A 115,343-nucleotide genomic window follows, 5' to 3' on the forward strand; every position below is an offset into this window, starting at 1 on the left:
GCAGTCAAACTCAACGAACGCTTCGGCCTCTACGAGCCACCTGCAATCCGCATCCAAGCAGGCGGAACCTACACGCCTAAAACGGGTATACTGGGTAAACTCGGTTTCACCTCTGCAGAGGCAGCCATAATTCGTAAAGACATTCGTTCATTTACTCGCAGAAGAGAACTAATCGGCTTATTCATCGTACCCGTAGTCTTCGTCATAATCCCTCTGATGCAGTCCATCGGTATCACTAATCAAGGGGCGCCTCAAGAAGTCAGCTTAATGTTTTTGGCAATGGTCTTCTTGTTATCCTCTAGCATCATGGCGATGTCCCTTGGGAACATGTTGATAGGTGAAGAAGGAGAAGCCGTGTGGAGAATCTACGCTTCACCCATCTCGCCTAAAAATTTGGTTAAGAGCAAATTTGCTTTCCTTCTCTTCTTCGCGATAATCACGCTACTAATAACAGGAACAATCGGTACGTTATTCTACAACCCACCAGTAAACATAATCGCAGTCGGCTTCCTACAAGGGCTCTTCTTGATTTTTCCAGTGGGCTCAATCGCCTTGTCTATCGGCTTTAAGGGCGCAGACTTCTCCGTTACACCACGTCCCCGAATGATTCGGCCCTCTTGGTCCTACCTGAGTTTAGGCGCCTGTGCATTAGCGGCCTTGGGCATACTTTCTCCGTTTATACCTTCATTGCTTGGTATGATGCTGTCATCTAACCTCACGTTCGAATCTCTCGCCGCCATCGACTTCACGATCCCCGTAATAATCAGCGCCGTCATCTCCGCAGTCATAACCGTTGTGTTCTACCGAATAAACCTCAACAGCGCAGAAGAACTCATACGCAAAGCTGAAATCTAACCCCCTCCCTTTCATTTTTGCTTCACTTCCAAACTGTGCAAAAAACTTAAACTCTACCATACCTGCTAGGTGTTCCAGTGTGATGTTCTTATGGATAGGTCAGCAGTTATTTTAGCAGGCGGAATTAGCGCTCAAGCTGTTGCCGAGTTAGAAGGCAAACCCTTACTCAACTACGTAGTCGACGCAGTAGGCGACCTTATCGACGAGATCGTGGTTGTTGTTGATTCGCAGGAATGCGCAGACGCCTACGCCAAATTCGTCGCACCCGACATCAAGTTTACAGTAAACAAAACCAAAGACGAAAGTACACTATCACAGGCAATCGCGGGTTTTGAAGTAGCCAAAGGCGACTACACACTGGTTTTACCCGCGGGCAGCCCCTTTGTTTCGCATGAACTCATCTCGTTGCTGTTTGAGTTGTGCGTTGGCAAGGCTGCAGTGGTTCCTCGATGGACAAACCAAGAATGCGAACCCTTACATGCTGTTTACTGCACAAAAATGGCGCTCGACGTAGCAAAAAAGGTGTTGGCAGACGGCGAAGTTGACATGGAAGCTATGGTTGAGAAGCTAAGGGGCGTACGTTACCTCTCAACGATGGTTATTGAGCAGATTGACCCTGACTTCAAATCCTTTTTCACCGCAACCACCCCCGAGGATTTGAGGAAAGCTTCTGCGATGAGTAAGCCCAAGGCTGCGCCTAAAAAGAAGCAGAAAAAAGCCCGGTTTGGTTGAAAACAGTCATCACTGAGACACCCGCTATCGGTTTCAATAGAGTTGCTAATAGGCGGTAAATTTGAAGGGCGTTTAGGGGATTGTTTGGTTCCAGTAATAGACGCTTGTGTAGTTTGCCAGTAGGGGGGCTATTGGTGGTTCGTCGTAGAATATGTTTAGGCGTGCACCATACTTGGCGGTTAATGTTTCGGTGTCGTAAAAGATTTTAGCCGAGTACTCGTCGGGCGGGAACAGGCCCCAGATGGTGTCGTCGGGTCTTCGGAAACCAAAACCATAATCCTCGGGTACTATGTAGGCGGCTTCGGGGTTGTTTGTGCCAAAGCTTGCGGGGTTACTGTGCAATGTATTCCAGAACCGCTTCAAAGCGTCGAAATGCTGCTCTTCCAAGATTCCAAATTCCGTGAGGTCAGGGTAGCTAAACACCAGGGCGTATTTGGCGCCTGCACTGTACGCTAAAGCTAAGTCGCTGTAGAGTTCCTCGCCGCTCTCAAGGTACGGCGGCTGATCATATTTCCAGGTCACTACTACGCCCCAGTCTTTCTCGAAGGCTTCTGCTGCGCCTCTACATAGGGCGATGTGGCGTGCTCTGCTTTGGTTGCCCACGAATTCTGCGAAAATGGTGGTGTAGTCTGCTTTGTAGTCAAACCAGTAAAGTGCGTAGTCTGAGGTGAACATTTTGGGTGTATAATCAAGATAATAACATGGGAAAACTGAGAGGTTACCCACGTAGCTGCGAGCCATATCTGAGTAAGTCATGCCTGGCTTGTAGATTGTGCTGTTTAAGAGTTGCGCGGGACCGTTGTCAACTTGGTTTCCGCCGGGTTCATCGAAACGGTAGATGCCTAAGAACTGGTCACCATATTTTTGGTGTGCAGTCCATATCCAGTCAGTGATGGTGTAGTTGTATATTTGGAGACCGCGGAATTGAACAATAAAGTTTAGTTTCGCAGAGTAGATATAGTCGCAGGCTTCGTTGAGGGCTGATTCGTCAGATAACAGGTCCACTGAACCTAAGATGAAGAGGTTGGTGTAATCCTTTACTTTGTCAACCAACGCTTTCACCTGTGATGGGTCATCGCCGTATGCAAACATGACGCCTAAGTAGAATTCTCGGGGTTGAGCTTGGCTGTAGCTAAGTAAATGCTGCGCCAAAAAAAGCGACAGAACAACAACCAAAATCAAAGCTACTGAGAAGGCTAAGGTTAGTTTGCGGTTCAAATCTCCTCAAATACTAATCAGCAAAATACTATTTAACATTAAACTAAAAACCGCCACATTAATACTGCTGGACGTTATCGGCTAAACAACCCTACCAGCTTACCTTCTGCGAGGATATGCCCCTTCATGGCCTTTTCAACATCACGTTTGGCAGCTTTTACGCCTAAAGTCAACGTCGCATCCAACGCGTAAAATTTGAAAGCGTAGCGGTGATTTTTCCCGGGTGGTGGACAAGGTGGTGCATAGACGGGTTCTTGGTCGCTGTTCAATGCTGCAATGCCAGCAGAAGAGTTTTCGCCGATTTGACTTTGAGTGGGCGGGATATTGTAGAGTATCCAGTGGTCAAAGGTTCCACCCACCGCGTCGGGGTCATCAAAAATTAATGCAAGGCTTTTTGTGCCCTCGGGAACGCCCTCAATGGAGAGCGGCGGGTTTATGCCTTCGCCTACACAAGTGTATTTTTCTGGGATGCGCTGGTTGTTTTTAAACGCGGAACTGGTTACGGTCAGTTCTTTCATCAGGATTCCTCATTTTTGTTGTTTTGTTTGTCTGATAAATAGTTGGCGAACAACACACGCGCCCTCATAATGAAGTTTCGACTTTGATGAAGTGCATATGACCCTTATGCGTTGCGAGCCTGTGTTGTCTTAGTTCTTCGGGGTTTTGAAATTCTGTTTTGCAGATGGGGCACTTGTAAGTTTCATACATGTTAGGGCACCTCTTTAGCCAAGCCAAAGCTACTATGTTTTAAAAGAATATGTGACTGTACGAGCACGACAAAAAAGCGTTAAATTCGGCGATTATTCTTCGCGCCATTTTTCCACGATTAATTTGCCCTCTGCGGGGTTGAATTTCACTTTTACAGGCATGGAACCGTCGCATTTAAACGGAAACATTGTGTCGTCCACCACTCGAACGGGCAAATAAAGCAGATAACGATCATCCTTTCTTCTAAATAATGTCCCCTTCCCCTCATTCCCCATAGAGATCACAAACGAGTTAACGATGATTCGCCATTTGCTTTTAAAGCTGACTGTCAAAATCGCTCTTATTTGGAATCCATGCAGGCAGACTTCTAATTTCCAGGTTAGGCAGAGATTGGTTCACAGAAGCTTTTCTTTGGTTTATTAGTGTTTGCTGCTTGTTGAAGCGTCAGTTTGTTTGATATTTCGTTGGCTAGATCCAGTCGGAGAAGGCAATGCTTGCATTTGTTGTCTCTACAGCCACAGAGAAGCAAGTTGGGGTTATGATGGTTTGTAACTAAAATTTCGGTGTTGGATTTGCAGTTTTCGCATCGCAACGCCCGAACTTGCTCGTTTATCAAGTAGCCCTCAACGAGAAAAACGCTCCACGATTTCAGTTTAAAATTACTTAACATAGAACTGCCCAGAAAGTATCCATTAAAAAAATGGCGTTTTATTCAATAAGTGAATGTCTTGGCGGGTTAAATCATTATGTGGTTGTTGCAGATAAACAACAAACAAAAAATTGACTATTTCAGTTGCACAGTTAAATGACGACGTAGATGCCGAGGAAGAAAAGTGTGCGGATAAACTGCAACATACATCATGTTATCTATGACTTGATTCATTATAGAGGTGATAAAGCCGCTAAAGTAGAGAAGTAAGGCTAAGTATCAACGAATCCGAGGGAAGGTAAAGTTTTTTCGTACGTATTTTTGATTCAGAGGACGCTTTCATAAGTCAGTTATATGGCTTCCGACAATTGGTGTTTCCATTGTAATTGGAGGATGAGTGTGTACATGAAACAAATTGCGGATAAAAACAGAAAACAATTAGAGGCTAAATTAGCCAACGTTTTTGATGAACAGATCACCGGATTGTCTACCGAATTGCGTGAAATATTGCTAGATGACATGGTGACAGCCTTCGAAAATAGATTAAATGTGTTAAACCAAACCATAGAGAAAGCAGCCTGCTGAGGGCAATCTATGGAGTTTAATACTGATTAGTAATACATAAGTGATTTATATTAAAACGAAGAATCTTAACAAAACACGAGGAGTATAAAGTGCGTCGATCAAAACTCGAAATGTATGTCGATATCCTTACAGTGCTTGCACACCGTGGCCCCCTCAAACTAACCCACGTCATGTACAAGGCAAACGTTAACTGCAGCGTCCTCAAAGAATACCTAGACTTCCTGATGAAACAGGGTCTGGTGGAAGAGCGCACGATTGGCAAACGGCGGGTAGTTTTCGCTGTCACCCAACGTGGCATTACAGTTCTAAAATACTTCAAGGAACTAAAACAAGTTCTGCCCATCGTTGAGGAAGCCAGAAACCAAGCACCAGTCCCCTACTAAACCTCCCTTTCTAAACCCCGTATTTTATTCTTTTTTCCTTTTGTTTCGTTTTGTTTTTCAATTTATTTTGGTGCTTTTTTCGCGTTAAATAGTTTTCAAAAATACTTAGTTTAGTATCGCAAGACTTAATAAACACTTATTGTGTTTATTTATCCAACAACTGTACACATGAAAAACAACTCGGGGATTAAAGTGATTAGAAACGACCTGACCAGCAAAAAGCCCTTGAACATTCTCGAAAAAATAGAGGAAAGCCTCGAGAAACTCAACGAGAAAATGGAAGTCATGATAGAAATCCAAAAAAACACAGCTGGAAACACTACCACCCCCCAGTCTGTTCCCGCCATACCTGACGCTTCTTTAGACGTTATGACCCTCCTCTCTATGCCGGACCACCTACGAAAGACCGCCATGACGATTTGCAGATGCTCAAAAGCAACCGCTGAAGAAGTTGCAGAACAAACACAACGCGCTAGAGCCGTTGAGAGCGCTTATCTAAACCAGTTAGTCATCATGGGCTACATCAAAAAAGAACGTAAAGGCCGCAAAGCATACTTCTATATAGATAGGGAATCACAGAGTTGAGATTATGAGCAAAATACTCGCTGTACACTCATACAAAGGTGGAACTGGCAAAACCTCCATGTCCGTTAACATAGCTGCAACACTTGCTAAGAACGGCAAAAAAGTCTGCCTCTTCGACTTAGACTTCAGAGCCCCAAGCTTATTTGCCATACTAAAAGCCCAAAACGTAGAAACCTGGTTCAATGACTACCTTAACAGCACCTGCGAAATCGACAAAGCATTAGTTGACATGAGCCACAGAATTCCAGGCGGCGGAAAATTCTACGCTTGTCTTGCTAATCCATCCACAGAAGCCATCCGCGACATGTCCTCCAAAGACCGCAAATGGGAAATGCGTGCGCTAGGCAGAATCTTAGCCCTAAGAGAAAGTCTGCTTAGAGACCAAAAATTCGACTACCTCGTCTTTGACACAAGCCCCGGACTCCAATACTCCTCAATCAACGCCATCGTAGCTGCAGACTTCGTCGTCGTTGCCACCACTGGTGACCGCTCCGACGTAGACGGAACAAAACGCATGCTAGCAGAACTCTACAATCTCTTCGAGAAAAAAACTGGGTTAGTGCTAAACAAGGTGTTGGATCCTTCGCTATCCTCTCGAAAGACGGAGATGCAAGCTAAAATCAAAGCGGACTACAAGGTGCCCCTGCTTGGCATGGTACCGTGTTTCTGTGAGGTCTTACGTGCCGAAGGTAACTTTATTTTCGCCCAGGACAAACCTGACCATCCATTCACAAAGATTGTAGCTGAGATGGTTAAGAAAATAGAAACCAACGACGTAAATTAACTTCCTTCTCTTTTTGTCTATTCTCTCTTTAGGAAAAATCTTTCATCAAATCATTCAGTTGCGCAAACAACACCAAAAAACGGTAACCTTTCTCAGTGGTTGTGTACCTGTTTACTTTTTTTGCAAGCAAACCCTGCGCGGTTAGGGTGTTCACGTGGTTTTTTAATTGTGAATAGTTCAGGTTTGTATTGTACATTATGCTGGTTTTGGTTTTTTGCTGTTCACAAAAGAGCAAAATCTCAGCGTATATGTCCATTTTCCCTCTTCGCCCCCCTTTCACGCCCTTTCTGCTTCGTCCATGCCTTAAGAGGGCAAACTGAAGGGCGTGAGAATCAAGTTTCTCTGCTTCTGCGGAGTTGTTTGTCACCTTCTCTATCCCCAGTTTGATTCTCAATAGGTTTTTTTGGAACTTAAAAGAATGTGACTGTACAATAACAGCCACAATTAACGCTTGTGGCCGTTAACGGTTTAAATATGTAATACATTGATAGAGCATGTTTAGAAGGTGCATATTTGAGTCAGAATCTGCGGGTTTTCTCTGACGGCGGCGCAAGAGGCAACCCTGGACCTGCAGCAATAGCGTTCATCGCAACTACAGAGTCAGGTGTAACCGTTAAGGCCGATTCACGCTACATCGGCATACACACCAACAATCAAGCAGAGTACCAAGCACTACTTTTGGCGTTAAAATATGCTTCAGAACAAAAAGCCTCCCAAGTTACCTGTCACCTCGATAGCGAATTGGTAACTAAACAACTGAACGGCGAGTATGCCATAAAAAACTATGAACTCCAACAGTTGTTTGCACAGGTTCAGGGCTTTAAGAACTGCTTTAAAAAAATCGCTTTCGTTCACGTCCCACGGAGTCACCCCATGATTCAGAGAGCAGACGCATTAGTTAACAAAACCCTCGACGAAGAAGCTAAAAGGCGACTTTCTAAATTCCCCTAAAACCGTATAAAAATTCGAAAAAAGCGGCTCTTTTAAAATCGAGAAGCAACAAAGAATCGACTGAATACAAAAATTGAAAAAAGAAAAAGGTTAGTTGAGGTTTACTGTGGCTATTTCTGCGAGGTTGCTTAAACTGTTGAGCTTTACTTGGCTGTTGGAGACGGTGTAGAGTGTGTTGTCGATGTAGAGAGCTCTGGTTATCCACTGGTTTTGTGTATTCCAGTATTCGCTGTAGTTTCTGATTTGACCTTGGCTGTTGAGCAGTGAAGAGTCTATGTGGGTTACGGTGCCCTTGAGTGTAAAGCCGTTTAAGGTGACAGTGAACACGTAGGCGCCTTGCCAAACAGTTTGACCATACGCTGAGTCACCATAAGCTTGTCTGTCTGATTCGCTGACTACTGCTAAGCTCACTGGGATTACCAGCAAACCGCTGTTTTGGTCGAAGAGGAACGCTTTAGGTTCGTAGAGGGCTTCGGAGTCTGTGCCGCGGTCGCCGATGCCATAGTACGACAGTTGTACGGGGTTGTTTACGTTTCCGACATCAAAGAGCGCCAATTTTAAGCCTTGATAATACGCAAAGTTGCCTTCATTTGCTGCTACCGCTTCTTTGCCAACGCCGATTAAATGTGTCTCATCGAAGGGATGTAGATAGTCGGAGTAGCCGGGGATTTTGAGTTCACCTAAAACCGTTGGGTTAGTGGGTTGACTGAGGTCAATGACGAATAAGGGGTCGATTTGCTGGAAAGTGACGAGGTAACATTTGTCGCCCATAAAACGCACCGCGTGTAAGTTTTCGTTGGGTGCTAAGCCTTCCAGTTTACCCGTAACGGCTAGATCGGTGTTGAGGACGTAGATGTTGTTCATTTGGCTATCTTGCCCATACCAGTTGGTTGCTACACGGAAGTATCCGTTGTATTCGTCCATAGAGTACTGGTTTAGCAGGTTTCCAGGAACACTGCCCTGTGCCTGAAGTGAGAGGTTTAAGCCGTTTATGCTTACACGGTAGATTGCAGTGTAGGAACCTGCGGAGTTATCCCAGTTGGGGTAGGTTATGTAGATGTTGCGGGGTGAAACGTACATTGTGCTTGCGCCCCCCATCAGGACAGTCATGTTAGTTGGAGTTGCAGCGTCGTTTGCGATGTCTATGCCGTAGAAGCTTGTGAAGGTGTAGCTTGTGTCGTTCATGTCGGCGTAGTAAATCGTTGTTGGTGAGGCTTTGTAGCTAACTTGGTCGTCGTAAACTGCTGGAAGGGTTACTAAGTCGTTGTAAACTACTGCGGGTTGGCTGATGACTGCATAGACGTTGTCGCCGATCATTCGGGAGTTAAAGTAACTGCCACTCATAGTTAGGTTCCGAGTTAAAGCGGGAGCAGCTTTGTTTGAAACGTCATAAACGTATATGAATGTGTAGACATCGCTGTTGTAGTAGGGCATAATGCGTGGCGCCGAATCTTCTGCTATGCCCAATACACCGTAGTATGTTTGGTATTTGCTGGCTATTACAACCAGTTTGTTGCCGTCAGTGCTGAGGAATAAGCCTGCGGCTTGGGTGTTGTTGTCCATGCTTATTTTGGATACCACTTTGGCGTTCTGTGGGTTAGCATCTAAAATGTAGACGGTGTTGCTGTATCCAGAGTTGTAAGTGTCGTAGTAGTAATAGTTGTTCTGTTTAGAGGATATGGTGTAGATGTAGCTGCCGTCCGTTTTCACGGTATCGGCCTCATCAACACCGCTGACTTGAATGTTTGTGGTCGAGTACCCTTTGCTGCCCGCTCCAGAAGAGGATTCTTGAACTGTAGATGTATCACCGAAAGTTCCTTGGGTCACAGGACTTGGCGCTGAAATAGTAGCCCTATCCCCAAAAAACTTGTTATCTAAAGGCCCGCCAACATAATTTGAACCCTGCGAGTTGCTGTTTAGATAGTTAACGATGTCAGCCATCGACTCGAAGGTTCTCATGCCAGACGCTGAGGGGGCTTGGTCGGGGAAAATGATGGGCGTAGCTCCGAAAACGTAAACTACAGAGATAAGCATTATAGCTGAAAGTACTGCTGCTGATGCGTAGATGCGTGTTTTTTTTGTGACTTCTTTTTGAACCATATACCTGTTTCTCCTGTGATACCATATGTATGATTTTATTTTATGCTAAGCATGCGAACATACTGTTCTAACATTTAGAATGGTCTCATACCCCAAACTCGATAAGCTTCATACCAGAAAATACCACAAACAATGGCGCCAAATAAGATGATGAAGAGGTTGTCGCGGGTGAAACTGTGAACCATAAGCGCCAAATACAAGCCATAAAACAGGGTTGAAAACAGCGCATAGAAGAAGTATCTTGGAAACAGCATTTTTCCAAGCTTAACATAATGCCTCAAAACCCCAATTTTAACTTCGCCCACAAGTACGTAGTGTCCGCCGACTTCTTGCTTTTCAACCAAACCCAACTCCCGTAGTTGTTCGAGATGGTGGAATGCGATGCTTGGGCTACTGAAGTGCAGTGCCCTCTGAACTTCGCGGACGCCGACTGGGTTGCCGTTCTTTAGGAGGAACCAGTATACTTTCCATGCTTTGCCACGTAAGGCGTACTCTAACTCTGTTTCGTTGCTCCCGTTCAAGCAGTGTGCCCCTGCACACATATCGAAGCATGAGACATATAAGTCCAAGCATTAGAACAGCATGCTTTGCGAGCGTTTCTGTAAAAATCATGTACCATTTTTAGTTGTTCAGTTTATGGCGGTTTTTGCAGCATCAGTTACATTGCAGGAAAATTTTTTATACTTTAAGTCTGGCAATTCTCTGTAAGGTAAAGAAAATGCTAAGCGCTCCAGCAAAATTAGCCATAATCGCTACAGTAGCCATAGCTGTAATTGCCTCCGCTTATGTGGCAAATCTATCTTTGAATTCTTCCGTAGACCCTAATCTTGCCACTCCAACGCCAAGCGCGGCCGTTTCGGCGAATCCTTCTGCAAGCAAAACGCCTTCACCCTCTCAACACAACGAATCAGCGATTATTACGTTCACTGTAACGCCGACCATAACCAGTTATGAATCCTACTGGAATGACTCCAAAAAGCTACTACAGACCACGTTCTGCGTGAATGCACAAATAACTTGGGACAAAAACCAAGCCCCCTACGTAAGGTACTATGAAATAACGCCTCATTTTAACGGCAACACTCAGCCAACCCAGAATGTGTGGGGCGGCACTGCAGAATTTCGAGAATGGGGCATTAAACCTTGGGCAACGCTATCAAAATCCAACTGGGTAGAGAACGAAGTTTACTATTTAGGTCCTGGCTCCATAGATTACCCAGACCCAAGTCACTTTGTGGGAATATACGATAATAACATTGAGTGGAAAAACCAAGGATTACATGGTGTGGTTATTGGGAGTATGACTACTACTTACGATTGGGTTTTTGATGATGCCGGCGCTACTACGGGGGATTTGGCAAAAACAGAGCAAGCAATGCTTGAATTTGCTCAGAGTTACTTCAAAGGCTGGACATTCACAGTGAAGCCAGTGAGCTAACTCTTTTGCCTTCTCTTTTAGAAAGCGCTAATGTCCTGAGTGTGTGAAGAGGATACGCATGCCGCATTTGGGGCATTGATGGAAAATGAGTCTTCCGTTTTTGTCACAAACAGGCTTCATTTCAACGTAGCAGTCAGGGCATAAACGCGGGGTATTCATAGCTTCTCCTTAGAGATAGCGGTGTTTTGCAGATATAACCGTTACCCAAAGCTGGCTTACCCAAGTAGTAGCCAAACAGTAGCCGCTCGTTGCGCAGTCATGATTAGGCTTGGTTGCCATAATATCTATTAATGCTACGCTATTATTTTCCTTAGGTAACTGCTTTTTTGCGAGGTCTCCTTTTGCTTGGTTTTTTGCCTTTTTGGAATTCTTTGAAAAAAGCGTTCCTTGTACTAAGCATCACAATCTTGATCCTGTCATGTTTACCGCTGTTTACTCTTCCAAAATTCGCCGCAGCAGACACCACGCCAATTTTCTCAGACGACTTTGAAACTGGCAACCTTAACGCATGGACGGGCACGAGCTCGTATAGGTCCGGTGTAACTTCAACGATCCAAAGCAGCCTTGTCAACGGCGGTTCTTATGCAATGAAAATTGCTGTCGCTGACGACACAGGCGAAGCGGGGGTTTGCGTTTACAAAAATTTGGGAGGCACTTACACAGCAATCAACGCCAGAATTTACATGCAGTTAAGCGCCAAACCAGCAAACGGCGCGACTCTGGAAGTCTTTGGTTTTTCCAGTGACGGTTGGTTGCCTAACGCAGTTGGAACACGGATAGACATAGTTAACAACGATGGAATGCTGCAGTGGCGGCTCAACTATTACAATGGCGGGTGGCAGAGTGCGTATGCTGGGCAAGTCAGTTTGAACACTTGGTATTGCGTAGAAACTAAACTGGTAATAAACGCCGGTTCGGGTGAAAGTCGCCTCTACGTTGACGGCATCGAGTTAATCAGTAAAACGTCTTTATCGAATACGGCTCCTGGTGCGTCTGTAAGGTATTTTTCTTTGGGCATAGACGATGAAAAGGGGAGCAACACATTCAACGCATTCTTTGACTCTGTGGTAGTATCAAGTGTCTATATTGGACCTGAACCGACGCCAACGCCATCTCCAACCGCGACGCCTACACCGACTCCCAGCCCATCGCCCACACCAACACCAACTCCAACTACAACACCAACGCCGACCCCAAGCCCTTCCCCATCGCTTTCACCTACGCCAAGTCCGACTCCAACCCCCACGCTGACTCCTACGCCCTCCCCCACTCCACCACCAACGGCAACTCCAACTCCCTCTCCAACGCCTACACAAACCGCAACTCCGACCCCAACGCCATCACCAACTCCAACACCATCACCCACGCCTAGCCCAACCCCTACTTCCACGCCAACACCAAGCCCAACGCCAACCTTAACACCCTCTCCGACGCCCCTGACATACCTTTTCAGCGACGGATTTGAAAGCGGAAACACAAACGCATGGTCAGGAACAGCGACGGTTGCAACAGGTGTTACCTCGAGTGTACAGTCCACCACGGCGTACAACGGCACATATGCCCTAAAAATTGCAGTCGATGACGGCGCCAGAGAAAGCGGCAGATGGCTATACCGAGACCTAGGCGGAACCTACAGTACTGTTGATGCCAGAGTGTATGTGCGCCTCAGCGCTAAGCCAAATATTGGGTCTACTTTTGAGGTTTTTGGATTCTGCAGTGGTGGCTGGATGCCAAACGCAGTCGGAACAAGAGTTGACATCCAAAACATCAATGGGACAGTTCAGTGGAGATTGAACTACCTAAACGGCGGCTGGCAAGAAGCGGTTGTGGGAGCTGTTAACTTAGAAACATGGTACTGCGTCGAAGTTAGGTTGGTGATGGGTAGCGGCAATGGGGAAACCCGCCTCTACGTCAACGGCAATGAATTGGTCGCCAAAACGGGCTTAACAAACACTGCAGCAGGAAGCACCGTGCGCTACTTCGCACTGGGTGTTGACGACGAAGTAGGCAGTAACAGTCTAAACGTTTTCCTCGACGACGCTGCAGTAGCTCAAGGCTACATCGGACAGATAACGCCTTCACCCACGCCAACACCAACGCCGACCCCGACCGCAACGCCTACTCCAACGGCAACGCCAACCCTTACTCCAAGCCCTACACCTTTACCTTCAGCCACTCCAACCCCAACACCTAAACCCACCACAACACCAACCCCCACACCGACGCCGCAACCTACCACCACACCAACCACCCCGCCGACAGACAAAGAAACCACCGTATCGAAGCAGATTCAGGCAAGCTGGATAAGCAGCAGCGGCACCGTCTATGCAGGCGTAAGTAGCACACTTTACAAAAGTTACGATCGTGGGGTTACTTGGCAGCCACTCATCACCTTCAACAGCTCCACCAATCCCGTCCGAATAAGTTTGGTGTATGTTAACCAGTTGGGTTACGTTTTTGCGGTGCCCAACACGGATGCTATTGGAAGCTCGTTGGGTGTTTGGCGGAGTGTTGATGGCGGCGTGTCATGGAAAAGGGTGTTGACGATGGGAACGGGGTGTACGTCGATTTCTATGACGGAGAACGCAGCGGGCGTCTTGTACTTGGGAATTTACACGACAGGGTTAACAGGCAACGCAAGCATCTGTAAAAGCGTTGACGGAGGCGCCCACTGGGAAACAGTTTACTACGACTCTGAGGCGCGCCACGTGCACTGTGTTACGGCGGATTTGGCGAACGGCTACGTTTATGCCACTGTTGGTGACCAACGGGTTTGGCCATGGTACAATTCATACGTCATTCGCTCGACTGATGGCGGGGCAAGTTGGAAGCAGATTTTGAGTTTGCCGCAAATGTTAGCCGTGATGGCAGTGGATAGCGTAGCAGCGGATGGATCTTTGGTGCCTTCAGCGCGGTTGTTTGCAACAGACTACGATAACGGATTGATTTACCGCACAGTGGACGACGCCAACTTCAACGTGGTCTTGAACACTGGAACGCAATGTTACGGTTTCTGGATACGCCAGAACAGCTTAAACGGCAACATCTATGCCAGTTTCGTCGCAGGTGAACACCCTGAAACGTGGATGGCGGCGATTTATGTGAGCAGCAACGGCGGATTAGCGTGGACGCCGTTTCACACTAACAGCGTTCACACGGCGTATTTCGGGTCGGATTCAGCAAGCAACTTCCAAAACGGGTACTTATACTATGATTTGCAACTCGACAGCGGTTGGCAACTCGGCAGACAAATCTACCCCAGCTGGAATGAAGCAACAGCAGGATTAAATTCATTGGCGGTTTTAGGTTGGACAGCGTTGGCTTGGGGCGGTTTGCTATCGTGGGCGACGTCGTTTTTGCTTGTACGTAAAATTGTAGTGCCAAAAAAAGGGATGCATTTACAGATAAAGAAAAAGAAAAGATGGAGAAATAAGGCTAAGTTTGGGTTTTGCTTGCCGTGCCAGGCATTCCCGGTGGTAGGTCGGGGAAGTTTGCGCTGACGCGTTGTTCTGCTACGGTTGCTGCTTCGGCAAGGATTTTTGAGGCGTCCTCGTTGACGTTTTCAAAGTTCAGTGACATGCCGCTTGAAGTGCCTGCTTCAAACATTAGTCCGCTTAGCATGTTGCCTATGTCGCATAATTCACCTTCAGCTTCAGGCAGTACACCACCTATTCCTGAGCTTACACTGCGTAGAACACCGATGCATGGTCCAAGCATTGCACATACGTCGCCCAATTCGGAGACGGTTTTGATTCTGAGTGAAACTTGGTCAAGTGCCAGGCGTGCGTTCATGATGAGTCGGCTCATTTTGCGTATTTCAGCCAGTTCAGTTGCGTAGATGTTAGCGTGGGCCTGGTCGTGGTTGGTGTAGGCTGCGACGAGTTTGGCGAAGAGTGCTTTGTCTTTTTGTGTGAACCGTTCGTTGGCTTGGTCTAGCTTGTTTATTTGCATGTCAAGTTTTCGAACAGCGAAGTCTAAGCGTGGTTTTAGCGGGGGTTCAGGTTGTACGGTTTGTTTTATTGTGTTTATGAAAGTGTCGTCCTCTTTTTTTGCTTCCCATTTTTTTGCAAATCGTTCAGACATGTAAACATCCTCTTGATAGGCGATACATCGGTTTGGGCTTTTATTTGTTGCTAACATGGAGGTATATACGTTAGAGTTTTTTGACCAAAGTTGTGCCCCAAAAAGTGGCTAAACACATCAACTACCTGCAGAATCGTGTTTTGGTTCTGTTTTGTTGAGGGTTTATGTACGGATTGCTTCCTGGTTGGGGATTGCGCCATAAGTATTGTGTGGTTTATCTGATGACCCCAAATATGTAAGCCAACAAACCGAACAGAAACAGTAGTAGAACCATTTTCTTAATTTTACGTGCCTTCTCCCGTGAAGGTTCACGTAACAAAATCACTGAACACACAATCAACCCTACATCGGTGACTAAAACAAACGGTATAAACCAGAAACCAACCAACCCCAAAAACCACGTCAGAGGTGTTAGGGCAACCGCTGTCAAGTAGAAAGCCACCGCAGCCACGGCAGCCTTCCTCTCTCCGAATCGTACCGCCAAAGTTTTTACCCCTTCTGCGCGGTCACCTTTCGTGTCAACTATGCCCTTGGTGATTTCTCGTCCAGTGTTCGACAGGAAAGCCATAAGCGCAAACAGCAAAACATTGAGTTGCAGCGAACCTGTGACTGCTATGCTTCCGTAGATGAAGGGGATGGCGACGCATGTGCTGACTAAAAAGTTGCCCGGTAACCCACTTCTTTTTCCAACAGTTACATAGGTTACGGTTATAATCCAAGAGGCGACCGCGACAAACAGACACAGCAAACTGGTAAAATAGGCGAAAACTAAGCCAACAGCAGTCAACAATAAAACAAACATCAACGCAGCTTTTGGGCTGATTAAACCGCTTGGTATGGGTCGGGTTGGCTCGTTTACGGCGTCAATAGCTCGGTCGTAGTAGTCGTTGATGACCATGGCGGCGGCGCAGAGCAGAAACCCTGTGAAAAAACCGTAAACAATGTAGAGCCAGTTCGGCATGGGCAGAGACGCCGCGAGTAATGCGCCTACGAAGACTGCGAAGCCCATCATTGCGCAGTTTACTGGACGCATTAAGCGTATGTAGCCGCGGAGTTTGTTCATGCACATAACCGTTTGGTATCCTATGTTGGGGGAGGTTGGTTATAAAAATTCATTTTTTCCGCAACGATTTTATTATTCATAATTAATTTAGCATTGAGTTAACATGAGTAACGATGTCCCTCCATCAAAAATTAAGAAGCAACGAGTAGTCAGGGCACTGTTACTTGCTGCAGGCACCATCTGTGTTGTGCTGGGTGCAATCGGCATCTTTTTGCCAATTCTGCCTACAACGCCGTTTCTTTTGCTCGCAGCCGCATGCTACCTCCGCAGTTCCGAGCGGATGCATAAATGGTTGCTGGGTAACCGATGGTTTGGCGAATACATCAAAAACTATCAAGCAGGCAGAGGTATACCGATGAAAACCAAGATTGTCGCCATAAGTGTGTTGTGGCTGGCTATTCTGTTTTCGATGTTTTTTATGGTTAGCGAGATTTTAATCGCGCAAATTGTACTGTTCGGTATCGCAGTGGGGGTTACTGTGCATTTAGTTAGGTTGCCCACGTTTAAGAAGCAACTTTAAAAGGCTTTGGGCGTAGAGGCAACTAATGAGAAACGTTAAAAGCATTAACTGACCCTATCAACATAGCATCTTATTTGGTGAAGCCCGTGAGTGACAACTACGCCCCATTAGTAGGTGATAATTATTCCCCTGACAAAATCCGCGTCATCATCCCCGTCGGCGGAAAAGCCACAAGACTTTTGCCCTTAACCGCTGAGACCAGCAAAGCCTGCCTGCGCCTGCTAAATCGCCCACTGGTTGAATTTTCGCTTTTGTCTTTGGCAAGTCAGGGAATTAGGAACTTTATCTTCGGCGTAAAAGGCTACACCAACTACCGTGACCTCACAGACTACTTTGAATCGGGTTACGGCGTCTCCGCGAAATACTGCATAAAACCCCGCATACACATCAAATATCAACCCAACGTTCCAGACCTTGGAAGCGCTGATTCTGCCCGCATAAATATGGATTACTATGAACTCAACAACCCCATCTTTGCGGTACAGGGCGACAACATATTTGACATAAAAGTCAAACAACTCCTTGACTTCCATAAAGAAAAAGAAGCTTGCTTAACCATCGTGCTTCGTGAAGTAGAGAATGTGGAAGGTTTAGGAATAGCAGACATCGGCAAAGACGGATGCATAAACAAATTCGTCGAAAAACCAGCCCCAAAAGACGCACCAAGCAACCTCGCCAACACAGGGTTGTATGTTTTGTCGCCTGAGGTTCGAAAAATTTTCCAAGAAGACGGAGTAAAAAAGATAATCAAAGAAAAGAACCGCCTTGACTTCGGGTACGATTTTATCCCTTACGTTATCTCGACTGGTCGGCGAGTCTATGGTTACACGCTTAAAGGCAGCTGGTTTGATGTCGGCACCCCCAAAAACTACTTAGAAGCCATGAAAAACCTTTTGCACGGCGGCTTCTCAACGTTAAACGATTTCGGCGGCAGACTAAGTCAAAACGAACAGATATGGGTTCAGGGCGACAGTACAGACTCGGAGAAGCGACGCCAAGAAACCATCTGCAAAATTAAACAGAAAAAGATCGAGGTGGAAGGCGCGGTTCTGATTGGTCGACACTGCCAAATCGAAGATGGCGCTCGAATCGCCAACAGTTGCATCGACAACTTTACACGTATAGGCAAAAACGTTGTGATCAAGAACTCAGCTATAATGGATAGAGTAATCATCGGCGACAACGCGGAAATCTATGACAGCATCATAGGCAGACACGTGGTTGTGAATTCAAGCTGCAATAAACCCACTAAAATCAGCGGTGTAAGCGTAATAGCAGACGACGTTACCCTTGAAGAAGGCTGCTCACTTGTTACCACAAAAGTTTACCCACACCAGCAGATAAGAGGCGAATTCCAAAACCAAACAATAATCGCCAACTAACAGCGCTTAGAAGGGTGCATCTCCGATTACTGTTTGGGTGCCGTGCTCAAAGTAAAGTGACTCTTTCTCAGCAGGCATTTTTCCCTTGTACTTATTGAACAGCGCCATCGCTATGACAGCGTATGGGCAAGTCACGTCTTTGGTGTTTGCCAACTTGTGCACTTTTCCCGCGAAAACGCATCCTTCAACCCGAAGAACATATTGGTTTTCGTCCTGCTCTTGAAGGCTGAGGGAATGCACAATTTTGCCGTTCTTTAAAAATTCCTCAAGTTTAGCTATGGCTTCCTCAAAGCTTTGGCTGTTAGCGAGCTGTAGTTTTCCTTGAGCTTCTATACGAAGCAGAAATTCTAGCGTTGACTGCAAAACGTAGTTGCTGCCGCGTGATCCATGGTAGAGTCTTTGTGCTCGCTGATAGGAAAAAAGCAGGTCATGGTAGAGTGTACCTATGTCTAGGATGCTGTTGATTTCAGCCAAGTCAATCCCACATAACTAGTGAGGCGGAGTTTTGTTAAAAGAATTGTGAATCTCAACTACAGCTTAAGCTTTAAACCACTTAAACATCAAATACTTAATTTGCTTCGAAGCCAAATCGGGCACGGCGATTATGAAACGTTTACGAACCGTCGTGGCTAACCGCCCATTCTTAACTATTTCAGTGGCGGAGATTTCTGAACCCGCCTTCTTGACCGTCACCATATAAGGCGCATGCTCCACTCCGGGACCATACTTGTAGACGGCAAAGTCGCAACCAAACTTTATGCCCGGTGTAACGATTAAACCGCTATCACGGAGGTCACGGTAAACGGCGTATTTCTCTTCAAATTCGTCGTAGAGTTGTTTGGCTTTGGTTCGCAGTTTTTTGAGACCAACTTTAGTTTGATTGGCGCTTTCGTAGATGTCGATTTTTTCTGTTTCCGCTAAGTAGAGCCCTTCCATGAGATCCAAAACCAGAGGCACATCGAATTCGGGGATTTTTGGTTTAGGGATGCCGACGGGTTTGCCGTAGTAAGCGGTTTTGTAGAGTTGAGAGCCCTCGGCTGGGTTCCAGACTACCAGAAAGTTTTCGAGGAGTTCAACTTGGATTTTAGACATACCTTAGCCTGCTACATTATCATTGAGACCATGCGGGCTGCGTCTGCTGCGTCCTCAGCTTTGTCCGCCGAGTTTTCCAGCAACTGCAACACGTCGCGGAGTAGCAGCAAAACGGGTGTGTCAAGTTTACTGGATAAGACTTTGATTGTAAGGGCACGGTATTGATCGTCGACTATGCGTTCAGCGATTTCTACATCTTTGGCGCGTTCCAGAGTTTTCTGGGAGCCATAGTTGAGCACCATAAGGGTTTCACGTAGCTTAAGCGTGGCGTCCAAGGTTGCTAAGCTGAGTTTTAGGAGGTCTTTTTTTATGTCTGAGGGGATTGTCCAGTTGTGCTCCATGATTTCAAGCAGGTAGTAGGCGATGCCTTCGCTGAAGTCGGCGATTTCGCTTGAGAGGTTGGTGAATCTGAGAAAGTCTTCGCGGGCGTAGAGTATGGCGCCGATTTCTGCTAGTTCTTGGCTGACCATGCGGCGGGCTTTGATGACTTCTTCTTCGCCTGCTTTGATTTCTGTGAATAGTTTGCGGACTGAGGCTTTGTCTCCGCTGGCGAAGAACTCAACCAGTTGCGGGATTTTCCTTGAGACATCGACTACTTTACGTAGGTTATCTTGACAAGCGTTGAGCGCACGCCGCTTCACGCGCTCTTCTGTTTCTGAAGGTAGTACCATACTGTTTATCCCCTGTTATAATCTGCCCTGTTTTTCAATCAAATTAACACTGTGTTTATTAAAAAAGGTAGCTACTTAACCTTTATTGATTCACCTAAGCTTTCGAAGTTGATTTTGCCCTCAAAGTACTGATGAAGCAGTTTTGGCAACTCTGCGATTGCGGTTCGGACTTGCTGCCAACTGTCGCGGTCGCGGATGGTGACTGTGCCGTCGCTTAGGGTGTCGTAGTCTATGGTTATGCCGAGTTGTATGCCTGCTTCGTCTGCACGCGCGTAGCGTCTGCCGATGGAGCCTGTTTCGTCGTATTCCGTCATGAAGCCTTCACATGCGAGGAGTTTTTGCACTTCTTTGGCTTTGGTGTCCATGCCGTCTTTGCTCATCAACGGGTAAACGCCAACTTGGATTGGCGCAATGCTTCTTGGGAAACTCAGAACGACACGGTCGTCTTTTACACCGTAAGCATATTCAAGTGCAACGTAGAATAGGCGGTCGCAGCCAAAACTGGGCTCCACCACATGAGGCACAAAGCGTTTGCCTCGCACGGTGGTTTTCTGTTTGCCTATTTCAACTTGTTCTTTAAAGATTTGGTAGCCTTCAACTAGGATACTGCCGTCTTTTTCCATGGCTTCCGCCACCTGCTGGGCGGGGAGTTTGGCAAGTGCAGCGGCGGCTTTGGCTGCTTCGCCCTTGTAGACTGGACCAAGCTTGGCCATAAGCGGTTTAACTACCAATTCCTCGGTTTCTACGGGGTTGGGGAATTCTTTGTAGACGGTCATGTCGACGCCGCTTGCTTTCATGTGGCAAGTTAAGTCATAATCCGTGCGGTAAGCGTGCCCGCTGACTTCCACCCAGCCCCAACGGTCAACCATCACTTCTTGGTCGAAGCTCTGAGTGCTGTAGTGGGCTTTTTCCCACGTCAATTTTTCGAGAAAACGCTGTTTGCTTGCGGGTACGCCCAGCTCGGTTAGGAGGCGTTTGGCTTGCGCCATAAAGTATGCTTGCCACTCGTTTTTGATGACACCTTTGTCAAGTGCTTCTCGCACAGTAAAGTTGGTTACGTCTTCGCATTCTTTAAGCCGCGTATCGCAAAGAAGAATCGGCAAAACCTCGTTTTCCACCTCAGCAAGCCTTTCACATGCAGGCTCTTCAGGGTCAAAGAAAAACTCCAAATCCGCAATGGTGAATTCTCTGAGGCGAATCAAGCCTTGACGGGGAGAGATTTCGTTGCGCAGGGCTTTGCCGATGGTTATGCAGCCAAAAGGTAAACGTTCGCGGGCGACGTTGTAGAGGCGGTTGAATTCAACGAATATGTTCTGGGCTGCTTCGGGTCTACCGTAACCGACTGAGCCGCTGTATGGGCCGATGGTGGTTTCGAACATGGTTAAGTAGCGTGTGGGGTCGCCGAATTTGCCTTTGCAGTCGGGACAGATGACTTCGTGGCGTTCGAGTTCGACTTTGATTTCGTCGAGGCTCATTTTTTCTGCTTCAGCGCTGCTAATGCCCTTTTCTTCGAGGAGATGGTCAGCCCGGAAGCGGGTGTGGCATTTTTGGCATTCCACCATTGGTTCCTTGAAGTGCGCCACGTGACCTGAAGCTTCAAAGACTTTGCCGGGGGCAATGACTGAGGACTCCATCTCGTAGATGCCGATTTTTTTAACCACAAGTTCCCTCAGTTTTGCTTCTACGTTCTGTTTTAGGCGTGCGCCGAGTGGGCCGTATGTGACAAAGCCGCCGCTTCCGCCGTAGATTTCGAAACTGGGCCAGAAGAAGCCTCGGCGTTTGGCGAGTTCGTTGACTGCTACGAACTTGTCGCATTCTGTTTTGCTGCATTTAGCTTCGCTGCTCAAAGATCATTACCTGTTTTATCCCTTTAGATGGCATTAACAATTAAAACGTTACCATGCCCAATTGATTTACTGATTTATGGACGATTGTTTTCTTTTAAATAGTTGCTAAAAGAAACTACGCTAACACATCATCTAGCGGCGCTTGATTGGCAACGCAGCAAAGTGCAGTTTTTCTGCCTTTAAATAAGGGAGGGGAGGTAGACGCTGAGACGTCGCGTGGTTCCAACATCTTCTATCACATCAACAAATGGTCACTCTACTCGGCTGCTGTTTATTGTTGCCGTTAGCCTTTGCTGAATATGTTAGTTTGATGAGGGGTTATCCTGTGAATTCTAGTATGAATATTCTTCTTGGGTTTTCACCGAAAGTAGCGTTCTCGTTGATGTGGGTAAAGTTGCCTGACGCGTAAAGTTGCTGATACACCTGCTGCAGGTTCAGCGTCGTGTTGAAGTAGGGCACTATACCGCCATACTCGTAAGTAAACACATACTGAACTTGCAAAACTTTACACAGATGAATAAGTTCCGTTATGTTGAATTTTGGTGTGTAGGTGTCTACTGGTTGGCGGGGGTACTGGAAAACGGGGATTTGATTGTCTCCGTCTGCCCAAAGGTAGAACCGCACCATCTCGCGGCTAAAAAAGTTAAACGGACACAACACCATGATAGACTTGTTGAAGCCTATGTTGTTGTAGGCGTATTCGGTGGCGCCTTTTATGTCGATGCTTATGTGGTATTTGGAAACGTAATCGTAGGTGTCATAGACACTAACAGCTACAGAACCAACCATCAAGGCAACAAGCAACAAGGAAGCCGCCTTGAAGTAGCGTCTCTTCTGGATGTTGGCATGTGTTTTCCATGCCCTCTCCAAGCGCCCATACATCGCAAAGAAAGCAACCGAAGCAGCAATAGCCACAGTGGGAAACAAAGGCAAAACGTATCGCCACTCTTTGTTAAAGATCAAAGTAAAGAACACGTAAATGACCGCAAACCAGATTAGTATAAATTTGTCTTCGCGGCGGCGTCTCCACGCAAAAAACACCAGCCCCGCTATGCCTGCGAGGTAGATGAATAGAGATATTGGGTGGAGGGTGTCGTAGGGCCAAACCATCTCGATTAAGTAAAAGATGGGCAGGGGGAAGCGTTCACTGTAGAGTGACCGTTCGGGGTTGCCGACTTGTAGCGCGTAGAGCCATTGATTCAAAATTTGATCTGCATACACTTGAAAAGCAATTATCACCCATGGAGCCACCACAAGCGCCGCTGTCACAAAGGTTAAGCTCACTTTTTTTAGGACAAAACGAATTTGGTTTCTAGCCAAAAACAAGACACACAACAGAATTATAATCGCCGCCACAACCATCTGGTACTTCGTCAACAACCCCAACCCAAGCATTAAACCGCTAAAAACCAGCAAACGGTCTTGACGAGACGACAACCACTTAATGAAGAACAGAAGCGAAGCGGCAGTAAAGAAAACCAATGCCGTTTCAAGCAGAGAAAGGGTCGAGAGCCAAAAAAACCCAGGCATCACACCTAAAAAAACAACTGAAAGCAACGCAACTCTGCCGCCGTAGAGGTGATAGGCTAACTCGAAAACTGCCCAAAGCGAAAGCAGGGAGAACATGACGGGGACGAGGCGGGCTACGAAGAGGCTTACGCCGAGGACTTCAAAAAAACCGAAAGTTATGACATCGAACAGCGGCGGGTAGAATGCGTTTACGACGAATTTGTCATAGTTGCCCCATGACAGAAATGAGCCTGCGTTTAGGTGTATGACTTCGTCCCATTGCATCGGGGGATACGCCAAGTCAGAGAGGAGTATGATTAGGTACACTAAGAGGAAACCGAAAAGGAGGAGTCGCCACCGGTTTAAAGCCGCCCGCAGATTGGGTAACCGCTGCTTAATGTTTGGTTGGGCAATCGTCATTTCAGCAAACAACCAAACCTATGCGCCGTTTTGGATATAAAACTTAACCAACCCCCGCCGCTTTAGTTTTAGAAACGCTAAAAAGCACCCAACTACTTTTCCATTAAAGAAGTCCATGCCCCACAACGAACTAAGAAAAGATTACCTGCTAAACCGCTGGGTAGTAATCGCCACAGAGCGCAGCCGTCGACCCACCGACCTCGCCAAACCTCGCCCAGAAAACCCAAAAACCGCCAACTGCCCGCTTTGCGTCGGCAACGAACATATGACTCCACCCGCCGTGCTACTCCTCCAGAAAGTGAACGGCAAAATCAAGCGTTCACAAGACCCCAAAAGCGGGGCGCGCCCCCAAAACTGGCTTGTCCGAACCATCCCCAACCTGTACCCCGCCTTCACTCAGCCTGCATCGTCACAGAATTTGGAGCAGGTTTTTAGTGCAGAAAACCTGGGTTGCGCGGTTGGGTATCATGAGGTTGTGGTTGAATCTCCAAACCACGACGAGGACCCAGCAGATGCTGAACTGGCTCAGTTGGAACTGGTTATAGGCGCATACATCTACCGTTACCGCGAATTAACTGGCAAACCCTACGTCAAGTATGTTTCCATCTTCCGAAACTATGGCTTAGAAGCAGGCGCATCACTTTCCCACGCGCATAGCCAAATCATCGCAACACCCATAGTTCCCCCAACCGTCCAAGCGGAACTAGACGCAAGCAAAACCTACCAACTAAAACATGGCAGATGCGCCTTCTGCGACATAATCGAGCGCGAATCGAAGGGTCCGCGGCTAATTTTAGAAAACAGGGATTTCGTGGTTTTTGCGCCGTACGCAAGCCTTAACCCGATGGAGTTCTGGATTGCCCCCAAAAAGCACGCCGCCAACTTCGCGGACTTAACAAAGGCGAAACAGGCGTCCTTGGCAAAAACGCTCAAAGCCAGCCTGAGCGCCCTCAAAACCGTCGTAAACGACCCACCCTACAACTACGGATTCCACCTCTCACATAACCCCTTAGACAGCGACTCATACCATTGGCACCTCGAAGTTTACCCGAAGCTGGCAACTTGGGCAGGGTTTGAAAAGAACACAGGCATCTACATCAACACAGTGCCGCCTGAAAAGGCAGCCGAAAGCCTAAAAAAAGCCTTACAAGACAACTAGTTTCCCAAGATTTCTTTTGAATACTTGGGTTTGATGCCTAAAACGTCTTCAACGTACGCGCGTAGCGGCTCCGCAACGCTCCACGCCTGCGAGATGCAACCGCGGGGGGTGTTTGGCGCGTCGCAGTCGTAGATTTCACTTATGGTGCCTAACCCGCCGTTTTCGATGCCGACCTTAAAGAGCGGCTGAATCAGCTCCTCTAAAGCTATTTTGCGTGATTTTGCAACATACTCGCGGGCTTTTAGGTACGCAGAAATGTAGGGCCCCAACAACCACGGCCAAATGGTGCCGTTGTGGTAGGCTCTGTCTCGGGCGTTTCGGTCTCCGGAGTAGGTGCCGATAAACTTGGGGTCATCTAAAGACAATGTTCTCAGTCCATAGGGCGTTACTAGTTCATGGGTGACTACGTCGATGATTTCTATGCAGCGGTTTTTGTCAAGCATACAGAAGTCTAGTGAGGCAGCAAAAATCTGGTTTGGACGTATTGCGGCGTCGGCTGCTTTGTGGTCTATTACGTCAAAAAGGCAGTTGCGTTTGGGGTTCCAGAATTTTTGGTTAAAGCTTTCTTTGGCTTGATCAGCCATCGAAGCGTATTTTTCGCTTAGTTTGGGTTCTTGATACTTTTTTGCCAAGATTTCCATGGTTTTTAATGCATTATACCATAATGCTTGGATTTCCACGGCTTTTCCCGCACGCGGAGTAACCATATCGCCTTCGACGGAGGCATCCATCCACGTCAATCTGGAACCATGCATCAATAAACCATCAGAATCAACATGAATATCAAACAAAGTGCCCTTTTGATGGTACTCAATTATCGCCTTTAGGTTGTCCCACAAATTAGTGTGCACAAACACAAAATCGTTAGTATACTTCAGGTACTGAAGAACAGCGTTAACATACCAAAGCGTGCCGTCAACGGTATTGTATGCGGGGACACCAGTTTTGTCGGCAACGAAATTTGGAATCAAACCGTTTTCGCAGTACCGCATAAAATTCTGCAGAATATTCTTTGCAACGCTAAACCTGCCCGTAACCAGCAAAAGCCCAGGCAACGAGATGAAGCTGTCTCTGCCCCACGGCTCAAACCAATGGTACCCCGCGATTATGGCTTTTCTACCGAGGTCGCTTTCAACGATGAAAGAGTCAGCAGCCAGTACAATCCAGTTTAGCCAATCACTGAGGGGAACTTCAGGCTGCGTCTGTGAAAAATTCTCAAGGACCGCGACGCGGTCAGCTATTTCACGCCTAAGTGTTTCCTTCACTGTGTCGATGTTAACTCCGACGTAGTCGAGGGCGCGTTTTGCGTCCTGACTTTGACGGCTTAGAGCAGCGCTTACCGCAAAATCCATCTCTTTTTTGGATGGTACTTTTAGTTCGAAGAAACCTGGTTGAAAACAGTCATCTACTGCGGCTTCACCTCGTTGAGCTTCTTCACGGTAAAATAAGTGGTCAATCCATTTGCGGTTATCAGTGAAGTGGCCTTCTGTTATTCGACAAAAAAGAGTTGATTGAGGGTGTTGAAAAGTCACCTTAAAAGTGTCATCGTTAGCTTCTATAGTAAAATCAAGTGGCGTTCTGTGGCGGTCGATCACGTTGTGGAAGTATCGGCAAGTCAGAAGCGGATAGAGCCGAACGGCTGCCTCAGAATCAGTGTTATTTACTAACCGATAAATCACTGCGACGGCGCTTTTGTTTCTGGGCAAAACGATGGTTTTTTCAAGGCACAAATTCCCTGCCTCATAGGTGTATGTGGGAAAAGGCGAAATCGAAAACTGTTTAGTCAGTTTGTAGCCCTGTGGGAAGATGGCGTCTTGGAACTCGTTTGAGCCAAACCGATAGATGTCGTCGCCTACAATCACGTCTTCGTCGACTTTCGAGAGGCAAACAGTGCGCTCTCCCGGCGGATTTAGAGCTGCAACCAGTAATCCGTGATATTTTCTTGTATTGATTCCTGCAACCGTGGATGAAGCATAACTGCCTGAGACGTTTGTTACAATCCACTCTTTATTTACAACAGTGCCAAAATTTGAAAACACATCTTTTGGGTATGTGATGGCGGGCAAGTACATGCTAGGGCATCAACTTTGCTATGTTCTTATCGCGTGGAACACAGAAAAAGTTTGCTACTGGCGTACATTTGGTTCTAAACATCAGGAAATGAGGTTTTGTTAGTTTATATTCGGTTAAGGTTTCGGCGTACCCCATGCCTTTTGCGAAGACAAGTTCTGCTTCTTCGTAGACTTTAAGGAATTCTTTAGAGACTTCTTTCTTTTGCAAGCCCACAGCATCGGCGCCTGTTGTTATGACTTCATCAGCCAGTTTATCCATGTTGCAGATTTCCGCATCCTCCATGGTGGCGTCGTTGATAACGGGGCCCCCTTTTACTACATAGGTTACTTTTAAGCCCATATTCTTAAGTTGCTCAACTAAGAGTGTGTCAAAGACGATTTCGCCCGCGTTATCCGCCAAATACAGCACACTGTGGGCTTTTTTGGCTAACTCGTATGCTGCATCGATATCGTCTATGACGAGGTCTTTGCTGGCTTCACGCATAACCGTAGCCAAACTGTTTAAGGAAAATTTGCTTCCTGGAATATCAAACTCCATAATGTTGCCTACGATGGCGCAGAGGCAGGCTTTTTTGAAACGTTCCTGCTGAGTGTACCCTGATTCAACTACTTTCTTCACGCGCGGCAGCATTTTTAGAGCTTTCTGGTTGGCTAATTTCTTGTTGTACTTGTATGGATCGTCGCAGCCTGTTAATTTGCGGATAATGCGGTCGCGTTTGGTGCCTAATTCGGCAGCGCATGAAGTGGGCTTAAACTCTTTGTTTAAGAGTTTAACAATCTCAGCTAAACATCTAAACCGTAAAGCAGGGTTAGTGGTAGCTTGGTATGTTTGGATTTGCGCCCGACTAAGTAGGCAGGCTTCGCATTCAGGTTCAACCTTCAAGTACGGTCACGTGAGGTTACTGTTTTGTTGCTTCCCCAAATGCACACAACACGCTATATGGGTCTTTCGCCTTCACGATGCCGCTTGCAACGAGCACACCCTGCGTTCCCAGCTTGAGAGCGATAGCGACGTCGTCGGCTGTGCTGATGCCTGCACCGCAGAGAATCGTCATTTTCGGGTTAACTTGGTGGACGAGTTTTACGGTGTCGGTTACGATTTCAGGTTTGGCTTTTGAAACGGATATGCCTGTGCCGATTAACTCTGGGGGTTCAACTGAAGTTATGTCTGGTTGCATGGCTGCTATGGCGGCGCTGACCGAGGGATTGTTGGCGCAGACACAAGAAGAGAGCCCCTGCTGTTTGCATAGAGCGATGGTTGCGTCTATGTCGATTAATCGGAGTTGACGTTCGGAGTGGTTGATGAGGGTACCAACCGCGCCTGCCTCTTTGACAGATTCCGCCAAAATATGCCCCGTACTGTTGCCCGGTTTGATTGGGTCGATGTGTTGGGCGAAAACTGGGATTTCAACAGACTGGGCTATGGTTTTTAGGTCCGCTGGCTGCGGGGCGACAACGATGCATGTGCCTGTTTCTTTAGCTGCCTTTTCCGCTTGTTTGGCAAGTTGGAGTGCTTTTTGCCCTGTTGATTCGAGGTAAGTTTTAAAATTCACGATAATCATTGGGTTTTGAAGCTTCAATGCTGGTTCCTCAGTTTAGCTTGCTTAGCTGCGCTAATAATCTTTGCTTTTTTAAAAATAAAATAGCCGAAATCTGAACTCAATTACACTGCGGTTTTTATTGGAATGGCGGCTTTTTTGGCGGCTTCTTCTGTGAGCATCCCAATTAATTGACCATTTTTGACTATCGCCGCTCGCTTGAACCCCTTATCTGCCATCAACTTCATCGCTGTCACCATAGACTCATCGCCCTGCAGAATAATTAGCGGCGTGAATTTGAGGTCTTTTGCAAGGGTTTTGTGTGGATTTTTACGGGCATCTATGATTTCTTTCAGTATTTCGCGGTCGTTGATGACGCCGACGGGTTTATTGCGCTCGGTGATAAGCACAGAATTCACGTTACAAAAAAGCATCTGCTTAACTACATCTGCAACGGTGTCGTTTGCTTCAACTTCGACTGTAGGCAGTTTTGTGCCTGCTTGACTGCTGATTTCGGTGATGTCTATGCCGCGTTTCCAGATGTCGTTGAGCATTTCGCTGGTGCGTTCAATTTGGCTAGTGTCAGTGGAGTAGAAGGTGTCAGGTAAATAGAAGGCGGATTCGGAGGAGAAGTCGCTGAGCGGTGGAGTTTTGAACATGAAGAGGTGTTTGTTGTCTACCAACATCATGGTCAGGTAGCTTATGGGTACATGTTTGATTTCGTAGTGTTCAGCGAGTTTCTGGGCTGGCTCCAAGTTGTCAAGGTCGATAGATGCCATTAAGCGGATCTTTAATCCCTTTTTAAAGAAGTTGATTAAGGGGTCGTCTTCGGCGAGGCGGTTAACACTCTGCGAAGAAGTGATGATAACCACGTCATTCTTTGCGGACTCCAGCACTTTGGTCACTTTGTTCCAAGCCTCTTCAGCGCCTTTAATCACTAAGGTTTCGCCAATTGGGATGCCGCTTTTAAGCTCATCAATGCGTCTTGAAGCGTCTACGCCGCTATGCCACATCTGAACAAAAAACGCCTTCAAAACAGAAATGAACATTTTATCGTTAATCCAAAGCCCCTCATCCTCCAAGTTGAGCACGGAAGCTTCGTTGCCAAAAGGCGCGTAGAGGATGGCTTCTTCCTCGTCTTTGATTAGGAAGCGGGGGAAGAATTTAGCGCCCATGTTGACGTGGCGGAGTTTTATGTTAAGTTCCTGGTTGGTTATGCTGCGATCGAGGCGTTCAGCGACTTTGAGGTTCTCGTTGGATACGTCGGTTATGATTTGAACTTGCACATCGCGGTCCTTTGATATGTCCATCGCTGTATCAAAGACGCCTGCGATGTCTTCCTGAATAAGCCCCAACGCAGTGGTTAAGATGATAACTTCAGATTTGGATTCCTCGATCATGTTGAGCATTTTTGAATGGATTTTTTTCTTGCCTGTTATGATGGAGAATTTGGCGACGGGGTACTCTGATTCGGGCGCGCTTATGGATTCCCAGGCTGTGAGGAGAGTCTGTTTCTGCTCGTTTAAAGTTGCGACCTCGTTCTTTTTGGCAGTGATAAAGTTGTCTACCAACGCGGCGAAGGGCACAATGGTGAAGCGTGTGGGCCGCTCAAGGGTTGCTTCGATGAAGCCTTTTTCTTGGAGTTTTTTAAACGTGCGGTAAGCTTGCACGCGTTCCATCTTGAGGCGTTTGGCGACGAAACTGGTGGATTGGACACCGCTTTTGGCGAGAAACATGTAGACTTGGATTTCTCTTTTTGAGAGACCTAAAAGTTGAAGGAAGCGGGTTATGTCTTTCTCGCTCATCAATTAACCGCCGTGTAAAACGCCGCATTAACATTTGTAAAGTAGGTTGAGGCACCTAATAAATTGTATCTTTTTTGACACAACAAAACACAATAAGTATGGATTTAAACAAGCGTCCGCTGCCTACTGCCATGCTCAGCCTTCACACGTCGGGCTGGCTCCCAAGACTTCCGCACACAACTCGGATAACAACCCCCATTCTCACAAAGCAACCGCTCAAGAAACCCCATAGTCTTTTCGTCGGTTAAGTAGCCGCTCCCAAAGTCGCCATACGTAACCTTTAGCGCCTCAATTTCACGGTCTCGCTCGACCTTAGCAATGACCGAAGCAGCTGAAACCACAGGAAAGGTGCGGTCGGCTTTATGCTTCGAAATTATGACAGTTTGGATTGTGAGGCACTCTTTGATGTGTTCACCGAAGCGCTCTTGTCGCACGTCAGCAGCGTCCACGTAGGCTTCGTCGGGCTTTAGCTCTTGGATGACTTTTGCCATCGTTTGAGCTTCCAGACGGTTGAGTTTGTAGAGTGCACGTTTACTACGGACGGCTTTGTCGATGAGGTAAGGCAAGACTTTTATGACGTGATAGCTGCTTACGAGTTTTAGAATTTCTGGGTAGAGAGCTTCACGCTTTTTGGGTGTCAGCAGCTTTGAATCTTTAACGCCTAACTCTGCGAGTTGGGGCAGATTATCTGAATGCACACAAACGCCCGCCACCACCAAAGGTCCGATTACGCATCCACGTCCCGCCTCATCTACCCCCGCAATCAGCATAGATGTTTCCTCGTGAATGTGCATCAGTTTTCTAGGCTATATTGCTTTTCCAAAATAGCAGAGCTACACGGGCAAGTGCATTTCGCCCACAGAGTAATGCACGATTTCGCCTCGGCGGTTCATAACAGCCAAAACCAACTCTTTCTTTTGACTCTGACACTTCTGCAACGCAGCCACCAAGTCGCCGATAGGCAAAGGTTTGCCCTCTTGTGTCACCAAAATCAGATACGGCGCAGTATCCTTGCCGTATGCCCCGCGCTCATAGATGCGGAAGTCGATGCCTGCACCGAACCCCTCACGCACCACGTACCCGCGGCTTCGCAGGTCACGGTAAACAAGGTAGTTTACCCAAGCGTTCTCGTTTTGTGTTTCGTAGCAATGGAGGACAACTTGAAAAGTCATGGATGTGCCGTCTTTGTCTTGGACTTCAAGCATGCCCTTGTCTTGCAGATAGAGAGCCTCAAAAAAAGCCAACGTGAAAACCTTGCCCTCAACAGTGCCGTACCCGCGGCTGGTAAGCTGGTCGATGCTGCTCTGCTCAGAAACCACTACACCCTTCTCTGCGATAGTTCCTGTGGTTCGGAACTCTACAGGTGCCGCTTTTTTTTGTTCACTCATAATTATCCGCTTCACAGGGGGTATGTTATAGTTTTCCTTTCTTGAAGGCGGAAAAGTCTTTGCTGTAGTAGACTTTTGTTTCGCAGATAATAGCAGTAACATACTTCAGGGGCGTGGCGTCAAAAGCGGGGTTGTAGACGGCGACGCCGTCGGGAGCGGTTTGCTGGCAGCCGACATGGGTGACTTCGTCGGGTTTGCGTTCCTCTATGGTTACATCTGCGGCTTTGCATGATAAATCGAATGTGGATTTCGGTGCGGCGACGTAGAAGGGGATCTTGTGTTCATGCGCCAAAACCGCCACTCCATAAGTGCCGATTTTGTTGAAAACTGCGTCCTGCACGATGCGGTCAGCGCCCACGATGACTTTGTTTACCATGCCTTTGCTCATGACATGTGCAGCCATGTTGTCGGTAATTAGCGTGACGGGTATGCCGTCGCGTTTCAACTCGTAAGCCGTCAACCGTGCACCCTGCAGCAGAGGCCGCGTTTCATCAGCTATAACTTTGATTTTTTTACCCTGCTCCCATGCTGCCCGTATGACACCAAGTGCAGTGCCGTATTCAACCGTCGCAAGTTCACCTGCGTTGCAGTGAGTCAAAATCGTGTCCCCATCTTCAATGAGGACAGAACCGTTTTTGCCAATCGCACGGTTCTGGGCGGCATCTTCGTCAGCAATTCTCTGTGCTTCCTCGACAACCACAGCTTTGAGCTCATCTACACCACCCGAGACGGTCTTCGCCTTGCCCAACACGCGGTCAACGCCCCAAAACAAGTTAACTGCAGTAGGCCGCTGAGCCTTAATGAGTACCCCCGCTGCTTCGAGTTCTGCGAGTAACTGCTGGGGGGTTTTTGCTTTGGATTTGTAGGCTGCAATAGCTATGCCAAACCCTGCCGCTGCCCCTAAAAGCGGTGCACCTCGAACGCGAAGCATCTTTATGGCTTCTGCCATTTGCTCGACGGTTTTGATTTCTAAGGTGACTTCTTGGAGGGGTAGTTTGGTTTGGTCAGGAGTTATTACTGTACCATTTTGCCACTTGATCATCCGCATGTATGGTTCCTCTTTGGCGGTTTAGCTGCGGTCAAAAGGAGACTTGAGGTGGGTAACGACTTCGACGGGCGAGTCTTCACCTGACTTTAGGCGCTTCTTCCACTCTTCGCCCACCGCGATAAGCGAGAATATACCTGAAACTTCGGCTTTAGATTTCTTCACCAAATTAACCAGCGCCTCCTGCGTCTCGCCACTCTTAATCATGTCATCTACTACGAGCACACTATCGCGTTTTTTGATGGAGTCCTTAGGAATGTAGAGCGTTACGGTTACGCCGCTGTCACGTCCCAAAATGTAGGTTTCTTCAAGAAAAGCTTTGACGCCGACTTCCTTGTTACGCTTCGCAACGATAAGGTTGACGCCTAACGCGTTGGCAACCATAGTGGCTAATGGGATGCCGTCGGTTGCAGCGGTCAAAATTTTTGTAACACGTTTCCCTGCAAAGTTTGCTAGGGCATGGTTGGCAGCTTGTTGAAGTATGTTGTAGTCTCCGACGATTTCGGTGTTGTCAAAGTAGCCGATGTCGTCGAATTTGATTCTGCTGCGAAGTTCTGCTTCGAGGCCGACGAGTTTGGTGAGCACACGCCAAAGCTGTTTGGCGCGGGTGGTGTTGGGCAAAACGTGACCTTTGGCGTAGCGGCTTAGTACTGTGACTGGTAAGCCTGTTTTTGAGGCTAACTCGCGGTAGGTGATGTTTCGTTTGTATTTTGCTGTGCGTAGAAGCTCGATGGTCATTAGTCGAAGTTTTAGGTCTTCTGCGTGAGTGCTCAACTTCCCTTTCCCTCAATTTACACATATACGTCAATTAATATATTGATACCTACTATTGCAGGTTGAAGATTTATAACTTTCCGTTAAAAAACCAGAGTTAAAAAATGCAACATTCAAAAGAAGAGGATTTTAGGTTGAGTATTTTGTGAAGTAGATTACACCGTTTTCTTTGAAACCACGCAGCAACTCGCAATGACGTAGTACAGCGAATTCCCTCTCCAAAACTTGCGGAGTAAGGTTGAGGATTTTCATGACATCTTCACGACTGATAGGCCCTTTATTCGCGATAAGGTCATAGATTCTTTTCTGCAACTCACTCAAGCCCTCAGTGCCTGTCTGCCCAAGCTGTTTACGCACCATCAACGTAGAAGAGACCGCGGTCGGATCACAGGTTCTGGGCGGATTCATCAAGTCAAAACAGCAATCCTCACAGAGAGATTTACCTTGATAGAGAGTAACTTCGTTTTCAGCTAATTCTACCCCGCAAAGCTCACACTTCACACTAACCGCCTCAAACGTCATACTGCCAACCGGCTTATTTTCTGTTTCGCAGCCACCGCTGAGAATATATGTTTTTAAAATGGAAAAGAGACTGCTAATAGCAAACGGGGTTAATGGGATGCAAAGGCTTCAAAGGCTATTCATACTCGCCTTGTTCGGCTCAATCATCTTTGTCGCCAACATCTTCCTACCGCCACCGTTTAACTACCTCATGATGGTCATCCAAGCCGTATTTCTAGCATTAAGCGCGCTTTTCATCAAAAAAGCAGGAGCCATGTACGCTGGTGCAATCGGCGGACTACTAACCGCACTACTAAGCGGTTCCGCGCTTGGACCCTTCACATTCTTCTTCAGTTTCCTCTTCGGCGTCTACGTAGACCTGTTCATATTCTTTTTCAGAATAAAAGGCACCCGAGAAGGAGTAAACCGCAACCGCCTCATAGCCGCAATGACGCTGAGCACCCTTTTGATTGCAGTTTCAAGCTACTCTGCCTTTGCATTACTCCCACAATCGTTTAATCTGGAAAGAATCGCTTTTGTCAGCCTTTTCGTACAGCCAAGCCCAATGTTAACTGCGTTAGTGTTGTTTATGGGTCCCGCAACAGGTGCAGTGGCAGGATACGCCGCAGCTTACCTCTGGAACAAGTACCTGCGCTACCTCAGCCCTTAGAAGCCTTTGAATTCAGCTTTGATTTTTTCGTCTACAAGTTTAGCGATCATCAAGCTCGAAATAAACACACACCTAACGCCCAACAATTCTGCCAGTTCCGCAGGTTTCTGATCTTGAGTAACCAGCAACAAATCATGCTTAAGCGCGTATTCAACTACATCGCGGTCTTTAGCTGCCTTCAACCCTGCTTCCTGAGCGGTCAAAACCTCGTAGCCCAAAGTCTCAAAATACTCTTTCAACCCCGCGTACATCTCGTCAAGTAGAAGCTTCATAGTAACCGCTTACTCACTGAAAGGAAAAATATTTAGGGTTTACCCAAAAACGGGGGTTAATCTATGAGCAACAAGGCAAAGGAGTCAGCGCTCTTCGTGAACGGGAAAGTGAATGCTATACCCGCATTGGCAGCGGTTTTCTTCACATTTACGCCAATAGCGTCCTCGGACATACGTGCCAGTTCAGGATGTCTGCAGATTTTGGTTTCGGTATTGCATTTTTCGCAGAGTTGACAATGCCCCGAAATAAACGCTATAGCAAGCGAATAACCCTTGTTCATAGCTGCCTTTTCCAAGCCCACGACGCTTTCAAGCATCTGACGTTTGGAGTCTTTCCAGCCCTGCCAGAACTTAGCCGCTTTTTCTTTAATATCCTTGGGCACAGTGGGGTCGGTTTCATAAGTCATTAGGTACTTGTAGACCTCTGGTTCGGCACTTGCGTTAGTAGTGAATTTCATAAACATGGCGTAGCTGTATTCGGAGACGATTTTTCGGAATTGCTCAGCGGTGGGCGTGTAGGGTGGGCAGGCGAGAGTTTTGCCGTAATGGTTGCAGCCGACTTTGCACTTTAAGACGACACGGTCTTCAACGACGACTTTGCTGGTTGGGATGATTTTGGCGTCTGCGGCGCCTTTTTCGAGAGCTAACTTGACGAGGAATTCGAATTTTTTAGCATCATGCTCAGGCATAAAGGTCACTGGTTTGGGCTTGAAGAGCGTCTTTTGATATAAACGTTTAGCGACCTACACGATTTTGTGACGATTTATGTCGCAGTAACTCTGAAGTGGGAGTCTATCGAATGTTTTAAATATTTGCGGGAGTGCATGGTTTGACTTTCACATAACTGGAAAAGCAGTTTTTAGCTCTTTAAATAAGGGGAGGGGTCTATAGGAAAGCCGCAAAAAGTTGGTTAGATGCATTTATACTTTAGAATAGCGGTTTGGCTGGTTTTTGGTAGACTCTTGTGACGTAGTCTAATGCTGTGAATACTTGTGCGGGTTCACCTGAGAGGATTTCGCTTTTGCCTGTTATGAAGTAGCCGCCGTCTCGAAGCGCACGGTAGAAGTTCATGTGTATGTGTTGTTGTCCTTCTTTGCTAAAGTATATCATGACGTTGCGGCATAAGATGAGGTCTAAGTTGACGTGCATAGGGGTTTTCATGAGGTCGAATTGTTCGAATTTGATTATGCTTTTAAGAAAATCTTTGACGTGGTAGTTTTCGCCTTCTTTGGTGAAGTACTTCTCGATGGTGCGTTGATCCATTGTGCTAAGTTGACGGGCAGTGTAAACTCCGTTTTGTGCCTTAGTTAAAGCGTCTTTGTCTATGTCGGAAGCAAAAATCGTCACAGGGTTACGGCTCAACGAGGGACCAAAAACCTTATGAACCAAAATCGAAAGCGAGTAAGGTTCTTCCCCTGAAGCACAACCCGCACTCCAAATCTTAACGGGATTTTTCGAGAAGAGAAACTTGGGTAACAACTTTTTTTCTATGTACTGGTAGACATCTCCGTCTCTGAAAAAGGTTGTATAGTTGATTGTTAGGTCGTTGAGTAGGTTAGTGAATTCTTCTGGGTGTTTTTTGAGGTAGATGATATAGCGGGCGTATGTGTTAGTCCCTGTTGCACGGAGGCGGATTTCGAATCGGCGCTTAAGGTATTCGTCGCGGTAGCCCGAAGTGTTTAAACCTGCAGATTCGGTGATCATGCGTTTGACTTTGTTGAAGGCGCTTTCTTCCAGATAATTCTGGAGGACTTCAGGTTTCTGTGTTTGCTCCAACACCATCAAACACCAATACCGTTGCTTTAGACCTGCGCCATCGCTTTAGATTTCTCTACAAGGAGGTCTTTGAGTTCCTGTGTTGGAAAGAGCATCAGTATTGACTTTGCGTCTTCGCCGTTTCGTTTGAAGCGGGTTTCAAAGATGAGGGCATTGTCGCTTACCATTGATTGTTTTATGAGGAAGTTGTCGATTATTGCATCGAAAGTGTCTGTGACGGTCTGGGGGGTTGTGGGCATCAATCCAACGCCTGCAAAGTCAGAAATCGAAGTTAAGAATGAACCGATTAGTATGTTTGCCAGTTCTTGCAATGCCGAAGTTTCCATGGTTTGATCTAATTCATCTACTGATGAAACCATGTTCATCATGGCCGCGATTTTTCTTGCCTCAGTGTATTCGAATGTGAGCAGTATGTCGCAACCGTATTTGTCGTTCAACTGTAAGAGTATGGCAGTGGTTTTGACATCATGCAGGTTGTAGAATTGTGGAATCAGGTAGGGCTTTACGTTGTGGATTTTGGGTACCTCAATCGATATCGGCTCTTGCAAAACATCAGATAACGATGTTGCTGCATGACCTGCACCTATACTTCCTAATTCAAGCAGAATACCTAGATTGATGTCGTCATTCTCAGTAATCTGCCCTGTTGTAGTTGTTGCTTTTAAGTCTGTTTGTGAACTCATAGTATTCTTGTCTCTCCATTATGTAATCGTATAGTTATTACGCCAGAGGTTAAGTTGAAACTGATTCGCCTGCCATGAGAACCCCCTACATCCTCTGCAACCAACTTTATTTTATGTAAGGCAAGGGTTTCACGGACGGCCTTAATGTTTTTCTGTCCAATGTCAAGTCCATTGGCCGTGGTGTTGGCAAACATGTTAGCGCCTCCAGCAATTTTCGCCGACAACTTTGCCTCAACCCCAGTCATCCCCCTGATACCAGCAGCCAACGCGGGGATAGCGGTGTCAGCGTATTTTGATGGAAGAGGCTCAAGTGGACCTAGACTGGAGTGCGGCAGCATGATGTGAGCTAACCCCCCACATTTATGCGCTGAGTCATACAGGCAGATGCCGACACATGACCCAACGTTTGTTAATAGCTCAACTGGTCTGCTGTCTACTTTCATTCCAGCCATGTCCACTCGAACCTCTTCCAAACGCGGATGTGTGTTTGTGTTAGTATCTATGACGATTTGAGGCTCTAACTGTTGGTAAGCACCTACACGTTTCGGCAGGGGGGTGCATGCTCCACTGAAATTTCTGCTTACACCGAGATAGAGCACAACAGTTTCCTCAAGCGTACTTTGATAGAACTTCCAAGACCTTCTGGGGCTGGAAAGGTTTAATCACGAAATCCTTAGCGCCGGACTTTATAGCCTCAGCAATCAACGCCTGCTGACCCATAGAGCTACACATGACAACCTTAGCCGAGGGATCACAAGCGACGATCTGCCTCAAGGCCTCAATGCCGTCCTTAGCTTTCGGGCCAGGAGGCATAATAATGTCCATTAAAACCAGATCAGGATGCACTGCCTGAAACTGCGAAATTGCCTCATCGCCATTTCCGGCTTCGGCGACTACCTCGTGACCTGCTGATAGCACAATCTTCTTAAGTACCGCTCGCATAAACGAAGCGTCGTCAACTATCATTATTGTTCCCATATCAGTTTGCCTCTTATATCGTAATTCTTGCGATACATATAAAAATCTTGTGGAGCCGGAGACCATATTTGAGTTTTTTGCAGGGTTTTTGGGTTTTTTGGTGGTGTAATGAGTGTATTGAGTAGTAAACAATAAGACTTAATAAGTTAGTGAGTTAACCAATATTCGTCTTAGAGGCGACACTGTATGAGTTATGGACATCAAGGCTTACGAGAAAAAGCGGCGGCAAGCAGAATACAGGAAGTTTCCTCACTTAAAAGAGACAAATTCAAAGTCACCGTATCCCTAGACAAAGAACGCCCCATGTCCACCTCGCCACTCTACTACAAATACAACATCCAACGCTTCGACTTACACCCCAACTACAGCTTCGCACACCTCGACGACATGATACCCAAAGGCACCCCCGAATACCTCGACCACGGATTTAACTACGTCGAGCGCATCGTACGCGCACTCTACTACTTCAAGCAATGCAGCTTAATCGGACCTTCAGGCACAGGAAAAACCCACATCGTCTACCTCGTTGCGGAATTGACGGGACTGCCGATTTGGGAAGTCAACTGTGGACTTAGCACCAGCAGCTTCGACTTAATCGGGCGTTTCATCGGTTTAGGCAAAGAAAACTGGGTCGACGGCTTACTCACTCAGTGGCTACGTAAAGGCGGCATCATGTACCTCGACGAAGCCAACATGATGAAACAAGACGTAGCCACAAGACTCAACCCCGTACTAGACACCAGAGGCCACCTCGTCTTAAACGAGAAAGACAGCGAAGTCATCGAACGCCACAAATACGGCTACATGATCATTAGCATGAACCCAGCCACCGCCGAATTCAGCGGCACCAAACCGCTCAACGCAGCGATGCGGCGACGTATGGCCGTTTGGATCAACTTTGACTTCCTCAGCGTCGGCGAAAAGATTTCTCCGCACGAAGTGGAAATGCTGCGTAAAAGAACCAAAGTTTCCCAAGAAGTCGCTTACGGCATCATACAGGCAGGCGCAGAACTACGTCGCCAATACAAAGCTGGCGATTTGCCTTATGGGCCCTCCCTTGGTGACCTCATCAACTGGGCAACGCTTGTCTACGATGGCATGACTCCGATGGAAGCTGCGGAAGAAACAATCATCGGCTTAACCAGCGACAGCCCCGAAGTGCAGGCGGATGTGCGCAGAATCCTTGAGGCCGTTTTCGTAAAATCATAGGCCGCAGAGGCTCAATCATGGGTTTCATCGATTATGCTTGGGCAGCTTCACTGCAAAAAGACAACACCAAAGTGAAGATTCTGCAAGATGAAACTCTAGAGCAACCCGTCTTACTCGATGACCCCTATGGTTTTACACTAAAATTTCCCACCGTCAGCATTCTCAAGGATGGCACCATCTCCTTTTTAGGTCACAAGTTTCCAGGAACCAATGCGGGGAAAGCCAAAGTCGGTCGCTTATTTCGTGCTTCAGTGGTACACTTAACCACTCACACCTTGGCGCCGTTTTCAAAGGATAGAGTAATCCCTTCAGAGAAAGATTCCCTTCTAACTAGCTACGCTAAACGCTTGGTAAACGATACCTACAATAACGCCTACATCGGAGCATGGTACCCCGACAGATTTTTTGACATAGCATACGCTAACGCATTGGCATATCAGAAAATCAAGAAGTCAGAACACATTTTTACCCAATCCACTCGCATCATGTCAGCTGTTTTGACTCAAGTTAATCTTGGTTCCGTAAAGGGCACATTGCAACCTGAGGAACAGCAGGTCGTTGACCGAATCGCGGCAGAGTTGAGTTCACTCAAAGAAACGCTTATGATGGTGATCGCGGGGGACACCACTGATGTGAACAAACTCTTCGATGAAAAGGTAAAGGCGATTAAGGATGCGCTTGATCCTTTTGGTCCCTTTTTAGAGGTGCCTTCATTGCGGCATACTGAAGCTGTTGGTCGATGTAGTATTTACAGCGCAGTAGAGGATTCAGCGGGTGATTTTGAAGGTTCTTTTGTTCAATCTTTAATGGCTTTGGGTTCAGATGTGCCGACTGTGGATAACATTGACCAGCTTTGGCGCTCCGAGCAGGAATCAGAATCGCTTCAAGCCTTTAACTCAGACATGTACCAAAAGCAGCGTAACGAGAAAATCCTCGCTAAACTTTCACCATACTTAAGTTGGACGCGATTCAAAAAAATCACTATCCCCGAAGAAGACTATACGCAGTACTTACGTGCGCGCAGTTTAGTGCAAGGTACCAGTAGGCGTTTGCTGGATATTTTGCGTTCAGCCTTTAACTATTTAGATGAAGACCCACGTCAAGAAATGGGGCAACTCGATTTAACAGCAGTTATTCAATCATTAGCGGCGAATAAGCCCGCAACCGACGTATTCAACTTAGATGAGTACCTAAAGCCCAGTTTTGCTTGGTCATTACTGCTTGATGTCAGTCGTAGCATGCAGGTAAAGGGCGAGTTCGGGAGGGCTTTGGCTATTTCTGTTGGGGAAGCAGCTCGTGAGTTGATGACTGACCCCACATCTTGGACATTCTTTGGCTTCAGCGACCAACTCTACGTTATTAAAGATAGCACGGAGGCATATTCGCGGCGGGTGCGGGCAAGAATCGGCGGGTTACGTTTCGAAGGATTAACATACATTCCTGACGCGATCACAATTGCAGGCAAGATGCTGGCTAAACGTTTTGAGGAGCAACGGGTGCTTGTAGTAATTTCCGATGGTTGGCCGTATGGTTACCCCAACATGCCGCTCTCTCTTAAAGAAACTGTAGACAGTCTAGTCAGAAAGAACGTTATAGTCCTCGGTATAGGCGTTGAAACTAACCGCATGGGCAACTTTTTCCACTTCCACTCAGCCATCTATTCACCCAAAGACATCTACAAACGATTCGGCAACCTCTACGCAGAAGCATCAGCAAAAGCACTCGAAGGCGAAGCCTAAGATACTTTTGCTTTGCCATAGACCCCCTCCTTATGTAGATTAGCAAGCAGAAGTTCAACCACCAGTTCACTAAACAAACAAGCAACATCAAAAATCGCGTTGCCCCTCTGCTGCTACCTCCCCTTCCCTTATATAAACTCGGATTGGCACGGCAAGAAAGCTGCTGTTGGTCGGGAATTCCGCCATACTCAGAATAGCGACGTCAGTGCAACCGATAAAGCAGCCAACTTGACCCCTGCGTTTCGTATAGAAGCACTTGTTGTAGGCATGGAGCAATCACAATTTTATTGAGCTGCCAAAAGATGGCTAACGTAGAAATCAAGTCACATGAAACTTAGCTGGCGGTTTGACCATGGTACATAGACTTTTTTAGCCGCTGAATTGCCACCTAAGCTTTTTAAAACGGCTTTTTGGGGTAAATCCCTGTTTTCCTTTATCTGCCCCTCTTTTTTAAAGAGAAAAGTTTAAGGGCAAATACCTCTTTTACATGCGAGTACTCTATCTTTGAGGGTTTGTGGTTTGAGCACTAATCTCTTAACAATCGAAGAACGCAAAGCTGAAGTCCTAATTAAACTAAGAAAGTATAAGCTTGTAGAAAAACAGAAATACGAAGGCGCATACGCCTACATAATCGATATTCCACAGGAGAAGGAACGCGCCATAGTCTGGTGTATCCTTGGTGAAGCTACTGTGGGCATTGCGGCGATGAACACCCTCTACAAGATTATGAAAGAAAAAGAAATCGACCGCGCAATCGTTGTTACCGAAGGACGTTATACGCACGCCGTTAAATTGGGCGCAAAAAAGAAAAACGTCGAGTTGCTTCCTAAATCGTTCCCCGTATTTGACATTTTTGAGCACGCCTTGGTTCCTTATCATGAGATTTTAAGTGAGAAGGAAAAGAAAGAACTCTTAGCACACTTCAAAGTTCAGCCTTACCAGATGCCTCAGATCCGCTCAGGTGACCCCGCAGTGAAAGCCATCGGCGCACAACCAGGCGACGTACTAAAAATCACTCGTAAAAGTCAGACTGCAGGCGAACACGTAACTTATCGCTACGTAGTCGAATAAACAATTTTTTATTTTTAATTCTTTTCTAAAACGTCTAACTTAAGTTTTCATGCTTACAAAAACATCTCGAGCTTGCTATGTGGTTTGCTGAGTTGACATTGATTGGTTTTTCTTTGCTTCTTTTAACTCTTCAAGAATGACCAATGCTTCACCCAGAGGCATACCCAAGCGCTCCTTAAGCTCCACTGGGGAGACATCGGGTTTTTGGGGCAGAATCGAGTCTCGAACATACGCTTTATGCGAAGGGTACATCACTGACGCGTGGACGGCGTCAACGAGCAGTTGCCAAAGCTTCTCTTTACTGTACTCTTCAAAGTTCAAACGAGATGCACCGACCGCTAAATAGTTGCGAACACACATAAAAACAGTAAACATAAATCAAGCTTCCGCCGCCTACTTATCAGTGATATTTTTGAAAGCCGCAGTCTACACTGGACCACACAAAATCTGCCTCCAAGAAGTCCCAGAACCCAAAGTTAAACCCAACAATGTGCTTGTCCACTTTAAGGCGGGCAGCATCTGCGGAACCGACATGCACTTCTACCGCGGGGAGTGGCGTTGGATGAAGAAGGGCAGAATCATAGGACACGACGCCTGCGGAGTCCGCGACGACACTGGCGAGCGAGTGGTTATGGTTCCAATAGTGAACTGTGGGCACTGCTACTTCTGCTTACGCGGTTACTCGACGTACTGCACCGCAGGCAAGTTTTACGGTTTAACTCGTGACGGCTTTTTTGCTGAGCGCAAAGCTATGCTGCCCCGCAGCCTAATTTCAGTGCCCTCAAACGTTAGCGATGAAGAGGGAGCTAATGTGGAGCCTGTGGCTTTGGCTTTGCGTGTATTGAATCATTTGCAGCCTAACTTGGGTGATTGGGTTACGGTGGTTGGGCAGGGTGCGATTGGTTTGTTGATGACTCAAATAGCGCGGCTGAAGGGTTGCCGTGTCATAGCTATTGATGTGGCGGATTATCGGCTGGAGCTCGCCCAAAAATACGGTGCAGAAGTAGCGATAAATGCCCAAAAGGAAGAGCCAATCAAGGCGGTGCGGAAGTTGACTAAGCTTGGTTCAGATTTTGTCATCGAAGCGGCAGGCACTAAAGAAACGGTGGAGCAGACGCCTTTTTTGGTTAGAAAAACGGGTAAAGTGGCGCTTATCGGTGAATCCAAAGGTTACCTTAACTTGGAAGATGCGGATGAGGCACAGTTTTTTACTATGTACATTTCGCCTCTGGAGTATCCCTCTGCAGTGGAGTTGATTTCTCGGCGACTGGTGGATGTTAAGGGGTTGGTTACGCATCGGTTTAGGTTTGAAGAGTTCGAAAAGGCAATCAAAACCTTCGCTGATCCTGCTGAGAAAGCTATCCGCGTAGTCGTTTCGGACAACTGAACCTGCGGATTCACAGACCACAAAGTATATGTCTGTTAGCGATGTGTAAACCCCAAACCCACCTAAACCTTAGGGAGCTAGCAGCATTGCCTATTGAAGCAGTTATATTCGATTTAGACGGAACGTTAGCCGCCTTCAACTTGGATTACAAAGCCTTACGTGGAGAAGTCAGAGAATACCTCATACATGTTGGTGTTCCTGCATCAGTGCTGAAACCAAACGAAAGTATCTTTGATATGATGCAGAAAACTGAAATTTACTTTAAAAACAGCAGCAAAAACGGCGAAGCGTTCACCGCTATCCGCGCCCAGTGCTTAGTCATAGCTGAAAAGTACGAGATGGAAGCAGCCACCACCACGACGCTACTGACAGGCGCAGTTGAAACGCTAAAAGAACTCCAGAAGATGAAGCTAAAAATCGGTTTATGCACAACCAGCAGCGAAAAAGCAGTCAACTACATCCTAAACCGTTTCAAAATCCAAGAATATTTCCAAGTCGTTGTTCCCCGCGACAAAGTCAAGAATGTTAAACCTGACCCTGAACAGTTCATGTTGGCACTCAAAACTTTGGGAGTTCGCCCAAACGCGGCGGTGATTGTTGGTGACAGCAAAGTGGACATGCAGAGCGCCAAAGAACTCAAAACCATCGCAGTCGGGTTACCCGCAGGCGTCTCCACCACTGAACAGCTAATGGAAAGCGGAGCACACTACATAATTACTACGTTGATTGATTTGCCTGTTTTGGTAAAAAAGTTGGATAAGGCTTAGGCGACGACTATTGTGCCGTCGTCTTTTTGAATCAGTTTTCTTTCCCTGATTAGCCTTTTTAGGACTTCACTGAAGGCTTCTTTTGAGCCTTCACCCGCGTGGTTTACGCCGAATATTTTGGCTGTTTCCGCAATCAAAGATTCGCCACTTATGCCCAACGCGTATTGAGCGACGAGTTTCATCGCGGCTTCAACTTCTTCTGGGGCGATGTATTTGGGTTTGCGTTTGGATTCGGGGATGCCCTTCACTGGGATGCGGATGGGGGTTTCTTTGAGTCCAGCGGGCCAGATGAAGCTGCCTTTGATGGCGACTTTTTGTTCGCGGATGAGGTTGTTTAGGGCTTCTTTGACGGCGTGGCTAATTTTTGGGGTAACTGTTTTGATGTTCCATGTGGCAGCTAAGCGTTCAGCGGCGTAGTCAAAGTGGATGGGGCCTTCGTTTGCCACGAGTTCGCCGAGAAGTTTGGTTTGGTTTTCTCGGTTTTCTGGGAAGTGGAACTCGTTTTTGGTCTTAGAGTCTACGGTTGTTCGGCCGTTGGGGACTTTGATGTAGGGGTTGTATGTGGCTTTGAGCGGGTAGATCTTGTAGGGCACGGCGAGTTTTTCTATACCGCTGAAATGGTTCTTTTGTACATCAGTAGCTGGCGCGGTGATAGGTGTGTGGCTGTCTTGCTCGATTTGCTGCTTGTGGGCTTGTTCGAGGGCTTCTTTTAGGCGGCGAATTTCGCTGTCCCGCCTCGCCACCCAAGCGGGAGCCCAGATGCGGTGGATACGCCAGCCCAGTTGCCGCAGAACCTGTTCTCGGAGGCGGTCGCGGTCACGTGCGCTGCTGCTGGACTTGTAGGTTGCGCCGTCACATTCCACACCGAGCAGGAAACAGCCTTTGTTAACGGGGTCTACGACGCCTATGTCGATTTTGTAGACGCTGCAGCCTACTTCAGGGATTACTTCGTAGCCGAGTTTCTTGATTTCATTAGCTACATCTTCATCAAGCGGCGACTCGAATACGCCTTGTTGGCATCTGCCGTCTTTAACAGAGTCAGTACCGTGTTCGGCGTAGTCAAGGTAGCTTCGTAGGGTTTGTACGCCGAGTGCTTGGGTGTCAGCGTCGATGTCGGAGGCTTTTATCGAGGAGATTAAAACGACTTTTTCTCGAGCACGGGTAACTGCTACGTTGAGTCGGCGTTCTCCTCCAGGTTTGTTGAGGGGCCCAAAGTTCATGGTGATCTGACGGTTTTGGTCGTAACCGTAGCCGACACTGAAGAATATGACGTCACGTTCGTCTCCCTGTACGTTTTCAAGGTTCTTCACGAAAAAGCCGCCCAAACGGTCTTCTTTGAAGAACTGCTCAAACTCTGGGTGCTCCAAGAGGCGACGTGCGATGGCTTCTTGCACGGTTTCCATCTGCGCGATGCTGAAGGTAACGACGCCAAGGGTTTTTTGGGGGTAGGTTTTGAAGTGTTCAAAGACTAGGTCGGCGACTTTTTCGGCTTCGATGGGGTTGTCGCGTTTGCCTCCGCGGTCGTAGATTCCGTCTGGGACGTAGATGAGTTTGACGCCTAAGCTGTCGGTTTCGGCTTTGGCTGCGGGGAAAGTAATCATTGCGCCGTCGTAGAATTGCATGTTGGAGAAAGCGATTAAGCCCTCATGCTTGCTTCGATAGTGCCACTTTAGCGTCTTCACTGGTAACCCGATGCCTAAACACTCGTCAAGGATGCTGTCGAAGACTTCTACGTCTTCGTCGGTTAATTCATCCCAGTCTTTGTCGTCAAGCAGGTTCTTCTGGAAAAACGAAGTCGGCGGCAACTGCTTATTGTCACCTGCAACCACAATGGTCTTGCCGCGGTAAATTGCTCCAATTGCGTCTTCAGGCACCAACTGAGATGCCTCGTCGAAGAGAACCAAGTCGAATTTGGCTTCAGGCGGCAGGAATTGGCTTACTGAGATGGGACTCATGAGCAGGCAGGGTTTGAGTTTGACGAGTAGGTTGGGGATTTTTTGGAAGAGGGTGCGGATGGGCATGAGGCGTCGTTTTTTGGCGGCTTCTTTGGAGAGGATGGCGGCTTCGGTGTCGGCTGCTTGGATGAGTATGTCTTGGGGTTTTCGGCTGTTGGCGGCGTCGATGACCATGGCGGAGGTTAAGCGGATGAGGTCTTGGTCAAGTTTGCGGAAATCTGCGATTAGTTGCTCGTGGTTTTCTCGGCGGAAGCGACCCAGCGTGGGGTCTTCGTTGTAGAGGTTGTTTATCCACTCTTGGTAGGCGCTTTTGCGGAACAGCGGCACCAAGTCCGCGGCAGGCAACTTCGCCTCCACTAGGCGGTTGAAGAAGCCGTCTAAGCCGAGCAGAGTGAAACGGTTCTTTGTGTCCTTGAAGTCAATCCAGACTTGCAAGTCGTCCACCCTTTCACGCAACGCCTGAATGCGTTCTATGATGACTTTGATGTCTAAATCAACCAGTTTCTGGTCTTGGTATCGCAATTCAGTTTCAAAACGCTTCTCAAAAGCCGCCAAAACCTTCAGGGCAGCGTCGCGCTTACAGATTAAATCTGTGTTAGATACTGCGGCGGATGGGCCTTTGGAGGCGATTTCGGCGTACAGTTCTGGAACGGGTAAGTCGCCGAATGCCGCTTGCACCTTCTGCACCCATTCAAGCACTGAGACTATGTCTTGCCAGTCGGTCTCTAATTCTTGGAAGCGGGCGCCAAATTTTTCTTTAAGTTGAGCTTTTTCGCCTGCGATTTGGGCTTCTTTTTTGCGGATTTCCTCAGCGTTTTTGAGGTCCGCTATGAGTTGCTGGTAGGTTTGGGGTTCGGTTTTAGCTACGGTAAGAGTGTTATTGGTTAAGGTGTTTAGTTTGGTGAGTTGTCTGTCGGCTTCTGATGCCCATTCCTCCAATGCGGGCAGGGGGGTTTGGGTGATTGCTGCGTCAGATTTCGCTAGTTTCTGCGGCAGCAGCAACTCGACATCTTTGGCTTGGGTTTCCCACTTTTCCACTGAAAACTTGAGTTCCTGACCCAAGTTCTTAATCATCGGCGAAGGCGTAGCAGGATTCGTGAGCAGTTTAAGGAGGGTTTCAGGAATTTGGGTTGCCCAACCGAACGCTTTAACTTCCTGAGCAAGAGCTATGGCTTTTTCTGCGCCGTTGAAGTCCGTTCTGCTCTTGTGATAGTAATGCCCAAGCAGGGTGCGGACGGTTTCAGCTGAGTCCTCGATTTTTTTGGCCAGTTTGTTGACCTTGCGGGCATCGATTAAGTCTTGCAGTATGGTTTTGGGGACTTTGCCGTCGTGAGCTAGTTTAGCGATGCGTTTCTGGTCGCTACGGTAGCCGCTGTTGAAAAATTTCATGCCGCTTTGGTAGGGACCACTGTAGTTGGCGATGAGTGTATCGAGGTCAAGTTCGAAGAAGCCGTCGCTGTAGGTTTCTTCTAAGCGGCTCTTGAGCAGGTTGTGTTCTTGGTAGAGGTCTTTGGCTTTATTCACTGTTTCCTGCACTTGCTCAAGGTATTTAGCGTCAAACCACTGTGCCTCAGGCTTATCCTCCGCGAAACACAAAAGCGCCATGCGAGAGAGCTGCTTTAGCTGGGTGATGGTGAAGTCGCCGTTGTCCAGCCCCAGCGCCTGAGCCAGAGCTTTTGCGGTTTCACGCCACTTCTGAGCCGCCGCCTGTGTGCCTCTGATGAATGAGAGTAACCTTTCCCGCTTAGCAAGAAATTCGCCCTCCAAGATTGATGTTCCTACTGCTTTGGCTGCGTCAGTTACGGCTTGCTTCAACTCCACCGACCGCGTCAAAGGCAAATCATAGAGCGCGGGAGTGTAGCGTTCTTGGAGGTTTTCGCGGGTGAATTTTATCCAGTTAGCGGTTTCAAGGTAAGCCTTCGCCTCCGCCAACAGCTTATCTAAGGCGGTGTTGGTCATCCAAGCCTGTTCGGGTTTGGGGCTGTCAAACAAAAAGTTGCTCACATCCAGCAGCCACTGAATACGCTGGAAGGTTTCTGGCGGGAAAACGCCGAGTTTAGCCGAGAAAGCCTCAGCTTCCAACTCCAACTCACGGAAGGTTTCATTAATCGCTTCCAAGGTGGTGAGGAGTTCGCTTCGGATTTCAAGGTTGTACTTGTCTGCGCGGTAACCCACCCATGGAAAATCAGGTTCCTCTACAACCTGCCAAACCTTGCTAAGCTGACTCACTAAATCTTCTAGTTCACGCATCTTTTGTGGGGTAAGCGTGGAAAGTTCGGTTAAACCGACAGGGACAAAGGGCACCCGCTCCAAGCTGGATATTATGCTGAGAACTTCGTAGACGCTTCTCTGCATGTAAGGCCGTTTATCATGCAACGCCACAACGTAACCATTGAGGGCGTCACGGTACTCGGTTAATCGGTCAAATTCATGCTGGGAGGGTAGTTTGCGGGGGACGAGGTTTTCGTCGAGACTGCGCTTGAGTTCCGCCACAACCTGCTGCTTATTGGCTTTGCTGCTATGCAGTTCAAGGCAGAAATGCGCCAACCCCACCTCACTAAGTCGCTTGTAGACGACTTCGAGCGCTGCCATCTTGTCACTGACGAAGAGTACGCTTTTGCCGTTGGCGATGCACTCCGCAATCATGTTCGCGATGGTTTGGCTCTTGCCCGTGCCAGGCGGCCCCTTCATAACAAAACTCTGACCGCGCAGGGCGTATTCGATGCTTAGGCGTTGGCTGCTGTCGGCGTCGAGGACTTGGTAGGTTTTGGCAGGCAACTCAATTTTGTCCACGTCCTTCTCATCTGGCAAACCAGTTAGGATGAGGTTGTCTTCTTTTATGCCTGCAATGGCGCGGATGATGGGGTGCTGGGTTACTATGGCAGCGTTGGATTCAAGGTCTTTGTATATGACGAGTTTCTGGAACGAAAACAACCCCAAATGTACTGCATTTTCGGTTTTCCAGCCCATCTCGGAGACTGCCTGCTCAACTTGGGCATAGAAGTCGGCGAGGCTGGTGCCTTCCCACTCCTCAGGCAACAAGGGCAAATCAAGGCGATAATCGTTTTTTAGTTTAGCCTGCAACGCGGGATTCAAAACCGCTTCATCCTCAACAGGCGGCACCCCGATGCTGTAGGGGGCGCGGATAGTTTCTTTGCCCAACTCCAAAGGCACTAAAATCAGCGGAGACTGAACCTTCTCCTTGGTCTCAGCATCCACCCAATTCAGCAACCCAAACGCAGCGTAGAGGATGCGGACACCGCGTTCACGATAATCCAAAAGTGAGCGACGCTCAAGGGCTTTGAGAGCGCTATCCAATTCTTGACCCGAAAGATCACCACAGACGAGTTGAGTGCCTGTTGGGCGTTTGGGTTCTTCTGTGGTGGCGGCTTTTACTGGGGCTTTTGCAGTGGTTGCCGCGGGGGTTTCTTTAGTTTTTTTTCCTCTGCCTTTTTTTGGCTTTTCAGCCTCTGCCTTCGCAGGCGCAGCGGCATCGGGTGGCGTGTAGAATTCTATGCGTACCTTCTTAACCACCAACTGGTCAAAAATTTTCTGTGCCTCAGGCTGCGTGATGGTGAGGTTTCCGCGTTTAGCTTTGCGGAAGTATAGCAAGTTATTCTTTTTTGACAAATCGATTAATCTGGATTTCCAATCTTCGACCCTTTTCATGGGAGTCGACTGCGGAACAAATTCAACTGATTCAGCCATTCTACAGCACATCCGCTAGGTTCAGCTTAGCTTATAGGCTGTATCATTCTTTAATATTTGCGGTATTTTACAAACCCATCAACCAATCACATAGCCACCTTTGAGGATTGAATTATGTTACTTGATACGAGAGGCATGGTTAATTGCATCCATAACCACCGCCAAAACCCCATCGGTGCCGATGAAACGTGTTTCGAGCACCTTAAGGTTCATACCTGACCTCGCCAACGCCTCCCTACAGCGCTCCGCATCCCCACAGGTATCAAGCAGCACTATACCCTTGATTCCGCTAAACATCCCCGCAAACGCCGCATCATCCACACCCTGCCGCTTGAGGTTCTCTTTCATGTCGGCGAAGAACTCTATCATGCCGGGCCCCATAAACATCAAGTTATGGTTTGGGTCCGCGGAGAGAAAAACGCCTTTGCCTCCCATTTGGCAGTCAATGCAGTTAACCGCGTCTATCTTGGCTACGCCGTATTCTTGGGCGAGTTTTTTCATTTCCCCCTCCTGCCCCAAACAGAGGTCTCCGTAGACGAGCACGATTTTACCTTTGAACCGCTTCTTTGTATGCTCCAAAACGTTGCGGACGTTACTCTCAAGCGCAGCGTAATCAACATGGAAGTTTTTACTCACAAAAACCACCTCAGCGTCCAGTTTGCCCTCCTTAACCAGCTGCTGTAGTTCCCGTTTTAAGACGCTGCAGGCTACAAGGCAGGTTTTCTCTTTCTCTTTTGCCATAAATTTCAGCTAAAACCATATGGGTTGTAGGTAAAATAGACTTTTCTGAGGTGTAAAGCCAAAATTTAAATCAAGCAAGCTATCATTTACTCGTTTGGTGAGATCTCTGCGGGTTGGTTGGGGTTTTCCTCTCTTCCTGAAAATTGGGGTTTTTCTCCAACCATCAAGCGGAGAAACCTCACCAATAAGTAGTTCCGAGAGATTCTGAATTAGAATTTCTAGATTATTGGCAAAAATATATACCCATTAACAGTTAACCCTCGATAATAGAGAGGCGTGGGATGAGCAACAAAAAAAGTCACCATGAATACTTAGTAGAATCATCTAATAAAATGGTAGAGACTGAAGAAAAGGACTCGAAAGAATGCCGTGATAATTCAAAAGATAGTTTTCAAAATGCGCTTCACGAAATCAGCATCCATCAAGAAAGGGCGTTTTTAAATTATCAGATTATTCTTTTCGTGTTCGTTGGCGCTATCACAGTAAGCATTTTAGCATCTGCTTTTTTCGATTTTTTCCAAGAGTTATGGTTGGCAAATGGGTTGCTAACTTCTAAAGGAGTTATAGATTTAGTCTTTATTGGACTGTCAGCAGTTATTTCCTTCACTGTTTACATTCTGTTTCGTCGAAAAATGCGGGTGTATATACCTTCTAAACCTATCCTGACTTTTTTAATGACCCCGAAGGACACAAAACCTTTCGTAGATGATTCGAGATTTTCAGATATTCAGAATTATTTATTCAAGGGAAATCTTCAAAATTTCAAGATTTTTGGAGATGCTTTTTTCAGGAATTATTCAAGTTGGTTCCCCGCTTTGTTTGGTGAAAAAATAGCAGTAAAACAAGTTTACGAAGAGGAAAATTATCTGTATCCTGACCCCTATTATAAAGAGAGCTTCCCAGAAATCCGAAAAGAATATGACATCACGCAGATAAGACCTTACGGCGTCAAAGCGTATCTTGAAGTCGTTCTTGCTCCCGATGTCAAGCACATTCTGATTAGAGGTGAAGGAGATAAAACAGCCGCATATGGTTTCAATTTAGTTTTTTTCCTTAGAATAGACAATCCTGTATCGCCCAACGCCAGCAAATTTTTAAATGAATTTTATCTTTTGTATGTGCCACGAGTCGTCAAATTTTCTAGTTATGCCCTTGATACAGCCTTTAAGGAAACAGGACTACCAATTAAGGCAACCTTTTGAGTATCCTTACGGAATTCCCTTAACAAGTTAGAACTGAGCAGTTTATTTTTTTAACACTATACCAGTGACACCAACAATTGTTTTTTAAAAATCAAAAAGGGTGGCGTTAGCTCAGGGTTTGAAGCAGTATCGGGGCCAAACGGGCCACTGTTGAGGTGCACTGCAGGTGCCAAAGTCCAGTGTGAGTTCCATGCCGATTTTAAGTTGTTCCTGTTTGATGTCCTGTATCATGCCAGGGATTTTCAGCCCATTTTCGAGTTCAACGATGCCCACGGCGTATGGAGCGAGAGCTTGGAACTGCGCTGGAGCTACGTTGATAACGGTGTACGTGACGAGTTTGCCTTTGCCTGAAACTTGAATCCAGCTAAACTCTTGTGAGTAGCAATTGTCGCAGAGCGGGCGGGGTGGAAGATGGATTTTGCCGCATTTTTGGCATTTACCAGCCATCAACTTGCCTTGCTGAAGGAACTTGTAGAACTGCTCAATCGTAAAAGGCTCAGCTGTGCTCATTATTGGTCTCTCCTGTAGATGTGGACTGCTGCGGTTGCTCCTGAACCGCCAATGTTATGAGTTAAACCGATTTGGGCGTCTTTAACTTGACGTCGGTCGGCTTGGTCAGTGAGTTGAAGATACATTTCATAAGCCTGCGCTGTGCCTGTTGCACCGACAGGGTGCCCTTTGGATTTCAAGCCACCACTAGTGTTAACGGGTATTCGACCGCCGAGACGCGTTTCATTGCGTTCGACGAGTTTGCCGCCTTCTCCAACCTTGCAGAAGCCAAGGTCTTCGTAATGCATGATTTCAGCAAACGTGAAACAGTCATGAACTTCGGCGAGGTTGATTTGGTCAGGTGTAACATTTGCCATTTCGTAGGCTGATTTGGCAGCGAGTTTGGTCGATTGCAACGAAGTTAAGGTTTTGCGTTCGTAGAGCCCGATAGTGTCGCTTGCTTGTCCTGTACCGACTATGTGGACGGGTTGGTCGGTGTATTTTTTGGCAAGGTCAGGCTTGGTTAGTATAACACAGCTTGCCCCGTCAGTTATAAGTGAGCAATCGTAGAGTTTCAGCGGCCACGCCACATACTTCGAAGCCAAAACGTTCTGCAGCGACACCTCTTTTTGCATCTGAGCTTTAGGGTTGAGGCTACCATGGTAGTGATTTTTAACTGCTACCATGCCGATTTGCTCTTCAGTGGTGCCGTAAGCGTGCATATGAGCATTCGCCATCAACGCAAAAAGCCCAGGAAAAGTAATACCGTGAAACTGCTCAAACGGGAAGTCAGACGCCATCGCCAAGTACTCAGTGACTTCTGCAGTTGTGCGATGAGTCATCTTTTCAACACCACCAACAATAACCACGTCCGCGAGTCCTGAAAGAACCGCATAGATCCCTGAGCGCAAGGCAACGCCTGAGCTACCGCATGCAGCTTCGGTACGGGTGGCGGGAATGCCTGCGAGTCCAGCCCAATCCGCCAAGGTACTGCCAGTGTGACCCTGATGTTCGTATGCTTCGCCCATGTGTCCGATGAACATGGCTTTTATGTCTTGTTTAGGTTGCAGTTTGGGGCAGCGGCTGAAGGCTTCAGCGGCGGCTTGTGCGAATAGTTCGCGTGTGAGTAAGCCGTCGTGTTTGCCGAATTTGCTCATGCCTGCGCTGATTATGCTGACCAGTGGTTTTCCATTCAACCAGGTGTTCCTCTCTTGTAAGCTATACATTGATGATGCGGCAGAATAAAAACCATTACAGCAAAACAGGCATGGGATGTTTGGGATTTTTCAACCTCAAATCGCGTAGTCGCCAATCCGAGTATATATAAGGGAGGGGAGGTAGCGGCAAAGTAGCAACGTCTGCGGTTAGGGAAACGTATGCGCTATTATGGAGAACCCCTCAACGCCCAGCGGCCCAAACAGAAACAATCACGGAAGGCAAACCATTTTAAATGAAGAGGCTCGAGACAGAAAATGACATAAATCGCTTTTTACATACGGCAACATCACAAGTGAACAAACATGGCTAAAGATGGATCCCTTCTTCCATACGTTAAGGACAAAAAAAGTGGCGTAGAACCAACCATAATCATGGATAGCCGTGAAGCAAGCAGCGCCAAAAAAATCGCCACAGGCTTAACCGAGAAAGGCGCCACTGTAAAAACTGAGGTTCTCGAAAAAGGCGACTACATACTCTCTGATCAGTGCGCAGTCGAACGCAAAACCGTAAACGACTTCGTCTACACCCTCACAAGGCGATACCTCTTTGAGCAACTGTTCCGCCTAAAAGACGTCTACCCAAAATCGCTCATAGTGTTAGAAGGCTACTTGCCCATTATCTACAAGTATAGCAGTATACAGCCGCAGTCAGTGTGGGGCGCCATGTTTAACCTCGCCAAAAATGGCATAGCCATCGTTAACACCGCCAGCCAAAAAGAAACCGTCGATTTCCTCTACACTGCAGCGCGTCAAGAGCAGGTTGTGGAGAAACGTAGTGCAGTGGTGCATGCATTTAAGAAGTGTGATACGCTTTCTGATGCGCAGGTTTATTTTGTCGCTAGTTTGCCCAGTATTGGGCGGGAGAAGGCCACGGCAATTTTGGAGTCTTATCAAACTCCTATGAATGCTTTGATTAACGTGGATGATTGGGAGAAGGCGGTGCATGGATTGGGGCCGGTAATTACGAATCGTGTCAAAGATGTCTTAAACACGCCATATAGTAACAACGATGTGCAAACAAAAGAATGCCACGAAACCCCACCTTAACTGCATTAAAGCGAGGAGGACTTTTATCTAACAAGAGTCCACTATTTTTTCCAGTTACTGCCCTGCGACCATTTATAGAAGCTTGTCGGAGTGATTTTGATTATAGGGAGATCGCCTTCTTTCCAGCCACCGTCCTCAGTTCGGTACTCAGGATATTTTTCTTTTAAGAGTTCATGAGCGTAGCGGTATTCTTCGCCATTCCACATGATTTCAGCTTCACCCTGAACACGGATACCCTTTGTGTTTGACCAGTTGTTTCTGTCGTAATCGTCAATAACCAGCGATACTTGGGGGTTGGCTTCGATGTGTTCAAGTTTTGGTGTGTCTGGGTCGGAGGCGATGTAGAAGTATACGCCGTCAAAGACTGGCCAAACAGGTCGAACTACGGGTTCACAGTCTTCTGTTGCTGTTGCGAGTCGTCCAACTGGTAATTCGGATATGAAGGTTTTATCGGCTTTTGTGAGTTTTATTCCCATTTGACACACCAAGCTTGCAATTAATTTAGCTGCAGAGAATACTTAATTTGTCAACCTTTTAAAACTTAATGCTTCTACGCTCCAACAGTTTATACTACGTTAATGTAGTGATTTGGCAACAGCAGAACCGCGTGCAGAGGGGGGCTAAAAGCTTTGTATGTGTAGGTTTGTTGACAAACGTTTCTGTACGTCTGGATAGGTCAAACACAAAACCGCATTTAAAGCCACATTTATTAACAAAATTTTTTATTTTTAAAATAATTTTACCTCAATTAAAGTGCTATTTTGAATATGAATTAGTAATTCAGATCGCAAAGTCGCAACCGTATTATATATTTTCAGTCTAAATCGGTTAACAACACCCCCTAAAAGGGAAAGGATGAACCCCCACAATGGCACTAGCAATGGAAAACGTGATGAAGGTCTACAACAAGCAGACCGACGCATATAAAATGGTAAAAATGGATCAAACAGTAACCAAGCAATTAAGCACCATCGAGGAGACACTTGCACGCTTCGGCTTACTCAAAAACGAAATACGCGTGTACCTCTACCTCGCTCGTGCAGGCGAAAAAAAGGCAGGCGAAATCGCTGAAGCAATCGCGTTGCATCGAACCGAAACCTACCGAATTCTTCGCGACCTCGAAAAGAAAGGCATCGTTTTCAGCATATTCGAAAAACCATTAAAATTCACCGCCGTTCCACTCGACAAAGCAATCGACCTACTCGTAGACGCACAAAAAATCAAAATCAAAATGCTTGAACAAGAAAAACCCAGCTTGGTGGAACTCTGGCAAAGCATGCCTCAGGCTAAAACAGAAGTCGCCAAAAAAGAGTTATTCCAGATGCTAGAAGGCGAACAACAAGTGCTGATGAAAGCAAACGAGCTGCTAGAAAAAGCAGAAGAAAGCTTCCAGATTTTTGCCGCCGCAGACTACCTTAGCGAACTATACTACAGCGATTTCAGCGATAAACTCAAAGCGCAAGCCAACAAAATCGAAGTCTCAGTCGTCACCGATACCAGCGTTAAAAGCGCCTACTTCCTTGGACAGATGAAGTGGCTTGGAGGCGGACACCGCGTCAGTGAGGAAGGCAACTTGCCATGTTTCATGATCGCCGACAACAAAGAAGTCCTGATTGCATTCCACGAAAAAATCCAAGACGGCGAAGCAGGCAAAAAGAAGTACCGCACCGCAGCTATTTGGACCAACTACGCTGCATTAGTGAATACCCTGCAGATTCTCTTCTCTAAACTGCAGAATTAAGCCAAACCCTTTTTTTGGTTTTTCCCTCTTCAATTTTTTGTTTTTCTCTTTCTAAAGAGCACAAATAGAGCCACTAAAACCGCAGCTATCCCCACCGCAAAAGCCACAATTAAATGCATGGTCGAGAGGCTTGGTTGTTGGGTTACGTTGATTTCCACTATCCAAAAGTCGTAGGTTGCTTTTCCGACCAGTTCAGGTTGCCCCGCGGGGTCAGTCCAGCCAGCCAAGAAGTATCGGTCGCCGCCTAAATCCACTACGCCATAAGCCTCCTGAAAGGCAGAGTCGCCCAATGCACAGCTAAACAAAACTTGCCCCTCAGAGCTGATTTTAAACAGCCAAAAATCACGCTGTCCCGCGCCGAAACTAAAAGTAAAACCACAAACCAGAAAGCCTCCATCTCTTGCAGGGATAATGCTGGAAGCTGAGTCAGCACCCGCTCCGCCGACGCTTTTGCTCCAGAGCAGTTTTCCGTCGAAGTCCACTTTGACGACTAAGGCATCCCCGTCGGTTTGCACGTTGTGGGATTCACCTGCTAAAACGTAGCCGTCTTGGATAATGGCCATTGAGTAAGCTTTTTCGCTGTCAGTGCCACCGTAGGTTTGGTTCCATATTTGTGTGCCGTCTGAGGAGATTTTTAGGAGATAGAAGTCGTAGTTACCTTGACCTGTGGGGTCTGTGTAGCCTGCTGCGACGTAGCCGTCTCCGGTGTTGATTGCGGAGCGCAAAGCCGTGTCTTGGCTTTGGCCGTAGATTTTCTGCCAAACCACCCCTCCGTCTGCGTCGAGTTTGACAGCCCAACCTGCAGATTTAGCGCTGTTGCCATCTGGAAAAGTTAACCCAAAAACCGTCACGTCTCCATTGCTGTCTGCTACGCCAGCGAAGAGTTTGTCTATGTTTTCTCCTCCGACAATTGTTGTCCACACAATTTTTCCGTCCCGGTCGGTTTTGGCTATGTAGCCGTTGACGTCGCCTGCTAAGAGTTGGTTACCGATCAACAGGAAACCGTCAGGTAAGCTTATGGCGTAGCGGAGTTCGGTGCCTGTGCCTTCTCGATAAGTGCGGTTCCAGACCATATTGCCGCTGCTGTTTAACAGAAGCGCCCAGCCCTCGGTGGCGTCAGAGTGAGATTTTGTGGAGCCGACTACTAAAAAGCCACTTTCTAACGGTAAAGTGTAGAGGGCGCGGTCGTCGCCTGAGCCACCGTAGATTTTTTCCCAGTTCAGGGTTCCAGTGGAGTCTGATGCTACATTGTTATCAAATTGGATTGAGGGGTTAATTTGTGCTGCAGAAGTGTTTGTAAGAAGCATAGCTGAAGTTAACAGCAAAACTGCATTGATCGTCAACGATTTTATAGTTGTTTTTATCCTGTGAGTGTGCATGTCGCTTCTGCTCCTATGAGTATTCCACGTTTATCTTGACATAAAAGCGAAACTATGACGGGGCTGGTTCTTTCAGCTGTATCTTCCACGAACGATACCCTATATGTCCCGTTTCCGAAGTCGACAACGTTTGGAGAAGTTATTTCAACCCAATCAACAGTCGATGTTGTTCCATCATGGTCTATGTAAACGGTAAAGTTTTGCGCCAAGGCAGGGGTTCCTTCGTTTAGGACTTTTATGGTTAGGGTGACCTGTTTTGCGTTGTCAGCCAACCTTATGTATGTACCTGAATACTCCAAGGCGGATGTTACGTTTAGAGCAAACTGCAACTCTGATGACCCAGACAAGCCAGACGCACTTAAATCAAAACTTGAACTGACACTGGAAACGCCCTTTCCGTTTGTGCCCCAAGAAATCCAGAAACCATCCGAGTAGGGAGCATTATTTTGGGTGCTGTATTCGATTGTGAGCATTGCTTTGTAAGAGTGAGCAAGGATCGTTGCTTTGAGTGCGGATAAATCGGTAGATAAAACGTTGCGGTCTCCGCCGCCTGTGACGTTGGCTAAGGCGCTGATTAATGCGCTTCTAAAACTCGTCTTATAAACTGCAAAAGAGGTACCCTCCACCTGCTGAGCTTCGGGCACGTTTTTCCCGACTTCAATCACGTAGATAGCCGTTGAAAGCAAGAGCAAAGCCACCAACAAAGCGGTGACGACGAGCACTTGACCGCGGCAATTGCTTTTGAAACTTCGCTTTGCCATCTCAGTCCACCTTCGCCAACTGTAACTGTAACACATAAACCGCAAACGTACTGGAAGGGCTAACGCAAACGTATTCTACAGAGGCGATTTTGTTGCTTACGGCGCCGCCGTTACAGATTGGATAAGTGTTCAATGCTTCGCCGTCAGCGTTGTAGACTGTTAAGTTAAACCACACCATAAGGGGCAATGCTGCTTCGATGCAGGCACTAAGGTTTGTCCAGTCGCGGGAGTCAATCAATTTCGATAACTGTCCATCGCTGTTTAAGCTTAAAAGCGCATTCTCAGCCATAGACTCCAAGTTATCGTTACCTGCAGAGACATTCTGAAAGTTGCTTTGGGCAGGGATAAGGGTCAAGCAGGAAAGCAAAAGCATAGACGCTAAAAATGCTTCAATAACGCGTGCTTGTCCTCTTCGGTCCTTAAGCAGTCTCAAGGGTTCAGGTCTCCTAAACTTACGTCAAGCTTGTACAGTACACCGTTAACGGTCACCATATAGGAGAATACGTTACGTTCAGAATTAGCGAAACTTGACCCCACGGATAGGGGAATTTGTGGGTAACTTGTCCATTCTTGGAAGTATTGCCCTTCCACTTCGCCGCATACAATCATTACTATGGGGCTGTGGTCGATGAGTTGTGGGATGGCACATTCGCCGCCTTGCGAAGTTGTGATGTACTGGTGCAGGTAACTAAACGTGTACATTTTCTGAATCAAGGCACCCCCAGATTGGTTGAAACTTAAAGTGTAATTCAAGGGGCTAAGCGATAGAGCGGTGCTGGCAGGCGTTGTTTCTTGTTGGCCGCTGGCAAAATTGTAAACTGCATACGAGGTTACACGTTCATCAAAAGGCGCCCTAGCAAAAACGACCACTAAAGCATCATCCGCGGAAATAGTGGGGTAATGGAAGACTACTTCTGTGGTGCCTGACGTGGTGATTGTGGCGGTGGCGTTGTATTGATAGTTTTGGGCCACGAGGTAGCATTGCAGGTTGGCTTTGGAGGGTTTAGACTCGATTGCGGTGGAAACCGCCAATGTTGTGTAGGTGTCGTCTCCTGCGGTGTAGGTGTTTGTTTGCTCTAAACTAATAGTTAGGGTTTGTGAGAGCGATATCCCCATGGCTATATTGGTTAATTTTGAAGCAACAGCTAAATCTACATGTGACAATGAGTGGGAGTTCAGAGTAGATAGACGACATATTTTATCGATGTCCAATTCGTAGATTCTGGTGGCGGTATTCAATGCCAAACCGAAGTCAACGGGTACAACATTGGTTTTACCCCAATCCACTGGACTACCCGCGTATGTTACCATCCTGTCAGCTAAAGCTCTAAGATAACTGTCTTTATTCGCATCCTGCGAACTTTCAATACGCGCATGCAGAGTTGTACCCAGAAAAGCCGTCGCTATCAAAGCTACAGCAACGATGATCGTGCATGCAAAGAAAGTGTCGAAGGTGGTTGAAGGCAGCTATCATAAACCTCCAGGTTTAACTATACTGAATGTATCCGCCAGCAACACCTGAGAAAGCACCAGCGAAAGGTAAGCAGTTGCAGCTAGCATCGCAGCAATTTTGAAGCCTGCACCAAAGTTGCCTTCGCTGATTTTTCCGATGAAGAACCCGGAGATCCAACATTGAATTATAATGCCTACAGAGAACACTTTGAGTTGGTCTTGCATGGCGATCATGGCTACTGAGGAAAGATCGGAGCTTACGATGCCAGTCATCATCGTCGTGGTTAAGGCTACGATAGTAGTAGTCACTGCAATTAATGCGCTCCACATGAATGCCAAAAGAATGTAGGGCTTCAATAGCGCTCTACGGTTAACCTGTAATTCGCGCTCTTTTTCACTGTACTCTGAGAGGATCTCAAGGGATTGGATAGAGTTCCCACCGATTTCAAGGGTTTCTACCATCATGGCAAAGTTTACGATGACAAACCAGCTGCGAATTTCTTTCTTCAAATTCTCAAAAGTCTTCCGCAAAGGAATACCCCATTCAATCTGGCTTCGTATCAAAACGAGGAATTTTGAAAAGCTTCCGTAGTCTTTGCGTTTGGTGGCTTGAATGATACTTTTTTCTGGGGACAGACCTGTTTTTTGGGATTCAGTGATGTCGCGTATGAAGCTTGGAATTGATTCTTCAGCGTTGTAGTTGATTTTCGAAATACGATAATATTGGATGGCAATTGGCAGTGATGTGGCGACGAGGGCGATTGTCGTTATTTCAGCGAGGCCAAGAGGTTTGATGGCGTCCTGAAGCGACTTTACAGCGCCAAATGCACCGATCACTACGAACGCGGGAACAGTGAAGATTATTGCTTTTTTATAAAGGTCCTTTAGGTCAGGAAAAGCGCTTCGTTGCATGTTATGCGCCATCAAAATAAAGATACCTGACATCACAGGCATAATTACAAACGCTATAATGTAGGACATTGAAGGAGAAATTGAAATGGAAGTGCTTGCTAAAAGGTCCATAACACTCGACGAGGAAAATACCACGAAGAGGATGTAGGTGCACAAAACCACTATTAACATAACTGAGTATGCTTCAACCAAAGCAGCAATCCGCTCGATTGAGCGGTTTAAGTTAATGTAACGCAACTCAAAGATTGATTTAAGCTGGCTTTTCATGTAGTCAACAAGTTTGCCTCCGCTGCGAACTGACGAGACAAAACCGCCTAAAAAGTTACGATAAAGCTTAGACTGGGTTGCCTCAGCACGTTGATACATAACAGTCAAGGGGTCTTTACCCAACACCTCAACTTGCCGCACAACCTCGTCAGCCTCCTTCTTGAACACAGGCAAAAAGGTTAGTTTACGCATCTTCTTCCAGCTATCATACGGAGATATCCCGCTTGCAGCCATAAGCGTAAAAATCATGACTGCAAAAGGCAGCTCAGCCTCAGTTTTTTCACGTTCTTCACTAGTAGCTTTGTTGAGTTCACCGAATAATTTGCCTAAAAAACCGCTACGTGGTTTTTTCTGCATCTTTCTACGGTACCTCAGCGACCTCTTGGTTTAGCGCTTCAAGGTTCAGTGAACTGTTTAGAGCTTTGTGAACGCTTCGGAAGTCACGCAGGTTGTGCTCAACCATGCTTAACAAGATTTTCTTTCGGCGCTCAAATTCCTGCATAACGACGCTGACGGGGACATCCACTGCTGTAGCGATTTTTTTGAACAGATAACTGTTAGACAAGTTGCTTTGGAAGGTGTCTGAGGAGAGTTGCCAAGTAAAGACGTCGTGGGATTGACCTGTGTTATCTATCTCGGCTATTTTGGTGAATTTACGAGTGGAACCTTTTCGATCATGCGGGTTAAAGCTGCTGTTTCTAACCTGTTTAACGACAATAACACAGTTCATCAATGAAAGAATCGTCGGAGGAATATTCATCGGAGGCTGAGTTAAACGTTTGACTACTGTTTCGACGTCGTCGGCGTGCATGGTACATAAACCGCCGTGACCTGTGGCAAGCGCTTGGAATAGCACGTACGCTTCTTCACCTCTGATTTCGCCTACAAGAATCATGGTTGGTCTGTGCCGCACAGCTGATTTAATGAGATCGTAGAGTGTGACTTCTCCGTCGCTGTCTCCGCCGAATCCTGTTCGGGCTATGGTTGAGACCCAGTTTTCCTGCGGCAGGTTGATTTCTTGAACTTCTTCTACGGAAATCATCTTGTAGTCGGGACGAACCAAACATGCAATAGCGTTTAAGGCGGTTGTCTTACCTGCACCTGTAGGACCAACGACCATAACTGACATCTTGTTTTCCATAAGCATCCAAAGATAGGCCCCGATAGATTCGTCGATGGTTTCGTTCATTATCAAGTCAACGATGGTTAAGGGATCCTCTCTGAATTTTCTGATCGTGAAGCTGGTGCCTGCAGGTGTGGTTTCTTTTCCAAAAGAGACAGCCAGACGGTGCTTGCCTGGCAGGGTCAAGTCGACGATGGGGTGGGCGATGCTGACGTGTTTGCCTTGGCGGTGAACTATGCGTGTTATGAAGTCGTCGAGTTCTTCTTCGTTAGTGAAAGTTATGTTAGTTCGGGCGTTGTTATATTTGCGATGATAGATGTAGACGGGTTTGTTTATGCCTAAACAGCTAATGTCTTCGATGTAGGGGTCGTTTATGAGGCCGTCGATTCTGCCGTACCCGATAAGGTCTTTTTCGAGGTAGTAGATGATTTTTCTTTGCCCCACCTTGTTTGTTCCAGCCAGGGCTTCTTTGTGGTCTTGAAGAATCGCAGGTAATTGGCGACGGAAAGAATCAACAAGAGACTCATCTACACTTGGAGCTTTGAGTTCGTATTCAAGTATGCTTTTTAGGCGTTTGTAGGCTTCACGTTCTTCACGCGACATCGGCAACTCATCCACGACATAGAAGTAGCTGCCTTCGGCGTCGTCTTGGAACACCCAAGCATAGGAGAATGGAGGGTTAAGCGGGTAGCTTTCTACTTGTGTGTACCCTTCAGGTACTTGGTAGCCTTGGATGCCAAGGTACGCTATGAGTTCTTCATCTGGAGCTTGCTGTACGACTTGAACTTCTTGTTGTTTTTTCTTTCCAATTTTAGGCATAAATCTCACTCACTTGTTAATGTTAAAGTTGCAATCTGGTTTTCAACGTTGCATACCAAAACAGCGCGGCCGGTACTGCTGATAAAGCCACCCGATGCTGTGACCGCAGCAGGCAATTTCTCTTGCATACAGCTCGAGAGGGGGCTTGTTCCGAAACCCATCTCAACCCAAGCACTTGAGGAGTCGTTTGCGATTCGTATCCAGAAGGGTTGATTGCCCACCTGCGAGGGCATATCTAAGTACTGCTTAGTGTTCTGGCCGTTGCTGGTGCTTGAAATCAGAGCTAAACTCTGAGATGCTACATACTTTCCTATGTTTCTTAGTTGCTGCACTTCTGCGTCGGCTTTTATGTTTGCAGCTGCTACACTACAACTGCAAACCACAATTACGCCCACAAGTAAAGCAGCAAACAGCGAATACACGTAACCTGGAACTATACTGGGCATCTATCTAACCCACCTCTCAAGTGACACGCTGCAAACAACCATCTCTAAGTTGATCTGGGCGCCCTGAGCAGCTGTGGTAACTGGTATAACCAAGCTTGTAACTGAGCCATCCAAGTCTGCGGTAACAGTTAATGAATCGACTGCTGAGGAAACTTGGAAGGTTTTAGTCGAGAACTCGGTTGCCTTACATGTAGCTTGGAGCGGCAGACCACCGTAGAGCGCTATGGCTTGGGATTGATTGAGGTTAACGATGTAGACGCGGATGTTGTTGATCGCTCTGCCGTCATCTACGCCTGTTACAGCGTAAGTTATACTTGGGCGGTACCGCAACTGGATTTCAGCGTATTCAACACCATTTGAGATGCAAAGTTGGCTTATTGAAGCACCACTTTGGTTGGTGATTGAGTTGCTGTCGCCTTTGAGGAATAGCCCTGTCTGGGAGGAGCTGGAATAGGGAAGTTGGTAGGTAACTTTGCCTATGGCGGAGTCAAATATGGTTTGGGAAATCTCAGCGTTGTTTATTTGCAGTCTGAGAGTGTTGTTTTGTGGTTCGATGAGTGTTTTGCCGCCTGAATCTGAAAGTTCATATGTCGCTGAGGAGCCGGGCTGCCAGAGAGTCGAAACTATGGCGGAATCTAGTGAGAGCATGTTTTGTTTGGCGGTGGAAACTTTGAGGTTTGTTCCTTGTGCACCGACACGTTCCACTGAATAGTAGTAGGTGAAGGCAACGATCCCGAGCGTAGACACAAAGAGGATCAGGAATGTAACTGGCAGCGCAACGGCTAAGCGAGAGCGGAGAAATCTTTGCACATGATGATTGTGTCTATTAATTTTCAATCGGAATCCTCGGTACGCGTGTCTTTAATGTAGATGGATAGCGAAAATGATTATGACCGTTTGTGCGTAAAACAAAGTACACTTGCTAAACAGGACGCGGCCTTCGTGTTGGAGATTGATTGTATGATTCTAAAGGAGTAGTGTAGCGCGTTAAACATCCACTCCCTCAACATTTTGGTGTTTATTTGGTCCTTATGGCAGAAAATGTTTTCAAATTCACATGCCGCTGTTTCAACGTAGCGGTTGCGTTGTTATCGTGGAAAAAATCCCAGTCCCTACCGAAAAGGGACTGAATCTGGAGGAAAACACAAAATGCAACTACAACCCTTTGCAATCGTGCAGTGTACCAGGTTGCCGCATTCACACAAAAAGTCGAAAAAACAAAATTAATTCTATAGTAAGCAAAAAATTATAAAATATTGTGCATTAGACGGATTTCATGATTTTAAAAAAGAAAAGATAAAAAAGAAATATTGTGGGGGGTTGGGGTTATGGTTTGTTAGTGTTTTTTGTTTAGCTTGCTTCTACGTTGGTTTCTTTGTAGTACATTGCTTGCGATGTGAAGATGGTCTGTGCAACTGTTAGGCCGATGTCGTTGACGGTGATGCTGTCAGGGTTGTTGATATAGATTATCATGGTTTTACCTGATTCAAGTGTCAAGTCAGTAGATGCTGCAACGAACTCGTATGCTGTACTGCCGATAGTCATTGAGCCGCCCAAGTTTTCTTGGAAGGTTAAGTCTGCAGAGACAGAGTCAGTTGTGACGTTGTAGTATACGTTGCTCCATGCGCATTCTTGACCTCTGACGGTTAGTTTGTCAATGACTACGTCTCTACCGCCAGTGTTTATGATCATGATTGCTGCTTGACCAACATAGGTTGTACCGTTGGCTGCGTACCATACGTGCTGCTTTGTAAGGTGCAAGCTTTCTTCTTGAACGCGGGTGCTTGTGACGTTGATGGCAAAGTAGGTGACGACTCCTGCGAGTAGCACTGAAACGACGAGGATAATCAGCGTTGTTACGACTGTACTTAATGCATATCTATTTTTTAGTATGTTTCTCATTTTTTATGTCACTGAAAAATCAAATACACGATTTTTGGATATGTGATTGTGTGCGTAAAAAAAACTACACATATTTTTATAGAAAAGAGAAAGACAAAGAGAAAGGGGTTTATTTTTATGAGGATGATACTGCCTGCACGTTTGCTTCTCTGTAGTACATTGCCTGGGCTGTGTATAGTGTGATGCTAACTGTTAGACCGATGTCGTTTATGGTGATTGAGTCAGGGTTAACGATGTAGATTAGCAGTGTGTAACCTGATTGGAGCACTAGGTCACTGTTTGCTACTTTAAAGTCATATGCTACGTTGTCGAATGTTATGCTGTTAGCTCCAGTAACGTTAAAGTTGTGGATGTATGACATGTCTGCCGATATCGGGTTGTTTGTTGTACAGTAGAGGACAAGTTGTTCGTTTGAACCGCCAGAGTTGTTCCATGCACATTCTTGACCTCGGACGGCTAATTTGTCTATGACGATGTCTCTACCACCAGTGTTAATCACCATCAGAGAAGCCTGAGAGTAAGCGACGGACCCAGAAGTTGCAGTGGAGTTGTGCCAGATGTGTTGTTTGGTTAAGTGTAGGCTTTCTTCTTGGACACGAGTGCTGACGACGTTGATAGCGAAGTATGTGACTACGCTTGCCAACAGCACTGAAATGACCAGGATAATTAATGTTGTGACGACGGTGCTTAGTGCGTACTTGTTTTTCATCAAGCGGCGGTAAGTGTTGTAGTTCATTGTTTCATTTCACCTCCTAGGTGTGTGGGTCTGGGTTTAGTTTGAACTTGTGTGTCGTGTATCATACGATATCATCTTGAAAGCACATAGTGTGTTTTCTTTATAAATATCTTCTGTAGAGAGATTTAATACACACTATACTGCTTCAGAACACAACTTCAAAATCTGAATCACCAATAAACAACAAAACAAAAAAAACACACCCACCCAAAGCAGGAAAACCTTTAAAACCTTCAAACAGCCGCATCATTGTGATACCCTTGAAACTCCTCATCAGCCCCACAAACACATCAGAAGCCCAAGAAGCCATCACAGGAGGAGCAGACATAATCGACGTCAAAAACCCAAAAGAAGGCGCACTCGGAGCCAATTATCCATGGGTTATCCGAAAAATCAGGAAACTGACACCAAAAGGCATAGAGGTCAGCTGTACATTGGGCGATGTGCCAAACCTTCCCGGTTCTGTGTCGCTTGCAGCCCATGGTGCGGCATCGTTGGGAGTTGACTATGTTAAAGTTGGGCTCTACGGAGTAAAAACGCCCCACGAAGCAGTTTTTCTACTAAAACAAGTTAATCGCGCCGTCAAGGAGTGTAACCCAAAAATCAAAGTCGTGGCCGCCGGCTACGCTGACGCAGAAAAAATAGGCACAATACAGCCCTCGCTTATCCCGAAAATAGCCTACGATGCAGCGGTTGAGGTTGCAATGCTTGATACAGCCACAAAAGACGGCAAAAGCCTCTTTGACCACCAAACCCACACACAACTCAAAACCTTCGTCGAAGCCGCCCACGGTTTTGGTTTGTCTGCAGCGTTGGCAGGGGCACTGCGAAAACAGGATTTACCAACAGTGTACAGTTTGGGCGCTGATATAGCGGGGTTGAGAGGCGCTGCATGCACAGGCAACGACCGCAACAAAGGGCAAATTACTAGTGAATTGGTGGCGGAATTGGCGGAAGCCGTGAAGAAGGCGAAGAGGGCTTAGTTTGCAGCAGAAAAGTGTCAAACTCAAAGATGTAGTTGCAGAACTCAAAAAGAGGTGCGCCCTTGACCAGAAATACCGAGATGGGCGAATTTTCTGTTCCATGTGCACCACGCCTCATCCCGTTGCGAAAAAAGCGTTTAAACTCTTTTTTGAATCAAACCTCGGTGACAGCGGGCTTTTCCCAGTCGCTGCACAGCTTGAGCGGGAAGTTGTTTCTCAACTGGCAACTCTTCTTGGTAGCGCGTCGGCTTGTGGCTTTATCGTTTCAGGCGGCACCGAAGCCAACTTGCTTGCAATTCTCGCCGCAAAAAACACCGCTAATAAGAAGCACCCCGAGGTTGTACTGCCGCAGTCTGCCCATTTTTCTTTTACAAAAATCTGCAACATGCTCAACATAAAACCCGTCTATGCTCCGCTGGACGATGCTTATCGGGTTAAGCCAGCCGCAGTTGAAGCGCTGATTAATAGAAACACGGTCGCCATAGTTGGAACCGCTGGAACTTCTGAACTGGGCGCCGTTGACCCCATCGATGCACTTTCTACGATTGCATTGCGGCATGGGGTGCATTTGCATGTGGATGCGGCTTTCGGTGGTTTAGTCATCCCCTTCTTGGACGGAGTCAAACCATGCTTTGATTTCTCTTTGGAAGGCGTCAAAACAGTGACCGTTGACCCCCACAAAATGGGGTTAGCTACGATCCCAGCAGGTGGCATCCTTTTCCGAGACCAAAAAATGCTTGACGTCCTCAAAACCGAAACTCCCTACTTAACCGACAGACACCAGTACACTTTCGTTGGCACGCGGGCGGGCGCTTCAGCGGCGTCTGCTTGGGCTGTTTTTAGAGTTTTAGGCAGAGAAGGCTTCCAGAAGATGGTGGCAAAATGCATGAAAAACACCCGCTATTTAGCCAGAACCCTTGATAAAGAAGGCTTTAATCTTCTTTGTAAACCAACATTAAACGTAATCGGGTTCCGAGGAGAAAACACAAAGCACCTCGCCGACCAACTGCGGCATCGGGGATGGTTTGTTTCCTATATTTCACGCTATGACTGCATAAGAATCGTCGTAATGCCCCATATCAAACGCCGTGACGCGGTGGCTTTTATGCGGGACTTGAAAGAGGCGAAGGCGGTTTAGTATGAGGATTTTTGTTTACGAGCATGTTTCAGGTGGTGGATACGCGGGGCAACCGTTGCCTGCGGGTGTTTTGGCGGAGGGGTTTGCTATGTTACGTTGTGTGGTTGCTGATTTTAGAGCTGCGGGGCACGAAGTCACAGTTTTGCTGGATGAGCGACTAGCCAAGGTTGATGCTCCAACAGGTGCCAACTACACTATGCAAGTACTCTATGCGCATGAACCAAAAAAGTTCCTGCAAAACGCCGCAAAAAACTATGATGCTTTCTATGTTGTTGCCCCTGAAACCGCAGGCGTCCTTGAGGGCTTCGTGAAAACGGTTGAAGGAACGGGAAAAACCTCCCTGAATTGTCAAGCGGCTGCAATCGCGCAAGTTGCCGACAAGGCTGCATTAATGGAGACCTTGCAGAAAAATTGTGTTGCGACACCTAAAACTCTCACGCTAAACGTACACGATACACCATCTGATATATCAAAAAAAATCTACGCCACACTCTCATATCCACTGGTTTTCAAGCCCTCAGACGGCACGAGCTGTAGCGGAATTAGCCTGCTCAACAACCCCGCAGACATCGAGGCTGCACTAAACAAAATAAAAACCCAAACTATCAACCCCCAGTTCCTCGCCCAAGAATTCACCCAAGGTATACCGGCAAGCGTCAGCCTTATCTGCAACGGCAAAAAAGCGGTTGCCATAAGCCTAAACAAGCAACAAATCAACCTCACCCCACCTAAAGGTGAATCAAGCTATCTTGGCGGCTACGTCCCCTTCGATCACCCGCTGAAGCAGGCAGCGTTTGCTGTTGCTGAGAGGGTTGTGGAGGCGTTTTCTGGTTTGCGGGGCTACGTTGGGGTGGATGTGGTTTTGGGGGCGAAGGAGGTTTTTGTGTTGGATGTTAATGCGCGGTTGACGACTTCGTACATAGGATTGCGCCAAGTCAGTGATTTAAACGTCGCCGAGACAATCATTAACGCAGCAATTGGTGGGAAACTACCTGAGAAACCACGAATTCGGGGTGTAGCTTGCTTCGAAAAGACGCTGACCCCAACTCCTTCATTGGGTGCTTATCGTCGAGCTATCAGAGTAAATGGGGTTGTTTCTCCGCCATTTCCCTTAGTGGACTCATCGGAAGCGGCAGCTTTTGTCATGGGATACGGCGATACCGTTCAAGAAGCTGAGTCGGGTTTAGAAGAAGCTAAAAAGAGCCTTAGCAGAATTACGGGTTGAGGTGGAACTGTGGTTTACGCTTTGGGTTTTGATGTGGGGGGTGCGAATACAAAAGCCGCACTCATACGCAGTGAAGGCGATAAAGTGCTTGAGGTAAAGGTCGCCTCAGAATATTTTCCGATTTGGAAGAACCCACAGAAACTGCCCAGCGTACTTTTAACCCTCAAAGAGCAACTCGGCACATCAAGAATCGACGTTTTAGGCTTAACCATGACCGCTGAACTCTCCGACGCATACCAAACCAAACGCGAAGGAGTACACCACATTCTTTCCTGCGTAAAAACCGCTTTCCCCCACACAGTCATCAATGTATTGAATACGGATGCGGCTTTTTCGTCGGTTGAAGAGGCAGAAGCAAAACCGCTTCGTGTGGCGGCGGCGAATTGGGCTGCAACGGGTTGGGTGGTAGCTCAGCACCTAAAAGACGCCGTTGTGATTGATGTAGGGAGCACAAGCACCAGCATCATACCCATCGCACACGGCAAAGTGGCGGCTCAGGGAAAAACTGATCTTGACAAACTCTTCTGCGGTGAACTCGTCTACACAGGCAGCTTGCGAACAAACGTCGCAGTAATCGTCCAAGCCATTCCACTGCGAGGCGGCTTTGCAGGGGTGTCGTCAGAGCTTTTTGCCCAGTCAGGTGACGTGCACCGCGTTTTAGGTCACATTGATGAAATGAGTTATACTTCTGAAACTGCTGACGGGCGAGGCAAAAGCGTTGGCGAGGCTATGGCGAGGCTTGCGCGGGTGGTTTGTGCCGACACGGAAATGCTAACTGAATCAGAAATCAAAGAAATGGCACGCTACATCTATCAGCAGCAACTCAAACAAATCACAGAAGGCTTAAGCAGAGTTTACAAATTCACAAAAACCCTTACCCCTAACGAGGTGCCCATCGTGGTTACGGGGTTGGGTAAAGACTTTCTTGCACGCAAAGCTGCCCAAAACGCAGGCGCCGACGCCATAATCGACTTGGAATCGTTGTTGCCTAAGCAGGCGGTTTTGGCGACTCCTGCAGTCGGCGTCGCGCTGATGGCGCTGACCAAATACACTGGAGAACCAATCAGATGGACTTAACCGTAATAAAAGTCGGAGGCAGCCTCGCCGCAGAGCCACAAAAATTGCGCGCGCTATTCCAGAAACTGTGTGTTCTCTCAAAGGAGTATAAGTTGGTTGTAGTGCCGGGGGGCGCGGAATTCGCGGATACCGTGAGAGACGTGGATAAGCGGTTTGGGTTGTCGAATGTGGCTTCGCATCGGATGGCTGTTTTGGCGATGGATCAGTACGGGTTGCTTCTGGCAGATTTGGTTCTTGATTCTGTGGTTGTATGGGGGGTGGGCGACGTAAACTCCTCCATCGAGTCGGGTAAGTTGCCGATTTTTCTGCCTTCACAATTGATTTTCAAAGAGGACCCGCTGGAGAATTCTTGGGATGTCACCTCTGACTCCATCGCCCTCTACCTTGCCGCTCGGTTGGGAGCGAAGAGGGTTTTGTTTGTCACGGACGTTGACGGCGTCTTCACAAGCAACCCTAAAGTGGATAAAAAAGCCCAGCTAATCCAGAAACTAACGGCAGTCGATCTCTCAGAGTTGGGGCGAACCAGCGTCGATAAAGCCTTCCCCAAACTGCTACAGCAGTACCGAATCGACTGCTACGTACTCAACGGACAGCACCCAACGCGGGTTGAAGCAGTCTTGAAAAACAAAAAGACAATCTGCACCCTAATTAGCAGCAGCTAACTGCATCTCTTTGCGCAGATAAACCCGATGCGGCAGTTGCTTGTTCTTTATCCCTGCCAAATTCTGCAACTCAAACCATTTCTCCAAAAACTCCTGCCCCCGCTGCGTAATCGCCCACTTCCTCAACCCATCAGCCCCGTCCACTTCCGACAGCCATTGCCTAACCCTCAGCTGCATAAGGCAACTCTGCAAAACCGAGTAGGAAACGCAGGTTTGGCGGCGTATGTAGGTTTGGGTTTGGGGGTTTCGGCAGGTGCAGAGGATGTCTGCGATGATTTGGATGCGGTCCCGTTTGTGGTTGTGGTTGCTGGACAAAAGTTTATTCTCCAAAGAGTTGGCGTTTAACCAAGCAATTAAACGTTTGTTGTAGGAACACCGCAACCACAAAGAGGGTGCCCACAGCCTAAAAGCGACGTGAAAAAAGAAAAAAGAGATTTGGAAAAGGTGAGGTTTAGATCTTTTTCTTGTCTAAGACTTCACGGAAAGTCTTACCGCAGCAGTCGTAGAGTGCGATGGTGAGCTGTGTTCTTTTTCCTTTTTTGTCTGGTTTCCCAGCCATTTTCCACGTTTTCTTTGCGTTTTTAACTTCTTTTCCACATGTGGGGCATTTTGCCATGATTGTTTCCTCTGCGTGAACGTTATCGCATGTATCTATTTAAAACACTTTCGATGGTCAACAGTAAATACGGCTGATTTGGGCTTCTTTTAGGGGGTTTTATGGAGAAAAAACGGTTTTTTTGGTCAGTAAGCAAGCGCTTGAGGCGCCATGCGCGGGGGCGCAACAAATTTTTAGCTCAGCAACCAAAGTCTGTTCAAATGACGATTGTAGGTTTAGACTTAGCAGGCGTACCAACCAGGCCAACGGGCTTCTGTAGCTTAAACGGCTTCCAAGCAAAAACCAGCCTGCTCTTCGGTGACAGAGAAATAATCGAGGCAACCCTCCAATGCAACCCCACCATAATCGCCATAGACGCCCCGCTCTGTCTGCCGCCCGGACGGAAAACCATCGAGGAACGCACCGCAAACCACCTAAGAGACAGCGACCGCGCACTGCTCAAAATGGGCATAAAAATCTTCCCCGTTACACTTGGTCCCATGCGTAAACTCACCGTTCGTGGCATCAAGCTCAAAGAAACCTTCCAAACATGCGGTTACAGGGTGATTGAAGCGTACCCCGGCGGGGCACAAGACGTGTTGGGTATCCCACGAAAGCAGCGGGGGTTGGATGGGTTGCGGATGGGGTTGGAGAAGCTGGGCATCAGCGGCTTGGCCGACGCCAAAAGTGATCATGAATTGGACGCTGCCACATGTGCCTACGTTGCCAAACTCTACCTTGAGGGCGAAGCAGTCGTTTACGGTGACCAAGAAGCAGGAATCGTTATGCCTAAAGGGAAAAAACTGTAGGCGAAAAACGCCTATTTGACCCATTTGATGATGTTGGGTTTTTGCCGTTTACCCTTACCCTGCGGGGTTTTAGGGTGACCGATGATGAAGGGCACCATCATCTCGCAGTTTTGTGGCACACCCAGCTTGCGCAGCACGTCGGGTTTGTTGTTTAGCAAGTTCACGAAACCCATGTAGCAGGTTCCCAACCCCAACTCGTAGGCTTTAAGAAACATATTCTGTGCGGCGAGGACGCAGTCTAGCAGATTCACGTTGCTCCACTGCGGGTCTTTCTCTGTGCATACCAGCACCAACACGGGTGCATTGTAGCAGATAACGTCTTTGCCGGTGGAGAACTGTGCGGCAAGAGGCGGCATAGCCTTCTTTGCGAGTTCTTTGGTTTCGTCGGAAACGAGTTTTATAAGTTGTTTGTCTTCGATTATGATGAAACGCCAGGGTTCGCGACCCATACCTGTTGGCGCCCATGTGCCTGCCTCCAAAACGGCTTCGATCTGTTCTTTGGAGACGGGTTCCTCTGTGTAGGCGCGTACACTTCTTCGTCCTTTGATGCAAACGTCAAGTTCCAATTGTTTAACCTCTTAAATTTTGGAGACGAAGCCCGCTTATAAAGTAGCGCCATATTGGCTGCAGTGGTTGCGGGTGCGGGGTAACGTAAATGATATACATCGCCTTGCCCATTAGTATAATGTTCGGGGGTAATTGAGACGTCTGTGGAATGTAAGAACTGTAAAAAAATGGTTAAACCCAAATTCGAAATAGACGCAGGGATTGACCGTCACGTTTGCCCAGAATGCGGCTGCGTACTAGACGCATGCACAGACAACATCCAAGTCATCGGAAGAGACATGTAACGGCGCGCATCAACTTCTTGAATTAACCTAAAAATCGCCTGCAGATTTTTCAGATAAACAATTCAGGACACCTTTACTGATTTCTGATTCATAAATACTAAAAACAAAAACCCCCAACACTTCAATCATGTGCCACCTACACCTGATAAACAAAGCAGATTTCCCCAAAAACCCAATCAAACCCAAAAATCTGCAAAAAAAGAAAACAACCGACAACGTCGAAATAGGCTTCTATTACCCATGCATCGTCGAGAACATACAACACTTCTGACGCTCAGACTAAAAAATTCTCCAAACGTCTTCGCTGTGAGTGGAACTTACCGTAAGGCGCTCTCCTACTTGATTACTGATTTGCACAATTCAAACAAGACTACAACACGACCGACTACCTTAAAGAGAAATGCGTTTTCTAGGTTTTTATAAAAGAATTACCAAACCAAAAAACTAATTAGTTCATCTATTTCAAAGCAATTTGGAAGGTATGGTATGGTTAATAGAGAGGGTGTTAGTACTTTTTCTGCGGTTTCAGCATTTTTGGGCAGTATCTTTTTCACAGCGTTGATAATATTATTCCAGAGTCCTGATGCATTTAAACAAAGTCTTCTTGACCTTAAGATAAATGAGACTTTATCTATTGTTATTACCCAAAGGTTAATCATAGCTTTCCCTCTGATGATAACGATAGTTTTGTTTATTTACTCGGCATTTTTCTTTGCTATTGCTTGCTGTCGCGATGCACAAGAAGACTGTAGTATGCTGACAGATGTTGCGATAACGCCATTTCTGGTGGGTTTCTTATCAATTTTTGTATCATTATTTGTTGTACTTGCCTTCATTGAAGTTATTGTCGCGGTAGTGTTCGTTTTAATTTCAATATGTTTGGTATTGTGGTGAGCTAAATCGATTCACAAAAAAACATAAACACTTACAAATTCGCGCCGTGGGAGGAGTGCGTGGGTACCCCTATAGGGTGGGGTCATCCGCTAAGACGACCGAGGCGCTTAACACACACAAGCGAAGCAAATCCGCGGTCGTGCCCAGTGGGCAATTTTTGCGAGGATAGCACTCAAGGAGTACGTAAATCCGAGCAAAAATAAAGCGGTTTGCGAAGCGATGTGTGCGTCGTTGCCTGGAACGTGCGAGGCAAGCGAAGCACGCCGAGCTATCTTTCTTAACCTTGTGAATTCAGATGTGCGGGCAAGCAAAAAAAGGCCAAAAAAAGATGCTTACACAGAGCGTTCTTTTGCTGGATAGACTTTTAGGCTCTAAAAAGGAGCTTAAATTAGGCTTCTTTTCACAAAACCTCACATGACATATCAGTCTTGTTTAAAAAGGGAAAAGTGTCTGTGGAGGTTTTGGTGATTCGCAGACGTTGACTAATCTGATAGGAGGTGAAGTGGCAAGTAGAGAATGTCCTAATTGTCATAGCATTAAGAATTGGAAGGATGGATTGAGGGAGACAAGTATTGGGTGTGTTCAACGTTTTATCTGTCGAGAGTGTGGTTTTAGGTTTAGTGTTTCTTCTAAAACTTTAAATCTAGAAGTTCCAACATATGGGTTTAGCCAATTATGCGCTGATTTAGAGGCGAAAAAATTGGACACTGCAACAGAAACAAAAACTGTTGCGGGAGAAACAACCACTATACAGACAAACTCTGATGCAAGAATAGCAGAATTCCTTTGGTACATGAAAAAACAAGGCTACAAAGAAACAACCATTATCAGCAGAGGCGTAAGACTAAGAAGACTAATTGCGCTAGGTGCAGACCTAAACAACCCCGAAAGCGTCAAAGAAACAATAGCAAAGCAGGAACATTGGAAAGACTCAATGAAAGAAGTAATGGTTTTCGCATACGATTTATACGCTAAATGGACAGGGCAAAAATGGCAAAGACCACGATACAAAGCAGTACGACAACTCCCATTCATACCGCAAGAAAGAGAAATCGACGACGTAATAGCAGGATGTAACAAAGAAATTGCTCTATTCCTTCAAATAGCAAAAGAAACAGGTGCCAGAGCTGGCGAAATCTACCGACTTCAATGGACAGATATAGACTTCGAAGGAAGAACATTAAGTCTAATCGCTGAAAAAGGAAGCAACCCACGAATCTTTAGACTCTCAAACAAACTCCTGAACATGCTAACGGCATTCCCAAAAGAAAAACAACGACTATTCAACCTCTATCTTAACCTAAACAACCTCAGAAGAACATTTGAGCGACAAAGAAAAAGACAAGCGAAAAAACTCGGCAATCCGCGACTAAATAAAATCACATTCCACACTCTAAGACATTGGAAAGGTTCAACAGAATACCACAAAACCAAAGATATCCTCCATGTAATGCAAGTTCTCGGACACAAAAACATCAAGAATACCCTGCTATACACACAACTAATCGATGTTGAAAAAGACGATTCATTCATCTGCAAAGTTGCAAAGACACCACAAGAAATAGCTGAACTAATCGAGCAGGGCTTTGAATTTGTGTGTACTCTTGAGGATTCAAGGTTCTTTAGAAAGAGAAAGTAAACCTGTCGCAGGTTTATTCCAAATTACCATGATGGTGCCGAGGGCAGGGTTTGAACATGCGACAACTCGGTCTTCAGCCGAGCGCTCTCCCAGGCTGAGCTACCTCGGCACATATCCTGGGATATCCAAACAAAAGTATGCTGTGATGTTTTAAATGTTTCTGATTTGTCGGCGTTGTCTCTAGATGCCGAGTATGGCTTGGTGGTTCATCAAAAGGTAACCTGCTAGTGCGCCGCCGAAGAAGCAGAGGAAGATGAGTATGCCATCGTATTTTTTTTCTCCATAGTTTAGGTTAAACATTTGTTTTTTCGCCTGTACCTTGCAGGGTTATGTGTGGGTTAGCCAAAAGGTTTTATGAAAGCAAAGTATGTATTCTGAATCCTGTGGGCCGTTAGTCTAGCTGGCTAGGACGTCGCCCTCACGCGGCGAAGATCACCGGTTCAAATCCGGTACGGCCCACCAAGCCCTCTTAAAACCTTATTAAATCGCAGACATCAATGTCCTATGGAGGGTTTTTATGTACAGTAAAGCTGTTTTTGCCCTTGCAGCCGTGTTTTTGGCTGTAGCCATAGTCGTGCCGATTTTGGTTTTGTCTTTGCAGGCTCAAAACGATTTGGAGCGGTTGATTATCATTCAGAATCCGTCAGGGATGGAGACAGATGGCAACTCCACCGCGTTACCCGACATAGCTGAGATTAGAGCCAGCCACCAAACAAGCTACCTCATAGCGGGTTTTGTTGCGGCGGTTTTCGTGGCACTTTTTGTGGTGACACTCTACTATGGCATCAACCACGTTAATCCAATCCACAGCAAACCTAAGTAGCAACCAACTTTCCGAGTATACATAAGAGAAGGAAAGAGGCCGCTGAGCAGCAGCGTGGTTTTCAACATTATTTTGGTATCTGAAAATGTATCGTTCCATATTCAACATGAAGTAAAAAAAGAAAAAGGTTGATTTTAGTTTGGATGACGAGTTAGGTGTGGACGAATAATGAGTCATCTAATGTTGGGTTTATGGAGATGTCGTAGATTCTGACTGTGGTTGTGCCGTCGGTGTAGGTGTAGTCGCCTGTTCCAGCCCAAGATGCTAAAGAGGTAGTGTAGCCTTTCCAAAGGTTGTCCCAGATGCTCCACTGGGAAGCGTAGTAGTCAGAGATGTCAACCCACTCTTTGTCGTATGTCCAGGCTTTTTTTGTGGCTCCGTTAAAGATGTATATGTAATCTCCATCAGCATCTGTGTACTCTATGCGCATCGAAAAGTTGTCTGTGCCGATGCTTTTACCCATGTAAGTGTAGGTTCCCTTTACCTGGCCGTTTTCGGTGAGTCTAACTTTGAATTGTAACGAGTTGGCTCCAGATACGCCTGTGGTTGTCGTTCCAGTAGCAGAAGGGGAAACTGATGCGGAAGTGCCAGGAGTCTGCGTGGGAGTCGTTGAATCTGCGGGCGGTGCAGCGGGGTTTTGTGACATGTACCAATATGCGGCAACTGCAGCTACAACTATAACTGCAACTAAAACTGCCACGATTAGCATTTTTGAGAGCGCTTGTTTGTTGGTTTTTAGGTTTTTCATGTTGTTTCCTCGAGGGTTTGTGTATTTTGCGGTTTAGGTAAATTAAACTTTTGTTAACCCCTCGTTGACTAAAGACGAACTGGCTGAAATATGATCTTTTGAGCACAAAAAATAGTATGTTGGCTCATCGTTTGGCCTTTAAAAAGGTGGGTCTATTCTCCGTCGAACAACAAATCAGCCGTTTCAGGGCTTTTTTGTTTTTTAAGAAACCTTAATGTTGCGTCATTGTGTATTGTCTGTTGGTGGATGTTGTGTACAAGAAAATTTTGGTTCCAGTGGATGGTTCTGATTCTTCATTTAGGGCTCTGCAGGAAGCGTTTAAACTGGCAAAAAACCTGGACTCCGAAGTTACGCTCATTAATGTCTACTCTGCGGGAAGCTCTGTGATTATGAGTTCCACGCAGGAGATTCTGCGAGATTTAGCCCTAAAAGAAGCTCACTCAGCGTTGAACCGCGCCAAAGAAGCAGCGAAAGCCGAGGGCGTTGCGGTTAAGGAGTTGCTGCTTGAGGGGGATACAGTCGACCAAATCGTAAAGACTGCTCAAGATGGAAGTTTTGACTTGATTGTTATGGGTGCAAGGGGATTAAACCCTGTGGCTGAGTTGGTTTTAGGCAGCACAAGTCATGGTGTGATAAAAAAGGCGCCGTGTCCAGTGTTAATTACTCGGTAAGTTCATCTGGTTGCATACACGAAAGCGACAGGTTGTATGCATACATGTTTATTTTAAGACAAGTTTTGATTTAGTTTTGTATTTTTATTACGTTAAAACGCGTGTTTTTTAAAGCAATATTTATAACGAAAGCTCAATATTCAAACAACTCAAATAGTTCCATTCAGGCGCTGAGAAAATCGGCTTAACAATGCGCTGGGTGACTGTATAGATGCCGTTTAAAAAAACAAAAAGTGACGCGGCAGATGCTTTAGTGTTAGAATGGGTTTTGCAAGTCAAAAACTACAAACTACACCTTGACCGTAAACGCTGCGCAGGCTGCCAAATATGCACCTTAGCTTGCCCAAGACAAGCCATAACCACCCAAAAACAACCCAAACAAAACGGCGAACCCACCAAAAAAGTCAAAGTAGACATAGACCTAGAAAAATGCAACTTCTGCGGCATATGCGACGTCACCTGCCCATACGGCGCTGTGAAAGTAATCCAAAACGGCAGCCACGACTTGGCAGTTTTAACCAAAGAAAGCTACCCCCAACTAATCCGCGACATAAACGTGGACACCCGCCGATGCGACAAAGAATGCACTTCCTGTGAGACCGCTTGTCCGCTTGGGTTGATTAAAATCTCAAAAGTCGGCTACGACGGCAAACCCGTTCTCGACTTCACAGGCCTTACACCGTTGGCTAAAAAACGCATCCAAGTTAATATTGATATCCAAAAAGAGTATTGCCCAACATGCCGCGCATGCGAATTCAGATGCAGCCCTGGCGCAATTAAAGTCAAGAAGTGTTTCGAGGGCAAATTAGCGGTGGATACCGACAAGTGCCCGCCGAATTGCCGTGAATGCGTAGATGTCTGCCCGATAACTGGAACTCTGACAGTTGGCGATGACCAAAAAGTAGTGGCTGACGAACAAACCTGCACCTTCTGCGGTGCATGCAAAAACGTCTGCCCCAAACCGGAAGCCTTAACGGTACATCGAACCAAAGTTTTCCACACACCCGTCCACTCAGGAGCATGGAACAAAACCCTTGAGAGAATAACCAGCCCAAGTGACGCTGTTAAAGAGTTCAAAGCGCAGGCAGCCAAGACAAGGCGAAAACTGGTTTTGCACCGTTTTGAAGTAGAGGAAATGAAGAAGAAATGAGCACCCCACAAAATCCTGCTAAACCCGAAGAACTCCGCGTTGGAGTATTCGTTTGCCACTGTGGCTTAAACATAGCTGGCACCGTAGATGTGCATGCAGTCGCGGAATACGCCAAAACCATCCCTGATGTGGTTTACGTTAAAGAAAACCGCTACACCTGCGCGGACCCGGGACAAGAAGAAATCCGCAAAGCCATCCGCCAACAAAAACTCAACCGCGTCGTCATAGCCGCCTGCAGCCCCCGCATGCATGAACCCACCTTCCGCCGAACAGTCGCCGAAGCAGGACTCAACAGCTTCCTCTACGAAATGGCAAACATCCGCGAATTCGCATCCTGGTGCCACCAAAGCGACCCAGCCGCCGCAACAGAACGCGCCAAAGACTCGGTGAAGATGGCGGTTGCAAAAGTTCGCTTGATGCAGCCTCTTCAAACGATCGAGGTGCCAGTCACCAACAAGGCGCTTATCATCGGTGGCGGCATCGCGGGAATTAACGCTGCACTGGACTTGGCTGAGCAGGGCTTTAAAGTCTACATGCTTGAGAAAACGCAAAGCATCGGCGGACACATGGCAGCGCTCGACAAGACGTTCCCAACTTTGGATTGCAGCATCTGCATCGAAGGTCCAAAGATGGTGGACTGCGCTCGCCACCCCAACATCACAATCTTTGCCAACAGTGACCTTGTCAAATGCGAAGGTTACATAGGCAATTTTAAGGTCAAAATTCGCAAAAACCCCCGCTACGTTATTCCAGAGAAATGTACGGGTTGCGGGGAATGCAAAGACGCCTGCCCCATCGAGTACCCCAACGAATGGGACAACAACCTTGGCACCCGCAAAGCCATCTCAGTTCCCTTCGACCAAACGGTGCCGTTGGTTTACAGCATTAACCGTGATTACTGTATCGAATGCTTCAAATGTACTGAAGCCTGTGGGGAACGTGACGCGATTGATTTTGACCAGAAACCCGAAGAAGTGGACATAGAAGTCGGCGCAATCATCGTTTCCACGGGTTTTGACGTTTACGAACCCTATGATATGCCGCTCTTGGGTTATGGTAAATACCCCAACGTCGTCACAGGAATGGAGTTTGAGCGTTTGATTCTCGCGGCGGGTCCAACAGGCGGCAAAGTCATTCGCCAATCTGACGGCAAAAAACCCCACCGTATAGCTTTCATACTCTGCGTTGGTAGCCGAGATAAACAGCATTACCCTTACTGCAGCAACTTTTGTTGCATGTACACGCTCAAGCATGTGGTGCAGCTTAAGGAGAAGTACAAACAAGACGTCGAAGTCTATCTTTTCTACATGGATATACGCAGCCCAGGTAAAGGTTACGAAGAATTCTATGACCGCGCACGCGAACGCGGCGTGAACTTTATCCGCGGCAGGGTTAGCCGAATTGACGAAGACCCCACAACCCACAACTTAACAGTGCACAGTGAAGATTCACTGCTGGGTCAACCCATCGAAGTCGAAGTGGACATGGTTGTACTTGCCACAGCATCTATTCCTAAAAAGGGCTCAGACGAAATCGCCCGCATCCTCAACCTCAGCCGCGACGCCAACGGCTTCTTCATGGAGGCCCACCCCAAACTCAAACCCCTAGATGCACCCACTGACGGAGTCTTCTTTGCTGGTGCCTGTGCGGGTTTGAAGGATATTCCTTACAGTGTTTCGCAGGGCAGCGGGGCTGCGTCACGTGCGGCAACGGTGATTAGTAAGCCGAAGTGGAAGATTGAACCAATAATCAGCATCGTGGACGAAGAGAAGTGCAAGAAATGCGGTGTCTGCGTTGACAAATGCCCATATGGCGCCATACGCCAAGAAGACGGGAAAGCCGCCACAATCGTGACGGCCAGCTGCCATGGATGCGGAACATGCGTCGCCGAATGCCCCTCACACGCCATCACCCAGATGCACTTTACTGACGCCCAGGTTTTGGCTCAAATCCGCGCTGCACTGGAAACTAATCCTGAAGACAAAATCCTCGCCATACTTTGTAACTGGTGTAGCTATGCAGGTGCAGACCTTGCAGGCATCAGCCGATGCGATTACCCTGCAAGCGTCCGCGCAATCCGCGTGATGTGCAGTGGAAGAGTTGCCCGCGAATTCGTGCTGGAAGCGCTGCGGTTGGGTGCAGGTGCGGTGTTGATTGGTGCATGTCATTTGCCCTATGACTGTCACTACATAAGCGGTAATTACAAGATGAAAGAGAGAACCGACGCGCTTAAAGCCATGCTGACCAAGCTAGGTATGAGTCCAGAGCGGTTCCGAGTGGAATACGTTTCAGCCGCGGAAGGCATCCATTACGCTGAAGTTATCAAAGAAATCGACAGCCAACGTAAGGCATTGGGCAAAGAGCGGATTCAAGCTGAAAACGCAAAACTAAAGCCAATCCTTGAAAACATGCTTAAACGCAGGTAACCATGTTGGATTCACGCGACCTCTCAGCGCAGAGGGCCCCTCCCTTATTTAAAGGCGGAATGAATGAGTTGTATCTCCACAGTTGAAGGGTAGTCTCTTTCTTTAGAAAAATACTTAAATCCACTCTCCCTAAAGTCAAGAACTATGTTGGAAACTTGGCTGGTCGCGCAGATAATTGCTTTTGGGGTATTCTTTTGGTTTAGCTCCTATCTTGCGTATCGGCGGCAAGCTAAACTGGCAAAGAAAAATAAACGTGGCTTTGCCGTGCTGGTTTAGTTTTATCCTGAAAAATTATAATACTTGTTTCCCGTTGACAACACAGAGAGGGGAACAAATTGGATTACGCTGTTGAAGCATCTTCTCTGACTAAGCAGTTTGGGCAAATACGTGCCCTTGACGGCATAAGCTTTCACATCCGACCAGGCGAGATCTTTGGTTTAATCGGACCTAACGGGGCAGGTAAAACCACAACTATACGTATGGTCTGCACGTTAATCAAACCTACCTCGGGAACCATAAACATCTACGATTACGATGCAGTGAAGCAGCCAGAGAAAACCCGCTCAATCATAAGTTACCTTCCAGAAGAATCAGGCGCGTACCCTAACCTCACAGGCTGGGAATACCTTAACTTCATGGCGAAACTGCAAGCAAAGCAGGGCACAAACATAAAAGACATCGTCAACGAGGCTGCTGAAATCTGCGGGCTAGGCGACCGATTAAAGGATAAAGCTAAAACCTACAGTAAAGGCATGAAAAGGCGTCTCCTCGTTGCAAGGGCACTTATGACTAAGCCCAAGCTAGCGGTGCTTGATGAACCCGCAAGCGGCCTCGACGTTATGCACGCGTATCATGTGCGAGAAATCGTTAAGCAGTACGTGAAACAGCACGGCGTTACAGTCCTACTCAGTAGTCACAACATGCTTGAAGTAGAATATCTCTGCAACCGTGTGGTACTTATCAACAAGGGGCATTTGGTCGTGGAAGGCGAACCCAAACAACTCAAAGCGCAATATAAGTGTGAGAACCTTGAAGAGGTTTTCATGAAGGTGGTTGGCGTTGCTTAAGGGTTTCACGACTATTCTTGTTAAAGAACTCAAAGAGTTGATGCGTGACCCCAAAATCCTAGTAGGCATGATTGTCCTGCCCCTGATTATGTTTCCAGTTTTGGGGTTGGTGCTGGGTTACGCCGCTGAAACCGCCCAGTCCGAAGCGCTCCGAGCCACGCTTCTGGTAGTGGACAACGACAACGGTGCATGGAGCAGCATCTTTGTAAACTACATGAACAGCAGCGGCTTAAACGTAGCCTTGATAAATAACACGTCGCCACAGCAAGTCGTCGACCAAGGCTTACTAGCACAATACAACAGCACCACCTTCGCTGTCATACCGCAAGGCTTCAGTGAAAACCTAACCAGGCACGCCTCAGGTGAAACCAACATAACAGGCACAATAAACGTTTATGGAGTTTTCAACGCTGGCGGCGGCATATTTAGCGGCATCGGTGGCTCCACAGTGGGCGCTTTAGTTTCTGGTTTCAATCGCGCGGTTGCGCCCGATTTAGTGGTTACTTCACAATCCAGCATCATAAAAGGCCAAATCCAAGAAGGCGTAGATGCAAGCGTCCTCTCAGGCTTGATGCTGTCGCAGTCGATTGCGTTGCCGATTACGATTATGATTATGCTGACTTATGCAATGCAGATTGCAGCCACAAGCGTCGCCATGGAGAAAGAAGAAAAAACCCTTGAAACCCTCCTCACAGTGCCAGTGGATCGATTCGCCATATTGATGGGCAAAGTCTCAAGCACCATCATCGTCGCAGGCGTCGCCTCAATCACGGTGCTCATAGGCTACAATTACATGTTGGGCTCCATTTCGATGGGGATCACGAGTAGCGTGGGCGGAAGCGTTGACCTCGTCGCGTTGGGTCTTGTGCCCTCCGTTGCAGGTTACGCTCTGCTGGGCGTAAGCCTCTTTTTCACGTTGCTCTCGGCTTTGGCACTGGCGGTTGTGATGTCCGCATTTAGCGAGAACGTTCGCGGCGCACAGGCATTGGTTGGCTACATATACCCGTTGATTTTCTTGCCCGCGATGGCGCTGATTTACCTTGACTTAAACTCGCTTCCGACGGCGTTGCAGGCGGTTTTCTACGCGATTCCCTACAGTCACCCCATCATCGCTTCCAAAGCAGTCATAGCAGGCAACTACCTCACCGTAGTCCTAGGCATAGTCTACGTGGCCGCCTTCACCGTGGTAATAATGTACATTGCTTCCAGACTGTTCGCAACTGAGAAGATCCTTACAGCTAAGCTTATGTTTGGCAAGAAAGGCGCTAAAAAGCAGCAAACCAACGAATAACCCTCTCCCTTTTTCCCCGTTTTTTAGACAAAATTGTTTTTTGTTTGGGTTTAACCTCAAGTTTAAGCCCCCACTTTTGGTTGCTGAACGGTTATATTTTTATTGATGCCCGCTCAATTATTGCTCCGACTAGACCACGGTGGGGTCGTAGTCTAGACAGGTATGACGACGGGCTCCAGAAAGCAGACACACACGGGTTTGCTGACTCCGCGAGGAGAATGACGAATCTCTGGAGCGGTCATAGAGAAACCCGTAAACGGCCGCTTCGCGCGGCTGTTGGGTAAAGGTCGTCGGTTCAAATCCGGCCGGCCCCACCAAACTTTTTAACCAAAAAGGTCAATCAAAGATAATTTCATTTTTTGGAACGCTTGTTCCGTGATGTCCCTTAAATGAACCTTCTATAAAACACTAAATTACAAAAAATGGAGGAAAATAAATGAAAAAAATTGGTATCGTATTGTCTGTTTTGGTTTTTGCGAGTTTGATATGTGGAATTGCGTCCGCAGCAAGTGTCGGGCCAGCGCCTAATTCGGGCGACTGTATTCCTGATGGAAGCGGATTCGTCCAACCTAATCGTAACAACCAAGACAGTCATGGAAAAGGGCCAGCACCCAATTCAGGCGACGGTATTCCAGACGGCAGTGGCTTTTAGCAACAACTTACCTTGCCCATCTTTTTTTTGTTTTCATAAGAAAAATCTGAAACGCTTGTTCCAAAATATTCCTTAACTATAAGATACACTATAACATACACAGCGATTAAAATGACTAAAAGCAAAGCCTTGGGCCTAACTTTACTGATTCTGCTAATTTGTTCAACGTTGCCCACAATTCTTTATGCAACTGGCCAAGTTAACGTAAAAGTTGAAGAAAATACAGTTAAACTGGCTACGCAAACTGGGAACCAAATCCAAGCTTTAATCACCGCGATCTACGCAGATGAAAACGCCACAGAAAAAATACAAAACGCCAGCCTTACCCAACAATTTGAAGGAAACGTTACGTTGTACCAAGATGAGGGGTTAAACAAGCTGAAGGTAGCCCAAGAGGCTTTGGAGACTTCAAATTATAATTTGGCAGCCGATTCTGCTCTGCAGGCTTTAGCCGTTTTTAGAGAAGTATACAGGTCCATAAATGCGATTTTGGAAAAAACAGGATTACAAGATATTTCGGCAAGAGATAATCAAGAATTAATGGATGCCATAAACCGTGATCTCCAACGGTTAAATATCCTCCAAAACCTTTTACCCGACAATTCACCCCAAGAAATCATTACCCTACTTGAAAGCGCCAACAGCACCCTACTTGAAGCAAAACAAGACCTCAAAGACGGAAAATACAATGACGCCCAAACTCTCTATCTTGAAGCAAAACAAAACATAACCGAAATCTACCAGTACTTAAAAATTCAAGCCGAGGAATCTAACACTTGGCGACTGAGCGGATACTGCGAGGGTTTACAAAAGAGAATCCAGGAAAGATTCAGATACGGTAGCCAAAACGGAATTGACTTTACGGCAACACTGCAATCGCTTGGATACCAAAGTGAAAACCAATTCATTCAATCATTACAAAGTAAGATACAGAATGCGCAATCACAGGTAGACATCAATAAAGCCATACAAGAGTGTTTAACAATCGCACAAATGGTTCAACAGATGGAACAGGCACTAAACCAAGAAATTAACCACCAACAGGGACCAAACCCAACTTACGGAAACAGTGGAACAGGTGGCTCAGATAGTGGAACTGGAGGCGCACCTAGCGGCAACTCCAGCAACAGCAATAATGGCACTGGATACAGTGGCAACAGCAGTAGCGGCAAAGGCGCAGGTAAGTAGACATCGTTTAGCTTTTACTTTTTCAGAATAACTTGGTTTTCAAGCCCAATCTTTTTTACTTCAACTATCTCAAGTTTCTCAAGCCGCTTGATTAACCGCCAAAGACTTGTTCGTGGTATTTCTGGGAAACGTTCGCGTATCTCAGCCTCAAAAGCTTTGCCTTCTTTTTCAGCTAAGAATTCGAGAACCGCACGATCTTCTTTCATTAAATGTGGATTATCGTTCAATGCTTTCTTGATGTTGGGTTTTCTTTTTCTTTTAAGCAGCAATAGAGCTACAACGATGGCTATAATCAAACCTGCAGCAACTACGACAACATACTCTAACGGAATCATGCCCACTGGTTGAGAAGAATCCGTTGGATCTAAACTATCTTCCCCTCCCGCTATCAACTGTAAAATATAACTTATTTCCCATTGACCCGAACCCAAACATAAAGACAGTTGATTGCCTGCCGTATTTATTGCGGTTGGCGTACTGCTCATGTAGATGATGGTTGAATTCAAGGGAAAAGTCACGTTGACGCTGTAAGGACTGCTTAGAAGCAGTGTCCATATTTCGTTTTGTTTGTTTGTGAGCGTGTTAGTGTCATATTCTATTGATAGTTGGGTAGCACCCAAAGAGTAAACGACTAAGTTAGTGCCTAAAAGTTGATAATCAACGGCCAACTGGTCAGCGTCAAGAACAACCATGTTTTCCACGTCATCAGATAGCAAAGTTACCGTTGCTTGGGGCGAAAACTCATCCACCACAACCATCTGCTCTACATGCACTAAACCATCACGGTAAACCCTAAGATTCGTTGAAGAAACACTAACAGTTGATTGAACCGCTGCACAGTAAACCAGCAACATTGCTAGCAACACAACAACCACTATAACTGCTAGTCGCCAACCGTGTTGTCTCATGCAGGGTCACGATAATGTCAACCATAGCCAAAATAAGTTTTGTGCACCTACTTTCCCTGCAATCTTACATTAATTCATAAAAAGCTGTCTGAATCAAAGATTTTAGCTATTCTCATTGAAAAAAGCTCTGATTCGGGCTTGAAACGCTCGTTTCACAGTGTACCTTATGTCAGGCATCGTAATATTCAATTGCGGTGACAAAACCATGAAAAACCAGAAAAACAACCTAAACAAAGTCAGCCCGCTGCTAATCATACTATTAGTCGCCGCCTTCATAGCACCTCTCGCTACCACGCTGGCAAGCAACGGAAACGGGTCAAGCCAAGGAGAACAAACAGGCACCACAAACAACAGCACATCCAGCGCTAACTTGGAGTCTAATCAAGCGGCTAACGCCTCTACATCAAAACTAAACACAGTTGACATCGTCAAACAATACAACAAAACAAACGTTACACCCAAAAATCAAACCGAACAGGTCAGAGCGCGTGAACAAACCATGTTTCAGTACCGAAACATGACGATGGTTATGAATTGCACTCAAAACTGTACCGTGACCTTCACAACTGACGAGGAAGTAACCCCGAAACTTTTCGGTTTAACAGTGGACTCAAACCAAACTATGACTTTAGCCATGAACTTAACTAAATCACCCCTTAACGGAGCAATGGTAAACGAAAGATGCCTCAACTTTTATTTAGGCATAGAACCACACGCTACTTTGGAGCTTCAAGCCCAAATACGTCTTTACATAAACCAAACCGAACTCAACCAAAGCATGAACAGAGAAGTTAACACTTCAAGATTAACTTGGATGTACTGGAACCAAACTAGAGCACAATGGACCGCGGTTGAAAGTTATATGGACCAAAACGGATACTTGGTGTGCAACACGGATCATTTCTCAACTTGGACTGTGGCTGAAGAAGCACCTGAAGAACCGGCACCACTGGTGACTCAAAACAGCGTCTTCCAAGTGGAATACATAGCAATTGCGATAATCGTAGTTCTCGGCGTTATTGCAGTGAGCATATTCGTCTATAGACAGCGAAAATAGGCCCCTTATTCTCTTTTTATTTATTGTAAACGTCAATTTTTATGAGCTACCTGATTAGCAAACTAAAATAACTTCGTGATTGAACATTACTGTTTAAGCGATCGCACTTGGTGTCCACTCAAAGGCTCACTTGGCTCAAAAGAAATACGCCTCTTCTAGTCTTTGTAGTGTTCGCGCTGTGCCTATGCATCTATGTGCTGTTTGAGGTGTTGACTGACACTGTAGTGAAAGGTCTTCCGCTGTCAAATTCACCCATGATCAGCATACTCATAAGCTTCACACGTGACGTAACCCGAACGATTAGTTCTTGGGGTTACGGCGGACTTTTTGGTTTGATGGTCCTTGAAGCCAGCTCGCTGCCTATCCCCAGCGAAATCATCCTCCCCTTCGCAGGTTACCTTGTTTTTAGAGGCGACTTCGTTTTTTGGCTAGCTTTGGCGGTAACTACTGTTGCAGCCGTAATTGGCGCCTTAATCGAATACTACATTGGTTTAAAAGGTATCCAAGTCCTAACCAAATACCGATTACTTGGCAAACTCATGGTTTCTGAGAGTCAACTCAGAGTGGCGGCGGCCTGGTTTAACAAGTATGGGGTTGCAATGGTTTTCTTTGGGCGTATGATTCCAGTCGTTAGAACCCTCATTTCGTTTCCAGCTGGTGCAGTGAGGATGCCGCTGGTTAAGTTTATTGTATACACGGGTGTGGGCAGTTTGATTTGGAATGCTCTTCTGATCTATGGCGGTTACTATTTGGGTACAAGATACTCAGAGATTGCGGAGTTATCAGATTACCTGATTATACTCACAGCTGCAGCTTTGATTTTAGCAGGCGCGGTCATAGTGGCTAAATACTACAAAAGAAGGAATACTGCCGTAGACACAACTGCTTAGAGCAGGGTTTTGATTTCGGGATTCAATTCCCCTTCGACGCCCAACGCCTTTGCCTCACGCACTTGCACCATGCAATCTACCTTTGATGCCTCATTGAACACTTGGTAGTCAACAGACTGCAGAAAAGCAGCGTCAATAGAGACGGCTGAATCCGCTGCGAAAATACCGACATCTTTTAGGGCAATTTCGCCTGGGTTGGGTAGACAGTCACATCCCTGTACTATGTCTTTTGCGAAGCTAATGTAGGACACTTTTTTGGGTTTAAACGTTGAGAGGGCGCCGTATGCTGCTGAAGCGAGTGCTTTGGAAAGGTTTTCTTTGTCCGTGTAGCGTATGGCGTTCATGGGGCAGTTTTCTATACAGACAGGGCAACGCATGCACTCAGCGGAGGTGTTATGGGCTTTGCCTTCGATTATGTCTGGGAGGTGTAGAGCGCAGACTTCTTTGCATTTTCCGCAACCCACGCATTTTGAGGTGTCTATCTCTATGCCGACTGTACGATGCTGCCTCAGCTTACCTGCACGGGGAGTACAACCCATGCCCAAATTTTTGATGGCGCCGCCGAACCCACTTAATTCATGCCCCTTGCAGTGTGAAACAACGATCATGGCGTCGGCTTGAACTATTGCGCCTGAAACCTCGATTTCCTGCAGGATACCTTTGGTTTTGATGAGTTGATAGTTTTCGCTTTTTAGGCCGTCGGCGACGATGAAGGGCGCCATGTTGAACCCGTTCATCAGGGCGTTGTTCATGTGGTCATAGGCGTTGTGGCGTTGAGCGATGTAGTAGGTATTTGAGTCTGTTAGAAACGGTTTGCCGCCGACTTCTTTGACTCGCCGCACGATTTCATGAATAAAAAACGGCTGCACATAGTATGGGTTACCAAGTTCGCCAACGTGAAGTTTAACGGCGACTAAATCGCCTTTCTCGATACAGCTAAAGGTGTCTGCTTCATCGTAGAGGCGGTTTGCTTCCTCAAGCAAGTTGCGATTGGTATCCCAAGGTAACAAGTGAACAGTCAAGTGGTCTTTCTCCGAAAGTTTAGCACAATTTATTGGTATAAACTTTGGCTTTGAAGCGAACAAATTTCTTTTAGTATTTCTTTCCTTCCGATAATTTACGCAGTATTTCAGCTGCATCAGCATCACTATCCGCCAATATACCTATCCAAAGCTCAAACTCTGCCTTAGAAATCTCCTTTTCGATTACACCTTGCTGGTCAGCCGAGAAATACCGCGAAGGTGCAGTTGAGAAGAGTTTTGTGTAAAAGATTCTATCTGCAATTGTGATCTGCGAGGAGCAACCTGCTTTTTCGCCTGCAGGGTAATCGATTTGGTAGCCCATAGAGTTAGACCTTTCTATGGGAACGCTGGGTTTCTGTTTACTTAAAATTTTCTCTTACAGTTGACGTTTTAGCTATCAGGTTTTTTTCGCTTGATAAGAATGAAACCTGAAGCGCCGATGATTATGGCAATTGTAATCGCTGCTATAACAGTTAGAAATGGGAAAGGCGCAATGTTGAAGTAGACGGTTTCTTCGGTAGTGTTACCCAATTGGTCAGTCGCATAGATAGTTATACGGTGTCCGCCGTTACTTAACGCAACTAAGGTTAGGTTGCCAACTATAGGAAGAGCAGTTTGCCCATCTAAACTGTAGGCTAAGGTCGCGTTTTCGCTTACGGTAAATTCAAGCAGGATATCAGTTGAATCGTAGGATTGGTTGGCTGGATTCAGAATAACAATCACAGGGCCTTCAGTGTCGATGGAAAAGTACACACTATTTGAGATACCCATGTTGCCTGCCGAATCATTAGCAAACATAACTATGTGGTGTCCACCCTGAGCCAGATTGGACAACCTTGTTTGACCTGTAACAGTTACGTTGGCTTGTCCGTCTATGCTATAACCCATCCATTGTGCGCCCCTATTTAGTGTAAAGTCTAAAGTCACCCGCTGATAGGTTTTGTTTTCTGGAGACGTTATGGTGATTATGGGTGCTACAGTGCCATAGCCGACTGGTTTGTACTGCTCATTTGTCTTTAACCATTTTGTTCCATCAAAACCGCCTATCACATATAGAACATCACTGACAACCGCCACACCTAAACGTCCCCGCGCCGTTGGCATCGATTCAATTTTCACCCAAGAATTGTTAGATAAATGATACATCATCACTTCGGCACTAACAGTTTGAGCGGTTGAGCCACCTATAAAGTAGATCCCAGCAGGCGCATACGTTCCAGTTGTCGCAGCGGCAGCGCCATAGTTTGTTGTGATTGGAAGCGGCGCCGCTTGAGTCCACTGATCAGTTCGGGGGTCATAAACCTGATTAGTGTTGACTATTGAGACAATGTCTGTTGAAGTAGCTCGTCTTGAGCCTCCGATGAGGTAGATTTTGTTTTCCAGAACCGCTGAGGCATAACCCAAAACTGAAGTGGGAACAGCAGCTTTCTGGCTCCAGGTATCATTTTCTGGGAAGTAGCATTCGTTTACGTCTGTGTCAACAAAGAAGGGACTGGTACTGGAGTATTTTTTTCCACCAATTAGAAATATCTCGTTATTTACTACGCTGGCTGATAAATCAGCACGTGGAGTAGGCATAGAGGACTTAGTGGACCAAGTATTAGTAACTGGATCATAAACTTCATTGTTTCCAACAAAAACACCGTTTATGCTTCCGCCGATGGCGTAGATTTTGTTGTTATAAACCGCTACGGCTAATCCGCTTCTCGGAGTGGGCATAGACATCTTGTTTGTCCATGCATCTGTAAGCGGATTATACTCTTCAACAGTGCCCAGCGGCTGATTGTTCTCGTTTACCCCTCCGATAACGTAGATTTTCCCCGCCACCACTGCTACCCCGAATTCTCCCCGTGCAGTAGGCATGTCGGTTAGGGTTTTCCAGTTTGAGGTGGTTTCGGTTGCAGCTTCTGCAGGCGCTACACTTAACGGGGCAATTAAAGCTGAGATTAGCGTGGCAGCGATGAGTAGAAGGGTCCACACAGAGCTGTGTTTGGTTATTGAAGTACACCCGCATTTGATTTCTGTTAGCTATAGTAGTTGTCAGTTTACCCTTATATGGTTAAAGGGTTACCGTCATATATTTTGCCCCTAGAAACCTTTAATGCAGGTATTGAGACATTGATTCTTTGAGGCATTTAGCATGATACGGAATGTTCTAGTGGCAGTAGATGGCTCCGAAAACTCAAAACGCGCCCTCGACTTCGCTCTCGACTTCGCAGACAGGTATGGTGCAGCGTTAACTATAGTTAATGTCAGCGAATCCGCAACTGTGGCTGCGGTTCCAGCTGATTTGGCGGCTTACAGTGGAAACAGCAGCATGGTTGTTGTTGCGAAAGATATGCGCAAGTTTCATGAGGAAATCCTAAAGAACGTCTTAGAACATGCAAATGCAGCAAAACCAAAATTATCTGTCACTACCTGTTTGCGAGAGGGTAATCCTGCAGCGGAGATAGTGGCCTTAGCTAAGGATGGGCACTTCGATGTAACGGTGGTGGGTCATCGGGGGTCTGGTAAGGTCAAAGAGTTTTTGTTGGGCAGTATAAGCGAGAAAGTGGCGCATTCACTCGATTGCACAGTAATAATCGTCAAGTAATCCACAATTCCCGTATTATTTGCACAAGTTTGCTCCAACAAACCCTTAAATTCCCTTTTCCCTCTCCTATCGGATATGATTACAATTATTGGGGCAGGTCGCGTTGGTAGCGCCGCCGCTTTTGATATTCTTAGGTACCGAATCAGCGATGTCGTCTTAATCGACACTAACGAGAAACTAGCTATGGGTGAAGCATTAGATATGATGCAGGCGGCTCCAGCTATCGAATTCGACGGCACCATCCACGGTACTGGAGACTTTCGAGAAATGGCGGGTTCCGAATTGGTGATTGTAACCGCAGGTGTTGCTCGGAAACCTGACATGAGCCGCATTGACCTTATGAACACAAATGCCCAGATAGTTCGCAGCGTTGTCCGTGAGGTTGCTAAGTATGCTCCTAAAACTAAGCTAATGCTTGTCACAAACCCAGTGGATGTCATGACCTACTTAAGCTTCAAAGAAACAGGTTTTCCCCGGAGACGCCTTTTTGGCATGGGCAACATCTTGGATGCCATGCGTTTCCGCACCTACATCGCCAGTGAACTCGGAGTTTCACGGGAAGACACAAGGGCGCTTGTTATGGGGGAGCATGGTGACTCCATGGTACCCTTGGTTGAATACGCTTCGGTCTCAGGTATACCAATAACAAAGCTGCTTTCGCCTCAACAAATAGAGAGCATCGTTAGGCGCACAGTCACCTCAGGTGCAGACGTAATTAAACTCAAAGGCAGCACAGAATTCGCGCCTGGAACAGTGATTGCGGTTACGGCAGATGCCATTTTAACTGGCAGAAACCGCGTGATGAGCGTTTCCACTTGTTTAGATGGCGAATATGGCCAGTCATGCGTCTCGATAGGTGTTCCTGTGGTCATTGGGAAAGATGGAGTGGATAAAATAATAGAGTTGGACCTCTCCCCGAACACGAAGGCGCTTTTTGAAAATTCAATAGCTAAAGTGAAAGAGGCAATCGCGGCGTTGAAAACTTAGGTTGGCAGGCGTTTTTTGGCACAGTAAAAGTTGCCGTTTAACCGAACAAACGCGGGGCATTTACCGTGGTCGCAGTGTTCTAGCCATTGGCAGGGGGAGCGGACTTCGTGGACGCGGGGCATGTAATCACGTGGGTTAATGAGTTCTTGTCGGGGTTCTCTTTTAGAAATCTGCTTTAATACTGCTTCCATCAAAAACAACCTCAAACAATCATGCCTGAATTGTGTATTGTATTGATTTGTGCTTGTTAATTAAAAAATGTGGCAAACGTTGTACAACAACAAAAACATATAAGCACTAACTCGCCCAAAACGTGAGAAAAACTTTACACCCAACAACCCCAATAAGAATGCAAAGGAGGTTTAACTGTTGGAAAAGAAATGTCAAGTCTGCAAGAAACCCTTCACGACGTTTGATACGAAAGTTAAGTACTGCAGTACTGCATGCGCCAAAAAAGCAGGCAAATCCAAATAACCCCCATCAGAGGTACTTCTACATTTTTTATTTGTCGCTTCTTCAAGGGACAACAGTTAGAGTGTTGCGTGAACTTTTGCAGCAGCTTTTTCTATCTCTAAGCACACGTCACAGAGGTCTGAGTGTGGTCTATTAAGCCGCTTAAGCAACACAACCCGCGGGTACATTTTGCAGCTTTTCTGCCAATGCCACCTATCAGGTTCCGCTCCCTTAACGTACTCGCCCATTCCAGTCTCCAAATTACTTTAGAAACAGCAGATATTTCTAATTTGCACCTAACCCAAGCGGCAACTCAACAAAAACGCTTGTACCTTGGCCGATAGAGCTTTCAACCGAAATTTTACCCCCATGTGCCTCTATCAAGCGTTTGGAAATCGGCAAACCAAACCCCATGCCCTTCGCTTTGGTCGTACATAGAGGCGTCCACAACTTTGTTAGCATATCCTTTGTCATTCCAGGGCCATTGTCTTGGAACTTAAACAGAACCCGCTCGCCCTTGACTTCAGATGTAATATGCAGTTTCCCACCGTTAGGCATGGCGTCAAACGCGTTTTGGATGATTTTCATGAACGCTTTAGATACGTTTGCGGGGTCTACTTTGAAAACGGGTACTTCTGAAGTGTCGTCGAGTATGGTTATGTTTTCGGGTGGCTGAAGCAAAGCAAGCGAATCTCGCACGAGCATCTTCGGCGTAGCTTTAATCAGTTTAAGCTTTATTTCACACGAGTAATCAAGTAAGTCGTTGACGATTTTGTCAGAGTAATCGATACTTTTATCGATGCTTTCAAACATTGCCAAATCCTTATCGTCCAAGTGGTCTGAATGCTTCTTCTTCAAGTAGTAGGTCGCGTTGCGTATGCCTGAGAGGGGATTTCGCAAATCATGCCCAAGGAGGCTTGCTAACTCGCCGATGGATGCAAACCGCTCTGAACGGACAAGCTTCTGCTCCATTTCCTTGCGTCTTGTGATGTCATGCAAAACAAAAGCGGCACCCACATCGCGGCCGTTGTTGTTCGTGACGATTGAGCATGAAATCATTCCTGTTTTACTTTCGCCAGTTTTTGTGGAGAAGGTAATTTCATGGTTTTTTAGTTCTCTGTTTTTTTGCAGTAGCTGCATTATCTGAGCTGTTGTGCTTCCCTTGTTTGCGGTGCCTGTTTTTTGAATCATATCCGTTATTGTTTTCCCAAGCCACTCTTTCTCCGAGTAACCAGTAAGCTCAACAAGAGAGTTGTTGATCTTGATTATTTGGCCCTTCAAGTTGACTAAAATTACTGAATCAGGCATTGTTGAGAATACGTTTTCGGCAGCGATTTCTGTTCGGAAACTGAACAAGTCATACTTTATCATGGCGAAAACGACGAAAATGCTGGTGATAGAGGCTAACACGTTACCTATTACCGGAAAGGCGATGCCTAGAACCGGAAAAATCGAGTCTGTAACAGTGGATACAACTACAGGTATGGCAAAACCTATTGCAACAAGCTTGGTCTGGTGCCGCTTTGTTTTGTCCATTATCCGAGTATAGTAACTCGCAAAAAGAAACAGCACCATAAGCCCAACTGCCGCAGCCCAAACTCCCGCAACCCTAGCCATAACTGAATCCATAGAAGTTGCTTGCGCGTACCCCCATGGATTGATTGTTGGTGTAGCTGAAATCCAATTTGTAGTTAAATCTATTAACGAAAAGAATACCGCTGGGAAATAAATAACGCCGTAGACAAACTTGTTTTTCAGTAGATCGCTTTCGGTGAAGGCTAAGCTAAAGTGAAGCATGATTGAAATCAGGAAGTGCCACAAGAACAGGGTTTTACTCCAAAAAACTGCTCCAGCCAAAGTGGGGGATTGTGATGTCATAAAGGTGCCAAAAGCCCAGTAAGCGTTGAAAATCATCAAGAGCATGAAAAGCTTGTTAACGGTTGATTTTCGGTTTAGGTAGTATACACTTAGCCCTAAGGTTATGGAAACTGCACTTGCGCAGAGGCATAGCAGGGCGTATAGATTCATCTAATGTCTCCAAAGTGTAGGGTGCGGGTGATGTTGTGTGCTATGAAACTAGACAGCGTTAAAAATTCAATAAAACGATATGTGTGAATGTGTAGGAATAACAGTTATTCAGAACCTGAATAGTTTGATCGGGCTTATCTTTCACCTACACGTTTGCCCTTAAGGCTTAAGACCCAACGGCAACTCCACCGTTATAGTCGTCCCCTGACCCACAACACTTTCAACACCAATTTTCCCGCCATGCGCCGTGACGTTTCTCTTGCAGATGATCATGCCAAACCCCATGCCTTTGGCTTTAGTGGTGAACAGGGGGGTCCAGAGTTTTTCGATGGTTTCTTTACTCATACCGCAACCGCCGTCTTTGAACTTGAATGTAACTTTGTCAGCTTCAGCTTTACTTGTTATTCTCACCTGACCCCCGTTTGGCATGGCATCGAAAGCGTTTTTGAGGATGTTGATGAAGCATCGGCAAATCTTAACTTCGTCAACGTAGAATTGCGGCGAATCCTCTGTTTCATCTTCTAAATCGATGTTTTGTGGTTTCACTGAAAGTGCCTGTGCCGCTTTAACCAGGGATTTAGGTGTACCTGCGATAACTCCAATTTGACTTCGTCAGAATAGCAGCTTGAATAATCTAAGAGATCGTTGATGATTTTGTTAGAGTACTCTATACTTTTATCTATGCTGTCAAGCATGGCTTTTTCTTGAGAGTCAAGTTTACCGTTCAGTTTTCGGCGTAAGTAGAAACTGGCACCACTTATGCCTGATAGCGGATTACGCAAATCATGTCCCAGCATACCTGCCAGCTCCCCAATCGACGCGAACCGTTCCGCTTTGAGCAGTTTTTGCTCAATAGCCCGCCGTTCAGTCACATCCCGCAGAACAAAGGCTGCACCAACATCTTTCCCCCCAGTATCAGATACAATAGAGCAGGATACAGTGACGAAACGTTTTTCCCCCGTCTTTGTGTGAAATGATAATTCATAGTTTCTTATTTCTCGTACATTAGCAAGGTTTTCAAGTATCCTTGGAGTAGAGTTTTCGTTGTCTACCGTTTTTGCTTCACTAAGCAATTCATTTAGTGGTTTTCCCACAACTTCTTTTTCGCTGTACCCTGTTAAATCATGGAAAGCTTTGTTGACTTTCATGATTGTACCGTCAAGCATGACCAGGATAACTGCATCAGACATTGTGGAAAAAATGTTTTCCGCAGCGATTTCAGGCCTAAAACTGAACAACTCGTACTTGAGCATTCCATAGGCAACCAAAAACGCGGTTATGCTGCAGGATATTGCGCCTAACCCTGGAAAATCTATTCCTGCAAAAGGAAACAGAGAATCCGTTACCAAGGCGAAAAATATAGGGATAGTGAAAGCTAAGGCAACAAATTTTGCTTGCTGCTTCTTAATTTTATCAGTCAAATGATTATGATATCTAACAAAAAGAATGATCGTTAAAACGGCAAATGAACACGCCCAAATGTTATCCATCCAGCACAGCAATGAATTGGCGGGTAGTGTGTTCTGGTAACCCCAGTATTTCAAAACATGTGTGGTGCTAATCACGTTTGGGTTAGTTAAATCAATCAGCGAAAAGAACAAAGCAGGAAAATACAACGCGACATAGATGAGTTTGCTTTTCAAAAAGTTGCTTTCTGTGTAGACTAACGTAAAGTGCAACAGAAGCGACATAGTGAAGGGCCAAAGGAAGAGGACTTTTTGCCAAAAAAGGGCACCTTCAAGGGTGGGTGACTGAGACATCATGAACAGACAGAATGCCCAGTACGAGTTGAAAATCATCATGACTAAGAATAGTCTGTTTAGTTTTGCCTTTCTGTTTAGAAGAAATACGCTTATACCAACTGTTATGGAGATTGTGCTTGCGAATAAAGTTAGTATAGCGTATAGGTTCATCGATGAATCATCCAGCAGTCGGGCAGTTCATTTTTAATCGTAGGCATTCTTAGGAGTCATTACAGCCAACATAGTTTCGACGAAATAAAACAATTTGTGCGCATACATAAGGAATCACAATTTTGAAGGACGCTATTAATAATGTGGATAACAAGTTAGCTTTTGATTTGCTGTGCAGAAAGAATCAGCATGCTTTTATTTGAGGCGAAAGAACTACTTTTAACCAACAAGGAACACGCTAAAACAAGGTTGCATATGTATGGTTGAACTTAGAGCGCAGGAACAGCAAATCCTCTCCGCAATAGATCAACAAGGCGGGAAAGCCTCAGTAGAGCAACTCGTCCAAACCTGCGGTTTCCCAGACGCCGCAGTCATGCGCTCCGCATTAACCCTGCAAGAAAAAAACCTGCTAACCATACAGGCAGCCACCCAAAACATCATAAAACTCACAGCCGAAGGCAAATCCTACGCCCAAAACGGCCTGCCTGAACGAAAACTGATTCACGCTGTGGCAGAAATGGGCGGCAAAGCCGACTTACGTGAAGCAGCCAAAAAAGCAGGACTTGAACAGCAATTAATTCAAATCGCGCAGGGCTGGGTAATCCGAAAGAAATGGGCAATCTACTCTTCACAGGATAACACGCTGAACATTTCTGAAACGTTTCTGCATCAGGCAATTATTCCAGAGGGCTGCGACGAAACACTCCTCAAACACGTCGCCAGCAAAGAGCAAGTGGTGCTTGATGACTTAAGCGACGTCCTAAAAGAGGCAGCGGAGCAGTTAAAGAAACGTAAACTTGCCATAATTGAACCCAAAACAAGCCGCGTCCTCAAAATCACCCCTGAAGGCAAAAAAGCCGCATCCGAAGCCACCACTGCAACGCCAGAAGTCACCAAACTAACGCCTGAACTCATAATCACAGGCAAATGGCGCGAAGTCAAACTCCAAAAATACAACATAGAAGCACCTGTAGCCAAAACTTGGCCCGGCAAAAAACATCCATACCTGAGTTTTCTCGACGAAGTCCGAGCTAAACTGGTGCAGTTGGGCTTCCAAGAAATGACAGGCACAGCCGTGGAAACCAGCTTCTTCAACTTCGACGCCCTCAACGTGCCACAAGACCACCCAGCGCGGGAGCCAAGCGATATCTACTACATTAAAGACCCCAAATATGGCGATGTAGGAAGCCACGCCACAGCTCTTGAGCAAGTTAAGCAGACGCACCAAAACGGTTGGAAGACAGGCTCCACAGGTTGGGGTTACAATTACTCGCTTGAAGCGGCTCAACGTTTGATTCTGCGGGGACATGGCACATGCCTGAGCGCCCGCACGTTGGAAGCAGGCAAGTTTGAGGTGCCCAGCCGCCACTTCAGCATAGCCCGCGTCTACCGACCCGAAATCACTGACCGCACCCACCTAAGCGAATTCAACCAAGTGGAAGGCATCATAATCGACGAAAACCTGACTCTTCGTGACCTTCTGGGTGTGTTAGGCAAGTTCGCGTTGGAAATTGCTGGCGCAGACAAAGTTCGCTTCAAACCCGACTACTTCCCCTTCACCGAGCCAAGCGTGGAACTCAGCGCCTACAAAGAGGGTTATGGCTGGATCGAATTCGGCGGTTCAGGTATATTCCGTCCTGAAGTCACGCAACCGTTGGGTGTTAAAGTTCCGGTTATTGCGTGGGGGTTGGGTGTGGATCGCCTTTTCATGATGCGCTCGGGAATCAGCGATATCCGGATGATTTTTAGCCAAGACCTTGATTGGCTACGCAAAAAGCAGGTGACATAGATGCCGACAATAGATGTAGACTACTTGGAACTGCAACGGTTACTCAACGTTAACCTAAACGGAAACATGGAAAAATTAGACGACATACTCGCATACGTTAAAGCTGAAGTGAAGGGCTTCGACGAAAAAGAGGGCTCTGTCAGCATCGAAATGAAGGACACTAACAGGCCTGACCTCTGGAGCGTGGAGGGTTTGAGCCGTGCGCTTCGAGGGTATTTGGGGCAAGAAAAAGGCATCAAAGCATACTCCGCGGGGAAATCAGTTCTGGAAGTGAATGTTAACCCGAACTTGTTTGGCATCCGTCCCTACATCTGCTGCGCCGTCGTTAAAGACATACACCTCTCTGACGGCATCATCAAAGGAATCATGCACCTCCAAGACAAACTCGACCAAACTCACGGTCGAAGCCGCCAGAAAACTAGCATCGGCATCTACAACCTCGACTTAATCAAACCGCCGATTGAATATACCGCGGTTAAGCCAGCTGAGGTGCGGTTTGTTCCGCTGGGTTTTTCTGAGAAAATGGGTTTAGATGAGATTCTCGAGAAGCATCCCAAAGGTCAAGAACACGGTCACATCGTTAAAAAGAACCCGCTTTACCCCATGCTCTATGACAGCGAAGGTAAAGTGCTTTCTTTCCCGCCTATAATCAACAGTAACGATTTGGGCAAAATCACCGAGGATTCCCGCAATCTGCTAGTTGAAGTCACAGGCACCCTACACAAAACCGTCCTTAACACACTGAACTTGGTGACTTTGGCGCTCATCGACCGCGGCGGAAAAGCCTACAGCACCACCATCCACTATCCAAAAAGCTCAGAATACACCGAAGACACGGTTGTTACGCCTGATTTTAGTAACCGACGCTTCGAGTTGAACGTAAAAGAAACCAACCGCCTTTTAGGGTTGAAGTTGTCTGCAGAGCAGATATCTGATGCCCTAATGACCGCGGGGTTGGACGTCGAAAAAGTCTCCACTGAATGCCTTACCGTTTTGGTCCCCTGCTACCGCGTGGACGTCATGCACCAAGTAGACATAATCGAAGATGTCGCCATCGCATACGGCTACAACAACATCGAGCCGCTCTGGCGTGAATTGCCCACCACCGGCAAAGCAAAACCTGACCAGCGCCTAATCGATGTGGCGCGAGATTTGATGGTTGGGCTTGGCTACCAAGAAGTCTTCAACACCACCCTCACCAACCAAGAAACCCTCTTCCAGAAAATGCAGGTGCAACCCACCAAAATCATAGAGGTATCCAACCCCAAAGTCATCACCATGACGTGCCTTCGCAACTGGCTGCTTCCCAGCCTCATGGAGTTCCTCAGCATCAACCAATCCGTCGAGTTTCCCCAAAAAATCTTCGAACTAGGCAAAGTCACATTGCCAGACGAGACAAAGGAGACGCGGACACGCGACGAAGACTGGCTTGCCGCAGTGACAGCGCACCCGAACGCGAGTTTCAGCGAAATCAAATCAGCCTTGGACTCGTTTATGGCGAATTTCGGTGTTGAGTGGCAAATCAAGGAGACATCTCATCCCAGCTTTATCGAGGGCAGAGTTGGCAAAGTTCTCGCAGGAGGCGTTGAGGTGGGTGTTGTGGGCGAAGTTAACCCGGCGGTGCTTGAAGCGTGGAAACTTGAAAATCCTGCCGCAGCATTTGAAATTGACTTTAGCAGAATTCTTTTTTATAAAAAGTAGTTTTTTTTATTCTTTTGGAAGCATATTGAAACCTGCTTGATTAAAGTGGGCGTCGAAACTAAATGCTTCTTTAACGTTTAGTTCTCTCATTAGAGCGAAGCTTGTACAATCTGTAAAGCTCCAGGTTTTGCTGTTAGATTTTTTGAATACTTCGAGTGCTTTCTGAAAGTGGTCTTCATTTACCCAAAATACTCTGATGCTTTTGCTCTTTGTCACTTTGGTAATGAAAGAAAGCGCAGACTCTAAGTTTCTTCTTGTTCGTAACAAAGTGAGTGTTTCGTCGATTATGTAATCGGTTGTTATTGCCATGCCATATTTTCCTGACGCAATTTTCGTAAGAAAATCCTTAGCTGCTTTATGGTTTAGGTCGTCTTCTACTTCCATCGCATACCAAGCACTGGTGTCGATGAATATCACGCTTTTTCACCGTAGAGGTGTTTATCGTGCTCGATTGAGCCGTGGTCTACTTTTCCGGTTCGCTTGGAGCTAGGTGGACTCGTGAAAACTGGGTCGTCAGGGTTTACCGTGCCGTCTATTGTTGTTCGTATTGCTTCGCGGACGACCTCTTTGATGCTTTTGGAGTTCTTTTTTGCGTATTCTTCTAGTAGCTTATGCTCAGCCTCGGATATTGTTGTTTGAATTACTTTCATTTAACATCTCACATGTAATATTTAACATGTAACATCCTTTTATTTTTTACCACAATTTAGCACTAAAACCATGATAGTGTCCCGTTTTTGCGCGCTGTTTTTAGACACCAAGCATACACTCCGTACCCAAGCGGCGAGATAACTACGCACATCAAAGCCAGAACCAGCAGATACGGCAATATCATAGATATCGTCCAACCCGTCAGCATCAGCCGAATCGAAGTGAAGAAGTAGTATTGCGGTAGCAGGTATGAGATGGCTTGGAGCGCGGCGGGCATGACTTGCGGGGGGAAGAGGACGTTGCCAAAGAGCGTGGTGGCTATGGTTATGAGTGCAGTTACGGGGTCGCCTTGTTTGGTTAAGATGAGGATGCCTGCGCCTATCATGCTAAAGCCAATGAAGGATCCGATACCCAGCGCCAAAACAATCAGCGTCCCCAACACGTTAATGTTAAGTGAGATGCCGAAAACGAATACGCCGATGGCAAGGTAAACCACCACGACCGCTGTGCTCCAGATGAACCCCCAAAGCGAACTCCCCACGATAAACGTGCGCAAACTGGTCGGGGAAACCAACACTTCTTCAAGCGCCCATGGGTTGATGGTTTTCTGGACGAGCGTGAGGCTTTGGCTGAGGTAACTGTTAAACGCTAAACCGATGAGCAGATAAGTGGTTAGGTCCATGTTGTAGAGTTGCAGCACTGCCTGCATCGAAGCATTAGAGCCCAAATACGCGAAAGATAATGCGCCGAAGAGTGCGGTGGCGACGAGGATGGCGATGTTGGTTTTGTAGGTGCTGAAGCTGATGATGTCGCGTTTCATGAAGTAATAGATTTTTTCCAGCTCAGCCCAAAACCCCACGCTATGGCCTCCCAGTCAACTCAATAAACGCATCTTCCAAGGTGGGTTCTTCGCGGCGAAAGTTCACCAGCTTAATTTTTTCTTTAAACAGAAAGTCAAAGATTGCGGGGAATTGGTCAACGCTTCTCAGTTCAAGACAGAACCCCTTCTGGTTACCCAGGGCGTACTCGTCATTTTCGGTTAAGCTTGTCACTGCTGGCAGTAGGCGCATTCGTTCGATTTGGTCGGGGGTGATTTCTTCCACAACTATGTAGACAAGTTCATTTTGTTTGATCATGGCGCGGATTGCGTTTGGGGTGTCGCAGGCGATGAGGCGGCCTCGGCGAAGGATGCCGATTTGGTCGCAGATGTGGGCTGCTTCTTCGATGTAGTGGGTTGTGTAGAGTATTGTTTTGCCTGTTTCTTTTACTGTGTTGCGTACAAACTCGCGGATGTTGCGAGAAGAAATCACGTCTAAGCCCACGGTTGGCTCATCCAGCAGCAATATCGGCGGGTCAGCCAACAACGTTCGGGCTAAAGCGAGTTTGCGTTTCATGCCGCCCGAATACCGTTGGTAGATGTCAAAAGCGCTGCCCTCCAAACCAACCAACTTCAGCACCTCCATGATGCGTTCCTGGCGTTTGGCGCGTGGTACGTTGTAGATGGCTGCAAAGAACTCCAAGTTGCGGTACCCGTTTAGCCGCCAAAAAAATCCCCTTTCGCCCACACTAAAAAGGGTGCCCAGCGAGCGTTTGACTTGCATGGGCTGCTTGACTATGTCGTAGCCGTTGACTGTGGCGGTGCCGCTGTCAGGCGGGAGCAAGGTGCATAGCATTTTGACGAGGGTGGTTTTGCCTGCGCCGTTGGGTCCCAGCAAACCGAAGAGTTGCCCCCTCTTTATGGTCAGGTTAAGGTTGTCTACGGCGTTTACTGACATTGTTTTCCTTCGCCCAAAGTGACCGCTACTTTGGGGTGACTTAATTCTGAACGTTTTTGTCAGGTTGATTGCTTGGATGGCATTTTCATTCTGCAACCGTTTAGGCCTCTGTCGAGCGGTTTTTTGTTTGAAGCCAGTGTATAGTAACCATTCATCAGGTTTTGTTTGGGCTGTTTTTAGGCGTTAACATGCCAAAAAAGCCTCAAATACACAGTACACAACAATTTTAGGTATGTTGCCAAAAGTGGTCGTGTATAATTCAGTTAGCGTTGATGGCGCAATTAAGGATTTCGACGTGGACATAGCGCTGCATTACAAAGTTGCAAGCAGAATAGACGCGCAGGCTATGCTTGCGGGTTCAGATACCGCAAAATCGGGCATAGAACTGTTTATGAAAACGGTTCCAGAGGAGCAGCCCAGTGACTGCGTGAAGCCAACAATAAAAGAAGACGATTATCGACCATACTGGGTTATTGCCGATAGCCGAGCTAAACTCATGGGGTTGCTGCATGTTTATAGACAATCAGAATACTGCAAAGACGTTATAATACTGGTTTCGAGCACCACCCCAAAAGCTTATTTAACGTATCTAAAGGAACGCAACTACGACTACATCCTTGCAGGAAACGACCACGTAGATTACAGATCAGCGCTGGAAGAACTCAACAGGCGCTACGGATTTGAGACGATAACGACGGATACAGGCGGAGTTTTAGCAAGTGTACTCTTAGAACAAGGCTTAGTGAGGGAGGTACACCTGCTTGTTGCCCCTCAAATTGTGGGCAAAAAAGCAGTAGGTCTCTTTCGAAGCTTAAACCAGCCTGTAAAACTACGGCTTATACAAACTAAAAAAGTGAAAGGGCATGCCTTGCTGATCTACGAAGTCCAACATTAGGTAATTTGAATTTTTTTACCCGTAGCCGCATAAACGTCCCGCTCGATGGAACGTTTAAGGTTGCTTATTTTATCCACCGTTTCCTGATACGTGTTGGTTTTGACTGTTTCATGGGTTTCTACGCTGGTTTTCCGCGCTTTAAGCAAGTTAAGCTGATCCTGATACTGGGCTATATTCCGATTTATTTCATCCATCTTCGATGACAGCACCAACTGGTCGCGGTTCGTTGCCATCTCAACACAGCGGATTTGTAGGCTGTCTAAGATGTTTTTGTGCAGTATTTCATCAATTGTTTGTTCGGCTTTTCGGGCTTTGTCGGTTTTAAGCTTAAGCGTGTCCTTGGCAAGCATGCCTTCAAGTTTTTCCAGTATCTCCCTTAATTCGGGGTAACCTGACTTTTCAGTAACAAGCGCATCAAAAGGGTTGTCTAAATACTGGTTGATTTTTTTGAGTTCATCGGGTGTTATGCCGCCTCCGCCTCCAGAAGTGGCAAGCGCCTGCATCTTTATAAAGGGTTTTTGAAGATGGCGGAGCGTGTTTTTTAGTTCGTTGTTGAGGTTTTCGATTTCGGCGTTGACGAGGTTGAGTTTGTCGATGGGTCCTTTGCTTTTGAGTTCCTCGATTTGTTTTTCCAATTCAGCAATTTCCTGCTCAAGTGGAACTCGCTCGTTTTTTATGCTGTCCTTGTCCTGTTTTAATGTGGCTAATTGTTTTTCTAAATCTTGAAGTGTGTTTAATTCATGCATTGCTTCTTCGAGGGTTTTGCTTTTTACGTATTCTTTTGTTACAAAGTCGTTTAGAGCGGTGTATGCTTGCTTGGTTTTTTCGTAGACTGCTAAGAATTTTCGACGATCCATGATAAAGTAGGGGGAGATTCTTGGAAACCAGTTTTTTAAGTCAATTTCTGTGACAAAAAGAACCTTCTGAGCTTCCTGTGCATACTTGTTTAGGGCTTCATAAGCGACTTGTTCAGGGGCAGGAATTTTTTTAAAACGATCCACAAACACACGCGCAAGCTTGTTTAATGCTCGAGCGCGGTTGTAGACTTTCATGTTTCGCCGCTCAATTTCTTTAGTGCTGACGTCGAAGAGGAGTTTGCTTACGTCAGTTAAGGCTTGGATCTGGAGGTTGAGGTTGTCGCGGAGTTCTTTGGCTTTAGCGTGTACGGGAGATAGAAGTGTGGTTGTTTGGTTTTCCAGCCAACTTTTAGCTTGGTCAGATGATGAAAATTGGATGGTTGCTTCCGTCAACACGCTTCACTTGACGTAAATGTGTGAGTGGAGCTTTATGTATTTAATCCCAAATTTCTGGGACGTAATCCCAAACTGTGGCTGACTGCTACACCGCTTCGGTTTACGGAAACAATGCATCTCAGTAGAGCAAACTGAGATTACAAAAAAGAGGAAGTTGAGAGAGGTTTTCGGGCGACGATTTCAGGTAAAGGTGAATAGGTATTTTAGCCCAAATCCCCACTCACTCAGTTTTGAGTAGCTACTCTTAAATAGGTATCATAGCATGAAAACGTACCAGAAGCGAACAAGCATGAACACAAAAACAACCACAAAATCACTCGCCCTAATCACAATATTTGTAGCCCTCGCAATAGCACTAAACGTTTATGGACCAAAAATCCCCTACCCCTTCGCACCATACCTGTTTTTCCAACTCTGGGAAATCCCAATAATAGTTGCATTCTTGCTCATTGGACCAAAAACAGGCATAACCGTAAGCGCACTCAACACACTCGTGTTGTTCGCAGTCTTCCCCGGAGAACTCCCCTCAGGACCACTCTACAACTTTGCTGCAGTACTGTCGATGATGCTTGGCATCTACTTACCCTACCGCCTAGCAACACGCAACTGCAAATCAGAAAACCTAAGCACATATCTAAGAAAACACGTTGCACTGTTAACCTTCTCTGTCACCGCCCTAGGAGTAATAATGCGCGTAGTAATCATGAGCGTTGTCAACTATTTTGCCTTGCAGCAGCCCTTCCCAATAGGATTTGAATTAAACCAAGCCGCAGTCTTAGCTTTTCTACCTCTTGGCGCGCTCTTCAACGGCATAATCGCAGCTTACACTATACCAATTTCGATCGCGATAACCATAGCCATAGCTTCAAGGATAAAAATGCAATAAAAAATAGAAAATTAGAAGCCCAAGGCTTGGGCTAAAACTTTCGGGTTTATTTGTCCCGCCTTAAATGTCCTGCCCGTCTTAGCGTTGTTAATCATTAAAACGGCGGGGGCAAATAAGCCGGGGTCAATCTTGTAGAAGTCCTTACCTGCATTGAGGAAGATGTCTAGGAAGGGGTTGCCGTAGTCTTTTGAGTTAATCGAAGGCGCATCCTTAACCAATTGTTGCAGTTTGGCTTCGTCGTCGTAGTCGACTGTTAAGTAGACTGTTCCACCGTAGAGGATAACGTCGTTGGTTCTTGCCATAGCCACTTCGAAGTCAGGGCCAACAGGTGGAATCGGCGCATACCCCATTGCATAGCGGATAACTTTGGGGTCTAATCCCAACGTGTGGAGTTTGTGAATGCCTACCTCGACAACGCGCCCTGTGACCTGCGTGAGACCTGCAACGCTTGCCGTTGGGGCAACGACGACTATTAGGTTTTGCGCGGGCACATTGGGGCAGTTTTTGAGAACTTTCTCGATTAATGCGTCAGATGGAAGCACGTTGCTTTCCAAGGTGATGACGGCTTTGTCGCTTTGGTCAGTGTAGTGGATTTCTTCATAGATTTCTTTTGGTTTAAGTGCGATTGCGCGGGCGGGTCCAGAACCGATGGCGATGTTGTCGCCGTCTTTGATTCGCCAACCAGCAAACTGACTGCCCAACATGGCAACTGCGGGGTAATCTGAGGTTATGGTAACTGAGGGAAAATCTAGGTCGCCGTAGGTTTTGTAGCCTAACTCGACTGTGCCTGCACCGCCTAAACAGAGTTCAGTGAAAAGTTTCCCCGCTGCAAAACCACCAGTGGCTTTGACGCCTGCGTCAATTATGGTGGCGCCTGCGGTTGATTTTGAAATCTCCACTCCGTAATATTCGGGGTTATTGAGGAATTGTTGGGCTTTTTGCCATGCTGTTTGGTTTACGCTTAATGCTTTAACCATGACTTTCACCTTTGAGGCAACCCTAACTGGATATGTTTTGAAATATTAAGGTTAACATGACACTGGAGGGTTTTCTGCATCATAAAAGTCAAAAGCCCAAGCAGCTATGCGGAGGTGTGTTGCTGTAGCCTTACAGTCACACCAACTTAAATCCTAAAACAGCCAATAGCTGTCTTGTAGGAATGCATGGAGAACCTATAAAGATTGGATGCAAACCAACCCCTTTGAGCAAGTCAGGCGACCACAAGTGCAAGGCATAACCTGCCGTTTTTGTGCCTTGTGTTTGGCGGTGCAGGGCTTGGCTTGCTCAACTCCACTTTTAAAATAAACGTTTTTTGTTAAGGTCGTGGTGTGTGGTGTTTTCTTCTATTTTTAAAATAACGCAGTTGATTGTCTAGCCAGATTAAGATCCAGCCTGAAAGCCAAATTACGGGTACAAATAAAAGGAATACTGCTTTTAATTTGCCGTCTATTTTTTGCATGGAACCCCCATGCTTTATTGCAGTGTTGAGAAGATAAAACTTTTGGTTCCTACACAGAGCTTTTCTTGCAAATAAATGGCTTTAATTCAAATTTAATTAGTTTTAGGTCAAGTATTTCTGAGCAAAAATTGCATCACTCAACAATTTATTGTTGTAACTCACCTATGCATGATACCTGAAAGAAGACCAAATGACAACACTGCCAAGTGGGTATGCATTTAAAGGTGCAACGCGTTTAACCAAATAATCGTCAGTGATTTCGATGCCCTACGACAAAGAAGAACTCGAAAAGTTTCATCTATCAGGCAAGATTCTAAGAGAAACCCGCGAAGAAATGCGCAGCTACATAAAAGAGAACATGCCCATAATCGAAGTATGTGAAAAAGCAGAAGGCCTCATCCGCAGCAAAGGCGGTAAACCCGCGTTTCCAGTAAACGTAAGCATAAACGAAGTCGCCGCACACTACACAGCAACGCCAAACGACAAATCTACAATTCCTGTCGGGTCAACGGTTAAAGTGGATATAGGTGTACATGTAGACGGCTACGTCACCGACACCGCGTTTACCGCTGCGTTTAGCTCTGAAGGCCGCGCAATGACCACCACCGCTGAACTTGCCCTCAAGGCGGTCATAAAAAACATCCGCGGCAACATGCAGTTGGGCGACATCGGCGCATTGGTGGAAAAAACCATAAAGAACCGCGGGTTTAAACCGATAAGCAACCTCACTGGGCACAGCGTCGGCAGATACCTCATCCATGCAGGCACCTCGATTCCAAGCATCTCAGGCTTTAACCCCCACAGGGTAGAAACTGGCGGAGTCTACGCAGTTGAACCCTTCGTCACCTACCCCGATGCCATAGCCCGCGTAGATGATACCGCGGAAAAAACGATTTATCGGTTCCTGAAAACAAAGTCGCTTAAAACTGACTCTGCAAAAAAGTTAGCTAAATACATAGAAACCAACTTTCGCACGTTGCCCTTCGCGGAACGCTGGCTCATCGACGTATTACCCGCCGAAAAACATTCGGCTGCATTCAAAGAGCTTTTGACGTCAAAAACAATCATGGCGTACCCAGTTTTTGTTGAAGCAAGCAGAAAACCGGTAGCTCAAGCCGAGCATACGTTGTTAATAAAAGAAGATGGATGTGAAGTTTTAACCTAGCCGCCTATACGGCGTAGGTTTTTTCTTTAACTTTAACTTCTTTGTAGATGGCAGTTATCATTTGTTTGCCGCCGCATTTGGGGCAGGCAACGTCGAGGTCTTTGAAGACGTAGTCGCCGCGTTGGAATTCTCGGACAGTTTTATTGGCGCATCCTTTGTTTTGGCATTCGATGGTAGTCATGACTTTGGGGATGTCGATTTTTACTTCTGCTGCTTGGCGTCTGGATTGGTATAACAAGAACAGGCACATAGCCATCGCGATTGCGCCGATGCCTGCGAATATGCTGGCTGATAAGGCGTCGCCGAGGAAGTAGGTTTCTACCGCGACAAACATCGCTACGACTGAGAGCGCCAAGACGACGAGCACGATTAGCATTAGGTAGTTGGTGATTTTGTTGTTCTGGTTTGTCTGCTGTGTTTGTTGTGACATGCTACTTAGCCTCATTATTGACCTACTCCGATGCTGTTGCCGACACCGACAATCAGGACAGTGTCGCCTTCTTTGGTGCGTTCCTTAACTACGTCTCGGACGCGTTCGATAACTTTGTCTACGGCGTCGTTGATTTCTTTGCGCATGGGTGAAACTGCGTCGCCCACGTCTTCTTTGATTATGACGGCGTAGTTGCGTATTTTGTATTTGGTAAGTTTCTCTTCGATCTTGAATTGGTCTACACCGGGTCCGCCGATGGCTGCGCCGATGCCTTCTGAGACTTCGCCGACTGTTTCGCCTTCCAGCTTTAAGCCTGCGTCAATCATGATTAAGCAGGCAATTTTGCCTTGCTGCTCTTCGATGACGTGCTCGATTGCGTCGCCTGGTTTACCGACGTTTCCGCCTGGACCTTCAGCTTTTAAGACTAATGCGTTGCGTCCTTCGAATGGAACTGAAGCTACGACGCAGTCTTTGGGGACTTTGCGGACTTCGTAGCCATGCATCAACTTGGAGGCAATCAATGGACCGACACTGTCGCCGATGGGTTGACCCCATGCGAACGCTTTGAGTGCTGAGGCGTATGCTTCGGCTTCCTTCATAACCAGTGGCAAGATCATCTGGAGTTGCATGATTACGTATAGGCTGAGTGTTTTTTTGCCTTGGATGTAATAGTGGCGTACTACTTTGTAGATGTAGTTGAGCGCCATGGCTGCTTCTAAGGTGTTTTCTAAGTTGTTGATTTGGACGTCGTTGTTTGCTGCTTCGGGCGCCATGATTCTGACGTCTTCTTTTAATCGCTCGTCTCGCGTGTCTAAGATGTGGTCTAGCTTGTACACTATACCTGCGGGATCCATGCTCTGGGGCCCGATAGTGAAGTATTCTAGGTAGCGGTCAACGCGTGGGGAGGGGTCAGTGGTTGGTTTGCCTATTTCTTTAATGGCTTCGATGGTGATTTTTCTACCTTCATCTTTTATGACCCTAAGTTTATGAAGGCTGTTTTCAACTTCGCGCACCATCACATACATCTGGATGCGTTGACCGTAGAATATGAAGATTATAAAGAACACATACATGCCTAAGCTGAGTAATTGTAAGATTGGGGAATCGTTGCCGGGGATAAAGCTCACTTTTTACACCACTTCTTTCAAAAACTACTGTTGCTCATTTATAAGGGTATGCCAATTCAAAGCTAAATATGCTCTGAAAAAATTAGAAAAGGTTGCAAGAAGAGGTTGCCAGCTTTCCCAGGTTCACGTGGCCTAAGACCACACTACAGCTGGGAACGGAACACGGTTTAACTTCTGAGTTCGGAATGGGATCAGGTGGAACCCGTGCCCTATGACCGGCAAACCCAACCTAACTGTTCAACATTCCCTTATATACCTTTAGCTTTTATGACGCGTTTTTGTTGGAAAAGCATAGTTTTAGAGGGAGTTCGTTTTGGTTTTTTGGTGGAAAGAGTTTTTGTTGATTAAGGTTTTTTGGTGCATCTGCGGCGGGCGAATAATCATGCGCAATAGTTTCTGACTGATCACCAATTGGTGCTTTGCCATTTTTGTTTCCAAACCATTTACGATACAAGAAAACTAACGTCTTTAAGACTGCTATGCTGAAGAGCACAAGGTAAAACAGGTGCGCCATTGCCAAGAGAGGAGCGGTTATAATGAGTGATTGACTGAAGGGGTAACCGATTGTGCTCGGCAACAAAACCGTAGTTATTGGAACTATAAGTACCAAATGTGTAGTTTTCGGTTTGAAGAAGACTTTCCAGTCACCGCTTTTGTAAAGAACTATCGTGGCAACGATAAACAGCGATAATTCAAGAGCTATATTGATTGGGCTAAAGATGTCGATGTAGTAATACCCTAACTCGTGAAGCCCAAACCTTGCGCGGGTCAGCGGCCAAAAGAGCTGCAGTTGGCCGGCAACTAAAAAGTCGCCGATTGCGGCGTGTGAAATTAGCGCAAGGAAATATGGGATTGCTTTCTTACGGTAGTGAATAAAGACGGGGATAAACACCAATACAGCCACGATGAGAGAGTGACTTGGGCCTCTGTGTATGTTGATGCCGAATAAATAATCAAAGACAATATCGACGTCGGGCAGTATGGAGAGGACAAGTATTATGGGTATGTTGATTTTGGTGTGCAGCGCTTTCGATGAGCCTTTAGCTAGCAGGTAAGCTATTGCCATATGTCCGACTGCAAACAAGCGGCGTCCTCCATGAACCCCAAAACACAAGTTTACTTCGCTATTAAGGGTTAGGGTCAAGTTTAGGTGAACGCCAGCCGCAACCCGCATAGTTGACCGAAAAACCAACGTGCACAAAAAAATTAATCGCTATGTAGCAGAAAAATTGAGAACTATTAACCCATCCCTGCCACCCGCATCAAAACGGTAAACAAGAAACCAAAACCACACCCAATTGCTATAAGGCGTAGCAACCGTTTATCGAGTACGATTCTTGATGCATAATTCGGAGAAGAATACAACAACTCAGACGTCACTAAAAGGACGATAGCGGCTACTGCAAGCCAAAGCCCAACATCCGAAATTGTGAGAGGAAAAATCATTTTTCTCCCTCAACAAAACTTAAAATTACATTAACGTTGTTGCTGTGGGTGGCATGTTGATTTTCTATGACCACTGTTTTGCCTGAAACCTTAGCAAGTGCGGAAGCCACCGCGCTAACGACGGGGCAGCCTAATACATCTACGCAGTTAGGTCTGGTCTCTGAAGCGTAAAGGCTATTGAAGACAATTCCTGTGGCTTTAAATTGTGCTCCGTTGGAGGTTAATGTCATCTGCGCGTTTCTGGTTAAATTCAAGGTTTCTGTGAGACACTTAGGAAACATGTCAACCAGTTCATTTAAGCTGATTTTACTTAAGTCTATATGCAGATTACTCTCCACTTGACTCATGATTGCCGCGCCAGGTGACGAAATAAAGACACCGTTTGTTTTGGAGGAAAAGAATTTGCCTGACGCCAGATCATCAACAACCATTTTTTCGTTAAAGTTTTCAGAGATAAAAACTACGGGGTCTCTTAGCTTTTTTAGGTAGTCAGGCAGAAATACATCTTTTGGGTAAGCCGCAATGTAGTAGGCTTGTCCTTTGTTCTTAACGTCGGTCATGATTCTGTCAATCGTGGAGTAGTTGGACAATGCGGTGCTGTCTAGCAGGGCGCTGTCGACGTAATTTCCGTCTCTTGCAAGAGCTAAAACAGCGCCCCAAAAGGTCAAACCTAACCCTATGAAAGCTAAAACCTGCAACTCAAAAATTAGAGCAAAAACAAGCAGAACCACTCCGATTCCTAAGAATACTGCGGCAAATCCAATGGCGCTGCTTTTCTTATCACGTGTAGAATCCAAACTTAAAACCTCTATAACAAAAATAATCAGGTTGCCCTGTGCAAGTTGTCTTCACTAACTTTAAGCGGTTTACGAATTGTCTTGTGCTCAGTGTGCCTGCACATTTTACTCATAAACATCAAAGGAAAATTGATGATTTTGGAAACAACTCCTAAACCAGAAAACATCGAGCGAAAATTTTCTATATCAACACGGTTTACTGCACCGATGATGGGAGCCGCGCTCAAATATACAAGCACAAAAACGCCGAAGCCCACAGCAAGCGTCATCCACCAAGGCAAGACAAGGAAATTGATTAGCATAAAGGCTGCGGCTGACGCGATTAGTGATGCGGCGAAGATTTTTGCAGACGCCACGAAGTCAGCCTTGACCTTGTAGTTCCGCCAAGACCACACAAGTCCCCAAATCATTCCAGGCATGCTCGCTATGAGTGCGCCGATTAAGCCGCCGATTACTGCATACACCGCTGAAGTTTGAGCGTTCGAGCCACCCAGCGAGTAAAAGTATGCTACAGAGAAGTATACGAGTGGCAAACCGAAGGCTAAAGTCAAAACGCTTTGCTTCATGATTTGTTTGGTTTGCCCAATCCCCGACTGGAAGGTTGCGAGGCTAACGTTGCCCACCAAAACGAACAAGTTAACGGCTACGCATAACGCCAGAAACATCGGGGCATAGGGGAACTTGGGTTCGGCGTTGGCGACGAATAGCGATTGGAATAAGCCTTCTTTGGGGAAAAGGGTGTTTATCAGCGGGTTTGAGAGGGTGATTAGCATCAATGTTGCTGGAACCAGAAGTAGTGCGGTGTACTTGACTGAGGCGGCGTACACTGTTTTTACCAATTCAGGCTCCGTTTGTGGGTTCAGCTTCGAAAACACAGGGAACAGCGCGGTTGCGGTGGGGAAAGAAACGAAGGTTAAGAGTATGGCAAAGTTGGTGGCGGTGAAGTAGTTGCCCATTGTCCAGCCGAACGGTTGCCCCGCCGCTACGTCGCCTTGCCCTGCGTAAACGCTCATGGAGAGCGCGAAAACTTGCGGCATAACGCCGATGACCACGGTTGAAAAGGTAAGCGGCAAACCAAACCGCAGCATCGGTTTGAGGGTGGCTTTAACATCGCATTTGCCCACTTTGCATTTGCGCAGGGGTCTAAATAGCACGTGGTAAACGATGGCTATGCTTATAGCGGCGCCTGCAACGATGGCAACCATGGCTGCGGTTACAGCACCTAACACACCGAAACCCAAAACGATGAGGAGCGGTCCAAGAGCTGTTTTCACGATTGCAGAGAAAACCTGCGTGAAGCTGTTTAGTTTCATGCGTTCAAACCCGACGAATATGCCGCTTGCCGCCGAAGTCAACGCGCCAGCGAAAACCGAAATCGACATTATTGAGATGTAGAGGGATAGTGCGGTTGCGTCTGCTGGACTTATCAACATGGCAAGAGGCGAAGCGATCGCGAAGCAAATCAGCGCCAAAACAGCGCCGCTTATGACTTCAAAGACGATGCCTGAGACCATGACGTCGTGGATTTCTGCTTTGCGGTCTTGGGCTTTGAGGCGCGCGATTTCTTTGGTTAAAGCCGAGTTTACACCCCAGTCTCGGAAGAAGTTGATGATGGAAGAGGGGATCAATGCCATGCCGTACAAGCCCACGCCCTCCGCAGGTAGCAAAATTCCCAGAGCGATAGTGCCTACTGCCATGATTACGGTGGCGCCTACGACTCCAAGCATAAGGTGGAAGCTGCCTGTAGCGGAGGATTTCCCTATTTCCAGAGCCTTATCAATCATCGGAGTCATTACCGTCAAGTTATAGGCTTATTCGGTTTTGATAAGCCGCGTAAATAGCCTCTAAATCTCTTAACCCATCCAACCCAGAGGGCGAAGGTGCAGTGTCGTTTTGTATGCAGTTAACGAAGTAAGCTAACTC

116 protein-coding genes, 3 tRNA genes, 1 rRNA gene and 2 pseudogenes (2 of these 122 running past the window's edge) are annotated in these 115,343 nt (G+C 46.7%); 50 read left to right on the plus strand and 72 right to left on the minus strand.

Going from position 1 to position 115,343, the window contains the following annotated elements:
* Positions 1–855: the 3' portion of a hypothetical protein gene (locus tag NWE96_02965; protein MCW3982938.1), read on the plus strand. The gene continues 837 nt to the left of window position 1, outside the view; 855 of the gene's 1,692 nt are visible here — the last part of the coding sequence; its start codon lies beyond the left edge, outside the window; the stop codon is at positions 853–855.
* A gap of 90 nt (positions 856–945) precedes the next feature.
* Complete coding sequence (locus tag NWE96_02970; protein MCW3982939.1) at positions 946–1,587, plus strand: NTP transferase domain-containing protein; 642 nt, start codon at positions 946–948, stop codon at positions 1,585–1,587.
* A gap of 72 nt (positions 1,588–1,659) precedes the next feature.
* Here NWE96_02970 and NWE96_02975 read toward each other — a convergent pair whose 3' ends face one another.
* From NWE96_02975 to NWE96_02990, 4 genes are all read right to left on the minus strand, one after another.
* Positions 1,660–2,805, minus strand: a complete 1,146-nt coding sequence (locus NWE96_02975; GenBank protein ID MCW3982940.1) for a hypothetical protein — start codon at positions 2,803–2,805, stop codon at positions 1,660–1,662.
* Between the two features lie 74 nt (positions 2,806–2,879).
* Positions 2,880–3,323 (minus strand): YbhB/YbcL family Raf kinase inhibitor-like protein, encoded by a 444-nt coding sequence (locus NWE96_02980; protein MCW3982941.1) that lies wholly within the window; start codon positions 3,321–3,323, stop codon positions 2,880–2,882.
* Positions 3,324–3,387: 64 nt separating this feature from the next.
* The gene (locus NWE96_02985) at positions 3,388–3,513 is read right to left on the minus strand and encodes a hypothetical protein (protein MCW3982942.1); all 126 of its coding nucleotides are present in this window, start codon (positions 3,511–3,513) and stop codon (positions 3,388–3,390) included.
* Positions 3,514–3,605: 92 nt separating this feature from the next.
* Positions 3,606–3,845 carry a hypothetical protein gene (locus tag NWE96_02990; protein ID MCW3982943.1) on the minus strand — a complete coding sequence of 80 codons (240 nt, stop codon included), beginning with the start codon at positions 3,843–3,845 and terminating at the stop codon, positions 3,606–3,608.
* 722 nt (positions 3,846–4,567) lie between these two features.
* On the opposite strand from NWE96_02990, the gene NWE96_02995 reads away from it, so the two are divergent.
* The 5 genes from NWE96_02995 to NWE96_03015 all read left to right on the plus strand — a co-directional run bounded on the left by NWE96_02995 (position 4,568) and on the right by NWE96_03015 (position 7,450).
* The gene (locus NWE96_02995; protein ID MCW3982944.1) at positions 4,568–4,747 is read left to right on the plus strand and encodes a hypothetical protein; all 180 of its coding nucleotides are present in this window, start codon (positions 4,568–4,570) and stop codon (positions 4,745–4,747) included.
* Positions 4,748–4,836: 89 nt separating this feature from the next.
* The gene (locus tag NWE96_03000) at positions 4,837–5,130 is read left to right on the plus strand and encodes a hypothetical protein (GenBank protein ID MCW3982945.1); all 294 of its coding nucleotides are present in this window, start codon (positions 4,837–4,839) and stop codon (positions 5,128–5,130) included.
* Positions 5,131–5,322: 192 nt separating this feature from the next.
* Positions 5,323–5,715 carry a helix-turn-helix domain-containing protein gene (locus NWE96_03005; protein ID MCW3982946.1) on the plus strand — a complete coding sequence of 131 codons (393 nt, stop codon included), beginning with the start codon at positions 5,323–5,325 and terminating at the stop codon, positions 5,713–5,715.
* Positions 5,716–5,719: 4 nt separating this feature from the next.
* Entirely contained in the window at positions 5,720–6,499 is a 780-nt protein-coding gene (locus tag NWE96_03010) for a ParA family protein (protein MCW3982947.1), read from the plus strand.
* Between the two features lie 513 nt (positions 6,500–7,012).
* Entirely contained in the window at positions 7,013–7,450 is a 438-nt protein-coding gene (locus NWE96_03015; GenBank protein MCW3982948.1) for a ribonuclease HI family protein, read from the plus strand.
* 90 nt (positions 7,451–7,540) lie between these two features.
* On the opposite strand, the gene NWE96_03020 is transcribed toward NWE96_03015, so the two are convergent.
* The gene (locus NWE96_03020; GenBank protein MCW3982949.1) at positions 7,541–9,550 is read right to left on the minus strand and encodes a beta-propeller domain-containing protein; all 2,010 of its coding nucleotides are present in this window, start codon (positions 9,548–9,550) and stop codon (positions 7,541–7,543) included.
* A gap of 74 nt (positions 9,551–9,624) precedes the next feature.
* A complete protein-coding gene (locus NWE96_03025; GenBank protein ID MCW3982950.1) occupies positions 9,625–10,071 on the minus strand; it encodes a hypothetical protein in 447 nt (148 codons plus the stop codon).
* A 197-nt stretch (positions 10,072–10,268) separates the two neighbouring features.
* Between NWE96_03025 and NWE96_03030 the strand changes: the two genes are divergently transcribed.
* A complete protein-coding gene (locus NWE96_03030) occupies positions 10,269–10,988 on the plus strand; it encodes a hypothetical protein (GenBank protein ID MCW3982951.1) in 720 nt (239 codons plus the stop codon).
* Positions 10,989–11,015: 27 nt separating this feature from the next.
* Here NWE96_03030 and NWE96_03035 read toward each other — a convergent pair whose 3' ends face one another.
* Positions 11,016–11,147, minus strand: a complete 132-nt coding sequence (locus tag NWE96_03035) for a 60S ribosomal export protein NMD3 (protein MCW3982952.1) — start codon at positions 11,145–11,147, stop codon at positions 11,016–11,018.
* Positions 11,148–11,359: 212 nt separating this feature from the next.
* Here NWE96_03035 and NWE96_03040 point away from each other — a divergent pair, with 212 nt between their 5' ends.
* The gene (locus tag NWE96_03040; protein MCW3982953.1) at positions 11,360–14,488 is read left to right on the plus strand and encodes a hypothetical protein; all 3,129 of its coding nucleotides are present in this window, start codon (positions 11,360–11,362) and stop codon (positions 14,486–14,488) included.
* Here the strand turns inward: NWE96_03040 and NWE96_03045 are convergent.
* Together NWE96_03045 and NWE96_03050 are read right to left on the minus strand one after the other, a co-directional pair.
* Positions 14,424–15,071 carry a Snf7 family protein gene (locus NWE96_03045; GenBank protein ID MCW3982954.1) on the minus strand — a complete coding sequence of 216 codons (648 nt, stop codon included), beginning with the start codon at positions 15,069–15,071 and terminating at the stop codon, positions 14,424–14,426. The genes NWE96_03040 and NWE96_03045 overlap by 65 nt on opposite strands.
* A gap of 214 nt (positions 15,072–15,285) precedes the next feature.
* Positions 15,286–16,134, minus strand: coding sequence for a geranylgeranylglycerol-phosphate geranylgeranyltransferase (locus tag NWE96_03050; GenBank protein MCW3982955.1), 849 nt, complete (start codon positions 16,132–16,134; stop codon positions 15,286–15,288).
* Positions 16,135–16,237: 103 nt separating this feature from the next.
* On the opposite strand from NWE96_03050, the gene NWE96_03055 reads away from it, so the two are divergent.
* Positions 16,238–16,654 (plus strand): YbaN family protein, encoded by a 417-nt coding sequence (locus NWE96_03055; GenBank protein MCW3982956.1) that lies wholly within the window; start codon positions 16,238–16,240, stop codon positions 16,652–16,654.
* Positions 16,655–16,740: 86 nt separating this feature from the next.
* Positions 16,741–18,036, plus strand: a complete 1,296-nt coding sequence (locus NWE96_03060) for an NDP-sugar synthase (protein ID MCW3982957.1) — start codon at positions 16,741–16,743, stop codon at positions 18,034–18,036.
* A gap of 6 nt (positions 18,037–18,042) precedes the next feature.
* On the opposite strand, the gene NWE96_03065 is transcribed toward NWE96_03060, so the two are convergent.
* The 5 genes from NWE96_03065 to NWE96_03085 form a co-directional block, all read right to left on the minus strand.
* Positions 18,043–18,510 carry a hypothetical protein gene (locus tag NWE96_03065; protein ID MCW3982958.1) on the minus strand — a complete coding sequence of 156 codons (468 nt, stop codon included), beginning with the start codon at positions 18,508–18,510 and terminating at the stop codon, positions 18,043–18,045.
* A gap of 63 nt (positions 18,511–18,573) precedes the next feature.
* Entirely contained in the window at positions 18,574–19,119 is a 546-nt protein-coding gene (gene endA / locus NWE96_03070) for a tRNA-intron lyase (GenBank protein ID MCW3982959.1), read from the minus strand.
* 20 nt (positions 19,120–19,139) lie between these two features.
* The gene (locus tag NWE96_03075; GenBank protein MCW3982960.1) at positions 19,140–19,799 is read right to left on the minus strand and encodes a DUF47 domain-containing protein; all 660 of its coding nucleotides are present in this window, start codon (positions 19,797–19,799) and stop codon (positions 19,140–19,142) included.
* 71 nt (positions 19,800–19,870) lie between these two features.
* The gene (gene glyS, locus NWE96_03080; GenBank protein ID MCW3982961.1) at positions 19,871–21,646 is read right to left on the minus strand and encodes a glycine--tRNA ligase; all 1,776 of its coding nucleotides are present in this window, start codon (positions 21,644–21,646) and stop codon (positions 19,871–19,873) included.
* 318 nt (positions 21,647–21,964) lie between these two features.
* On the minus strand, positions 21,965–23,575 hold the full coding sequence (locus tag NWE96_03085) for a glycosyltransferase family 39 protein (GenBank protein MCW3982962.1): 1,611 nt from the start codon (positions 23,573–23,575) through the stop codon (positions 21,965–21,967).
* Between the two features lie 115 nt (positions 23,576–23,690).
* Between NWE96_03085 and NWE96_03090 the strand changes: the two genes are divergently transcribed.
* The gene (locus tag NWE96_03090) at positions 23,691–24,734 is read left to right on the plus strand and encodes a DUF4921 family protein (protein ID MCW3982963.1); all 1,044 of its coding nucleotides are present in this window, start codon (positions 23,691–23,693) and stop codon (positions 24,732–24,734) included.
* On the opposite strand, the gene NWE96_03095 is transcribed toward NWE96_03090, so the two are convergent.
* From NWE96_03095 to NWE96_03135, 9 genes are all read right to left on the minus strand, one after another.
* A complete protein-coding gene (locus NWE96_03095; GenBank protein ID MCW3982964.1) occupies positions 24,731–26,806 on the minus strand; it encodes an amylo-alpha-1,6-glucosidase in 2,076 nt (691 codons plus the stop codon). The two genes, NWE96_03090 and NWE96_03095, sit on opposite strands and share 4 nt — an antisense overlap.
* A gap of 1 nt (position 26,807) precedes the next feature.
* Positions 26,808–27,689 (minus strand): ARMT1-like domain-containing protein, encoded by an 882-nt coding sequence (locus tag NWE96_03100; protein MCW3982965.1) that lies wholly within the window; start codon positions 27,687–27,689, stop codon positions 26,808–26,810.
* A 16-nt stretch (positions 27,690–27,705) separates the two neighbouring features.
* Positions 27,706–28,368, minus strand: a complete 663-nt coding sequence (gene tpiA, locus NWE96_03105) for a triose-phosphate isomerase (GenBank protein MCW3982966.1) — start codon at positions 28,366–28,368, stop codon at positions 27,706–27,708.
* 101 nt (positions 28,369–28,469) lie between these two features.
* On the minus strand, positions 28,470–30,149 hold the full coding sequence (locus NWE96_03110; protein ID MCW3982967.1) for a CBS domain-containing protein: 1,680 nt from the start codon (positions 30,147–30,149) through the stop codon (positions 28,470–28,472).
* A gap of 104 nt (positions 30,150–30,253) precedes the next feature.
* Positions 30,254–30,943 (minus strand): ribonuclease HII, encoded by a 690-nt coding sequence (gene rnhB, locus NWE96_03115; protein MCW3982968.1) that lies wholly within the window; start codon positions 30,941–30,943, stop codon positions 30,254–30,256.
* Positions 30,944–30,982: 39 nt separating this feature from the next.
* Positions 30,983–31,537: a tRNA-intron lyase gene (gene endA / locus NWE96_03120; protein ID MCW3982969.1), complete on the minus strand. Its 555-nt coding sequence runs from the start codon at positions 31,535–31,537 to the stop codon at positions 30,983–30,985.
* A gap of 25 nt (positions 31,538–31,562) precedes the next feature.
* A complete protein-coding gene (mtnA, locus tag NWE96_03125; protein ID MCW3982970.1) occupies positions 31,563–32,585 on the minus strand; it encodes an S-methyl-5-thioribose-1-phosphate isomerase in 1,023 nt (340 codons plus the stop codon).
* 21 nt (positions 32,586–32,606) lie between these two features.
* Entirely contained in the window at positions 32,607–33,356 is a 750-nt protein-coding gene (locus tag NWE96_03130; protein ID MCW3982971.1) for a phosphoribosyltransferase family protein, read from the minus strand.
* A 129-nt stretch (positions 33,357–33,485) separates the two neighbouring features.
* Positions 33,486–33,857: a hypothetical protein gene (locus NWE96_03135; protein MCW3982972.1), complete on the minus strand. Its 372-nt coding sequence runs from the start codon at positions 33,855–33,857 to the stop codon at positions 33,486–33,488.
* Positions 33,858–33,975: 118 nt separating this feature from the next.
* On the opposite strand from NWE96_03135, the gene NWE96_03140 reads away from it, so the two are divergent.
* Entirely contained in the window at positions 33,976–34,527 is a 552-nt protein-coding gene (locus NWE96_03140; protein MCW3982973.1) for a hypothetical protein, read from the plus strand.
* Here the strand turns inward: NWE96_03140 and NWE96_03145 are convergent.
* The 6 genes from NWE96_03145 to NWE96_03170 all read right to left on the minus strand — a co-directional run bounded on the left by NWE96_03145 (position 34,524) and on the right by NWE96_03170 (position 38,236).
* Complete coding sequence (locus tag NWE96_03145) at positions 34,524–34,799, minus strand: DUF5615 family PIN-like protein (GenBank protein MCW3982974.1); 276 nt, start codon at positions 34,797–34,799, stop codon at positions 34,524–34,526. The two genes, NWE96_03140 and NWE96_03145, sit on opposite strands and share 4 nt — an antisense overlap.
* A 56-nt stretch (positions 34,800–34,855) precedes the next feature.
* A complete protein-coding gene (locus NWE96_03150; GenBank protein MCW3982975.1) occupies positions 34,856–35,488 on the minus strand; it encodes a DUF2284 domain-containing protein in 633 nt (210 codons plus the stop codon).
* A gap of 238 nt (positions 35,489–35,726) precedes the next feature.
* A complete protein-coding gene (locus NWE96_03155; GenBank protein MCW3982976.1) occupies positions 35,727–36,581 on the minus strand; it encodes a protein-glutamate O-methyltransferase CheR in 855 nt (284 codons plus the stop codon).
* A gap of 20 nt (positions 36,582–36,601) precedes the next feature.
* On the minus strand, positions 36,602–37,258 hold the full coding sequence (locus NWE96_03160) for a chemotaxis protein CheC (GenBank protein MCW3982977.1): 657 nt from the start codon (positions 37,256–37,258) through the stop codon (positions 36,602–36,604).
* Positions 37,255–37,857 carry a chemotaxis protein CheD gene (locus NWE96_03165; protein MCW3982978.1) on the minus strand — a complete coding sequence of 201 codons (603 nt, stop codon included), beginning with the start codon at positions 37,855–37,857 and terminating at the stop codon, positions 37,255–37,257. Before NWE96_03165 ends, NWE96_03160 begins: the two co-directional genes overlap by 4 nt.
* Positions 37,858–37,867: 10 nt before the next feature.
* The gene (locus NWE96_03170) at positions 37,868–38,236 is read right to left on the minus strand and encodes a response regulator (protein ID MCW3982979.1); all 369 of its coding nucleotides are present in this window, start codon (positions 38,234–38,236) and stop codon (positions 37,868–37,870) included.
* Between the two features lie 186 nt (positions 38,237–38,422).
* Here NWE96_03170 and NWE96_03175 point away from each other — a divergent pair, with 186 nt between their 5' ends.
* From NWE96_03175 to NWE96_03190, 4 genes and pseudogenes are all read left to right on the plus strand, one after another.
* Positions 38,423–39,445 carry a CbbQ/NirQ/NorQ/GpvN family protein gene (locus NWE96_03175; protein MCW3982980.1) on the plus strand — a complete coding sequence of 341 codons (1,023 nt, stop codon included), beginning with the start codon at positions 38,423–38,425 and terminating at the stop codon, positions 39,443–39,445.
* A gap of 17 nt (positions 39,446–39,462) precedes the next feature.
* Positions 39,463–41,184, plus strand: coding sequence for a hypothetical protein (locus tag NWE96_03180; protein ID MCW3982981.1), 1,722 nt, complete (start codon positions 39,463–39,465; stop codon positions 41,182–41,184).
* Between the two features lie 519 nt (positions 41,185–41,703).
* Positions 41,704–41,997: pseudogene (locus tag NWE96_03185) on the plus strand (hypothetical protein).
* 6 nt (positions 41,998–42,003) lie between these two features.
* A complete protein-coding gene (locus NWE96_03190; protein ID MCW3982982.1) occupies positions 42,004–42,255 on the plus strand; it encodes a DNA-directed RNA polymerase subunit H in 252 nt (83 codons plus the stop codon).
* Between the two features lie 75 nt (positions 42,256–42,330).
* On the opposite strand, the gene NWE96_03195 is transcribed toward NWE96_03190, so the two are convergent.
* Positions 42,331–42,576 carry a hypothetical protein gene (locus NWE96_03195; protein MCW3982983.1) on the minus strand — a complete coding sequence of 82 codons (246 nt, stop codon included), beginning with the start codon at positions 42,574–42,576 and terminating at the stop codon, positions 42,331–42,333.
* Between the two features lie 91 nt (positions 42,577–42,667).
* Between NWE96_03195 and NWE96_03200 the strand changes: the two genes are divergently transcribed.
* Positions 42,668–43,642: a zinc-binding dehydrogenase gene (locus NWE96_03200; GenBank protein MCW3982984.1), complete on the plus strand. Its 975-nt coding sequence runs from the start codon at positions 42,668–42,670 to the stop codon at positions 43,640–43,642.
* A gap of 41 nt (positions 43,643–43,683) precedes the next feature.
* Entirely contained in the window at positions 43,684–44,409 is a 726-nt protein-coding gene (locus NWE96_03205; GenBank protein ID MCW3982985.1) for an HAD family phosphatase, read from the plus strand.
* On the opposite strand, the gene NWE96_03210 is transcribed toward NWE96_03205, so the two are convergent.
* Both NWE96_03210 and NWE96_03215 read right to left on the minus strand, forming a co-directional pair.
* Positions 44,406–50,072, minus strand: coding sequence for a DUF3320 domain-containing protein (locus NWE96_03210; GenBank protein ID MCW3982986.1), 5,667 nt, complete (start codon positions 50,070–50,072; stop codon positions 44,406–44,408). The two genes, NWE96_03205 and NWE96_03210, sit on opposite strands and share 4 nt — an antisense overlap.
* Positions 50,073–50,189: 117 nt before the next feature.
* Positions 50,190–50,813, minus strand: a complete 624-nt coding sequence (locus NWE96_03215) for a DUF1638 domain-containing protein (protein MCW3982987.1) — start codon at positions 50,811–50,813, stop codon at positions 50,190–50,192.
* Positions 50,814–51,094: 281 nt separating this feature from the next.
* Here NWE96_03215 and NWE96_03220 point away from each other — a divergent pair, with 281 nt between their 5' ends.
* The gene (locus NWE96_03220; protein ID MCW3982988.1) at positions 51,095–52,015 is read left to right on the plus strand and encodes a hypothetical protein; all 921 of its coding nucleotides are present in this window, start codon (positions 51,095–51,097) and stop codon (positions 52,013–52,015) included.
* A gap of 111 nt (positions 52,016–52,126) precedes the next feature.
* On the opposite strand, the gene NWE96_03225 is transcribed toward NWE96_03220, so the two are convergent.
* Complete coding sequence (locus tag NWE96_03225; protein MCW3982989.1) at positions 52,127–52,525, minus strand: Zn-ribbon domain-containing OB-fold protein; 399 nt, start codon at positions 52,523–52,525, stop codon at positions 52,127–52,129.
* Positions 52,525–53,700 carry a thiolase domain-containing protein gene (locus tag NWE96_03230; protein MCW3982990.1) on the minus strand — a complete coding sequence of 392 codons (1,176 nt, stop codon included), beginning with the start codon at positions 53,698–53,700 and terminating at the stop codon, positions 52,525–52,527. The genes NWE96_03225 and NWE96_03230 overlap by 1 nt, the downstream gene beginning before the upstream one ends.
* A gap of 324 nt (positions 53,701–54,024) precedes the next feature.
* Here NWE96_03230 and NWE96_03235 point away from each other — a divergent pair, with 324 nt between their 5' ends.
* The gene (locus NWE96_03235; GenBank protein MCW3982991.1) at positions 54,025–54,768 is read left to right on the plus strand and encodes a hypothetical protein; all 744 of its coding nucleotides are present in this window, start codon (positions 54,025–54,027) and stop codon (positions 54,766–54,768) included.
* A 41-nt stretch (positions 54,769–54,809) separates the two neighbouring features.
* On the opposite strand, the gene NWE96_03240 is transcribed toward NWE96_03235, so the two are convergent.
* The gene (locus tag NWE96_03240; GenBank protein ID MCW3982992.1) at positions 54,810–55,244 is read right to left on the minus strand and encodes a pyridoxamine 5'-phosphate oxidase family protein; all 435 of its coding nucleotides are present in this window, start codon (positions 55,242–55,244) and stop codon (positions 54,810–54,812) included.
* 392 nt (positions 55,245–55,636) lie between these two features.
* On the opposite strand from NWE96_03240, the gene NWE96_03245 reads away from it, so the two are divergent.
* Positions 55,637–56,509 carry a helix-turn-helix domain-containing protein gene (locus NWE96_03245; protein MCW3982993.1) on the plus strand — a complete coding sequence of 291 codons (873 nt, stop codon included), beginning with the start codon at positions 55,637–55,639 and terminating at the stop codon, positions 56,507–56,509.
* Between the two features lie 29 nt (positions 56,510–56,538).
* Here the strand turns inward: NWE96_03245 and NWE96_03250 are convergent, their stop codons facing one another.
* The 10 genes from NWE96_03250 to NWE96_03295 all read right to left on the minus strand — a co-directional run bounded on the left by NWE96_03250 (position 56,539) and on the right by NWE96_03295 (position 66,306).
* A complete protein-coding gene (locus NWE96_03250; GenBank protein MCW3982994.1) occupies positions 56,539–57,888 on the minus strand; it encodes a hypothetical protein in 1,350 nt (449 codons plus the stop codon).
* The gene (locus tag NWE96_03255; protein ID MCW3982995.1) at positions 57,870–58,649 is read right to left on the minus strand and encodes a hypothetical protein; all 780 of its coding nucleotides are present in this window, start codon (positions 58,647–58,649) and stop codon (positions 57,870–57,872) included. The genes NWE96_03250 and NWE96_03255 overlap by 19 nt, the downstream gene beginning before the upstream one ends.
* Position 58,650: 1 nt before the next feature.
* The gene (locus NWE96_03260) at positions 58,651–59,082 is read right to left on the minus strand and encodes a hypothetical protein (GenBank protein ID MCW3982996.1); all 432 of its coding nucleotides are present in this window, start codon (positions 59,080–59,082) and stop codon (positions 58,651–58,653) included.
* On the minus strand, positions 59,079–59,960 hold the full coding sequence (locus tag NWE96_03265; GenBank protein ID MCW3982997.1) for a hypothetical protein: 882 nt from the start codon (positions 59,958–59,960) through the stop codon (positions 59,079–59,081). The genes NWE96_03260 and NWE96_03265 overlap by 4 nt, the downstream gene beginning before the upstream one ends.
* Before the next feature lie 159 nt (positions 59,961–60,119).
* On the minus strand, positions 60,120–61,637 hold the full coding sequence (locus tag NWE96_03270; protein ID MCW3982998.1) for a type II secretion system F family protein: 1,518 nt from the start codon (positions 61,635–61,637) through the stop codon (positions 60,120–60,122).
* Between the two features lie 4 nt (positions 61,638–61,641).
* On the minus strand, positions 61,642–63,222 hold the full coding sequence (locus NWE96_03275; protein MCW3982999.1) for a type II/IV secretion system ATPase subunit: 1,581 nt from the start codon (positions 63,220–63,222) through the stop codon (positions 61,642–61,644).
* A 5-nt stretch (positions 63,223–63,227) separates the two neighbouring features.
* On the minus strand, positions 63,228–63,668 hold the full coding sequence (locus tag NWE96_03280) for a hypothetical protein (GenBank protein MCW3983000.1): 441 nt from the start codon (positions 63,666–63,668) through the stop codon (positions 63,228–63,230).
* Entirely contained in the window at positions 63,669–64,415 is a 747-nt protein-coding gene (locus NWE96_03285; GenBank protein MCW3983001.1) for a hypothetical protein, read from the minus strand. It abuts the gene before it with no gap.
* A 603-nt stretch (positions 64,416–65,018) separates the two neighbouring features.
* Positions 65,019–65,570, minus strand: a complete 552-nt coding sequence (locus NWE96_03290; GenBank protein MCW3983002.1) for a type IV pilin — start codon at positions 65,568–65,570, stop codon at positions 65,019–65,021.
* 115 nt (positions 65,571–65,685) lie between these two features.
* The gene (locus tag NWE96_03295; protein ID MCW3983003.1) at positions 65,686–66,306 is read right to left on the minus strand and encodes a hypothetical protein; all 621 of its coding nucleotides are present in this window, start codon (positions 66,304–66,306) and stop codon (positions 65,686–65,688) included.
* Between the two features lie 260 nt (positions 66,307–66,566).
* Here NWE96_03295 and NWE96_03300 point away from each other — a divergent pair, with 260 nt between their 5' ends.
* From NWE96_03300 to NWE96_03320, 5 genes are read left to right on the plus strand one after another with little or no spacing between them, the layout of a single operon-like run.
* Positions 66,567–67,289, plus strand: coding sequence for a hypothetical protein (locus NWE96_03300; protein MCW3983004.1), 723 nt, complete (start codon positions 66,567–66,569; stop codon positions 67,287–67,289).
* A 1-nt stretch (position 67,290) separates the two neighbouring features.
* The gene (gene mfnA, locus NWE96_03305) at positions 67,291–68,427 is read left to right on the plus strand and encodes a tyrosine decarboxylase MfnA (GenBank protein ID MCW3983005.1); all 1,137 of its coding nucleotides are present in this window, start codon (positions 67,291–67,293) and stop codon (positions 68,425–68,427) included.
* A 1-nt stretch (position 68,428) separates the two neighbouring features.
* Positions 68,429–69,652 (plus strand): ATP-grasp domain-containing protein, encoded by a 1,224-nt coding sequence (locus NWE96_03310; protein MCW3983006.1) that lies wholly within the window; start codon positions 68,429–68,431, stop codon positions 69,650–69,652.
* A gap of 9 nt (positions 69,653–69,661) precedes the next feature.
* Entirely contained in the window at positions 69,662–70,729 is a 1,068-nt protein-coding gene (locus NWE96_03315; GenBank protein ID MCW3983007.1) for a H4MPT-linked C1 transfer pathway protein, read from the plus strand.
* Positions 70,720–71,391 carry a delta 1-pyrroline-5-carboxylate synthetase gene (locus tag NWE96_03320; GenBank protein ID MCW3983008.1) on the plus strand — a complete coding sequence of 224 codons (672 nt, stop codon included), beginning with the start codon at positions 70,720–70,722 and terminating at the stop codon, positions 71,389–71,391. Before NWE96_03315 ends, NWE96_03320 begins: the two co-directional genes overlap by 10 nt.
* Here NWE96_03320 and NWE96_03325 read toward each other — a convergent pair.
* Positions 71,374–71,706 (minus strand): winged helix-turn-helix domain-containing protein, encoded by a 333-nt coding sequence (locus NWE96_03325; protein MCW3983009.1) that lies wholly within the window; start codon positions 71,704–71,706, stop codon positions 71,374–71,376. The two genes, NWE96_03320 and NWE96_03325, sit on opposite strands and share 18 nt — an antisense overlap.
* 136 nt (positions 71,707–71,842) lie before the next feature.
* The gene (locus NWE96_03330; protein MCW3983010.1) at positions 71,843–72,007 is read right to left on the minus strand and encodes a chorismate-binding protein; all 165 of its coding nucleotides are present in this window, start codon (positions 72,005–72,007) and stop codon (positions 71,843–71,845) included.
* A 200-nt stretch (positions 72,008–72,207) separates the two neighbouring features.
* Between NWE96_03330 and NWE96_03335 the strand changes: the two genes are divergently transcribed.
* A complete protein-coding gene (locus tag NWE96_03335) occupies positions 72,208–72,795 on the plus strand; it encodes a DUF429 domain-containing protein (GenBank protein MCW3983011.1) in 588 nt (195 codons plus the stop codon).
* Between the two features lie 11 nt (positions 72,796–72,806).
* Here the strand turns inward: NWE96_03335 and NWE96_03340 are convergent, their stop codons facing one another.
* Positions 72,807–73,361 carry a nitroreductase family protein gene (locus NWE96_03340; protein MCW3983012.1) on the minus strand — a complete coding sequence of 185 codons (555 nt, stop codon included), beginning with the start codon at positions 73,359–73,361 and terminating at the stop codon, positions 72,807–72,809.
* A gap of 771 nt (positions 73,362–74,132) precedes the next feature.
* Between NWE96_03340 and NWE96_03345 the strand changes: the two genes are divergently transcribed.
* On the plus strand, positions 74,133–74,540 hold the full coding sequence (locus tag NWE96_03345; GenBank protein ID MCW3983013.1) for a hypothetical protein: 408 nt from the start codon (positions 74,133–74,135) through the stop codon (positions 74,538–74,540).
* A 700-nt stretch (positions 74,541–75,240) separates the two neighbouring features.
* Entirely contained in the window at positions 75,241–76,179 is a 939-nt protein-coding gene (locus NWE96_03350) for a tyrosine-type recombinase/integrase (protein MCW3983014.1), read from the plus strand.
* A 32-nt stretch (positions 76,180–76,211) separates the two neighbouring features.
* On the opposite strand, the gene NWE96_03355 is transcribed toward NWE96_03350, so the two are convergent.
* Positions 76,212–76,288: transfer RNA gene (locus NWE96_03355), tRNA-Phe, on the minus strand.
* Between the two features lie 276 nt (positions 76,289–76,564).
* Between NWE96_03355 and NWE96_03360 the strand changes: the two genes are divergently transcribed.
* Both NWE96_03360 and NWE96_03365 read left to right on the plus strand, forming a co-directional pair.
* Positions 76,565–76,641: transfer RNA gene (locus NWE96_03360), tRNA-Val, on the plus strand.
* 55 nt (positions 76,642–76,696) lie between these two features.
* Positions 76,697–77,002 carry a hypothetical protein gene (locus NWE96_03365; protein ID MCW3983015.1) on the plus strand — a complete coding sequence of 102 codons (306 nt, stop codon included), beginning with the start codon at positions 76,697–76,699 and terminating at the stop codon, positions 77,000–77,002.
* 151 nt (positions 77,003–77,153) lie between these two features.
* Here NWE96_03365 and NWE96_03370 read toward each other — a convergent pair whose 3' ends face one another.
* Positions 77,154–77,750, minus strand: coding sequence for a hypothetical protein (locus NWE96_03370; protein MCW3983016.1), 597 nt, complete (start codon positions 77,748–77,750; stop codon positions 77,154–77,156).
* Positions 77,751–78,001: 251 nt separating this feature from the next.
* Here NWE96_03370 and NWE96_03375 point away from each other — a divergent pair, with 251 nt between their 5' ends.
* The 9 genes and pseudogenes from NWE96_03375 (at position 78,002) to NWE96_03415 (ending at position 86,195) form a co-directional block, all read left to right on the plus strand.
* Positions 78,002–78,421, plus strand: coding sequence for a universal stress protein (locus tag NWE96_03375; protein MCW3983017.1), 420 nt, complete (start codon positions 78,002–78,004; stop codon positions 78,419–78,421).
* Positions 78,422–78,632: 211 nt separating this feature from the next.
* Complete coding sequence (locus NWE96_03380; GenBank protein MCW3983018.1) at positions 78,633–79,571, plus strand: 4Fe-4S dicluster domain-containing protein; 939 nt, start codon at positions 78,633–78,635, stop codon at positions 79,569–79,571.
* A pseudogene (locus NWE96_03385) lies at positions 79,568–81,535 on the plus strand (CoB--CoM heterodisulfide reductase iron-sulfur subunit A family protein). The gene NWE96_03380 and the pseudogene NWE96_03385 overlap by 4 nt, the downstream one beginning before the upstream one ends.
* Positions 81,512–81,997: a hydrogenase iron-sulfur subunit gene (locus NWE96_03390; protein ID MCW3983019.1), complete on the plus strand. Its 486-nt coding sequence runs from the start codon at positions 81,512–81,514 to the stop codon at positions 81,995–81,997. The pseudogene NWE96_03385 and the gene NWE96_03390 overlap by 24 nt, the downstream one beginning before the upstream one ends.
* A gap of 335 nt (positions 81,998–82,332) precedes the next feature.
* The gene (locus tag NWE96_03395; GenBank protein ID MCW3983020.1) at positions 82,333–83,064 is read left to right on the plus strand and encodes an ABC transporter ATP-binding protein; all 732 of its coding nucleotides are present in this window, start codon (positions 82,333–82,335) and stop codon (positions 83,062–83,064) included.
* Complete coding sequence (locus NWE96_03400) at positions 83,057–84,355, plus strand: ABC transporter permease (GenBank protein ID MCW3983021.1); 1,299 nt, start codon at positions 83,057–83,059, stop codon at positions 84,353–84,355. Before NWE96_03395 ends, NWE96_03400 begins: the two co-directional genes overlap by 8 nt.
* Before the next feature lie 141 nt (positions 84,356–84,496).
* A tRNA-Trp gene (locus tag NWE96_03405) sits at positions 84,497–84,672 on the plus strand.
* A 164-nt stretch (positions 84,673–84,836) separates the two neighbouring features.
* Positions 84,837–85,007: a hypothetical protein gene (locus tag NWE96_03410; GenBank protein MCW3983022.1), complete on the plus strand. Its 171-nt coding sequence runs from the start codon at positions 84,837–84,839 to the stop codon at positions 85,005–85,007.
* 111 nt (positions 85,008–85,118) lie between these two features.
* Positions 85,119–86,195, plus strand: a complete 1,077-nt coding sequence (locus tag NWE96_03415; GenBank protein ID MCW3983023.1) for a hypothetical protein — start codon at positions 85,119–85,121, stop codon at positions 86,193–86,195.
* Between the two features lie 14 nt (positions 86,196–86,209).
* Here NWE96_03415 and NWE96_03420 read toward each other — a convergent pair whose 3' ends face one another.
* Positions 86,210–87,103: a hypothetical protein gene (locus tag NWE96_03420; protein ID MCW3983024.1), complete on the minus strand. Its 894-nt coding sequence runs from the start codon at positions 87,101–87,103 to the stop codon at positions 86,210–86,212.
* Between the two features lie 205 nt (positions 87,104–87,308).
* Between NWE96_03420 and NWE96_03425 the strand changes: the two genes are divergently transcribed.
* Positions 87,309–88,160 carry a hypothetical protein gene (locus tag NWE96_03425; GenBank protein ID MCW3983025.1) on the plus strand — a complete coding sequence of 284 codons (852 nt, stop codon included), beginning with the start codon at positions 87,309–87,311 and terminating at the stop codon, positions 88,158–88,160.
* Between the two features lie 110 nt (positions 88,161–88,270).
* Positions 88,271–89,050, plus strand: a complete 780-nt coding sequence (locus NWE96_03430; GenBank protein ID MCW3983026.1) for a DedA family protein — start codon at positions 88,271–88,273, stop codon at positions 89,048–89,050.
* Here NWE96_03430 and NWE96_03435 read toward each other — a convergent pair.
* The 3 genes from NWE96_03435 to NWE96_03445 form a co-directional block, all read right to left on the minus strand.
* Positions 89,047–90,072, minus strand: coding sequence for a DUF362 domain-containing protein (locus NWE96_03435; GenBank protein MCW3983027.1), 1,026 nt, complete (start codon positions 90,070–90,072; stop codon positions 89,047–89,049). The two genes, NWE96_03430 and NWE96_03435, sit on opposite strands and share 4 nt — an antisense overlap.
* A 70-nt stretch (positions 90,073–90,142) precedes the next feature.
* Positions 90,143–90,394, minus strand: coding sequence for a hypothetical protein (locus tag NWE96_03440; protein MCW3983028.1), 252 nt, complete (start codon positions 90,392–90,394; stop codon positions 90,143–90,145).
* A 68-nt stretch (positions 90,395–90,462) separates the two neighbouring features.
* Positions 90,463–92,052, minus strand: a complete 1,590-nt coding sequence (locus NWE96_03445) for a hypothetical protein (GenBank protein MCW3983029.1) — start codon at positions 92,050–92,052, stop codon at positions 90,463–90,465.
* A 160-nt stretch (positions 92,053–92,212) separates the two neighbouring features.
* Between NWE96_03445 and NWE96_03450 the strand changes: the two genes are divergently transcribed.
* Together NWE96_03450 and NWE96_03455 are read left to right on the plus strand one after the other, a co-directional pair.
* A complete protein-coding gene (locus NWE96_03450) occupies positions 92,213–92,665 on the plus strand; it encodes a universal stress protein (GenBank protein ID MCW3983030.1) in 453 nt (150 codons plus the stop codon).
* Positions 92,666–92,740: 75 nt separating this feature from the next.
* Entirely contained in the window at positions 92,741–93,652 is a 912-nt protein-coding gene (locus NWE96_03455; GenBank protein MCW3983031.1) for a malate dehydrogenase, read from the plus strand.
* On the opposite strand, the gene NWE96_03460 is transcribed toward NWE96_03455, so the two are convergent.
* The 5 genes from NWE96_03460 to NWE96_03480 all read right to left on the minus strand — a co-directional run bounded on the left by NWE96_03460 (position 93,649) and on the right by NWE96_03480 (position 98,046).
* Positions 93,649–93,843: a hypothetical protein gene (locus NWE96_03460; GenBank protein ID MCW3983032.1), complete on the minus strand. Its 195-nt coding sequence runs from the start codon at positions 93,841–93,843 to the stop codon at positions 93,649–93,651. The two genes, NWE96_03455 and NWE96_03460, sit on opposite strands and share 4 nt — an antisense overlap.
* A gap of 339 nt (positions 93,844–94,182) precedes the next feature.
* Positions 94,183–94,353, minus strand: coding sequence for a hypothetical protein (locus NWE96_03465; protein ID MCW3983033.1), 171 nt, complete (start codon positions 94,351–94,353; stop codon positions 94,183–94,185).
* Positions 94,354–94,390: 37 nt separating this feature from the next.
* Positions 94,391–96,133: an ATP-binding protein gene (locus tag NWE96_03470; GenBank protein ID MCW3983034.1), complete on the minus strand. Its 1,743-nt coding sequence runs from the start codon at positions 96,131–96,133 to the stop codon at positions 94,391–94,393.
* A 159-nt stretch (positions 96,134–96,292) separates the two neighbouring features.
* Positions 96,293–96,679: a HAMP domain-containing histidine kinase gene (locus NWE96_03475; GenBank protein ID MCW3983035.1), complete on the minus strand. Its 387-nt coding sequence runs from the start codon at positions 96,677–96,679 to the stop codon at positions 96,293–96,295.
* Positions 96,676–98,046: a PAS domain S-box protein gene (locus NWE96_03480; GenBank protein MCW3983036.1), complete on the minus strand. Its 1,371-nt coding sequence runs from the start codon at positions 98,044–98,046 to the stop codon at positions 96,676–96,678. Before NWE96_03480 ends, NWE96_03475 begins: the two co-directional genes overlap by 4 nt.
* Positions 98,047–98,305: 259 nt before the next feature.
* On the opposite strand from NWE96_03480, the gene NWE96_03485 reads away from it, so the two are divergent.
* Together NWE96_03485 and pheT are read left to right on the plus strand one after the other, a co-directional pair.
* The gene (locus NWE96_03485) at positions 98,306–99,835 is read left to right on the plus strand and encodes a phenylalanine--tRNA ligase subunit alpha (protein MCW3983037.1); all 1,530 of its coding nucleotides are present in this window, start codon (positions 98,306–98,308) and stop codon (positions 99,833–99,835) included.
* On the plus strand, positions 99,836–101,536 hold the full coding sequence (gene pheT, locus NWE96_03490; protein MCW3983038.1) for a phenylalanine--tRNA ligase subunit beta: 1,701 nt from the start codon (positions 99,836–99,838) through the stop codon (positions 101,534–101,536).
* Between the two features lie 6 nt (positions 101,537–101,542).
* Here pheT and NWE96_03495 read toward each other — a convergent pair whose 3' ends face one another.
* From NWE96_03495 to NWE96_03510, 4 genes are all read right to left on the minus strand, one after another.
* A complete protein-coding gene (locus tag NWE96_03495) occupies positions 101,543–101,953 on the minus strand; it encodes a type II toxin-antitoxin system VapC family toxin (protein MCW3983039.1) in 411 nt (136 codons plus the stop codon).
* On the minus strand, positions 101,950–102,186 hold the full coding sequence (locus tag NWE96_03500) for a hypothetical protein (protein MCW3983040.1): 237 nt from the start codon (positions 102,184–102,186) through the stop codon (positions 101,950–101,952). The genes NWE96_03495 and NWE96_03500 overlap by 4 nt, the downstream gene beginning before the upstream one ends.
* 62 nt (positions 102,187–102,248) lie before the next feature.
* Entirely contained in the window at positions 102,249–103,046 is a 798-nt protein-coding gene (locus NWE96_03505) for an ABC transporter permease (protein ID MCW3983041.1), read from the minus strand.
* 1 nt (position 103,047) lies between these two features.
* Complete coding sequence (locus NWE96_03510; GenBank protein MCW3983042.1) at positions 103,048–104,058, minus strand: ABC transporter ATP-binding protein; 1,011 nt, start codon at positions 104,056–104,058, stop codon at positions 103,048–103,050.
* A gap of 136 nt (positions 104,059–104,194) precedes the next feature.
* Here NWE96_03510 and NWE96_03515 point away from each other — a divergent pair, with 136 nt between their 5' ends.
* A complete protein-coding gene (locus NWE96_03515; GenBank protein MCW3983043.1) occupies positions 104,195–104,857 on the plus strand; it encodes a RibD family protein in 663 nt (220 codons plus the stop codon).
* Here the strand turns inward: NWE96_03515 and NWE96_03520 are convergent.
* Complete coding sequence (locus NWE96_03520; protein MCW3983044.1) at positions 104,854–106,107, minus strand: hypothetical protein; 1,254 nt, start codon at positions 106,105–106,107, stop codon at positions 104,854–104,856. The two genes, NWE96_03515 and NWE96_03520, sit on opposite strands and share 4 nt — an antisense overlap.
* A gap of 292 nt (positions 106,108–106,399) precedes the next feature.
* Between NWE96_03520 and NWE96_03525 the strand changes: the two genes are divergently transcribed.
* Positions 106,400–106,996, plus strand: coding sequence for a hypothetical protein (locus tag NWE96_03525; protein MCW3983045.1), 597 nt, complete (start codon positions 106,400–106,402; stop codon positions 106,994–106,996).
* An 11-nt stretch (positions 106,997–107,007) separates the two neighbouring features.
* Here NWE96_03525 and mch read toward each other — a convergent pair whose 3' ends face one another.
* Entirely contained in the window at positions 107,008–107,973 is a 966-nt protein-coding gene (gene mch / locus NWE96_03530; protein MCW3983046.1) for a methenyltetrahydromethanopterin cyclohydrolase, read from the minus strand.
* A gap of 744 nt (positions 107,974–108,717) precedes the next feature.
* Here mch and map point away from each other — a divergent pair.
* Positions 108,718–109,620 carry a type II methionyl aminopeptidase gene (gene map, locus NWE96_03535; GenBank protein MCW3983047.1) on the plus strand — a complete coding sequence of 301 codons (903 nt, stop codon included), beginning with the start codon at positions 108,718–108,720 and terminating at the stop codon, positions 109,618–109,620.
* A 4-nt stretch (positions 109,621–109,624) separates the two neighbouring features.
* Here map and NWE96_03540 read toward each other — a convergent pair whose 3' ends face one another.
* The 7 genes from NWE96_03540 to NWE96_03570 all read right to left on the minus strand — a co-directional run.
* Positions 109,625–110,050: a hypothetical protein gene (locus NWE96_03540; GenBank protein MCW3983048.1), complete on the minus strand. Its 426-nt coding sequence runs from the start codon at positions 110,048–110,050 to the stop codon at positions 109,625–109,627.
* 14 nt (positions 110,051–110,064) lie between these two features.
* Positions 110,065–111,177, minus strand: a complete 1,113-nt coding sequence (locus NWE96_03545) for a DUF1512 domain-containing protein (protein ID MCW3983049.1) — start codon at positions 111,175–111,177, stop codon at positions 110,065–110,067.
* Positions 111,178–111,280: 103 nt separating this feature from the next.
* A 5S ribosomal RNA gene (gene rrf / locus NWE96_03550) occupies positions 111,281–111,400 on the minus strand.
* Between the two features lie 42 nt (positions 111,401–111,442).
* The gene (locus tag NWE96_03555) at positions 111,443–112,321 is read right to left on the minus strand and encodes a metal-dependent hydrolase (protein MCW3983050.1); all 879 of its coding nucleotides are present in this window, start codon (positions 112,319–112,321) and stop codon (positions 111,443–111,445) included.
* A gap of 298 nt (positions 112,322–112,619) precedes the next feature.
* Positions 112,620–113,420, minus strand: a complete 801-nt coding sequence (locus NWE96_03560) for a hypothetical protein (protein ID MCW3983051.1) — start codon at positions 113,418–113,420, stop codon at positions 112,620–112,622.
* 26 nt (positions 113,421–113,446) lie between these two features.
* Positions 113,447–115,204: an oligosaccharide flippase family protein gene (locus tag NWE96_03565; GenBank protein ID MCW3983052.1), complete on the minus strand. Its 1,758-nt coding sequence runs from the start codon at positions 115,202–115,204 to the stop codon at positions 113,447–113,449.
* Positions 115,205–115,223: 19 nt separating this feature from the next.
* Positions 115,224–115,343 carry the 3' end of a Gfo/Idh/MocA family oxidoreductase gene (locus NWE96_03570; GenBank protein ID MCW3983053.1) on the minus strand. The gene runs 861 nt beyond the window's last position, so 120 of the gene's 981 nt are visible here — the last part of the coding sequence; the start codon falls outside the window, past its right edge — the gene reads right to left on this strand; the stop codon is at positions 115,224–115,226.

The sequence above is a fragment of the Candidatus Bathyarchaeota archaeon genome (assembly GCA_026014685.1).
In the GTDB taxonomy this organism is placed as follows: domain Archaea; phylum Thermoproteota; class Bathyarchaeia; order Bathyarchaeales; family Bathycorpusculaceae; genus Bathycorpusculum.

Bases quoted from the DNA above. Each gene is read 5' to 3' on its own strand.
- NWE96_03055 (MCW3982956.1), top strand. From the start codon at position 16,238: ATGAGTAACGATGTCCCTCCATCAAAAATTAAGAAGCAACGAGTAGTC.
- NWE96_03225 (MCW3982989.1), bottom strand. From the start codon at position 52,525: ATGAGCACAGCTGAGCCTTTTACGATTGAGCAGTTCTACAAGTTCCTT.
- NWE96_03370 (MCW3983016.1), bottom strand. From the start codon at position 77,750: ATGAAAAACCTAAAAACCAACAAACAAGCGCTCTCAAAAATGCTAATC.
- NWE96_03205 (MCW3982985.1), top strand. From the start codon at position 43,684: ATGTGTAAACCCCAAACCCACCTAAACCTTAGGGAGCTAGCAGCATTG.
- NWE96_03345 (MCW3983013.1), top strand. From the start codon at position 74,133: ATGGTTAATAGAGAGGGTGTTAGTACTTTTTCTGCGGTTTCAGCATTT.
- NWE96_03465 (MCW3983033.1), bottom strand. From the start codon at position 94,353: ATGGGCGAGTACGTTAAGGGAGCGGAACCTGATAGGTGGCATTGGCAG.
- NWE96_03175 (MCW3982980.1), top strand. From the start codon at position 38,423: ATGAGTTATGGACATCAAGGCTTACGAGAAAAAGCGGCGGCAAGCAGA.
- NWE96_03170 (MCW3982979.1), bottom strand. From the start codon at position 38,236: ATGGGAACAATAATGATAGTTGACGACGCTTCGTTTATGCGAGCGGTA.
- NWE96_03215 (MCW3982987.1), bottom strand. From the start codon at position 50,813: ATGGCAAAAGAGAAAGAGAAAACCTGCCTTGTAGCCTGCAGCGTCTTA.
- NWE96_03235 (MCW3982991.1), top strand. From the start codon at position 54,025: ATGGCTAAAGATGGATCCCTTCTTCCATACGTTAAGGACAAAAAAAGT.
- NWE96_02970 (MCW3982939.1), top strand. From the start codon at position 946: ATGGATAGGTCAGCAGTTATTTTAGCAGGCGGAATTAGCGCTCAAGCT.
- NWE96_03020 (MCW3982949.1), bottom strand. From the start codon at position 9,550: ATGGTTCAAAAAGAAGTCACAAAAAAAACACGCATCTACGCATCAGCA.
- tpiA (MCW3982966.1), bottom strand. From the start codon at position 28,368: ATGATTATCGTGAATTTTAAAACTTACCTCGAATCAACAGGGCAAAAA.
- NWE96_03270 (MCW3982998.1), bottom strand. From the start codon at position 61,637: ATGCAGAAAAAACCACGTAGCGGTTTTTTAGGCAAATTATTCGGTGAA.
- pheT (MCW3983038.1), top strand. From the start codon at position 99,836: ATGCCGACAATAGATGTAGACTACTTGGAACTGCAACGGTTACTCAAC.
- NWE96_03210 (MCW3982986.1), bottom strand. From the start codon at position 50,072: ATGGCTGAATCAGTTGAATTTGTTCCGCAGTCGACTCCCATGAAAAGG.
- NWE96_03095 (MCW3982964.1), bottom strand. From the start codon at position 26,806: ATGTACTTGCCCGCCATCACATACCCAAAAGATGTGTTTTCAAATTTT.
- NWE96_03180 (MCW3982981.1), top strand. From the start codon at position 39,463: ATGGGTTTCATCGATTATGCTTGGGCAGCTTCACTGCAAAAAGACAAC.
- NWE96_03440 (MCW3983028.1), bottom strand. From the start codon at position 90,394: ATGGGCTACCAAATCGATTACCCTGCAGGCGAAAAAGCAGGTTGCTCC.
- NWE96_03320 (MCW3983008.1), top strand. From the start codon at position 70,720: ATGGACTTAACCGTAATAAAAGTCGGAGGCAGCCTCGCCGCAGAGCCA.
- NWE96_03290 (MCW3983002.1), bottom strand. From the start codon at position 65,570: ATGAGAAACATACTAAAAAATAGATATGCATTAAGTACAGTCGTAACA.
- NWE96_03140 (MCW3982973.1), top strand. From the start codon at position 33,976: ATGCAAAGGCTTCAAAGGCTATTCATACTCGCCTTGTTCGGCTCAATC.
- NWE96_03500 (MCW3983040.1), bottom strand. From the start codon at position 102,186: ATGAAAGTAATTCAAACAACAATATCCGAGGCTGAGCATAAGCTACTA.
- mch (MCW3983046.1), bottom strand. From the start codon at position 107,973: ATGGTTAAAGCATTAAGCGTAAACCAAACAGCATGGCAAAAAGCCCAA.
- NWE96_03515 (MCW3983043.1), top strand. From the start codon at position 104,195: ATGTTGCCAAAAGTGGTCGTGTATAATTCAGTTAGCGTTGATGGCGCA.
- NWE96_03460 (MCW3983032.1), bottom strand. From the start codon at position 93,843: ATGGAAGCAGTATTAAAGCAGATTTCTAAAAGAGAACCCCGACAAGAA.
- NWE96_03455 (MCW3983031.1), top strand. From the start codon at position 92,741: ATGATTACAATTATTGGGGCAGGTCGCGTTGGTAGCGCCGCCGCTTTT.
- NWE96_03310 (MCW3983006.1), top strand. From the start codon at position 68,429: ATGAGGATTTTTGTTTACGAGCATGTTTCAGGTGGTGGATACGCGGGG.
- NWE96_03240 (MCW3982992.1), bottom strand. From the start codon at position 55,244: ATGGGAATAAAACTCACAAAAGCCGATAAAACCTTCATATCCGAATTA.
- NWE96_02980 (MCW3982941.1), bottom strand. From the start codon at position 3,323: ATGAAAGAACTGACCGTAACCAGTTCCGCGTTTAAAAACAACCAGCGC.
- NWE96_03420 (MCW3983024.1), bottom strand. From the start codon at position 87,103: ATGAGACAACACGGTTGGCGACTAGCAGTTATAGTGGTTGTTGTGTTG.
- NWE96_03280 (MCW3983000.1), bottom strand. From the start codon at position 63,668: ATGCCCAGTATAGTTCCAGGTTACGTGTATTCGCTGTTTGCTGCTTTA.
- mtnA (MCW3982970.1), bottom strand. From the start codon at position 32,585: ATGCGGATGATCAAGTGGCAAAATGGTACAGTAATAACTCCTGACCAA.
- map (MCW3983047.1), top strand. From the start codon at position 108,718: ATGCCCTACGACAAAGAAGAACTCGAAAAGTTTCATCTATCAGGCAAG.
- NWE96_03255 (MCW3982995.1), bottom strand. From the start codon at position 58,649: ATGGCAAAGCGAAGTTTCAAAAGCAATTGCCGCGGTCAAGTGCTCGTC.
- NWE96_03485 (MCW3983037.1), top strand. From the start codon at position 98,306: ATGGTTGAACTTAGAGCGCAGGAACAGCAAATCCTCTCCGCAATAGAT.
- NWE96_03150 (MCW3982975.1), bottom strand. From the start codon at position 35,488: ATGCCTGAGCATGATGCTAAAAAATTCGAATTCCTCGTCAAGTTAGCT.
- NWE96_03155 (MCW3982976.1), bottom strand. From the start codon at position 36,581: ATGGTGTTGGAGCAAACACAGAAACCTGAAGTCCTCCAGAATTATCTG.
- NWE96_03330 (MCW3983010.1), bottom strand. From the start codon at position 72,007: ATGGCAAAATGCCCCACATGTGGAAAAGAAGTTAAAAACGCAAAGAAA.
- NWE96_03365 (MCW3983015.1), top strand. From the start codon at position 76,697: ATGTACAGTAAAGCTGTTTTTGCCCTTGCAGCCGTGTTTTTGGCTGTA.
- NWE96_02985 (MCW3982942.1), bottom strand. From the start codon at position 3,513: ATGTATGAAACTTACAAGTGCCCCATCTGCAAAACAGAATTTCAAAAC.
- NWE96_03045 (MCW3982954.1), bottom strand. From the start codon at position 15,071: ATGTCTGAACGATTTGCAAAAAAATGGGAAGCAAAAAAAGAGGACGAC.
- NWE96_03425 (MCW3983025.1), top strand. From the start codon at position 87,309: ATGAAAAACCAGAAAAACAACCTAAACAAAGTCAGCCCGCTGCTAATC.
- NWE96_03565 (MCW3983052.1), bottom strand. From the start codon at position 115,204: ATGATTGATAAGGCTCTGGAAATAGGGAAATCCTCCGCTACAGGCAGC.
- NWE96_03110 (MCW3982967.1), bottom strand. From the start codon at position 30,149: ATGAGCGAGAAAGACATAACCCGCTTCCTTCAACTTTTAGGTCTCTCA.
- NWE96_03085 (MCW3982962.1), bottom strand. From the start codon at position 23,575: ATGACGATTGCCCAACCAAACATTAAGCAGCGGTTACCCAATCTGCGG.
- NWE96_03145 (MCW3982974.1), bottom strand. From the start codon at position 34,799: ATGAAGCTTCTACTTGACGAGATGTACGCGGGGTTGAAAGAGTATTTT.
- NWE96_02995 (MCW3982944.1), top strand. From the start codon at position 4,568: ATGAAACAAATTGCGGATAAAAACAGAAAACAATTAGAGGCTAAATTA.
- NWE96_03245 (MCW3982993.1), top strand. From the start codon at position 55,637: ATGGCACTAGCAATGGAAAACGTGATGAAGGTCTACAACAAGCAGACC.
- NWE96_03160 (MCW3982977.1), bottom strand. From the start codon at position 37,258: ATGAGTTCACAAACAGACTTAAAAGCAACAACTACAACAGGGCAGATT.
- NWE96_03090 (MCW3982963.1), top strand. From the start codon at position 23,691: ATGCCCCACAACGAACTAAGAAAAGATTACCTGCTAAACCGCTGGGTA.
- NWE96_03265 (MCW3982997.1), bottom strand. From the start codon at position 59,960: ATGGTAACATACGCGGGTAGTCCAGTGGATTGGGGTAAAACCAATGTT.
- NWE96_03295 (MCW3983003.1), bottom strand. From the start codon at position 66,306: ATGAACTACAACACTTACCGCCGCTTGATGAAAAACAAGTACGCACTA.
- NWE96_03450 (MCW3983030.1), top strand. From the start codon at position 92,213: ATGATACGGAATGTTCTAGTGGCAGTAGATGGCTCCGAAAACTCAAAA.
- NWE96_03415 (MCW3983023.1), top strand. From the start codon at position 85,119: ATGACTAAAAGCAAAGCCTTGGGCCTAACTTTACTGATTCTGCTAATT.
- NWE96_03275 (MCW3982999.1), bottom strand. From the start codon at position 63,222: ATGCCTAAAATTGGAAAGAAAAAACAACAAGAAGTTCAAGTCGTACAG.
- NWE96_03470 (MCW3983034.1), bottom strand. From the start codon at position 96,133: ATGAATCTATACGCCCTGCTATGCCTCTGCGCAAGTGCAGTTTCCATA.
- rnhB (MCW3982968.1), bottom strand. From the start codon at position 30,943: ATGCACATTCACGAGGAAACATCTATGCTGATTGCGGGGGTAGATGAG.
- NWE96_03380 (MCW3983018.1), top strand. From the start codon at position 78,633: ATGCCGTTTAAAAAAACAAAAAGTGACGCGGCAGATGCTTTAGTGTTA.
- NWE96_03030 (MCW3982951.1), top strand. From the start codon at position 10,269: ATGCTAAGCGCTCCAGCAAAATTAGCCATAATCGCTACAGTAGCCATA.
- NWE96_03220 (MCW3982988.1), top strand. From the start codon at position 51,095: ATGAGCAACAAAAAAAGTCACCATGAATACTTAGTAGAATCATCTAAT.
- NWE96_03050 (MCW3982955.1), bottom strand. From the start codon at position 16,134: ATGAACAAACTCCGCGGCTACATACGCTTAATGCGTCCAGTAAACTGC.
- NWE96_03335 (MCW3983011.1), top strand. From the start codon at position 72,208: ATGACGATTGTAGGTTTAGACTTAGCAGGCGTACCAACCAGGCCAACG.
- NWE96_03480 (MCW3983036.1), bottom strand. From the start codon at position 98,046: ATGAACCTATACGCTATACTAACTTTATTCGCAAGCACAATCTCCATA.
- NWE96_03075 (MCW3982960.1), bottom strand. From the start codon at position 19,799: ATGGTACTACCTTCAGAAACAGAAGAGCGCGTGAAGCGGCGTGCGCTC.
- NWE96_03540 (MCW3983048.1), bottom strand. From the start codon at position 110,050: ATGTCACAACAAACACAGCAGACAAACCAGAACAACAAAATCACCAAC.
- NWE96_03525 (MCW3983045.1), top strand. From the start codon at position 106,400: ATGAACACAAAAACAACCACAAAATCACTCGCCCTAATCACAATATTT.
- NWE96_03010 (MCW3982947.1), top strand. From the start codon at position 5,720: ATGAGCAAAATACTCGCTGTACACTCATACAAAGGTGGAACTGGCAAA.
- NWE96_03250 (MCW3982994.1), bottom strand. From the start codon at position 57,888: ATGCACACTCACAGGATAAAAACAACTATAAAATCGTTGACGATCAAT.
- NWE96_03035 (MCW3982952.1), bottom strand. From the start codon at position 11,147: ATGAATACCCCGCGTTTATGCCCTGACTGCTACGTTGAAATGAAGCCT.
- endA (MCW3982969.1), bottom strand. From the start codon at position 31,537: ATGAGTGAACAAAAAAAAGCGGCACCTGTAGAGTTCCGAACCACAGGA.